The organism is Paramesorhizobium leguminum, assembly GCF_003217235.1.
GTDB classification, from domain to species: Bacteria; Pseudomonadota; Alphaproteobacteria; order Rhizobiales; family Rhizobiaceae; genus Paramesorhizobium; species Paramesorhizobium leguminum.
In genome coordinates, this window is record NZ_QJTF01000003.1 from 57672 (window position 1) to 164359 (window position 106688).

Genomic DNA, 106688 nt, shown 5'->3' on the forward strand with positions numbered 1-106688 from the left:
ATGGTGTGCGTCTGGATATAATCGCGGGCGAATTTCACGCCCGATAGCATGTTGCCGTCGGTGACGCCGGTGGCGGCGAACAGCACATCGCCCTTCGCCATCTCTTCCATGGTGTAGACCTTTTTCGGGTCCGAAATGCCCATCTTCGCGGCGCGTGCGATCTTCTCGTCGGTGTTGAGCTGCAGCCGGCCTTGCATCTGCCCGCCGATGCAGCGCAGCGCCGCCGCCGCGAGCACGCCTTCCGGCGCGCCGCCGATGCCGAGATAGATATCGATGCCGGTCTCGTCCGGATTGGTCGTGTGGATGACGCCGGCCACGTCGCCGTCACCGATCAGGCGGATCGCAGCGCCCGTGGCGCGCACTTCCTCGATCAGGCGGGCATGGCGCGGACGGTCCATGATGCAGGCGGTGATTTCATGGACGGGAACGCCCTTCGCCTTGGCGATGGCATGGATATTGTCGGTCGGGGAAGCATCGATATCCACCACGCCCGCCGGATAGCCCGGGCCGACGGCGATCTTTTCCATGTAGACGTCGGGCGCATAGAGCAGGTTACCCTTCTCGGCGATGGCGACGACCGCCAGCGAGTTGGGCAGGTTCTTGGCGCAGATCGTCGTGCCCTCCAGCGGGTCGAGCGCAATATCCACTTCCGGCCCCTGCCCGGTGCCGACCTCTTCGCCGATATAGAGCATCGGCGCCTCGTCACGCTCGCCCTCGCCGATCACCACCGTCCCGGTAATCGGCAGGCGATTGAGCTCCTGGCGCATGGCATCCACCGCCACTTGGTCCGCCGCCTTCTCATCTCCTCGTCCCCGCAACCGCGCCGCAGCCACCGCCGCGCGTTCCGTCACGCGCACGAGTTCGAGGGTCAGGATGCGGTCGAGACCGTGCGAAGTCTGGTCAGCGGTTTTTGCCATGTGGGAACGTCCTACTCGAATTTCGTTGCTGCACCTGCACTGAAAAGCGGACCATAACAGTGCTCTGCAAACCTTTTGTCAAAGTCGCAAACGTGCTGCAAGGGCCGGACTAGCAGAATTCCGGCACAGCTAAAATCTTAATCGATTAAATGGGTTAGGCCTTGATCAGCCCGCCCGCTCGATGCGGATCATCTGCGGCTTGTCCATCAGAAAGCCGTCGCGCAGAATGGCGTCGAGGGCTTTCTTCACCGCCGCTTCGGTCGTCTCGTGCGTCACCAATATCACCGTCTTGCTGGTGGCGGAGTCGGCGCCATCCATGGGTGGGCGCTGGACGATGGATTCGAGCGAGATGTCGTTTTCCGCCATGCGCTTGGCAATGGCCGCGAAGGCGCCGGTGCGGTCCGCCACTGTCAGGCGGATGAAATAGCCGCCAGCGTGGGAGCGCATCTGCGCCCTCTTATAAGGCTTCAGCGCCTTTGCCGGGGTGCCAAACACAGGCCCATGCTGGAAGCCGGGGCGGCTCTTGGCGATGTCGGCGATATCGCCCAGCACGGCTGAGGCCGTGGCATTTCCGCCCGCGCCGGGGCCGGAAAGCAGGAGCTCGCCCAACAGATCGGTCTCGATTGCCACCGCATTCGTCACGCCATGCACCTGCGCGATGACGGATGACGTCGGCACCATGGTGGGGTGAACGCGCTGCTCGATGCCGGTATCGGTCTTCTGCGCGACGCCCAGAAGCTTGATGCGATAGCCGAGCTCATCGGCGGCATGGATATCGGCGAGTGAAATGTTGCTGATGCCTTCGAGATAGATATCATCGGCGGCGATCTGCGTGCCGAAGGCGAGGCTCGTCAGCAGCGCCAGCTTGTGCGCCGTGTCATTGCCCTCGATGTCGAATGTCGGGTCCGCTTCGGCATAACCCAGCCGCTGCGCGTCTTTCAGGCACTCCTCGAACGATATGCCCTCGTCCCACATCCGTGTCAGAATATAATTGCAGGTGCCGTTCATGATGCCATAGACGCGCGAAACCGTGTTGCCGGTCAGCGATTCGCGCATTGCCTTGATGACCGGAATACCGCCCGCCACCGCCGCTTCAAAGTTGAGCAGGACGCCCTTGTCCTCGGCGATCCTGGCCAGCGCGACGCCATGCTTGGCAAGCAGCGCCTTGTTGGCCGTCACCACATGATGCCCGGCTCTGAGCGCCGCCTCGACCGCCGCCTTGGCGGGACCGTCCTCGCCGCCAATCAGCTCGACGAAGACATCGATGTTGTCCGATTTCGCCAGCGCGACGGGGTCATCAAACCACTCCACGGCGGAAAGATCGATCCCGCGATCACGGGAGCGGTCGCGGGCCGAAACGGCCGTGACGACCAGTTCCTTGCCGCATTGGCGGGTCAGCATTTCGGCCTTGTCGCGCAAAATGCGCAAAACCGAACCGCCCACGGTGCCGAGCCCGGCAACGCCGATCCGCAATGCATCACTCATGATCTTGCCTCTGAAACTATATAAACATCAGTCCGTTGCATCGCCGGATCAACGATGCGCCTCAAGCGGAATGACGTTGTGCAGGTTTTCTTCCTTCGTGGCAAGGAAGCGCTTGATGCTGCGCGCAGCCTGGCGAATGCGGTGCTCATTCTCGACCAGCGCGATGCGGACGTAATCATCGCCATGCTCGCCGAAGCCGACGCCGGGGGCGACCGCGACATCCGCCATCTCGATCAGGAGCTTGGAAAACTCCAGCGATCCGAGTTTCCGGAAGCGTTCCGGAATCGGCGCCCAGGCGAACATCGTCGCCTCCGGTGACGGAATATCCCACCCTGCCCGCGTAAAGCTGTCCACCAGCACGTCGCGGCGGCGCTTGTAGATGGCGCGCACCTCGGCGATATCGGCGCCGTCGCCATTGAGCGCGGCGGTGGCCGCCACCTGGATCGGCGTGAAGGCGCCGTAATCGAGGTAGGACTTCACCCGCGTCAGCGCCGCGATGAGCCGCTCATTGCCGACGGCGAAGCCCATGCGCCAGCCGGGCATGGAGAAGGTCTTGGACATGGTGGTGAACTCGACCGTCACATCCATCGCGCCCGGCACCTGCAGCACCGAGGGCGGCGGCGTATCGTCGAAATAGATTTCCGAATAGGCGAGATCGGAAAGGATGATGAGATCGTGCTTGCGCGCAAAAGCCACGACATCCTTGTAGAAATCGAGCGTGGCGACATGCGCTGTCGGATTGGACGGATAGTTGAGAATCAGCGCCAGCGGCTTCGGGATCGAATGGCGAACGGCGCGCTCCAGCGTCGGGATGAAATTGTCATCGGGCTTCGCCTGGATCGAACGGATGACGCCGCCGGACATGATGAAGCCAAAAGCATGGATCGGATAGGTCGGATCGGGGCACAGTACCACGTCGCCCGGCGCGGTGATCGCCTGCGCCATGTTGGCGAAGCCTTCCTTGGAGCCGAGCGTGGCGACAACCTGCGTGTCCGGATTGAGCTTCACGCCGAATCGGCGGGCATAATATTGCGCCTGGGCGCGGCGCAGGCCGGGAATGCCCTTGGAAGCGGAGTAACGGTGGGTACGGGGGTCCTGCACGGCCTCGCACAGCTTGTCGACAATGCTTTGCGGGGTCGGCAGATCGGGATTACCCATGCCCAGATCGATGATATCAGCACCGGCGGCTCGCGCACTGGCCTTCAGGCGATTGACCTGTTCGAAGACGTAAGGCGGCAAGCGGCGAATTTTGTGAAATTCTTCAGACATCGTTATGGGTCCGGTGCGGGTTGAAAATACCAAACCGGCTATACACCGGTTCGCAGGAAGGGTCGATCCGGTTGATTATTGCAGGGGTAATTATTTTAGGACAAGTGGCAAGGCTGCGAGAAGAATCCCGGTGGCGGTAGCAACTATGCCACCGACGGCAATAATTAGCCTAAGCTCTGTAGCCCGCAAGTCGCTTCGTGTAACCAGTTCCGGCATGACATAATCCCTTACGGCTTTTGCATGCGCATCTGCCTGTTTGGCGTCAACGCCACTTTCCTTGAGGCGTTCGGAATAGCCAAGTGTATCAAAAGTGATCGCCATTTAAAAGTTCCCCCCTTTGGCCCGTCCCTACCCGCTCATTCCTTTGGCTGCAAAAACGATCAGTTGCTCCCCGTTTTCTCAATTTCCTCAAGCGTCTTGGCTGCGTCTTCCTGAACCTGCTTCCGGACATTATTCACTTGCGCGCCCGTCGTCGCCCGCGGAGCGGGAATTGCCTGCTGCCGGCGCTGGTCGGCTTCAAGCTCAGATTTCAGGTTTTGTGTGTCCTGAGCGGTGAATTGGGTGGTGGCACCCTTCGGCATGTGACCGAATGTGGGCCACGCGCCGGTATTGGCTGCGCCCGCCTGCGGCGCGCCCTGAAACTCCGGCCCTCCAGCGCAAGCAGTGAGCCCAGCCAGGGAGAGAGATATCAGAATGAAGCGGCCCGACAGCCTGATACGCTGTGACATGGTATCCTAATCCTCGTTATCCCTTGCCGAAATGGCGGCCACAATCTTGGGTGTTGAATCGGTATCGTCAACCCGCGATACTATGTCAACAACAGGTATCGGAGGAAGAGGGGAACTTCATGGCTGATACTGGGTATCGCAACGACGGAAACGCGAGCGATGAAAACGTGGGCCACCCCACCATTGATGATTATCTCATCAAGGATCCCGAGAGTTTCGCACTCAACCTCGCCCGTATGATAGAACAGGCGGGAAAGGCTGCCGCCGCTTGGGCCGAGCCGCGCGAGAAAGGCCTGAAAAACGGGGATGCGGACGAACCGCTGACCGATATGGTAAGGACACTATCCCAATTTTTGGAATTTTGGCTCTCCAATCCGGCGCGGACGCTCGAGGCGCAGACCCGTCTCTTCTCCAGCTTTCTGTCGATCTGGACAAACTCCATCCGCCGCATGGCGGGCGAGACGGTCGAACCGGTCGCCATACCGGAGCCTAAGGACAAGCGCTTTCGCGACGAAGATTGGGTGAAGAACCCGTTCTTCGATTTCCTCAAGCAAGCTTATCTCATCGCCGGCAAGTGGGCCGACGATCTCATCGAAAAGACGGACGGGCTGGACGACCACACAAAGCGCAAAGCGGCCTTCTATGTGCGCCAGTTCGTGCATGCCGCCTCGCCTGCAAACTTCGTTTTCACAAATCCGGAACTGTTCAAGGAGACCGTCGCCGCCAGCGGCATGAACCTCGTCAACGGAATGCGGATGCTGACCGAGGATATCATTGCCGGCAATGGCGACTTGCGGCTGCGCCAGGCTGACTATCGCCATTTCCGGCTGGGAGAAACCGTGGCGACGACACCCGGCAAGGTGGTTGCGCGCAACGATCTGGTGGAAATCATCCAGTATGCGCCGGCAACGGAAGAGGTTTTCAAGCGCCCTCTCCTCATCTGCCCGCCATGGATCAATAAGTTCTACATCCTCGATTTGACGCCCGAAAAATCCTTCATCCGCTGGCTGGTCGCCCAGGGACACACGGTGTTCGTCATCTCCTGGGTCAACCCGGATGCGCGGCACGCGAAAAAAGGCTGGGAAGCCTATATCGAGGAAGGCATTCTTTTCGCTCTCGACACCATCGAGAAGCGAACCGGCGAGCGTAAAATCAATGCCATCGGCTATTGTGTCGGAGGCACCCTTCTCTGCGCCGCCCTCGCCCTCATAGTGAAACGGGGCGACGAGCGCGTCAAAACCGCAACCTTGCTCACGACCCAGGTGGATTTCGAACATGCGGGCGATTTGAAGATCTTTGTCGACGAAGAGCAAGTTCGCGCGCTGGAAGCGGCAATGGCGAAGGACGGCTATCTTGACGGAACAAAAATGCTAGGTGTTTTCAACATGTTGCGCTCAAGTGATCTCATCTGGCCTTATGTCGTTAACAATTACATCAGGGGCAAGGAACCGGTGCCCTTCGATCTTCTCTATTGGAATGCCGACGCCACGCGCATGAGTGCAGCCAACCATTCCTTCTACCTTCGCAACTGCTATCTCGAAAATCGACTGTCACGCGGCGAGATGGTTCTGGGAGGCCAGGAAATTTCGCTGAGGGATGTCGGCGTTCCGGTCTACAGCCTCGCCGCCAGGGACGATCATATCGCACCTGCGCCTTCGGTCTTCGCCGGCAGCCGGTGTTTTGGCGGCGACGTCACCTATGTACTCGCAGGCTCAGGGCACATCGCCGGCGTCGTCAACCCGCCCGATAGGCGCAAATATCAATATTGGACCGGCGGCAAGCCGGAAGGCGCCTATGGCGACTGGCTGAATGATTCGCAGGAACATGCCGGATCATGGTGGCCGCATTGGCAGGAGTGGATAGAGACGCAAAGTAGGAAAAAAGCGGACGCTCGCCATTTCCAGCCCGGCGATCCTGATCTCATTGATGACGCCCCGGGGGCCTACGTCCGGATGCGGATTTGACCCCCTCAACAACCATCGGGCTACGGCAGGTTGCGATTTGGTTAAAAAATCATTATTAACCCCAACTAGTTGCCTTTTGGGCAAGCATTAAATCCGGGAATCGATTCTGCTTCTCGGACCTTCGACAAGGGTTTTTGCCCTCAAAGACAACCCGTCCGGTTCGGTTCATGCCGCTCCGGAATGAAAATCCGGGGGATGCGTTGAGCGGATTGAAAAAAAGCGCGGGGGCTGAAAAAGCTCGCTCCTTTGCATGGCTTGTCGCCATGCTAGCGGTTTCCGTTGCTGCCTGCACCGCCACCGGATCCAGTGTATCGCCCCAATTAGGCCCGCAGGGCGGTGGGCTCGTAGCCGAGACAATGGCAAGCGTGGTTGAAGGCGCGAAACAACAATCGCAACCCGCCTCAGCCGATACACCTCCCGCCCCGGAAGGCGGCACTGTCCTTGCGCTCGCCGCCGAGCCGGCAAATCCGCCGGCAAATCCGAATGAAAAGAACGCGCTCCAGACCGCCGCGGCGGCGGCTCTACCAGCCGCAACCGCGAGCGCTATTCCCCTTCCCGCTCCCTCACCTGCAAGCGCAGCCGCCGGGCAAAGCCAGAATGCGCAAGGCATCACGCAATTGCCGGCAAAAGGCGTTGAGATGGTCGCTTATACAGGCGCGCCGCGCCCGATGACCTTCGCCACCCCTGCGGTCGATACCGCAGCGGACGACTCGCTCATGCGCCTCTATGTCGATAATCCTTCGCGCAAGGTCGAGCGTGAAAAGCGGCTACAACCGAAGAAATCGGCGCGCGAACACAATTATACGCTGCCCGGCGTGCGGCAAGATCTCGGCTTCGAGATCAAGCGTCGCTCCAGCCTCGATGATGACAGCGATATCGATGTGCACGAAGAGGACGGTTCGGCGGTAAGGCTCGCATCCGCGGGCGGCCTTGGCCGCCTTCTCCCGCGCGGGCTGGAGAAACAGCGCGCATCGGTCGATACCGCCTGCCTCAAGCCGCGCCTGGTCTCCATGCTCAAGACCATCGAAGGTCATTTCCGGCGTCCGGTCATCATCACCTCCGGCTATCGCAGCCCCTCATACAATCGGCTTGTAAGAGGCGCGCGGCGCTCGCTGCATATGCTTTGCGAGGCGGCGGACATCCAGGTCGAAGGCGTCTCGAAGTTTGAGATTGCTCGCTTCGTTCGCGCCCTGCCCGGCCGCGGCGGCGTCGGCACCTATTGCACGACTGACTCCGTGCATGTGGACATCGGACCGGAGCGTGACTGGAACTGGCGTTGCGGGGCCAGACGTTAAGTCTGATCACCCCTGCGCTATTTCCCCCAAGCTGCGACGCTCGCCATTGGCGTCAGGTCTTCTGTCTCGGATCGCAGGTGGCCGGTCAGTTTCTTTCGGTCGTCGTCACCAGGATTGCACTCCTGTTTAGTGCCTGGAATATAAAATTTTCCGTCAGGGGATGGGTTTGTTCCTCCATCGCACCCGGGTATTCCGTCGCCGGTTCTTCCAAGTCCGAAATTCACAAACATGGTTCCGGTGGCGAGAGTCGCCACCAAAACTGTCGCTGCAAGGGTCTTCATTTCCAAACTCCTGATTAAGCGGAGCAAACCAACGCCGGATGCGGCGGAAGGTTGCGTCACTTCCGCGTTGCAGTGCCGTCGCCAAACGCCAACCCGTATTTTTTCGCGACCCATATTTTTTTACGAAATGTCATTTTAGCAGTTGCGGGAAAAAAACTTCGCCTCTATAAGCCCAATCACTCGCGGGCGCCCATCGTCTAGCGGTCTAGGACGCCGCCCTTTCACGGCGGAAACAGGGGTTCGATTCCCCTTGGGCGTACCAATCTTTTCAGGCGCTTACGCCCGCGAGTTCCATTTCTTCCTTATATACGCAGCAAGAAGTATACCGCGTTTCGCGGGCATGGTAATTGCTGTTCATGCAGTTTACTTTACCCATGGTCTCCGGGCGGCTCGAACGCCGTTACAAGCGCTTCCTCGCCGATGTCACGCTCGATGACGGGCGTTTCATAACCGCATCCGTACCGAACACCGGCTCGATGCTGGGACTGAGCGCGCCCGGCTCCCGCGTCTGGCTCAGCGTGTCGGACGGGTTGAAACGCAAATATGCCCACACGCTGCAGATCGTCGAAGCGGACGGAACACTGGTCGGCATCAATACGGGCCTGCCCAACAGGTTAGCCGAAGAGGCGATCCTATCAGGGCTCCTGCCTTCGCTGGCAGGGTTTGCAAATCTCAAGCGCGAGCAGAAATATGGGAAGAACTCCCGCATCGACATTCTGCTCACCGATCCTGCCCGGCCCGTAACCTATGTGGAGGTGAAGAACGTGCATTTCATGCGCACGCCCGGCCTCGCCGAATTTCCCGATACGGTGACGGCGCGCGGCGCGAAACATCTGGACGAACTGGGCGACATGGTGGAAGCTGGACACCGCGGTGTTATGCTGTTCGTCATACAGCGCAACGATTGCGCCAGTTTCCGCGTTTGCCGTGATCTTGATCCGGTTTATGTCAAGGCATTCGAACGGGCGCATACACGCGGGGTTGAGGCTTATGCGATTCGATGCCAAATAACGCCGGAGGGCATCCTTGCCGATAGCGCGGTGCCGATCGATGGAACGGATATGAAAGCTGACTGATGGTTACCTATATCGACGCTGCCGCAAGCGCGCCTCTGAAAAACACCGGCCAGATCCGTCTTTATGACGCGGAGGCCTTCGAAGGCATGCGCAAGGCCTCTCAATTGACGGCGCGCTGTCTCGATGAGCTTAACGCAATCGTCCGCCCCGGACTGCCGACGAATGAGATCGACCGTTTCGTCTTTGAGTTCGGCGCGGATCACGGCGCGGTTCCCGCCACGCTCAACTATCGCGGCTTTACCAAATCCACCTGCACCTCGATCAACCATGTCGTCTGCCACGGCATCCCCGACGACAAGCCGCTGCGCGAGGGCGATATCGTCAATATCGACGTGACCTATCTTCTCGACGGTTGGCATGGCGATTCGAGCCGCATGTACCCCGTGGGCGAAATCAAGCGCGCCGCCGAGCGCCTGCTTGAAGTGACGCATGAATCGCTGATGCGCGGCATCGCCGCCGTCCGGCCCGGCGCGCGTACCGGCGCCATCGGCGCGGCCATCCAGGCTTACGCCGAAGCAGAGCGCTGCTCCGTCGTGCGCGATTTCTGCGGCCATGGCGTGGGCAGGATCTTCCACGATGCGCCGAACATCTTGCACTATGGCTCACTGAGCGAAGGCGTGGAAATGCGCGAAGGCATGATCTTCACGATCGAGCCGATGATCAATCTGGGCAAGCCGCATGTCAAAGTCCTTTCGGACGGATGGACCGCAGTTACCCGTGACCGCTCGCTTTCCGCGCAATATGAGCACTCGATCGGCGTAACGAAGGACGGATGCGAGATTTTCACCGCCTCGCCCGCTGGAATATTCGGCCCGAAGCCTGTTTAAGTGCAGGAAAGGAGTTGACCACCTCCAAGCTTATTTGGCTTATTCTCAAATACGTATAGATCCAGCTGTTCATTTTCTTCGGGGGGCGACAACGAATGGCGGGCGATAAAGATCGCAAGCAAGGCTTTCACGAGGAAAGCACGCCGGCCAAATTCGAAGAGAGCGCCCGTCCGCATTATCAGGGGCATCGCGAGCGGCTGCGGCAGCGCTTTCGCGAAAATGGCGGCCATGCGCTTGCTGAATACGAATTGCTTGAACTCCTGCTGTTTCGGTCTGTTCCCCGCGCGGATACCAAACCGCTCGCCAAGGCGCTGCTCGCCCGGTTCGGCTCGTTTGGCGAAGTTCTCGGCGCGCCGGAGCGCCTTCTGGTGGAGGTGCCGGGCTGCGGGCCGTCGATCGCGACCGACCTGAAGATTATCGCCGCCGCCGCGCAGGCCATGGGCAAGAGCGTTATTAAAGGACGCGAAGTGCTCGCCTCCTGGAGCAAGGTTATCGAATATTGCACCGCGGCCATGGCCTATGAGGATCGCGAACAGTTTCGCATCCTCTTTCTCGATAAAAAGAACGGGTTGATCGCCGACGAAGTGCAACAGGTCGGCACGGTCGACCATACGCCTGTCTATCCCCGGGAAATCATGCGCCGGGCGCTGGAACTTTCAGCTTCCGCCATTATTCTTGTCCACAATCACCCATCGGGCGACCCCACCCCGTCGCGCGCCGATATCAGCATGACGAAAACGATCATCGATATCGCCAAATCCCTCAGCATCGCCGTTCATGATCACATCATCATCGGAAAGAACGGCCACACAAGTTTCAAGGCGCTGGATTTGCTATAGGTGCCGAGCAGCCTAATTCCGGGGATTGCACGGCAATTCGAATGCGCAGCGATTGTTCGCGTTCAAGGAAACGAATTTTTCCGTGTCACTGCTTACCAGCGCGGCAAACCCCGCCGCGAACGCGGCAAATATCAGGCATACGACAGTAAGTCGGATTACCATCAGGCTTGTCCTCAAATTCGCCTGCTCCTCCAACAATTCTCCAACTATGATCTTAACATCAAGTTCCAGAATATGTTAACGAACCACCGTTCTCTTCTTTAATAGTTAACCAGTAAATGAGCTGAGCATGAGCTTTCTTAGTCCCCGATCCACGATGGCCGCGTCCGGACAGTCGGCGGGAATCGCTCCGGACATTCTCTACGAGCTCGATGCCGTTTCCTTCGCCATTGCGGAGCGGCAACTCCTGCACCCGCTCACCCTCACTCTTCCGGCGCGTCGCGTCATCGGGCTGATCGGTCACAACGGCTCGGGAAAATCCACGCTCATCAAGCTTCTCGCTCGCCAGCAACAGCCGGCCAGCGGCGAGGTGCGCTTCGAGGGCACCGCGTTGGACAAATGGAATGACAGGCAATTCGCCCGCAAGGTCGCCTATCTGCCGCAGCACACGCCGCCCGCCTCGGGAATGCTGGTGAAGGAGCTTGTCGCGCTTGGCCGCTATCCCTGGCATGGGGCGCTTGGGCGCTTCAGCCAGATTGACCGCGAGAAAGTCGACGAGGCGATAGAATTGACCGATATCGCGCCCTTCGCCGATCGTCTGGTAGACACGCTTTCCGGTGGCGAGCGCCAGCGCGTCTGGCTCGCCATGCTTGTGGCGCAGGATGCGCAATGCCTGCTGCTCGACGAGCCGATATCGGCCCTTGATGTCGCGCATCAGATGGAAGTTCTTTCCCTCGTGCATCGCTTGAGCAAGGCCAAGGGTATCGGCGTCCTGGTGGTGCTTCACGACATCAACATGGCCGCGCGCTTTTGCGATGAGCTGGTCGCGCTTCATACCGGTCGCCTGATCGCGCGCGGCACCCCCCAGGAAATCATGGTCGCGCAAGAGCTTCAGCGCATTTACGGAATTCCCATGGACGTGATTCCGCACCCGGATTCAGGCATTCCCGTCAGCTTCGTGAAATAGCTGGAAGTTGTCAGCTGCCGCAGGCGACATTGCGGCACGGGCAGCCTTGCAGTAACATTTTCTTCACCCTAAAGTTGCATAATTTATTGAATTACGCGTTATGCGTGATATACCTCTTTACGCTTTTTAGCAAACCCAACCAAATTATTAAAATGCACTTCATTGCAGAGGAAGAATTATGCCTATTCCATCATCTTATGCCAGGCTAGCCTGGGCATTGCCGCTCGTATGCGTGGCGGCGGCTCCAGCGGTTGCGCAGACCACGACCTCAACGAGCCTTTTCGCCTCGCCGAATCCGGTGCAGGCTGGCGGGAAAATAACCCTGACCGCCGCGGTTACCGCCAATCTGGGCGGCATCAAAGTCAGCGCCGGAACGGTGGATTTCTGTCGCGTCGATGTCACTGGTTCGACGCAATGCTCTCCGACCGACCGCATCGGCTCTGCCCAGGTCATAAATGGCCAGGCGTCACTTGTCACCATCCCTTATATCGGCCAACCGAGATATGTGGCGCGCTATAGAGGTACGAAGCAATATAGCGCCAGTATCTCGCAGTACCAGGTTACCGTTAATGGTTCTTTTCCCACCCAAACCTCAATCGGTACGCCCACGGGTTCCGGCCCATACACGTTGCCCGTGACGGTGACCGGCATCACGCAGTCCACGACAACATACCCGACCGGGCAGATCAGCATTATCGATACGAGCAACAACAATAACGTACTTGCCACTGCCCTGCTTACAAAAGGGCAGTACGGGATTCAGTCGAATCAGCAAATCTATCCCGTCGGCACATTGCCCAATTCACTCGTCGCGAGCGATTTCAATCGCGACGGCGTCACCGATTTCGCCACGACAAATAAAACCTCCAACAATATTACTGCCTATTTCTCCCAGGCTGGAGGAACCTTCTTCCAGCAGACATACAACACCCTCTCGAGTCCCTACCCAATTGCATCAGCGGATTTCAATAATGACGGCTACATCGACCTTGCCGTCGGCGCTCCCGGAAAAATCGCCGTTCATATCGGATTTGGGAGCGGCTTCCAGTCAGGCCCAGTCAGTGTGGGAGCTTCCGACTTCGCGGCAATGGCGCCTGGCGACTTCAACCTGGACGGAAACATTGACCTCGCTGTCGTCAGTTCAACCGCGCCGGAAATTTACCTCGGCGATGGAACGGGCAAATTCACGGCGGTCTACCCCTCGATACCGGGCAACGACACAAGTGAATTTGCCGCCAGCATCGATGTCGGTGACTTCAACAAAGACAATCATCTCGATGTCATCGTACCTGGCGGCACTGCGGGAAATGTCTGGATCCTCTTCGGCCGAGGCGATGGCAACCTCGACGCCTCTAGAATTGTGATCGGCGGCACCACGGAGACGGTAGCCGTGGCGGACTTCGATCTGGATGGTAACCTCGACTTCGTGGCAGGTGTAAAAGGCACGAATGGCGAAGGAGGGGCGGTCATTTGGCAGGGGAACGGTGGTGTGTTCCAACACCGGGAGACCCTGCCCATAGCCAACGGACGGAACGTCTCGGTCACGGTAGGCGATTTCAACGCTGATGGATGGGCCGATATCGGCGAAACCGATTATTCGGCGGATGCAGGCGGTTCTCCCAGCCAGGCGCAGATTTTCCTTGCTACCGGACAGCCATGGGGTTTCAAGCCGCCTTTCACCTTCGCGCCGGGCCTGTGGCCACGCTCTCCGGTGGTTGGCGATTTCAACGGCGACGGCTTCAGCGACCTCGCCATTGCCAATGCGCATAGCAACAACGTAACGGTAGCCACCGTCCAGCCCACCATCACGGCGAAAGCGACGGCGTCCGTTCCCGTACCGGCCGGCGCCGGCACGCACAATGTCCTGGCGCGCTATCCCGGCGACTCGCGGTTTGCGGCTAGCGAGTCCAGCACGATACCCCTCACCGGCAAAACGCAGCCCTGACGATCGTGCAGAGACCATGGCGGCGGGCTTCATGCCCGCCGCCTCATATCATTCAACACGAAGTTGTTATCATCCCTTACGGCACGTTCTGTTATCTTATATCACCGCTGGATATGGATAACGCCATGATCGATGTCCTCGAACACGCGACCGAGCCAACCGCAGGGCTGGGTCCTTCCGCGCGCACTCTGATCGCTTCGGTTCTCGGCAACGGCCTCGAATGGTTCGACTTTGTCAGCTATGGCCTGTTTGCCGAATTGATTGCGCGAGCCTTCTTCCCCGAAGCCCAGCCGGGCATGGCATTGGTCCTGGCTTTTTCAGTTTTCGCCATCGGATTTGTCGTCAGGCCTCTAGGTGGAATACTCTTTGGCCTTTATGCGGATCGGGCCGGACGCCGCTCCGCCCTCACGGTGATAATGGCGGTGATGGCGGCGGGAAGCCTGATCTTGGCCCTCGCCCCTTCCTATGTGAGCATCGGACTTGCCGCGCCGATTCTTATCCTCACCGCGCGCATCCTTCAGGGTCTTTCAGTGGGCGGAGAATTCGCCAGCGCGTCGGTCTTTCTGGTGGAGCACGCCCCGCCGGGGCGCCGCATGTTCTACGGCAGTCTTCAAATGTGCTCGCAGGGCGTCGGCGTTCTTGTCGCGTCCGCCTTTGCATTCGCATTGCAAAAGAGTCTGCCGCCCGACCAGCTAGCCAATTGGGGATGGCGGATCCCGTTTTTCGTCGGCGCCATGGTCGGGCCGTTCGGGCTTTACCTGCGTTGGCGGGTGGCCGAGACGCCGGAATTCGTCAAACAGATTCGCCGTCGCGCTAAAATCCCGCCCCTCTCCTCCCAACTGCCCGCCCTGCTTTGCGGGATAGGCCTTGTCGCGGTCGGCACCGCCATTTCGCAACTCTGGCATAGCTATCTATCCGTCTATGTGGTGCGAGAGCTTCATCTGCCGCGCAGCGATGCTTCCCTGGCGCTCACTCTGGCAGGTATCGTTGAGGTATGCACCTATCCGCTGGTGGGCCTGCTTGCCGACCGCGTCGGCGCGTTCCGGGTCTTCTTCTGGGGAGCGACCGTTTACCTGCTGATCGCCTGGCCGCTCTATGCTTTCATGTTGGCCGAGCCGAACCTGTCTCGCCTTCTCATGGGCCAACTCGTGGCAAGCCTGCTTTTCGCAACAATATCCGGTTGCCATCCGGGACTTTTGGCGGCGCTCTTTCCGGTAAGCGTCCGCTCCACGGGCGTCGCGCTATCCTATAACACCGCTGTGCTTGTTTTCGGCGGCCTTGCCCCCGCGACGGTGACGTGGCTCATCGAGGCAACCGGCAGCCCGATGATGCCCGCCATCTACCAAATCGCCATCGCCATCTTTTCGCTGGCTCTCGTCGCAGCCACCATGCATGGCCGCCGATGGGGTTGAAACCCGGCAAATCATTGATTCTGGTGCCCCCGGAGAGACTCGAACTCCCGACCCCCTGATTACAAATGGTGTCCAAGTGGCGCAACTCAGGGCTTTTTCATCCTCATGTCGCATTTATGTCGCGAGCGCATCCGAATTGGCACGGCTATGGGGTGGCAGGCGGCGCAGTTGGCGCGGTTGATCTGGCTGCGCCACTCGATCTTACTCTCTCCCCTCCGCCACAATCACCGCCATATCGAGAAAATAGGCAAGTTCCTTGTCACCATCGTTTGCGGCGATTTGACATAGCTCGCGCAGCATTTCAGCAATGTAGGATAGGTGCACATTGGTATTGTCGTCATCTGTCATATCGCCCCCTCAAAATAATACAAAACAACATCTGTATTTAAGATTTCTTGAGGGAGATTAAGCAATGGTCAATATTTTGATCTTCTAATTATACTTAGCGTTCAGTGAATTATATGGTTAAAATTCGATGAAACGCAAAAAGTCCCGCAACCCATCACGGGCCGCGGGGTTGGAGAAAAAAGGCAAATCTAGGACTGGCGTTGCCGACCTGTCCCCAGCGCCGCTAGGACTGCGTCCAGCCGCTTGTTCGTTTCGCGTGTACCTTCGCGGGTTTCGTCGCGCAGTTCCTTCAGCCCCTCGCGAAGCTGATTTATCTGCCCGTCAAGATCGACGCGGCGGACATATTCATCACGGACAGTATTGATGCGGGCATGGAGGGCGCTATCCCCCTCTTCGCGAGACTTCGAGAGTGACCGAAAAGCCGCAATTAGCGTAGTTCCGAAGCCGACAATCAGGCCCACGGAAACACCTATCAACCATTGGATTTCTGACGACACTATTGCAGCCCTCCTTTTAGCCCGTCATAGAAATCCGCACAGCGACCCGTACGCGCGTTCTGTCTGTCGAGTGCTTGTCTTTCCCGCTTGAGGATCGACAACACCTCAGCGCCGATTGTCAGCGGCGCATGGGTCTCCCGCACATGGCAATCGGTCGGCAATGGCGGAAGGGTGACCCGCGCCTGCGATTGCCCTTGGATCGTCGCCGCCTCTTTCAGTCCGCCACCGGCGCAAGAACTCAATGTCATCGACGCCAAGCCGACAAGTGCGACCCTCATCAACAAGCCGTTTCTCATAGGCCGCGATCTCCTGTTCTGCCTGTTCGGACTTGGCCCGCTCTGTCTCGCGGGCGTTTTTTAACTGCGCCTGATAGGCGTCGATGACGATCTGCCCGGCGTTGACCTGGCGGTCGCGTTCTGCCAGTTGCGCCTCGAGCGCAGTCTTCTGAGCTTCAAGGATATATCCCTGCCGGGCCTCGCGGTGGATCATGGGATCATGGATCATGGCGTTATATGCCAGCATGAGGCTGGCGCCGGCAGCGGCGCCGATCCCGAGTTTGAGATAATCGAAAATCCCGAACATCAGCGCAGCCCCGCGAGGCAAAGCTCAAGCTCGCCTATGCGCTGGGCATCCCCATATTCCCGGCGTTTTCGAAGCCCTTCGACAACCCGCCCCCCAGCGCGGTTGAATGCCGTCATTGCATGGCACGCACCCTCCCATACCCTCTCCCGCATGCGCCTTGCCGCCGTGGATGAACAGGCTGCGCCGGTGCCGATGTTGTAGGAGAGGTCGAGCATGGACGCCTGGACGCTAATAGGAGCCGCGTCGAACGTGCCGATGCATTTCCGGAGCGGCTGCCGGAAATCCTTTTCCAGCCGGGTCTCGAGCTTTTTCAGGCATTGGGCATCAGTATAGTAATCGCCTTTCTTCACGCCTTTCGTTTCGCCGGCGCAGACGGTCCAAACCCTTCCCAGGCTATCCCAGTATGCGCGATTTTCGACCCCTTCCCACGGAACGGTCAGATAGGTGGCGGTCAAGACGACTAGCCCTAGACCAGATGCTAGCGCGGCTTTTGCACGTTTACTCATCGTTGAATTCCTTCTGGGCTACGATCCGCGCCACGAAAGCCGCCGCCGTCACCAACAGCGACACACCTGCAAACACACCGGTGGGGATGGGATGGGCGTCACCTATCAGCGGCAACGCAACCTCGACGCCGGACAGGATACCGGCGAGCAGAATCAGGCGGACGCTCCATGCACGGCGGAGCACCCGCTTCCAGTCGGGAGCGAGTTTCATGGATTACGCTTTCGGCAAATGCCGCCGCACGGACGGCTTAAGATGGAGGGAAATGGGCGGATGTCGGGGAATTGGAAAGCTGACTCATGCGAGCCTGGACATCCGCCCGCAGTCTCCCCGATGGCATCAGTAAAGCATGGATTGGCTATGCGGCGGTAGGAGCTTCAGGCCACTCGAACGCTGGCAGTTCGGCCAGAAAAGCCTCAACGGTCGGCTGCTGGCGCTCCCCGGCCTGAACTTTGTCGAGTTCTGTCAGCGCATAGGCCCACACCGCATCGCGCCATGCAACGAAGGCCCTCGCCTCATCCTGCCATTCCGGCACGGTCGAGCTTACATAGCTGGCGAGGGTTGCGCCGCTGTCGTATTGCCTTTCAGCGGCGCGGGCATCGATGAGCGATTGCACTGCAGTGCGATAGGCGGAGATTATCGTCGCCACCGGCATCGAGTATGGCTCGATGAGATTCCCGGACGCCTCCCACCCGGCCAGCATCTGACGATGGCCGTTGTCCACGTCGTCTGGGACTATGACTTCCACGCTGTTGATAACGGCGACGATAGCGCCGCTTTCGGTATATTTTGCAGCCTCGATCATCAATAAATCTCCGCGTCCAGTAGTCCGTTGGTGCAGGTCAGTGTGTTGGAGTAGCTATTGTTGGTCGACACGTAGATAGTCCCATCGCTGTTGACGGAGATCACACCGCTCTGAGTAACATCGGCATCGTCGTACACTCGTCCGGTAAAACTCGGCACGGCCCGCATCCCGATCCACGATCCCACCGAACCGCGGAAGTAGGTTTTGCTCGATCCAGCGTCAGATGGCGTTTTGAATCGGAAAGGTCGGCAATAGCGATAGCAGAGGAGTAGCTCCAACGCCGGGGAGCGCGATGCCCACGGGTCTCTGTCCGTGGCGTCGCCAAGCACGAGCGATACATTGGCCGCCGTTTCCGGCACCACAACTGATGTATCGCCGCCCCCGACCGTGGCTTTGATGGGAGACGCCTTGGTCACGCCGCCAAACGCCCCATTACCGCCGCCAGTCCACGTGAGGGTGTACTCTCCGCCTGGGAGCGCCTCGACGGGTTGCTCGATGCCGTTTGCGTGACCTTTCCAGCGATCATAGCCGTAAACGCCGTTGGCAGGCTTTTTAAGACCATTCCGCTGGTTGATACGGAAATCGCCGTTGATGATCCAATCGTAACGCGCGTAGGTGCGAATGTCCGAAAAGGTCAGATCGCTATTCGCATCGGTTTGCAACAATCGGTTTGGCGCAAGCGCGACGGTTTTCAGATCGCTATTCGCATCGGTTTGCAGAATTTGCCTTGCACCCAAGGTCAGCGCTGCAAGTACCGTCAGATTGTCGACCTTCGCCAGATCGGCGAGCTTCGTCAGGTTGCCGTGAGGATCGTTGATTCCCAATTCGGACAACGACTTTAGCGCCATCGTGTCCGGGCTGGTAAAATACGGCACGACATCCTGCGTACCCGCTAGCGCCCGCAACGCATCCAGATTTTTGCCATCGACTGCCTCCAGCACACCGGGACCGGCGGCGCGAAGGTAATTCCCCACCTCAAGCGTGAGCTTGGCGATGGAATCGAGATTGCCGTTCGCGAGCGCCACCAGAAGATCACGGATCGCGGCCTGATAGCGACTGCCGTCCGGCTGATATCGGATGCGCAGCGGCAAATTTGTCCCTGCTGCCTCAGTCGGGCACGGCAGGAAAAGCGTCCCTGCATTCTGACCTGTGATGGAGGCAATGATCAGAAAATGACCGGTGGGGGTTATGACCGCATCGCCCGCCTGCAGGGACGCCGTATCCAGAGATGAGCCGGTCGTGGTAAAATCGGTCGAGCCGGAGGTCAGTGTAATCGTGCCGACCGTCCAGTCTGGGCGGATCGCCATGGCTATTCCTCCCCACCGTCGTCATCTGGCAAGCCTGCCTTCAGTTGCTCATTCTCCGCGCGCAGCACCTCCGCAATACGTCGCGTCCGTATCAACTCGCTGGCAAGGATGAGATTGCGCTGTTTGAGGTGCTCCACCGTCGCCAGCGCTTCGTTTGCGACGGCCTCCACCTCTATGCGGAGCGGTGATTCTTGATTTTCCATACGTTCTCCTTCCCGCGAGATGCGGGGTGTGCAGAGCTAAATTGGGGGGGGGTTGGTCAGCGGGGAATGGCGAAGATATAATAGCGGATGCCAAGCGGGTCGGGGTAGTTGAAGTTAAGCTGCCACGCCTTGCCTTCTGGTCGTGTCATTGTGCTCGGGTTGCCCGGCGAGAGATGAAATTTGACGTAATTATCTTCGACGCGGGCAATCGCGCTCTGGTTCGTCGGCTGGTGGTTATAGCCGCCGCTCGGGTAGTGATAAATCTGCCCGAACATCGGCGGCAGGATGCATCCGGGGAAATTGACGGTATATTTGAGGTAAGGCCAGAACCCGCTGTTGGTGAAACTGACCGTCTTGGCGACGTTTCCCCATTCTTGACTGTCTGGCGATTCGTTGAATGCAGAAAGGGGCAGCCACCCCTCAGAGACGATCTGCAGCGTCGGGAACCGGGTATCGAGAAGGATATCGTTCGGAAGCGGCGCGGTGTCCGATGTGCCGGGCTTTTTGATCTGGATGAAATCCTGCGCGCCGTCATTGCCGCGATAGAAGGTCAGGTTGCCACCCGTGGATGGCGGACGGAAATCGACACCGAACACCGCATAGCGCACCGTGAGCGCCGCCTGACCCTCGTTATAAAACGTAACGCCGCCAGCGCTCACGGAATAGGTTAAAGCCACATTATAATCCGGCGTATACCCCGAGATGATCATGGCCGGCACATATTGGGCGGCACCGGTCACGCGAGCCATGACCTCCACGACGCAATCTTCTGACAGGGTTATCCCGCGAGGCGCCGGCACGAAGACCGAACCGCCGGGAGCGAATGATGCGGTCTCGCCCGCCATGAGACAGAGGGGCGGATTGCGTGTGCTATCGATGATGCGCTGGCGGCCGCTGGAATTTGCCACCGTATAGCCTGGGCGCGTGATGACGCATTCATTCGATCCCATCCAATCAAGCCGAACGTTCTCCTGCCCGGACTGTGGCGGCAGCGATGGATTGGGGATGGGGCTGCTATCAGCGGGCAGGTCCCACCAATAGGTTATCATTTCCATTACAGGAGACGAGTTGCCTTGGTATGATCCCTCTGTAATATCGGGGGGGCGGCCTCCGTCTCGTCCGTCCAGATAGCTTCCATATCTAACCACCCATTGGCCAGGTCGCCCTGAAAAGCGAGGGTCCATACGCCCGCGCCAGTCGCCATAGGTTGCAAAATTCGTCATCTGCATCATGGCATACGGAAATTGGTATGCTGTCATGATGCCACTCTGGTAGCTCGCCTCTTTTGCCACCCATTGCGCGCTACGATTTCCCGCCGTAACACGCCCAGTTGCGGTGTTGCGCAGCCGCGCCTCCGCCAAGGGGACAAAATTATCCCCCCGGAATAGTGTCTGTGGGAAAGCATAAGGTAAGTAATAGTGCAAATTTGATATATCCGTCCGGCCAATCGACCGCATACACGTCGTCGCGTTGCCTCCTAAATCGGTATAGCCGGCGGCATAGGCGGTGTTCAGCGTGGTCTTCCACGGCTCCTTCACGTACGATATCGCCTGCAACTCGCTGTTGAACAGGAAGCGGCCATAGTCCGAATTTGGCGTTGTCAGATAATCGTCAGCATCATTCTTCATTACCTTAACGACAGGCCCGTAGCCGGGCTTCCAACCAACCCCCATGTAGGTCATCTGAACAGCCTTATATCTGCGAAATTCCCGCTGCCGCGGATGATGAGTTTCCCGTTGGCGGACGAAAGCTGGTTGAAGATCACGTTGCCGATGCGGGCGTTTTCCATGTAGGCGACACCGCCCTGAAAAATGAACGGGTTGACGACATTGCCAGACGGGTCCGAAATCATGAACTGATCCACCAGAAACACCACCCGGCTTCGTTCGCCGTTGGTGTCGATGGCAAATGCGCCGGTTGACCACTGACCATTGCTGCCGGTCTTGACCTCGACGCCCCATCGCGCCCAGCCCCCACCGGGCGAGGATTGCGCCTGACCGCGAATGGTCACACTGGACGAGATACCGGCCACTGTGGTGCTGAGCGCCGTGATTGCCTGGGAATTGGCGACAACCTGACCGTTGACGGTCGCGATTTCCGCCGAAAGCAGATCGACGGCCTTGGCGATATCCTCGTTGACCTGCACCTCCAGTTGTTCGATGCGTGACACGATGGCTGAGTCCGGACCGATAGCGGTGGTGATCTGAAGTAAATAATCCGCTCGCAGCCCCTTGGCCGTGAGCGACATTTCCGTGCGCAGTTGCTGCTTGTCGAAATAGTTCCCGGCGTCCTGCTCCGACGCCATGTTGCCGATGCGGTCAAGCTCTTCCTGCACATAGCGGAGCGAAGAGCCGAGCCATTCCAGCGTCTCTTTTGCGCCCTTGCCTAAATCCTCGATATCGACATCGAAATAGACATCATCCCGCCCGAGTAGGACGTTCGGCGTTTTGACCGGCAACCATGCTGACCATGCAGTGGCGCGGCCCGAGTACGGCACGAAAATGCCGCGCACCTGATAATCTTCGTCTGGCAGTAACGTGCCGTTGAGAATTACTGAGTTCGGGTCCGGATTGGTCGCCGGATCGCCGTACGGGAGTTCGCCGTCGAACGACTGCGACCCATCCTCAGCGAGCCTGACCTGCACCCGGACTGCACGCACATCAACGAGTTTGCCGGCGAAAAACACCTCAATGGATGGCCGTCGCGCCTTGCCAGCCGCGTCATAGATCGTTGCGGGCGCCACCTGCCAGCCAGTCATCATTTGAGCTGGAGGCCGGATCGAACCGAGATAGCCGGACGTGAAAGGCAACTGGTCGGACGCGGACCAATCGTAATCCGATGGGTCGGATTCCTTGAGCGCCACCTCCTGCAAACAGTTCGGGTGATCGACCATAGAGCCAATCGTAAACAGCTTGTTGGAATATCCGTTGCGGGCGCTAGACCATGCAACAGCATCCACGACCGGTTCCAGCAGCCACGCCTCGGGCGGCAAGAAGAAATTATGCTGCCGGAAGCGCCGGGAATCGTTGATCATCGACAGCATGAGCTGCTGCACCTGCCGGCCATTGGGCACCAGCGGGAATGTGGCGTCAGCGATTAAGCGCCGACCGTCATCAGCGGCTTCATAATCCGCGTTGTAGCGCGGCGGCGCGTCCTTGCTGCCCCATGCCTCCTCAGGCTCGGGATAGGTCGCCTGAATGCCATTAAAGGTGCTCTCCAAGCCGGGAAACGGCTCGAAGCTCTGCCCTTTCGTAATGACCACATCCTCGTCAGTGAAGGCATAGACTGGCAAAGGAGGAGCACCGACATGCGTCTTGTAGATGCCGCCGATTTCCGCCGTCTTGCCGTTGCAGGCCTTGTCCAACTCATCAAGGATATCAAGCGGCTCGATGTCTACGGTGATCTCGCTGCCCGCGATGAATTGCGCTTCCGTGCCGCCACCGGCAAGCTGCACCTGCACATCGCATTCGTTCATCGCGGCCATCCACGACGAGGCCGGGAGCCGCGCCGCCGACATGTTTTGGCCGCCATATACCCACTGACCCTGGTAATAGATGCCGCGAGCTACGTTGTAGGCGATGACCTTGGGGTTGCGCGAAAACTCCCAGGTGGATTGATCCTCCCAGCGCTGGGGGCCGGAGCCGCCGACGGTGGAATCCTTCCGAAGGTCATAGGCCTTGATGCCATCAACCTCGAACTTGAACTGCGGCACACCTGGGAAAAGTTCGCGGTTCACCTTCGATGTGACGATGACATAGGCCACACCACGGAAGACCATATCGGCCTGCCATGGGCGGTCGGGGTCGCCGCCGAAGCGGGAGCTAAGGAAGGGATCAACGACGGTTTGATTCCCGTCGTAGAACTTCACCCAGAGGTGATTTTTGCCCTTGTCCAGCGAGAATTCTTTGACCGGGAATCCCTGCTCATAGCTCGCATCGCTGAAATCGATGGTGCATGGCTCACCATTGACCCATATCCGAGGCCGGAGCGCCGTGACGGGCAGGTCAGACAGCGAAATGACCATCGTGAGATAGGCATTCGGAGTATCGCCGGACCTCCCCCATGTGTTGACGTATTCGAGCGTGCCGGCGGTCGCGTAAGTGCCAACGATAAAGGACAGCGGATTGTCGCCGCCGACGCGGAGCTGGCCGTTGACGCCCGCGACCTTCTGTTTCTGATCCTTGGCAAGCGCGCGCTGGATCAGCGATTTACCGACCGTGAGGGCAACGCCAAGGATAAACTGCCCGAGCGCCCCCAAGCTGCTGATCGCGCCAAAGAGAGCCGTGATCGCGCCAACAACAATACCCGCATGGGCGTGCATCGTCGCCGCCAGGACGAACCAGACGGTCAAGAAAACCAGCTTCATCATGATCAGACCCGGAAAGCCCTTTCGGCGTCGAGCAAGTCGATGGTGCCTATCCCTGTCTCGGGATGGAGCACATAGATGCGCGCGCCCTGCACCACGCCAAGGGCGTAGATCGCCGCGTCATCCACCTTCACGGCAGCGATGTCGCCAATTTGGGCATGGGACGGATGGATTTCCTCGAAGCGAGAGGCTGCGAATTCCGCATGGTTGGCGAAGCCATCCTTTTTCAACAGCCGCAGCCCGCCAATGAGCGTCTTGTACCTGCCTCGATACGGCGCGGCGATGTCTTCGCCGGTCATTGCCTTGATGGCATCGGCGGCAAATAAGGCGCAATCATATTCACCCCATATGAGTGAATTTCGCCAAACGGACAGCACATAATCATGGAGTGCTGGGCGCCAACCGGATAGCCGTATCATGTCTTCTTTTCCTCTCCCCACCAAAACGCCCATTCACCGGCGACACCAGAATAGCGCCGGGCGCGGTCGCCTCCCCGAAGCTTCTGGGTTTCATCCGACCGCTTGGCTGGATTGGTCCGTGTCAACATGCGGGTATGCGATACGACGCTGAGGGCTATTCCGCCTTCCTCCCCGACGGCCGGCGTGTCAACGGGAGCGCCATTGACCTGCCCATCCCAGAGCGAGAGCGGATTCCCGACGAGCAACCGCGTTTCGAGATCGAGAAGCCCGCGATGGATTTGCACCTTCGCCAAGCGCACGTCGTATCCACGTATTGCCTGCTGCACCGCCGCGTTGATCTGGGAAAGCCCAATCTGGATCGTGCGAACCGAAAGATCCGAAACAGCCGGAATCGGATCAATATTCAGGAGTGAGCCGCCGGCATGATAAACCCGCGTTGAGGGCAAGCCTGTGCCGGGGTCAACCACGGTCACGGTAACGGTATCCTCCCCGTTCCATAGCCCCATCATTTCCAATCCGCCGGTGGAGCGGTTCTTCGCCTCGATCCACACGAAATAGCGCGGGATATGGGCACGGCGCGACTGATAGGCCGCTGCCGTGGCTATATCGACAGAACGCATGTCTCACCTATTGCGATAGGGTTTGCCGGACCTGAAAGGAAATGGTCGAGGTCAAAGCCCCGGCGCTTGGCGCGCTAAAGCTTTTCGGTATCAAGATGACCTTGGCCGATGGCTTTTTCAGCATGACTTCCGTGCCAACGGTCGCGCCGGGCCGGACGTGCGGGCGAACCTCAAACACCGGTGTCACGCCAGACGAATTAGCCGTTGCCGCCTCGCATATCCGATGAAGCGCCCGACGAACCGGGTTTGTGCCATAGTCGAACGCCAGATAATCCCCCACCGACAGCACATATCCATCGGGCAGAGCCTCAAGGCTCATCGACTTCATATTGCTGCCGATGGATGAGATTTTCGGCTTGGTCGCCCCAAGGATGGCTCCCGTCGGATCGGATCGCGGGAACGGCTTTCTCGGATCGTACAGGTAAAACGGGTTGATCGCCCCATCCAGCGTTTCGAACAGGGCTTGCAATTCCGCCGCGTCATCGTTGTAGGTCTGCCCAAGTTGCGCCTGCGCCTCCCACAGGCGCGGACCTAGATCAGCAGCGAGGACTTCCCCGCTGCCAAGGCCTGATAGCTCCTGTTGTTCCATCAATTTCCAGTCAACGGATTCGATGGGGAGCTTGTCGGCAAGCGCGGCGATGGAGAGCGGAAAGATGATCGCCATTTCCTCACCCCACGGCCCGCCGGTCGCCCATGATCTGGTTGACGCGGCCCGGCATGACTTGCCGACTGAACTGATTTATCATGGCGCCGCTTGTTCCGACAGCCTCTTGCCGCGCCACGTCCTTGACGAAGGCTTTTAGGTTGCCATTCTGGTCTACCTCGACGCCCACAGTCACATGGACATTCTGAGCATCGCCGCCGCTGTTTCCGGCCCCGGACGCCATCACACCGAGTTGCCCTTGGCTGTTCCGGCGAAGCGGCAAAATCCCTTCCGGCCCCGCCTCGCCCATCAATCCGGTGCGACCGCCTGACATTGGGAAATGCGTCGGGGCGCCCACGACGCCGCCATTCGCAAATGGAATGACATTGCCGCCGCTAAACACCCCGCCATTGGCGTACAGGCCGCCGCCAGATGCGAAGCCTGCCGCGAGTTGCCCACTATTCGCAAAGGGCGAACCGCCTCCGCCGAACATGCCAAGAAGGCCAGATAGGAAGCCGCCCCCACCGCTTCCCGCACCGTTCACCTGCATGATAGCGTCGATCACATCATTGAGCAGCTTGTCAGTAATCTTGTCTAGTACGCTGATCGCGATATTGCCCATGTCCTGCCAGGAGAGCTTTCCATCGTCCAGTGCGCTCCGGAAATCAGAGAAAACGCCCTTCAAAACATTCTTCTGGAAATCATAGGCGTCGGTAAGGCGCTTGGTTTCAGCCTCAGCCGCCGCCATGCCAGCGGCAAGCCCCATCAATTCTTCCTTCTGCTTCGGCGTGAGCTTGAGGTTATCGTTGGCGGCCTGGTTGAGGAGGTCTTGTTCAAAGCGAAGGCGGCTTGCGGCCTGTTCTGTTAGGCCGAGAGCGCTCGCCTCCAGTTGCTGCGCCGCGATGAACTCGTTTGCGCTGCGGACGATTTCGTCATAGCTGCTTTTGGCCTTTTCAGCGGCTTTGTCGATTTCACCCAAGGCGACAGCAGATGCCGCACTGGTAGTGGTTGTCTTTTTGAGGTTTCCGTCAACCTTCGCAAGCTGGTCTTCCAGCTTCCAAAGGGTTTCGGTCATGGCCTGCGATTCTTTGGCGGCTTGGTTCTCGGCGAACACCAAGGGCGCGAACCGTAGACCGGTCATCACTTCGAAGGCGGCTCGACGCTTCGACGCGGCGTCAAAATCGGCGAGGGCAGCAATCGACGCGGTACGAGCCGCTTCGACCTGCATTGCGATCTGGTTTCGCAGCGCCGCAGTGTATCCTTCCGACGCAGCCTTGCTGTTGTTCAACGCTTTCTCGTTGATGTCATAGGCCGCCTTGGCATCCATGGTCGCTTGTTCGGCTGCACTTACGTTGTCGCGAAGGAGTAGGAATGCCGCAGCAAGCGCAGTGACTGCCAAACCCCATGGGCCGCCGACGAAGGCCATCGCCAGAGAAAGAGCGCGAGCAGCGATAGCGGCTGCTCCCATGCCCGTCGTCAGCGCCGCGATCTGGGCGATGACGGGGACAATAGCCGCCACCAGATGACCGGCTGTGAAGATTGCAGCAGCCGTGACGATCAGATGCATGTTGTCAGCCACAGCCTTCATTAGCGGAACCAATGCGTCCAGCGCGCCGCCGGCACCTATCACCTCGGCCTGAAGCGCGGACCACATACGACCGGCCTGAAAACCGGGAGACGCTTCCATTTTCGCAAATGCTTCCGCTGTCGCCCCAGCCTTTTCGCGCATCTGCTCAAGAATGGCGGTGAAATCCACTCCAGCTTGTCCGGAGAGCGCCATGATTGGCACAAGAGCCTCCACGCCACTGAAGAGCGTAGACAGCGCTTCCGTGCTGCCACCCGTCTTTTTCTGGATTTCCTCGATAAACCCCGCAAAGCCCTTCGACGCTAGACCTGCCGCTGTAAAATCAAGGCCAAGCGCCTGTGCCGCCTTGGATGCCTCATCAGTCGGCTTGGCGACGGCGGCGAGTACGGCGCGAACGCCGGTCACAGCTTCGGATGTGGCTATGCCGCCCTTGGTGAGCGCGGAGATAGCCGCTGTCAATTCATCGAAGCTGACGCCCGTCTGTGCGGATAGAGGGGCAACTGTGCCAAGGCTGGAAGACAATTCGCCAATCGTCGTCTTGCCGGCTCGCATAGCAATAAAGAGCGCATCGGAAACCGCCGCGGCATTTTCCACTTTGCTGCCATAGGCATTGAGCACGGATGTCAAGCCATCTGCCGCCGTCTTGACATCGGTCACGCCACCCACAGCGAGTTTATTGGCGGCGGTCAAGATTTCCGTGGCTTGGCCCGCGCTCGATGCACCGGCGGAAATGATCTGGTAGAAAGCCTTGGCCTGCGCCGCTCCACCCCCGCCGAAAGCAGATGCCTGCTTGAGCGCTGCTTTTTCCAATCCAGCCATATCGAAAGTCGAGGTATCGACCAGCGTCGAGACTTCGGCCATCGCATCACGAAACTCGAAAATCGGCTTCACGGAGAAGGCCGCCAAACTTGCCGCTCCAAGCGCTGCTCCGGCAGCGATCATCTGCTGCATCCCGGCGGCGGCAAAGCGCGACGACGCCCCCATGACGCGGAAATTGTCATTGGCGGCTGCCGCTTGGCTCGCAACGCCCTTGATGCTACGACCGGCATCTTTCGCCGCGGCATCGACGCCCCGGAAGGCGCGCGATGCTTCACGGTCGAATGCGCCGGACTTGGTGCGGGCTTCGGAAAAGCCCCGATCCAGTTCGGACAGATCAGCTTGCACCTTGACCTTCACGAGACCTGCAACGTCCATGGCTTTACCTTTCATATGGCGTGCGATAGCGTCCCGCCGTTGGGGAAACAGAGGGGGGCTCACATGAGAAAAATTGCTGTTAGCGCTGCGCTATTGGCTGCCTTAACCACATCGGCTGTGGGGGCTGATGATGCCGGCTTTACCGAAGAGGTATTCAGGTGCTGGAACCCGCCGTCTGGATTCGAAGAGAATAAGCGCTTCGTTCTGGCTGTTGAGATTGATGCCAGCGGACTGTTGATTGACATAACCGCGAAAGAGTACGCCAAAGGCCCCGTTTCAAGAGCGATTGGAGAATCGTTAAGACGAGCACTCCTGCGTTGCGCGCCGTACAGGTTTCCAGCGGGCGTCTACACACTCACTATAGACAGGCAGACCACCAAAGGAATGAAAGCGAAATCGCTCGACCCGTTCAAATAGAAAAGCGCCCCGTAGGGCGCCTTAATGAATGGGGGTCGGATTAAGCCCGGTTTGGCTCAGTCGTTTGCCTCAAGCTGCGTAATCCGATCTTCAAGAACCGCCGTCACGATCAAGTTCAATATTGCGATTTCCGGCAGCCCGAGGCCCGGCCAACGTTTTGCCACTTCGCTCATCGCCGCTTCAAAGTCACCTGCGCCGTCCGTCACGAAGCGCGCGGCGTCGATGATGGCAGGACCGCTGTGCGCGATCCTGTTTGATAGAGCTTCTTGCGAGCCATAATCCGCACCGGGCAGTTTTGCCACCTTGCCGTTCGTCTTCATTCTCTTCTCCCTCAAGCAGCCGCGAGCATTCGAGAATTGCGGATTTTAACATCCGCCACGACTATTCCGAGTACACATCCTTCAAAATCTTCAAGAGTCATGAACCCATCGGAATAGTGGGGATTATCGCGAAACAGTCGCAGCCCTCGCTTCCCGTCCATCGTGCTGGCAACGCAGTAAAGTTCCGGTCCGATGCCGTTATGGAACAGGTATGTTCCCTCGCCTACAGGCTTAATGAGCACGAAATCGAAGCCATCCCGAAGCCGGGGATACATGCCATCGCCTACGACGCGGTGAATGCGAAGACGATTCGAATAGACCGCTTCCGGGTCGATCTGTGGAGCAAAAAGGTCCAACATCACGCCACTTCCATCTTCGCCGCACCGCCCTGAATAACCGGGCGCGGGGTTGCCGGGACAGCGAAAGCGGCACCAGTGTCGCGCTCACGTCGTGCGAGGAATGCAGCGACATCGGGGTTCCGTGGAATGTATGAAAGCGGTATAAGGCGGATAGCCATGATTGATCCTCCAGTGATCAGTCTTCGGTTAGGGCCGGTGTGGAAGTTGACGCTTCCCATCGGCCTGATTATTTGATATCAGTAATTCCATGAACGATCAAGAAAAAAATGATATCATAAAATCACGAGGCAGACCGGCCACTGGAAAAGGCGAGCCTGTCTTGGTTCGTCTCCAGCCCGAAATCCTAGGGCCTGTAGATGATATCTCCTCATCCCTTGAGATTTCACGCCCCGAAGCCGTTCGCCTCCTGATCAATCGCGGCTTGGCCTTTAATGAGCTTTCGGAAGCCATCGAAACCATCACGCACATCGGGGGCGAGTTCCTCCGCGGTGTTCCCATAAGCAACAGCGACCAACTCGCCTTCTCAACCGCCATCATTAAACTCTTCGAGACTAAAGACGACGCCGACGACGACCTACGCGCGAGCCTCGAAGAGATTCGGAACAGTTTGGCTGATCGCGGCTACCTCAAGGGTGACGAATGAGCCTCATCCATAACGAGCAAACGAAATACATAGCGAACACCTTTGACAGGGCATCCACATCCTGCATCACAGTTGGTGTTTTTGCCCCGATTGCCGCTGCTCTTTACGCGCCGACGAACATGGCTGCGAACTTGCTGCCCTTTGTCATTTCCGCCGTGTGTTGGCTTTTCACCGCCGGTGTACTACATTTATCGGGTAAACGCGTCCTACGGAGGCTGTCATGACCAACTTGCAGATATTCGCATTCGTGGTGCTGCCGCTGTCGATTGCAGCGGGCGGTTGGGCTTACGCCTATTTCTGGGAGCGGAATGACCGGCGCAAGCATCACATTCACCCAGGCGAATAATCATCCCTTCGATTGACCTCCCTGCCCGCTTCGGCGGGTTTTTCTTTGCCCTCGACTCCCGGTTGCGACTCGGTTTGATTGGCCGGGCTAGCAAATGGAGGCTTGGAATGAGTGAAAACCTGATACAATCGCTTACGAATGTCACAAAGAAGCTTTCGGAGACCGTCGAAGAGGGGCACAGACAATTCTCTGCCGATACCGCCCTTCTTTTGGCGTTGTACGCCACCCTGCTCAATAAAGGGATCATTACCCCATCTGATTTAGACGGCATCTCCCGTCTCGGGCAGGGCGACGATGAGTTGTCGAATAGAATTCATGCGCGTCTTGAGATCATTAAAAAGAACGCGAATGTCTGAGTTCAACTGATCAAAATCGACTGGCGGGCATTCGTCCGCCTTTTCTTTCTTTTCCATGTTTTCTCCTGTCCATATTTGCGCTCTCACATCCCTGAAACCCATCGACCTACCGCGCACCATCGAACATCACGTCGAACAGTTCGAACGTCATCGGTCTGCTCGACACATGCGGCTTCGAGCTTGTGCCGCCCGAAGATTGCGGGCTATCGCTCAAGTCCGCGAGGATGACCCGATCCATTGCCCGGATCGCGCCGCGAAATGAGGCTATCTCGTCCAGATCGACAATGCCCATCTCTTCACAGCGCCGGCAGATCGCGGAACCGGGGATTGGGCCCGCTGCGAAACCAATCTGCCTTTCGGTCGATAGCTCCCAGAAGGCTGAAATCCATTCCTCGTACCCAGCCAATACGGGCGGGCAGTAGAGGTTTTCGGGAATGGCCTCGCCGCGATCCTCATATCTCTCAATCAGGCTTTCTGCCCGGTCGCCCCACTCAATTTGCCAGCGGGCGACCTCTTGGAGTTTTTTTCCAGTTCGCCTTGTGTCTCGGATGTCCCACGATCAACGATCTGGGCGGCATAGGTCACGGCATCAGCGAATGCGGCGAAGTCGGGATTCGTCAGCCATTCTTTGGCAAGCCCGGCGTCGTAGGGAAGCGCTACGCCCCCATTTGTGAGGCCGTCCCACTCAAGAAGAACGGCTTCATGCAACACTTCACCGAAAATGACCAATGCGACGGCTGGCTTGAGCGAACCATCGCGCTCGCGCTGATCACGCGGAACCTTCCGCTCCTTACGCGAGCGTAGGGCTATGACGGAAGAGCTCGACAGCCCGCGAACCCGAAGTCTCATATCACCCATGCCGGGGATGTCATCGACCCATTGCCCGGCGTTTGCTGCTGCGGAATCGCGCTTGAGGGATTGAATTTCCATTTAGTTCTCCTTGAATGAATGGCGCGATGGGGTTGGCTGCCTATGGTCCAGCCGCCGCTACCACCTTCACTATGTTGGAATTTATTTCGATTGTGCCTTGCATCAGGTCTGCGGTGTTGGCCGTACCGCCCTGCTCAGGCGTACCCATCACCAGCCCGATAAACAGGCGCTGAGATGGCGTGCCGCCCACCGGAGCATCATCGCCCTCGATCTTGAAGGCGAAGTTATTCTTATTGCTTGGCTGACCGGCTGCGATGAGTGCAGTCTGCCCCGGATCACCGGGGAGAACAGCGAAATTGTTCTGCATCGAGGGCGCGTTTGCCGTTCCCTTGAGCTTGACATCCCGGCCACGGTTAATGAGGGGCGTCGTGATAAGGGCAACGGCATCGCCGACCGGTCCCATGGTTTCCCAGCCGTCGATGAGCGTCCAAGTCTGGGATGCGTAATCAGCAGCAGTGAAGTCCGCCGCCTGAGATGCCATTGGGCCGCCGATGTACATCTTCTTGCCGGCGATAGGATATAGGTCAGCCATGATAAGGGCTCCATCTAAGGGACTGGCGCGCAATCGCTGCGGGCCGAGTACCGCTGCCCAGGCGGCGTTTCTGAATGCGGACCGGCGGGCGACCGGGCCGAAACTGCTATTGTGCGCGGAGGCGGATCGTAAGCGTCACGCGACGACCGACTCGACTTTCATCATCGACGGGAGCGGGCGACGGGCCGGAACATGTGACCATCCACACCTGATAATTCGCGACCGTGAAGCTGCGCGCCTGGCGGTGGAACAGCGAATAGATGAGATCGGCAACCGCCTCGACGTTTCGGTAGCTGTCCGGTTGCGGGCCGTAGATATTGATGTCAAGCACGACGACAGGCTTGTGATCGGTGATTCCGTCCTCGTCGCTTCGCGTGATGACAGGGCCGATAGTGATCATCGGATAGGTCGCCCCGGATGGCACTGGCCGGCGCGTGTGCACCGATGGCGCGCCGTTGAACGATCCAAGCTTCGAGGTGATCGCGGGAACGGCCACAACGGCGGCATAGAGGCCGGGCAGAACATTCAGGACAGGCGCGTTCATCGAAGCACCGCCTTGATCTCGTCCTCAACTGCGGCTTCGATTGCATCCTTGCGATTGGCGAGTGCCGGGCGAGCGTATGGGCGTGGCTCCATGTTCTCGCTCCCGTGTTCAAGCGCCTCGGCATAGCCTGTTGACCAATTCACCGTGCCGCTGAGTTCCTGTGTGTCATATTCCGTTCGCCCTGATTGGACGAGGCGACCAGTATCGCTCGCTGGCGCTTGGCCTGGCGCTGAAGCCTGATGCTTGACGCTGCGCCGACGATAAATGCGACCCGTCTTTTCGCCATCCATAATCAATGACGTGCCCTCCTCGAGAACGCCCCCTGTCCCGGTGACGACACCGCGCATGGCAGCGGCCCGAACTTTGGTGAGAATGGCGTCTCCGCTCCATTCAACGGTCACGGCGCATCCACCTTAAAGGCTTGACACACCCAAAGGGCAGTTGCCGGATCGGTCTTTACGGCCCTGAGTTGATACCACTGCCCAAGGAATTGGGCTTTGTCGTCCTTCCCCGGCTGTATGCCCGCTGGAAGGCTTTGCGCGAAGATGTTTACGATCAAATCAGTTTCTGGAATTCCGGCGCGAGCGCGGTAAGCATCATCGTATTCGTCGGTGAAGCCCTGCATAGCGTGGAGCGTGACCGCGCCGGGAATGGGATCGCCGTATTCATCGACACCAGCGGCGGCTTGCTGGCGGAGTTGTCCGGTCAGGAGTTTGCCCTTAAAGCCTTGGAATATGGCCTTCGCCAGACTTCCAGATAAGAGAGGTCCGCTCATTCCGCGCCCTGCCCTTCCCGACGCTCCAGTTCCAATTCAATCGCCGCGTCGGCGTCGCCACCGTTTTTGATTGGGAAATCACTGACCTTTGACGCAATGCTTCGGCGCTCTTGCCACGTCAGGTCGCGCCAGTTGTCGGGGATATCAACGGGCGGTGAGAGCTTCACGGCATCGACTGGACCGCCACTGGGAACCTGCGTGAGCAAGCGGTCGAATTCCAAGCGAAGCAGCGCTTCGCGCTCATCGTCGGGCAGTTCGTTCCATTCCGCGACCGTTTTGCCGGAAAGTTCGTGCGTCGCAGCGACGATATCACCAAGCTGCACCGTCTTGCCCGCGATCTCATAGGTTGATGCAAGGACGCTCGATCCGATTAGGATCACGTCACGCGCGCCATCATGAACAGGCAGCGCGCCAGGTTTCTCGACATCTGCAAAGACGATTCTATGCCCTTCAAATAACTGCCGGAGCTTGCGCGTCGGCACAATCGTCTTGTCGAATGGCGCTCCCGGCGCGAACTCTTCGCCGCAGATTTTCAAGGGGCGGCGAAACACCACGAAATCGCGGTCTCTCTCGAATTCATGCCGCCAAGTCGCTCGGGCCATTGTGGTTCATCCTCGATATAGTGGAAATGGAAGTTATCCGGCGCGTGCTATTGCTTAAGAGGTGCGCCGTCCTCAGATTTGGGGGAACCGATTAGACCGTGGCGACCGCATTCGCGAAAAAATAGCCAAGATCAGCGCCGACGACCTTCTGGTCGAAGGCCATCTGGATTTCCACACGGTCTGATTCCAGTGTCTCAATGCGGAACTTCTTAATCCGGAAGCCCATGCCGGTGGCACCGAACCAGTTGGACCACGAGAAGGTGTATCCGGCGGTCGGCTGCATGATGCTCGGCGTCGGGGTGACGTAAGCAAGCAGTGCATTCGGGCCGGAAATAAACTGGCTCTTTTCCTTCGTTGCGCTATCCGTATAGTCGGCTCCCCTAGCTCCGGCATTGAAGACTGCCTTGGACACAAGCACTTCATCAAGTTCGAAAAGCTGCGCCAACGTGCTGGCATTGGCTTGGGCAGGCTTGCCGGGGGTCTGACCATATTTCACGCGATCTACGATGTCAGGATGATCCACCAGAGCATCATAGACGGCCTTGCCCAGCGTGATCTTGTTCGGTTCGAAGCCGGTCAGTTCGAGAACCTTGCGCTTTGCGGCGCGGATGTCCTCGATCGGGGTTGACCCGGCGTCATTCCACTGAATGAACTGGCCTGCGGCGGGTGCGGAAGCCACGCCCGTGGCCTGTGTAGCCCAGACGCCGGTCTGGAAATACTTCATCGCCCACAGGCGTTCCCGACGAATGAGCGCCTTCTGGGTGACGAAGATCGTTGCGTCACGATCAGGACCGAGTATCGAATCCGAGTTCTCGCGGATCTGATCATCGATATCTTTGTGATAGGCATTGACCGGGGCATAATAGGTCGGCGTGTTGTCGAGGCTGTAGCCTCCGCCGGCGGATTCCGTACCGGGCGCGCGCTCCTGCATTTCATCCCGGTTGAAGTCGGCGCGGCTATAAACGTAGTAGCGGTCCGACTGCTTGGTGACGGGGATGTTCGGGAACACCTTATCGGCGATAAAGTGGTCTTGGTTCTGGACATACGCCACCGACATATTAGTGAGCGGCGCGTTGACGTGGACGTTGGACAACGTGGGAGATGGCATTGAAAAGTTCCTTCTAAGGGACTACGGCGTCTCGCGACGGCGCTTGTTTCAGGGCATCAAAAAACCTCCCGTAGGCGGTTCTGCATGCTCAAATGGGTTGGATTGGTTACGCGACCTTCTGCCAAAGCATCGGGACGACATCGCCCGCCACACCGCCTTCCAACAGCTTGCCAAGCTGGGCGCCGGCGGCAGCCGTTACGGCCTGCCCGGTGGCGCCGGAGGCGACGGTGGCGCCGGCTGCGAGCGTTGCTCCCAGCTTGATCTCAACGACATCGCCAATCGCAAACGGAAAAGCCTGCCCGGCAGTCGGGTTGCTATCGATCACGCCATCAGCAACAGCGCCGGCAGCGGCGACTGTTACGCCAGCAGCGCCAACGACGCCGAATAGATACTGGCTTGCAGACAGATCAGCGCCGGCAAGCAGCGTGATCGTCCGCTTCCTCTCGAAGTAGGACATGAAAAATCTCCATCTATGGGACATGCCGCCTCACGGCGGGGAATGGTTGATTTGGGGCTGCCGCTTACTGCGCTGTGGCGGCTCGCTTGGCGATCTCGTCGTAGAGGGCCGGGTTTTCCACCATGGCCTTGTCGTAGGCTTTGGCGAGGCTGATGCCCTCGGCCTTCTCGATCTCCTTGGCGCGCTTGTCTAGCTTGCCTTCGGGCGATTCCACATCGTGCGTGGTGCCGTCGAGCGATCCCTTCATGACAAAGGCGCTGGCCGCGATCTTTTCGGCGGTCTTAAGCAGATGGTCGAGGTTTTTACGCACATCCTCATCCATGTTGCCCATAGCCTTGAGGACGCCGGCCTTGGCTTCGGGTGTGCCCGGCAGATGGCCGAATTCGTCGGTGGCGCGCTTCTTGAGCCGCTCGAATTCCGTCTCATCCTTGGCCTTCTTCAGATCGTCGGCCTGCTTGGTGATTGCCGCCTGCTGGGATTTCAGCACGGAGAAGGTGGCGTCGCCAACCGCAGACTTGCGGATTTCGTTGCCATCCACCTTCAGCACCTCGTCGCTTTCGGCGGCTTTGCTGACCTTCTTCTTGCGATCCTCGGGCGACATGGCCATGAATTCCTTCTTGGCTTCGTCATCCTTCATTGCGTCCAGGTGCTCGCGCTCTTCCTTGGACATTTTGAGCAAGTCCGCCGCCTTCGTTTCGGCAGCCTCTGCTCGCTTGGTGACAGCGGCAATGGCAGTAGCAACCGCCGCGTCGATCTTCTTCTGCAGTTCGGGGTCCATGCGTTGTTCTCCATGGTCGGGGTTTGTGCCATCGCCGGCGCTCTTGCTCACCCAGCCGTCGGGGAGCAAATCGGTGTGGCCGAGCGCCTTGGCCCGGCTGATGATGTGTTTCTTTGCTGCCTCTGGGTTATCTGCCCTGCCGATGGCGTGAACGGCGTTCTTGAGGTCGCCAGCACTGATAATCGGGAATGATCCGTCATGCATCGCCGCGCCGCTTGATGCGGCCTGCTCGCGCTGCTCTGCGGTAAATGAGCGCTTCCAATAGGGATCGCTGGTGTCGCGCTTGAAGATCGAGACCGTGGCCGACTTGTTTGCGGGATTGTCCACCAGGGACAATTCCGCCAGTTTCATATTGCTGAGCTTCGTTGCCATTTTAGGCGTCTCCGTTCTCGATTACTCCAGCCATGCCCAGTTTGTGCGGCGATGGATATCGCCGACTGTTCCATCGGCAACGCCGAACATTTCAGCAATCTCCCGCTGGGACATGAGGCCCTTGAGTGAGAGAATTTGCCGTGCCTCATCTTCAGTCAGCTTATGGAGCGGATGGCGCTCACCACGATTAGGGCCGGAGCCGGTGTTGGCGCACCGCTTCGGCCCGCTTTTTCTATCTGATTTTCCTCACTCGGTCATCGGAATTCGGGTACCGGAACCGCCGATCGAGAACGCGCGAAGCTCGCCCGACTTCACTCGCTTCCATATCCCGTCGTCATGCACCTTCACTCCGACGATCCATCCTTCACGGTCGGACGAAATGCCAAGGCTCTTTGCAAGCTCGGCGGTGAGCGGAAATGAGTGCAGGACTTCGCCGACCTGCCCCCCCTCGTGCATCGCCTTGGCTACGCGAGCATCGGCCATGAACTCAGTTGTCGATTTGACCAGTTCGCTGGCGTCGATCACATCGCCCTGGGTATCGATGACGGGCTTGCCGCCTTCGGAGATGACCGATGCCCATCCATAGGCCATGCGCTGCTCGTCATCAGCCTTGACGATTTCTGCTTTCATGACGTTCGTCTCCGGTTCCAGGTCCTTGAAGCGCACTTCGGCTTCCTCATCGCCGTTGAGCCATGCCGCCGTCAGCCGATGGTGGCCGTCCGCAATCCAAAGCCGTCCGTTGATCTTCACCACCACCGGCAGCTTGCCGCCGGCAGCGCCGTTCCCGGCAATGGCGTTCACCTTCGCCGTATCGACGCGGTTTTGCATTGCCGTGAGATCGGCAAGCTTCAGCGTCTGGGTTTCGAGCTTGTCGGAATTGGTCAACGTGCCGAAAAAGCGCGGAACCTGATCCTCGCGGAGCATCCCGAGCACGTTGCCCTCATAGGCAAAGGGCGTTTTTGAGCGCTCACCGTCCAATGGCTCCAGCGAGCGCCCGGCGGCGGTCTTGGTGGCGTCCTTCGGCTTCTTCTTGCTCTCGCGCCAATCGACGCCATCGACATGGACGGCGCTTGCGGATGGCTGGCTCATGTTGGCTCCGAAAATGAAAAAGGCGGCTCCGAAGAACCGCCCGTGTGGGAATCTACATGAATGAAACGCTATGCCGCGCCCTGCGCCTTCAGATCCGCAATGCGTTGCTCGGCTTCTTCGAGTTCGCGCTTGGCCCCCTCATCCTTGTCGGCAATGCGCCGCATCGAGGCCGCGAATGCTTCCCATTCCTCCAGCGCATCGAAATAAGATGGGGGGTCTATGAATGATCCATTGCTCATCGCTTTGTCACCTCCGCGAGAATTTGCTCAACCATATTCTGCACCTCCATATAAGCGCTTGCCCTGTCCCCCCGCAACTCTGCGGTATATTTCATGCGCCCAAGCCGCTCGAGTGCGAGATTAACGAGGTGTGTTTCCACCGCCTTGGCATTGAAAGGCGTGATCTTGCGGGTGTTGACTTTTCGCTCAAGTTCCCGCCGGACGCGCTTGCGCGTATCGACAATAACCTTTTCGGTGAGACGCTTCGGTTCCCACGCTGCGTAGGAACTGCCGTTGTGCCCATGCGCCCAGACCGTATGCATTCCAGGGTAGGAATTGAGCATCATCAAATCCTGAGCGCTCAAAGACGAGCTGCTTGGATGGTTGTGATGCAGCACAAGGGCGCTTTTTGGATCGCGGAGCTTCTTCTCCAGTTCATCTGTGAAGCCAACATAGTTATTAGCGCTCCCGTCGATCTGCGCCAGCACTTCCCGTGTGATCCGGTCATATCCTCCCAAATGCTCGAAACCGTCGCGCTGGCCTGCGCTCAAAACGGCCCCTCGCGCTTCATCGTCAAGGCGCTTTAAACTAACCTCCGGCGCGACCTGCGGCTTCGCTTCCGGCTTCTTGATCCGCATCAACTGGACGCATCGGCACCGAATGACTTCGCTTGAAGGCCCGCTTGGATCGTGCGGACGCATCATAGAGACCCCGTTGCCGGTGACGAACTTCGCTTCCCGCCCTTGAACCGTCCTAACCTGCATATTTCGATGACTGGGGCGCTCCCGACCGTCGCGATGAGTTTTCCATTCGCGCTCGATCTGATCGTCTGCGATCTCCACTTCCTCGGTGATCTGATTGAAGGCTTCATGCCGGGCGGCGCTGATTGCGCGCCCCGTCTCGGTGATAGCAATCGTTTCGGCGCGGGACTTGATCGCGTTTTGCCGGTAGCGATCAACCATCCTGTCGATTTGATCACCGCCCAGAGGCTCGCCAGCGAGGGATGCACGCTCAATGGAGCGATCATACCGGCGGTCCCTTAGATCGCGGCCCAGCGCCTCCCTGCTCCCGCTTTCGAGCAAGCGCCGGTAGTTTCGCACCGCCTCTTCCTGCTGGGTCGTCAAGCCGATGGCGTTGCGGAAGCTGAAAGCCACGCCGCGAGGCCCGGAACCATCCACAAGGCCTTGCGTCAATGCCTGTCTAATTGACTGGCGCTGGCTGTCCTGCATTTCCCGGATGAATTCGAGTTGGTTCTGCCGCATCAATGCCGCGGCGCGCTCGTTGGTGGGATCGAAAGAAATCCCCGTCGATGGGGCCCAGCTCTTCACCTGATCGGCAAGGGATTTCACCTCGTCCCGCGCCGCCGCATCGAACACGGTGGATAGGACAGGAGCCATCCGGGCGATGTGTCGGTCAACCACGGACAAAGCCGTCTCGACATCACCTCGACCAAGAAACTCCGCGATCTCCCGCATCGCCTCATCGCTCTGGACTGTCTGGACAAAGCGGAGGAATGCGGCGCGGACACTTGCCTCAAGTGTGGACACAAGCCGCTCAACACGCTCGTAATCGGAGCTTTTCTCCTTTGCGAAGGCTATCGGAGTGCTGTAATTGATGAGCGATGAAAAGGTTGAGAGCATTCGATCCCCGCGACGGTACACAGCTTCCCGACGATCCATCGACATGGCTGCTCACCGCCAACGAGGCGCTGATCAAAGCGTCTCGTGTCCAAGGCGTGCAGCCGATTTCATTTTGGCGTGGTGTGGCGATCCTGGCGACGATCTGGGACGATGATCATATGCCCCGCGTCAAGGAATAATCCGGGTCCGAGAACGGCGACGACCGTGTCGTCCCGCTTGCGTATGCCCCCACTAGAGATGCGCCCTCACTTGATGATGCAAGACAACCCGCCAATGGCGCGAGGATGCCCCACAATGCCGAAGCATTGGATTGGCTGGGCAGTATCCCGGTGTTGAAGTATTCGATCTCAACCGACCCTGCCTTAAGTCGTTTCGTACCGCCCTGGCCGCTCGACGCGCCGCCGGCAAGCTCCGGGTTCTGGCTTATCGCGAAGGCAAGCTGGATCGTGACGGCGACAAGCGCCGCGGGCAATTTCGTCTGGTCGCTCTGGCAGGTGCGTGGCCACGCCAGCGCATTGTCGGCTTCGGTTTTCTCACCCTTCCAGTTCTGAGCGTCGATCACGCGAACAGCAGTCACGATGGCCCGGCCCTTGTCATCTTCGCTCAGCGCGACCCAGGCAGCGGCATTCACGGAGCCGTTGAGATAGGCGTCAGCATCGGCGACGGCGGCATAAGCGTCGTAGCTCGTGCCGCCGATGACGACCTGCGGATAAATGAAGGCCATTGGTTGTGTCCCTACGGAGTGATGCCTTTTTTAGCGATATGGCGCGCCCACGGCCCGGTGCCTTCGGTCGCGTCTAGTCCGGTCACGATCCGACGATCCCATGAGCCATCGCCTTCGGTGGTAGATTGCCCCTCCGCGATGTGCCTCGACCATGATCCAGTTCCGTTCATCGCGGCCAATGCTTGCGCGGCACGTCGCTTCCATGAACCAGTGCCAGACGCGCCAAGCGCCTGCGCCGTGCGCCGCCACCAATTTGCCATCGCGAGCCTCCTACAGAACCTCGATGGGCTGATCGAGCTTTGTGGAGCCGCCTAATGACGTGATCTCTTCCTGTGGCCTCACGACAAATTCACGCACATTCGTTGTGCCGATTATTCCCTCGCTTTGCAGCCATGCAACCAGTGCAAAAAACTCGGCATCGGTCAGAAGAAGAGGGGCTGACCCTGCCGTGCTTTCTTCAATGGTGATCCCATGCACGCCATTATCTAAGATGGTGTAAGTCTGTGTCGCCATGTTGTTTCTTCCCTCTATTAGCTTGTTGCGATGACGCCTGCATCGCGAAGAACTGCCAAGACCGCATTGAAATTATCTTGCGTGGGTGCGGCGGTAAGGTCCGCCATCGCCGCCTGTTGCAGCACCCCGCCCCTCTCCGAAGTCGTCGGCTCCTTATTCCCGGCCATGGCGGTTGCCGCCGTCGTCCCTATGGTCAGGTTGGAAGTCCCCGCCCCAATAGCGGTTCTTGCCGCCGCCTGGTCGCTCCCGGCGGCAATGACGGCGGGTTTACCCCCAAGTGTGTCCCAGGTCGCGGTCGGCGCATTGGCCACCGCTTCATCCACATAGCTCTTGTTGGCAAGGTGCGCGTCTTGCGTTGGCGCCGGGCCGGGAATTTGCCCCTCGATGTCGCGCATGACGAGGTTGAACCCCATCACTTCCTGCGAATAGGGAACCGCGGAATATTCGCCCCCGAAATTGTACCCGATGACGGTTGCGGCCCCGGCTCCGGTTGGAGGCGTCAATGCACCGCCGTCACTGAGAAGGTCACCAATCGAGGCAACCTCTCGCCCCTTCTGCGCGTCCGGCAGTTTCTTCTCCATCTGAGGCCGGTAGACTTCAATCAGGTAATCGCTGGTGATAGCCATGAGTAATCTCCTATACGCCCATCAGCGCGGGGTCGGGCTCGGGCGCATGTGGTGCGCCCAGAAGCTCGCGGACGAAATCGATGGCTGGATCGTCCGCCGCCAGGACGTGACCGGCAGTCGCCATGTCACGAAGCGTTGCAGCGACCTGCTCCACCGAGATGAATGAGACTTCCGAGGGCCGGAACCTTGGCTTCAGCCGGTTATCGAAGCCGTTGAGCGTCCAAAGCGATCCTATGAGGTCACGATTGAATACCTCGGCCATGTCGACCAGCATCCCGTTGACTTGAATGTACAGGTTGCGGCTCTTGTCCTCGCTCAGTGCCCGGCTTCCCGAACTCTGCCCGATCATCAACGTTTCCACGCCAAGGACACGGGCAATCTCGAAATTGGTGCGCTCGATGGACTCGCCCAGATGCTCGATGCCGGTGGAATTGCCTTGCAGCAGCTCCAATCCCCAACGGAGGGAGCTGGACCAGGAATGGCCGTCCGCCTGGATGTTCTTGAATGGTGTGCTGTCCAGCAAAAGGCCGGTGTTTACGTCCTTCGCCTGCGTCTGGACGAAGCTGCGCATCGCTGCAATTGCCGCGTCGATATTTTGTCCAAGCTTTTCGTCTTGCGGATTGGTGCGCTTGATATCCTCAAGCTCTGCGATCGGCGCTCGCCCTATCGGCGTTCCCCGAAGATCGCGGTCAAAGCCGATGCCTTCGATTTTCAGATATTCCTTCAGACGCTCCGCAGGCTCCGCGACTTGGCGTAGCAATCCAAGCCCTTCCGGGCTATCGGATAGCGTGTCATCCACCAGATAGATCAACTTCCATCGCGGGATGCAGAATAACTCCCCGGTCTGCGGCGAGCGCTGCACAACGCCCTTCACCTGCCCGCTGACCGGATCGATATCCCATTGCCAGATGGTGTGCTGTGGCCGCGCCTCGATGTTGGCGATGCCGATCAGGCCGTCTTCGCGCTTCGATGCCTGCCATTCCTGAATTGCATAGCCGTAGAACCGGTACATGCCGGAACGGCGAACGATACGGTGCCAGGATGTGCCTATGTCGTGACGGACCAATTCTACGAACTCGGCAGCCTCCTTTGCAGCGTCGGACGATTGCCCGTCCGGCAAATCAGCGGCAGGGACGATGGTCCATTTCGGTTCTGTCGCAAGTCCGAGAAAATACCTCATGCCAGCCGCCACGATGGACGTGTTGATCATGATGTCGGAGAAGGTCTCGTAGCGCCTATAACCGGCGACGACGGGGTTCCGTTCGGCATTCTGGACAAAGCCGCCATAGACAGCCGTGCCGCTTACACCAGCCTCCTGATATGGGCTGACCTTCGGCTTGTTCTCGAACCCCATCAAACTGAACAGGCTCGACAATGGAGATTTGGGCATGTGTCATAGCCTAACTGTTGATTGGGATGGCGACGGGGGCGCCGATGCCGGAGAAGCTGTCTTGGCGCTTCACGAGAAGTCGCCCGAATGCTCCAGAACTGGCGTCCACCTGATCCTTGAACGAGCCGCCCGGAAACAGACACAGTTCGTCAAGGTAGTCCTCGTTCCATTCGCCAGCGACGAGATAGACATTCCCGGCTTCGCACTGGCTGGAGAACGGTTCGGCGCGCGTGACTTTGTCGCCCGTTTCCGGCTCGGCTTTCACCTTCCAACCGGCAAGCATTGCGATCATGTCCTGCGCTTGGACCTTACCGGCCTGCCCCGGATCCTGTGGAAGGCTGATCGCAACATCCTTGCCGTCGACTTCTGCCGTTCCCTTGATCAGCATTCGAACCTTGTTGCCTTCGTCCTGCGTCTTGGCGACATGACCGACCACGAATGAACCGTCCGGCTGAAGTCCGATCTTCACCCCCGCCGTGCGGGCGGCAGTGGCCTTCTTGGTGGCAGCCAAGTCCCAATGGCGCACCCATATTGTTCCGGGTTGAGCCTGGCGGATGATCTTGCCATCGAACCATTCCCGCTTGAACAAACCGCCCTCGCGAGGCACCGGCCTTTGCTGGTACTGGCCGGCGACGGCGTAGGCGGTGAGCGCCTTCTGATCTCGTTCGAGTACCTTGGGCGGGAACCGCTCAGGAAAGAGCAAGTCCCCATCTGTCGAGCGCGGATCTTCAAACCCCAGCGCCGTGGTGCAATGCCTCTCAGCCTCGTATTTCATCGGCAACATGAGGTGCTGATAGCCAAGCCCGAGCTTTTTGATCTGGCCGGATACATCGTCTTCGTGGAGCCGCTGCATAATGACCACGATCGCGGACTTCTCCGGGTCGTTCACACGCGACGGGACCGATTCCCGAAATATGCGCGTTGTCCGTTGTCGCTCAGCCGGGCTTTCCGCCGTTTCCGTCGAATGGGGGTCATCAATGATCACCCTGTCACCGCGACCACCGGTCAAGCTCTGGAACGGCACGCCCTCGCGAAACCCGGTCTTGTCATTGGCGAATGACGCCTCCCCGGTCCGCACAAGCCTGACCTCGGGCCAGAGCGATTGATACCACTCCGAATTGACCAGATCGCGCATGCGCCGACTGTCGCGCTTGACGTAGTTTTCCGAATAGGACGTTGCCAGATACCGCATTCCCGGCATTTCCACCGGGCCCCACTCCCATGCAGGCCAGAAGACTGACGCGAGTAGAGACTTCATCGTCCCCGGCGGCACGTTGATCAGAAGCCGGTTGGATAGCCCCATCGCAAGGAATGTACCCTTGGTGATCGCCTCAAGATGAGAGCAGATCGCATCGATGTGCCAGCCGTGGATATATGGCTGTGTTGGCTCCAACACATGCCACGCTTCACGGACAAAGCCGGCAAGCAATTGGCACCGGGACCGGATACGTTCGGCGTCCTTGGCAATCCTTTCCCGCTCTGCGTCAGCTTGGCGTCTCGTCAGTTCCCCCCTCACCTGCCTCAGGAGTACCGCTGGCGGAACTGGCAAGTGCAGCAAGGAGGGCTTCGAGGGACTGGAGCTGTTCATTCGACATCCCGGTTAGGTCGATCTGCACGGGACCGCCGTTCGCGCCGGTCAACTGCTTCTTCTCAACCAGCAGTCCGTTCAGCTTGGCTTTGCCCATAATGGCGCTCACAGCGACGGAATACTGCTCGGCGGTACTAGCGGAGACCCTGACCTCTTCAAGCTCGTCTGTGAGGCCCTGAATGGTCACAGCGGTGCGTTCTGCGGCTTTTTTCTGCAATTCATGCACGCGTGTTAAAATGTGTTCCTCTCTCGCGAGGGCAGCAGCGTTATGCCGGTTCGCCTTGTATCCCGCCTCGACATATGCCCGATCTGCCGTCTTGCCTTTGGCGAGGTTCTGGGCGAACTTCTCGTGCCTGGCGTTATTGAGAACTGGCATGGGCTCAACCTTGGGAGGACATAAGATGGCTGAAGAAATTAAAGTTGGCAGTGTCGTAAGATTGAAGTCCGGCGGCCCTCATATGACAGTTTCAAGCGTTGGCAAACCCACGTATTCGGACACCATGAGCGCTTGGTGCGATTGGTTTGTTCAGGACAAAGCGCCATGGAAAAAGGACCAAGGCGTCTTCCCTTTAACCTCCCTTACGCTGATCGAGCAATAGCAGATCGCGCCCCGTTAAGCACCGCACGCCTCAACACCGCCTCCAGAAAGAGGATTGCCGCGCTATCGCGGGGATTGACGATCCACATGGATTAGGCCGTGGGGATGAATGGGGTCTGAGGCGCTTCGGGCAGCGTGAAGTGGCGCGCCGAAACCGAGGTGGTGCCGCCGCCGTCAGCGTAGCGCTTCATCACGAATGAGCCGTCCTTGGTGCGCATCCCGCCTGCGACAACGCGGCCGACGTTCGCCCGGAACGCCCCATCTGCAACCGCCTTATCCGACGCTACACCCTCAATAGGCTTGGCAATCGCCGGAACCTTCGACGCGACTACAGCCGCCGGCGCAAAGCCCAGCATCGCGAGGAATGATCTGCGCTTCATAATCGTCTCCCTCATTCACACGTGATTTCGGTCAGGATAATCACCGGGCGCTCACCTTCCGCCTCCACCAGGCGCACGGTGCCGGTGCATTTGCGATCCATCGCTATCGGCGTCGGGCGGAGCGTGAGCGGATCCTCTTTCGAAAGGGCCATGGGCCGGTCAGGTCGCGGCACGGCGGCATGGGCAGATCCGACGATTATCGCCGCGATGACAACGGCGAGCGCGATAAGGCTGCGCGGCAATGGCCCTCTCCCATAAAAAAGCCCCGCGTGAGCGAGGCTGAACCTGTGCAGTTTTTGCACGGGTTGAGTTGTTGATCCAGTTTTGATCGAGGATGCCCTACTCGGACCTTTTCAGGCGAGGCTCTCACAAGGACTTTGCGCCACCATTAACCGAGTGCGGCTATCTTCGCTGGCCGTCAGCTATATGCGAGGCTGCCCTCAAACGAGGACACTTTCGATATCGACCGGGCAGAGCCCCGCGCCGTCCTCGCATTCCCGTTGAGGCAAACTATAAACCGGACGCCCCAGCTTATAGCGAAAGCCTCGAAACTATAATGTTGCCCCGTGTGCACCCGAGGACTTCGAGGATACGGATAAACCGCCCGGGCCTCGCACCCTGCCCCGCGTATACCGGGGCGACCTGTAGACTATGCCGCCTTCTTCCGTGTCGCATATTTCTGGCGGCGACGCTTGTTTCTCGACTGAGCCCAATCCAAATCCCGAATGGTTTCATCGTTTACGAGGGCGAAATCATCCCTCCATGTGACCGGCTGTTTGCTGGGCGCGTCGTCTCCGATGTTGACGTGAATATGCCCGTTTTCAGGCCCAACACGCAACATCTCGAAATCGGCATTTTCGTTATTTATCAAGCCGTTGCGAGCAAGAGCGGCATAAAGTTCTAAGATTGCCCGGTTTTTCCGCCGCCGACCGGTTTCGACGTGAAAGCCTTCATTCCGGCACCAGACCGCGAAAGGCTTGCCTCCAGCCTGAGCCATAGCCCAATGCCACAAGCACCGGCGGCGGCTTTCGTCCTCAATGAAAAGGATGAGCGTGTTGCACAGCTCCCATTCCGAAACCTGCTCATGCGAAAGGCGGCTGCGGAAGAAGCTTTCACGCTCCTCCTGGTATCGCTCCTCACCCCATCCGTTCTGGTCGGCCTGATCGTGGACGTAGGGAAGGTTCTGGGCCTTCAGCCTTTTCGGTCTGGCGGTGTCCGGCAAGCGTCGATCCACCTCTGCGGCGCGGATAAACAGTTCAGCGATACCAAGGGGCGTCATGCTGTTCTCCTTCCATGGTTGGGATGGAAACCCGCAACTTTCTCTGCACCGCGACGTGCAGCGGCAGCGAGTTCTATGCTCTTAAATGTCCCGAGATAGATGTTCTCTTCACCAACCTTGATATGAGCTATCCATTTCCCGCGAGAACGAGCGGGGGCTACGCCAATAACACCAGAGGTATTGTGGGATGGCCTTTTCTTATTCTGGTTGTTTTGAACGGCGGTCACATGTCTCAAATTCGCAAGCCGATTATCGGCCTTGTCGCCATTGATATGGTCTATTTCGTTCGCTGGAAACTCCCCATAGTAGTATAGCCACGCAAGGCGATGCTCAAGATAATGTCGGCGATCCAATTGGATGTGCCTGTATCCTGAACCGTTCACCGACCCAGCTTTCTTCCCTTCATAGCGGGTGCGCCATCTTTTCCATTGCATTTCCGATGCGAACTCAGAAATGGAGCGTGATTTCCATACGAAATGACCCTCTGCAGGAACGTATTCCAACAGCTTATGAAGTCGATCAAAACTGATTGAGTTTTGCATCGTCACTCTCCTTGCTGGAGAACGCGGCGATCATCCAGCAAGTCCAATTGATCTGCATTGGGTCCAAATCGCCTATAGATTCTCTCAAAGACCATCCCCGAAAGGGCATGTCGTTGCGGGGTGATGCCGGAAAGGTCCTGGGCGATATATTGTAGCTGGCCCAGCGGGATAGCATCCCATAATTCGAGCCATGCCGATGCGTCCTTGTCGATTATGGCCCGACATGCGTGAATGAGGTCTGATGCCATCCAAAGCCCATATTCATCCAAAAGGGCTTTATTGTTCGCAGTTTCGGCCAAGGTGGACATAACCAGCCGGAAATGGTCCTCGCCGAAATTTCGTAATATCCGCTCCATGGTGGCGACGGCCCGCGTCTCCCCTATCTCGGGATAGCGGCGCGGATCGATGATCTTGATGCAGTATTCATCACAGATGGCTTTTACGCGGGGATCGATCATCATCCCTCCGCAGGCGGCGAGAACCGCCCCTTAAGCGCCCCGAAAAGGGGCTCATCGTCGGCGCCGATGCATTCCGGCGGCACTTCCACCAGTTTGGTGCGCTCGCGGTTGTCGGGCCATACCCTCGGCTCTCCGAAATTGGTCCGGTAAACCACCGCATCCCATCGTCCGTTGTCGGCGCGCTCGTAGCAGAAATACATCGTGATCATAGCGATAGCGCCCCTTGTCGCGCCAATGGCATTTGAGGGAGCATCCATTTATCTGCATCGGCCTTGATCTGTTCATAGTTGACCGGATGCTGTGCTTTGAAATCCGGAAGCGAAGCCCCTGGAACATAACCATCCGGCGTCTTATCCAGCCACCCCGTCCAAGGATCAGTCCACCGCGATGGTGAGAGACCAAGTACCTTGAAATCGGCCCGCGTCACCGGGCGCGTTTCCATGACGATGGCGAGCTTGATCGCCTTGATCTTCCATTCCGTAAGCGCCACCGGCGCGCTATGGCCGGCTTCGACATCTGGAATATAGTCTGGCAGCGAACAACGATGGTTTGGACACCACTGATGCCAGTCGCGCGATGCCCAAGTATCTGGACCAGGAAGGTAGGGGAAGAACGGCGTCGAATAGCGTCCGGCCTCCTGATCTTTCATCATGATGATTGTAATTCCAAGCATGCGGCACAGCGAAGAATAAAGCCCCTGCACCTTTCCGTCGGGAACCAGAACGGCGCGATAGTCCGGCCCTGTTTCCGCTGCAGACCAATCGCTCAGATATGGGAGAGCTTGATCGAGAACTTTTGCATTCAGCGCCAGCTTTGCTTCAATGCCGATCTGGGCGCCGTCAGCCTTACGAGAAAGCAGGATGTCGAATCCTGCGGTTTCCGGATAAACATCCCATTCGTCTTTCACCGCCGCGATGAAGGCATTGCAAAGCGCGGCCTCATTTTCGAAATTGGCAACCTCTCGCTTCATTTCGCCAAAGCCCTCCGTTCAACGGTGATGGCCCTTCCCTTCCTATGTAATGTCGGAAACAACGCGTCGGCCTCAGAGCGCGCCGTGGTGAGCGTTGCGCCGTGCCGGCGCAGATCGCCGTTGAAATAGGCTAACAGATGCGTGGCGACGGCTTTCCATGCCTCGGCGTCTGTCTGGAAAATGACGGGGTTGCCACCAGGTCCCAGAATTGGACCGGGACGAGCTTCATGGGCAAACCGGAGCATCGCGCGGTAGCCTATGGGGGTTTCTATGACGTAACCGGCGAATTGGTTCATTGCAAAAATCCCTCGAACGCCGGAGGCATGTCATCGGCCAGCGACTTGAACATGGTGTATTCGGCATCGAAGCCGATCTGCGGAGACTGGCCCGGCTCGCCGCGCCGACGCTTGTGATTAATGATCGCCGCCTTCCCACGCGATTCCTCCATCTTCTGAATCATGGTTTGTTTCTTCGTGAGTTCCCCTTCCTTGACGCGCTCCGGGGGCATCGTCGGAAGCATTTCGCGGAATAAGGGTTCAGGTCGGTAAAGCGAGAACCAGACATCGAGGGATTGCTTGATTGAGCCACCGCCGTACGCATCGCCCATTACTGGGCGGAAAGCGGTATATGCTCCACTCGACTGCCACCGGCGCTTCCAGTCATCATTGCGCTGGATAAGGATCACGATGGCGATGTTGAGTGTCTTCGCCAGCGCCTTCAATCCGCGATATAGCGCGTTGACGCGCTCCGCGAACATGTCCTTCGGATTTGGCAATGCGATCATTTTGGCGTGGTCGATGATAATCAGGTCCAAGCCCTGGCTTTTCACCATTGCCTCGGCCTTGACGCGGATATCGGAAAGCGAGCATTCCCCGAAGCCGACGATGTAGAAAGGCAGGTCCTTAGCCTGCCATATCTCGCGCTCGATATCTTCGTTTTCTTTCGTATTTAGGGTGAAGGAATCCAGCCGACCCAATGGAATATGAGACTGTTGCGATGCCGCCTGAAGCGCGGCCTCCTCCTCCGTCACCTCAATCGAGAAAAATGCTGATCGAAATCCTTTCGCGGCAGCAAATCGGCATTGCTGAAGGCTAAAGCTTGTCTTGCCGCCACCGCTATCGCTCATCAAACCGATCAGGTTGCCGCGGCGCATATCGCCCAAAGCTTCGGATATCTCAGGCAGGAACCATGGAATGCGAGACGATGCATCCGTGCTATCGCTTGCAGCCTTCTGCACGGCATTCGGGAGGATCACGCCATACTTGACCGCACCGGCACGCTCGTTGCCCTCCTGGGCAATCTGCGTCAGCCGATCGGCAATTTCTGCTATGATCTTTTCCGGCGTCATATTGGCCGGCATAGTGCGGGAGAGCGTGTCGATATCCTGCGAAAGCGACACAAGCGCCCGTCGAGCCCATACCTCGATAATCGCCCGGCCATAGTCATAGACGCTGAATGAGCCGATGGCTTCTGTCACCATCCGCGCCACATATTGGAGGACGGACATTTCCCCAATACGTTGATCAGCCGGGAGGTATTGCTTTATTGTCACCGGATTGACCGCCCGGCCCTCGGCAATCATCGTTCCCGCCGTTTCATAAATCAGCGTATGGAGTGGATCGCTGAAATGCTGCGGCTTGAGAAAACCCGCGACACGCCAATATGCGGCGTTGTCAATGAGGAGTGCGCCTAGTAGCGCCTGTTCGGCCTCGATGGCGTCGGGAAGTGCGGGCCGGAGGTCTGTGGCATGAGCGTTCATTCAGCGGCCTCCCTGAATTCCTCATCGACGGGGCGGCGCGCGGGCGCTTCATCAGCCATGATCGCACCGACACAAGCCTTCATCTTCGCGACGGATACGGCGTTGCCGATCTGCTTGATCTTTTCCGTCTTCGTGCCGGCGAACTCGTATTCCTGATCGCCGTCATTGAAGCCCATGGCCGCCGCTAGCTCGTGCGGTTCCAGCATCCGAAACAGAATGTCGTATTCACCAGCCGCTTCCGCGACGGCGAGTTCGCCACGGTTCGCACCGGTCACCGTCGGCAGCGGATCGGTGTTGGCGTTAATCCCCCGGCTGTGCCCACCCTCGTGTGTGACCGGCAGGACAACCGCGAATTCGCCACCCTTCGCCGTGGTGATGGTCGGTATAGGTTGATCGATTGATCGCCCGTTATTGGTCACCCGGGTATGTGTGACGGGTACCACGATGCCGAATCTGTCCTTCGTCGTGACAGTAGGGAGCGGATCGGCATCGCTGGTGCAGGTGGCGTTCGCGCCATAGTACGCAGAGATCAGAGCGTGCGCGCCGCCGGCCCCACCCGTCGTGGAGGTCGGAAGCGGCTCGCTCACCGCGCGCGGCGAGCCGCCTGAAGCCTGCGACAGTACAAACGGCTCGACCAGATACCCGCCCCCGTCGCAATTAGCTGTCGGCGTCGGCTCATGGATAGAATGCGCCCGCGTCTCGCCATATCCGTCACCGTGGCGGTTGAGAATGTACGGCTCCGCGAGCCAGACACCTCCCTTGGTATCGAGCGTGGGTATCGGTTCGCTTGACACCCCTTTTGGCTGATTGCCCTTCCGGCCATTCATAATCACCGGCTCCGCCAGCGCGATATGCTGCCCATTGGCCGCGATGGTCGGCAACGGCGCGTCAATACCCTGCGCTGCCATGTGATTGCGCAAAATCACGATGAAGGGCTGCGGCCAACCATGCTTCACCGCGCCAGCATAGACGCGGTTCAGCGTCTTCGGAGCGAGCGACTTTTTACGATTGAATATCGACTTGCCCTTGATCGACCAGTCGATGATATCGCTGGCCGGTCGCCAGGGCTTTGCACCGGAAAACAGGTCATCGCCGATTTCGCCCCGTCGACGGTGCGTCGGCATCGGCCAATGCACCTTGCGTCCATCCGACCGCGCCATGAGGATAAAGCGCTGGCGCGTCGTGGCGTCACCATAGTCCGCGGCATTGAGCTTGCGCCATTCCGGCTCAAAGCCCAGCCGCTTGATCGTCTCGATCCACGCATGGAAATATTCGCCCTTGCGCGATTTTATCGGCTTGCCTGTTTCAGGATCGACCGGCCCCCAGCCGGTGAACTCCCAGACATTCTCAATGATGAGGCGCTTGACGCGGAGCTCCGTCAGCCAAGTGATGACGTGCCATGGGTCGCTGCGCTGCTGATCGCTGGTGGGCTTGCCGCCGCGCGCCACGCTGTGGTGCGTGCAGGTCGGCGAGGCCATCAGCAGGTCGAGATATCCTTCCGGCACGATGATGTGGGGCCGCACCGTCGAGATATCCTGCACATAGTGCCGCGCCTCAGGATGGTTCAATTCGTGCGTCTTGATAGCCGTCGGCCAATGGTTGACGCAGACAAGCTCCATGTCGAGCCCGAGTTCATCAAGCGCACGCTGCGCACCGGTGGACGATCCGCCGGCGCCGCAAAGGAGGTCGGCTACAAGCATTTTGCGCTTCATGCGCCCCTCCTGAGAATGAGCGCCGCCGCGAACCAAACCTGTGAAGCGATCAAGAACGTTCCGATAAGCACCTCGCTTTGATTACCCCACCATGACAGTGCGAACAGCGTGAAGAAGTAGGCTCCGAAGCCCGTGGCGATGAACCGCTGTTTCATGCCGCTGCCCTCCCCACTTTGAGATACCGAAATTCCTGACTGGCTTCCGCCGCCATCGCGATTCCGACAGCTTCCGCCGCGTCAGCGTTCTTGACTGTGATCCGAAGCGCCCGGCACCGCTCGACGGCGACTCGCTTCCACGCGGCCCGGTCAAAGCCCGGCGAACGGCCCATGCCCAAAAAGTGTTTCCTCCACGTTGATGACGGGATCGTCACCCACGGCAGCCGGTACGCTGCGATGATGCCCACCACAGCCCCGGACAAGCTCGAAAGCTGCAAGGCGTTTGGGTTGATCGTATTTTCCTCGACCGGCCCGGCGAGCGTCTGGCGCGTCTTTTTGAAGGACACGACATTTCGCATTGGCTGTTCCAGGGCGATGAAATCGATGCCGATCCGCCCCTCACTGTCTTTGGTGGACGTGATGAGCTTGACCATCTGCATGGCGATGGACGCCGCCTTTTGCTCGGCGTCGTTGCCTTCGGCCTTGATCAGTCCCGTTTTGATGGAGGAAAGCGAGGCGTCGGTATCGTACAGGGCGAAACCGGTGACAGTGGCGATGTCTAGCCCGAGGATTACTGGCATTCGTCCGCCCTCCCCATGCTGTATATCTCTGCGCCATCTTCTGATTGGCAGATGCGGAAACCGTGCGGGAGCAACGCCCTGTTGGCGCGGAGCAACGAGCACTGGAATTGGACATACGCGCCGACCGGCTGGTCTTTCGGGCTTTCAAACCCGGCGCAATACATGATCCGGTCGCGCGCGATCCATTTGCCCTTGTGCTGGGTCATGAAGCCGATGAGCGCCCGGTCGAGCGGGTTTTCGAGCGATTGGGTGATTGATTTGGCTTGCAGATGCGGGGTCATTATTCGGCTGCCTCCGTCTTGAACATGTCGGAGGTCTTCGCCGCATGAAGTTGCGCAATGTTCTTCGCGGCCTGGATGAAGTATTTATCCTTGATCTCGAAACCGATGCCGCGCCGGCCCATCTCTACGGCGCTATAAACCTCGCTACCAATTCCAAGGAACGGCGTAAGCACCACGTCACCGGGATTTGACCAAAGCTCAATGCAACGCTCTATTACGTCGAGTTGCAGGGGCGAGATATGAACTTCGTCCTTTTCGTCACGCGCATTTCGGTATTGAAGCGTCCTGGTCGGATCTATGTCGGACCAGACAGGTGATGCGTAGCGCTGCCAAACGAGGACAGAGACCCACATTGGGAAAGGCCATGGCTTGTAAGGGTCCGGCCCATCCCATTCCGCCGCCCGGCGCTCGATATCGCGCTTGTATGCCTCCATGCTGATATCAAGGCTATGATCACCAACCCATCCATCAAACATGCCATCGACGGGCTCGGGGTTTTCGCCGGGCTTGCGGAATGTGACGATGTAATCGGCCAAGCCTTGACCGCTGATCGTGCTATCTTTGGTGATTTGCTTATGCAGGAGGCGGATTGATTTCGTGCGCTGCTGCGCGACAACAGGGTCTTTCCAGATGCAAACTTCGGAATGGAATATCCATCCTGCATCTTGATATGCGGTGATGATCTCTCCCCGAAAGTCCCGCATGCCGATAAAGCCGTTGCGGATTTTTGATGTCGGAAGCTGCATGCAATGGACCGAATGAAGCCTACCGGGCATTGTGACGCGCAGAAGCTCTTGAATGAGGAATGCATAATGCTCCCAAAAATCCGGCCCTTCGCTATTCGATAGGTCGCGATCATGGGCGCTAAATTTGTACAGCCCCTCGAATGGCGGGGAGTGAATGCCGAAGTGAACACTATCGCCCGGCACAGCGCGGATAAGTTCGCAGGCATCGCCCTGGTAGATGGCGTAATCCTTCGTCACGACCTGATCGACCGCTTTGATTTCGATGGTCTGCTTCATGCCGGTGCTCCTATCCATTCCGGCAACCGAAGCGGCTGCATCGGGTTATAATCGGGGATTGTGCGTGTCGACCCACGGATTTCCGCGCTCGAAAGGTCAGACATGTGCCTGACCATGGCGGACGCCATACGGTCGGCATCGCGCTCTTTGCGGCGAAGATTGGCGACAACCGCGCCTTCCGTCTCTGCCGCAATGAAATGAACATTGACGGGCTTTGTCTGGCCAAATCGCCAGAAGCGACGAACAGCCTGATAGATCTGTTCAAAGCTGTCGTTGAGCCCGACAAAACCGCAGTCGGCGCAATGCTGGAAATTCAATCCGAATCCGGCAACCGATGGCTTCGTGACCAGAACGCGCGTACGGCCTTCGATGAAATCGAGCAGCTTGCGCTCCTTCACATCGTCCGTGTCACTGCCCTTGGTCTCCACGGCTTCCGGGATGGCCTTGGCAAGCGCTTCGCTCTCGCTGTTCAGATGGCACCACCAGACGAAAGGACGGTTGGCAGGGGTGAGAGATGCGGCCAGGGCTACGCGTTCGGTAACGGTGCCTCTTCGGGCCGACAGACGCTCTTGCATCGTCGTTGCCTGCATTGGGAAAAGAAGGCCGGTATCTATCGACGGTGAATATTCCGCTTCGACGGTATGTTGATGCTGGATAAGCGGCGGCAGATCATACCCCTCATTTGAGTATCCAAGATCGGCGGGCTCGCGAAGCATCACGGCCCATGACGCCATCCATTTCCAGAACTCATTCTCCGCATGGCCCTTTAGGCGCCATTTCTGCGTATCGCCGCCGTCGTGGGTGAAGAATGTCGACAACATATCGGTGTAAGACATGACACCCAGGAACTCAGCATGGTTTCCAAGCTCCATGAAATCATTCGGGGCCGGTGTTGCTGTGGCGGCCAAGCGATACGGAATATCCCGGCACAATTCTATGATGCGCGTGCGGTAATGGCCGTCCGTCGACTTGAGGATTGAGCTTTCGTCAAGGATGACCCCCACGAACCTCGTCATGTCGAAATGGTCGATCTTCTGATAGTTCGTCACATTGATGCCGGAGCCGCATTCATCCTGCGATTTCACCAGACGGGCCGATATGCCGAATTTCTTGGCTTCGCGGATGACTTGGGCCGAAACGGCGAGCGGCGCGAGCAAGAGCACCATACCGCCCGTGACCGATGCGACGGCCTGCCCCCATGAAAGCTCCATGAGGGTCTTTCCAAGGCCGGTGCCGGCGAATAGTGCTGCCCGGCCCCTGCGGAGCGTCCATGACGTGATATCGCTCTGGAATGGAAACATGACGCCGGGGAGCGGCGGAATGCTATTCAGGCCCGTCATCGGGTCTATGATGCGCTTTCGCTCGAGGAAGGCTTGATATCCATCCATCGCCCTACCCCCTTAACCAAGCGATGGCAGGCACCGCCACAAGCAGCGCGACGGCGAGATAAACGAAAAGCACGGTGATGATGTGGATTGATCGCGTGGGGCCGTCGATCATTGCGCGACCTCCCGAAGCATCCGCCGGATGGTGCCTTCCGAGCAGCGGAGCCGCCTGGAGATTTCGGCAGTCGTCCAACCGAATCCGTGCATGCGGATGACCATGTCCCGGTCATACGCCGGACGCTCCGCTCCACATATCTTGAAGCCCATCTTCTGAAGTGCATTAATCACCGTCGTATGATCCCGTTTGAACCACTTGGCGATTTCCGGAACCGACATGAGCGGCTTGGCTGTCCGCACCGCCGCCATGGCTTCGAACCGTGCGGCGACCAGCTTTTTCACCCGCGACTGCTCGATGATATCGTCATAGGTAAAGCCGTGCCGGTGAGCCACACGGGCGATGATGGCAGGCACGGTGTCGACCGGCGCCGCAGCGCCCCACCGCGCCTTGGTGCGCGCTACCGCCTCGCTCTGCGCTTCTTCGCGTGATTGCTTGGCGGTTGGTTCGATCGGTTTGATCTCAATGGTCTTCGGAAGCAGTTTGATGGCTTGCGCTTCACGGCGTTCACGATCGCGCCGCTGTTGTTCGCGAACAGCCTGCTGGTATCGGGGGTTTTGTTCTGTGTGGCGATATGAAGAGGCAATGATCATCAATCGTCCTCCCCGTCAGGGAAGTCTGGATCTTCACCGAATGGAACCGACTGGATCAAGTCGTCCCTGGTGTCCGCGTCATCCTGCTTCTGCTTGATACCGGCGAATAGTGCGCCCTGCCCTTCATGCCAGCCGCGGGCATATTCCTGCCCTTCCGGCGAGGCTTCATTGTAGGGATTGGTAAGCGTGTCGCCGCGAAGGCCCGCCTCCTCGCCTTCGCCGTAGGCTCGTTCTGCCGCGGGCGCCCGGTCGATGAAGATGTCCAGTTGGGTGTTGACCGGGACGCCAGCGAACCGCATCGCCTGTAGGTCGGCATCGCGCCGCGCCTTGAGTTCGGGAATGCCTTCCGGCGTCTGGGCCTTCTCGTAGGCTTTGATCTGATCGAGACCATATTTCCCAAGATCGGCTTTGATCGCCTTGCCGACCTGCTTCACCTTGGCATCGGCGGCTTTCTTGGCCTCCATCGCCTCGATCCAATCCTTGCGATTGATGAAGAATAGAACCTTTCGGTCCTTCTCGCTTATACCGACGGCTCCGCTGTTATGCCCTTCACCGGCGGGAGCTTCCGTCTTATTTACTGCCTTAGCCATTTCGATTTTTCCTTTTCCGTTGCCTATGGCGCTCAGCCGCGAGCAGCCATAGTTCCTTCGCCAGACGGCGAAGGGCGTTGATCAACCTCATGCGATTCCTCGTATGCGAGCCGCTTCGCCTCGACGGTATCGGCGGCATTTTCTATCCATGCGCAAAGATGGCCGTAGGTGTTGCGCAGGCAGCGATAGACATCCCCATTGGGGTGTTTCATCGTCTGCCAGTTCTTCCACAGCCGCTCTGCTTGTGCCGGTGATACGCCAGCCTTCTTCGCTGCCCTGTCACGCGCGGCGGTGAGGGTGTCGCCCCAGCCGCGCCATTCTTTCGTTGTCGCGGCGTTCAAAATCTCAAACGCCTCTTTCGCTGCGATACTCGTACTCATTACGCTAACGCCCTGTTTTGGTACGGATCCGTACTGTCTTGGTGCGGACATGCTCTCTCTCCACGGCTATTGTCGGGGCCGTGGATGGGGCGAACACGAGCCCCGTGAGAGAGGGAAAGGTTTGAAGATGAAAGCCCCGACGAAACGCATGGAATCTGTATCGCCGGAGCAACTGGAGCTTCTTCCGCTGACATTGGAATTCGCTTCGCGGCAGCGGAAGTTGGTTGGCCGATCCGAAGGCGCGTGGGGGCGCCGGAGGCCCGACAATCAGAATGATCCATTCGAAACGGCGCGGGGCTATGTGCCGCCGCACGGCTCGAAATGGTGAAAAAGGTGACGGCTCGCCTCGATTTGCATCCGGTGACGTATATCCCGCTTACGCGGAACCGACCGACGATAGGCGTAAGCCCATCGCTTTTTGCGCGCCCGGATCGAGGCTTGGTATGCTGCGTTGGCCGTCTGCAACGCCTAGGATTGCGGGTCGGTGTGTATGTGAAGGGGGTGCCCGATGCGCGGGAGGTCGCATCGGGCTTTCCTACCGCATAGGCGGGGGGCTTGGGGCACGGTAGGAATGGGGAACATTCGGAAGCAACCTTTGCTTCCCAAGACGGGAGTTCAGAGAATTGCTCAGGCGCATTGAGATAGCGGGTTACGATTTGCAACTCTTCATCAGTAGGCTGCATAGGGATGCGCTTATATCCACCCCAATTATTCATGATCTGGTGGACCTTTTCAGGAGCGCTCCAATTGGCGAGGCCGAGCCTCTTCATCCTCTTCTGGGTCCAATGAATTTTCATAAGGTAGCGATGCCGCTCTCGCATTATTGGATTGATCTTGCGTGCGACGTTGCGGATGTGCCCATTGCGCCTCGTGAGATCGAAAGCTTCTGTGAGGGGCGCACCCGCCCGCAATTTTTCAATTCCGCTGAGAAGTTCTGCAGAAGCTTCAAACCATTCACGGTGGGTATGCTGAGGTGCGAAAATAGAATGGAGATTTTGCTCCAATTCATAATTACCATTGACTTGGGCGATCACCTCAAGCGGGAAGGGCGACCAAGACATCAGCACCCTCAAGCGCTCATGCGGTATCTCGGAAAATCCAATCTTGATTGGTCCGCTCATTCCCACCGGGCGAATGAAATAAACGTATTTCGCATCGCCACTCATACCGCACCTCGGTCAGCGTCAAATATCCGGTCAAAGCGCTCCACCGTTGCCGGTCGGAGAACCGTTTCCGGCCATTCCACTCCTTCGGGCCAATTTGCATCAAACCAGCGCAGAGCCGCATTAAACCGCGACAATGTGAGATCGGAGCCGAACCTGATTGCGGTCAGCTTTTTACTGTCGTCAAATACCCGGCTGGACACGGTTTTATCTTCAATGCCTAGGGCGGTCTTGTATGCGTCAGCGAGAATGAGAATATGGGTGGCGTTCATCATCATGACGCCATTATGCGGTAGTTTTACCGCCTATGTCAACGGTTTTATTACCGCTTTCGTGAAATGCGGCCAACGGTCATTTTACCGCCATGCTGAATGACGTCATTGAACGCATTGATATCCGTTTAAAAGCGCTTGGGCTGTCCGCTCAAGCCGCTTCGATAAAGGCCGGCCTAAGCAAAGACGCAATCCGGAACATGCAGCGAGCCGTACAGCAAAAGGGGCGATCTGGCGTATCTACTCGCACGATCACAGCGCTTGCCCCAGTTCTCGAAACCTCCGTCGCGTGGCTTCTAGAGGGCATTGGTGATCCCGGTGACACGGCTAGCAAGCCGTCAATCATTTCAAGCTTTGATCCAGACGCCGCTCATGACCATGAAGAACTAGGCATGTCTTATGGCCTACACACCGGATTTCATGGCGCGCCAGAAGGCACATCGCCGCAAATAGACATCACCGGCGGAATGGGCGCAGGCGGCTTGTCAATCGTGAAGGAAGGTGTGCCAGGCAAGAATGGAATGACATTCTCCGCCGATGCGGTATCGGACTATTGGCGCCTTCCCCCGGCGATCTACTCTGCGCTCGGGCTAAATCCAAAGGATGCGGCCTTCGTGCCCGTCCAGGGCGATTCCATGTACCCTACCCTCCAAGAGGGCGATGTCGTCGTAATCGATACCCGCCATCGATGGCCGTCACCTGACGGGGTTTACGCCATTCTCGATGAGATCGGCGGCCTAGTCATGAAGCGGCTCGAGGTGGTTGACGAGGATGGCGAAAACAAAATTCATATCATCTCAGATAATCCCAGGCACCCGGTGAAGGTGAAGAAGCCGGATGACCTGTTTGTCGTGGGGCGAGTATTGAGACGGTTCGGTATTATAAAATAGGGGATGGGGAATGATAGACGAGAGCTTGCCACCGTTGCCAGTGCAGAAAGACGCAACGAATTGGCGAAAAGCCAAACTTGAAGGGCGGAAAATCACGCTCACGGTTGCTGAGGTGGATACCCTCACAAGCAGCATATCCACGATGCAGCAAGCATTTTTGCAGCTTTTTGCAGCCGTTACCGGGGCAGGCGGGGATGGTGAAGACAAGCGAAAAGCCTTTGCCAAAGAATCTTTCGCATCCATGCACCAATCCAACGCCATCATGATCGAATTTCTCAATTCCATGATCGACCGCGCCGACAAGGACGAACTCGATGGCAAATGAAGCCGTGCGCCTAGTGGTCAACAATGACGGCATTTCGGCAAGCGTCTCCACGCAACAGCTTGCTCAGTCCTTGAATTTTGGCGGCGGCGGTGGCACATTTGATGGTATGGAAGCTCGTGTTACCGCTCTTGAAGTGCTGGCAAAGCAAACGAACGAGAAACTCGATAAGATCATCGACAAGATGAGTAAGGTCGAGGTTGATGTTGCGCGCCTTGACGGGAAGGTAACATCCCTACCCAGCGCGGAAGCGTTCGGACACCTACGCGGTCGCGTAGACAGCCTTCCAACAATTCCGAAAATAGCTGCCGTTTTCGGCATAATCGGCGTTTTGATATCCATAGCCAGTAACTGGGATAAGCTTTATAGCCTTATCCATACCGCCCCTCTTGTCCCAGGTTAACGCCGCCCAGTCACCTACGCCGACGCCAACAGCCGGCCATTCCTTACCTTGATATCGGCCACGACGATTCCGAGTACGCGCGCCTCGAATTGCGCAATCGTCATGAAGCGGTCGCGGTACGCCGGGTTATCTCGGAATAGGCGAATCTGGCGCGTTTCATCCATGGTGCTTTCTGCCCGGTAGAAATCGATGCCGATTCCATTGTCCAGCACATAGATACCCTCGCCCGCATACTTCGTGACCGGCTTCATCAGCACGTAGTCATGGTCGCCTCTGAGTGTCGGATACATCGCGTCACCAAGCACTGGCACCACGCGAAATACCGGCGACTGAAGAATATCGACGGGCATAGATGGCGCGAAGAAATCCCTCATGACATCACCCGCATTGCAAAATTGAACGCACGAATGCTACTATGCCCAAGCATATTAAAACTCCTCACGGATTTTGATTTGTTCAGGGCGAAGCGGGTTCTCAAGGCCACTGCTTCGCCCTTTTATTTTTCATAGATTTCTCAAATAGGCGAACGCCGCCACCTCTCCCCGCCCCCTAATCAGAAAAGCTACCTCTAATTGAGGTATTAACGAAACGTTACCCAGCGTTATTCAACGTTACCCAGCGTTATTCTATGTGTCCAGCGGTTTAAGTGTCCATTTTGGACAGTTCGCGGCAAACCAGCCTGACTATCCGCTCAACATCTCGATAGAACTCCCTATTTCTTGGGAAGTCATCTTTGAGCGGGCGAAGCATTACGCGTCGACCAACTTTCTCGGCCCGAATTTGCCCCTGCGCCTGGAGCGCACTGAGATGCCGGAGAACTGACGTTCTTGGGATTTTCACGAGGTCGGCGATGTCGGTAGCGCTGACCGGTTTCCCCTCGTATTCGCCAAGGCGGATAGCCAGTTGAACCAGCGTTTCTTCCGGCGGTCTTTTTCGCGCGACAAACAGCGCACGGAAATCCAACATCATCCGAATGCAGCGGATTTGCCGGTCTTTTTCATTCGAACTAGGCGCCACTTACCATCAACATTTCCATAGGCGAGGCCCGCTCCATAGCGGTAAAATGGGACCACTTTGCGGAAACTGAGACCATTTCGAGGGATAGGCCTTTCTGCCATAAGTTCGGCATGCCTAGACTGCGGAATCCAAAACCCAAGCCCAAAGAATTCAGGCTGCGAATGTCGCCGGAACTCGCGGCGATCATCGAAGATGTCCGGGGTCAAAAAAGCATTAATCAGCAAATTAACGAATGGTTGTGGAATAACGCGCAAGGCGATCATGCCGACCGTCTCGCGAACGCGCTGCGGCCTGTCCTCGCATCATTAGGTGATGACGAATTGGACGCGTTCGTAGACAATGCGGTTTCCGCCATCGAAATTTTGATAGCTGGCCGGAAACGCCATCGCGAATAAAAACCGAAATCGGCTATTCATTTATGATTTTCAATCTCTAGCTCTAATATTTTAGAGCGTTATCTCCTTCTAACTCTTTGAGATTTTGTTCCTGAAGGTTGTGAGAGGGAAGGGTTCGAAGCCAAAGACCCCCCTACCCCCAGAAAGACAAAAGTCCTCCCAGAGGTAGGGGGTCGATGGCGTGTCCTGAAGGCCGGAGCCGGGAATGGGACATATGCCAGAGCGCCTCTCAGCAACCCGCCCTCTGTTTCTGGCAGCACCGTAGGACTTTCGACCCCCGCGCTTGCGGTTTGACCAGCAAGGGGATTGCACCCTCGTCACCGCTTTAAATTTCAGATGTCCGGGCAGAATTGCGGCACCGGTGCCTTTGGTTTGGCACGGGCTGGATTACTGCGCAATACAAAAAGCGGTACAATTACCGTTTTCTTGTTGACTAGCGGTAACTCTACCGCTATAACGCCTTCCATACCAACGCGGCACGAAGAAGCTCACGCCGATCTGCCGGGGCCAACAGACGGATGGAGAGAGAGAGATGATGTCGCCGCAGATGAGAAAGCCATTAGCGTCTGATGTCAGTCTTGAACTGGCGATCCGCGCGCATAGCGGAACGAGCCACACGCCAGAGCGCCGGGGAGAAAACGAAGTAGCCGATTACGTATCTTCCATCCTGTCTTTTCAGGAGGCCTTGGCCGCAGTTGCAGATACCGACGAACGCGAATTTGAAGCCGTCGCGCAGGCTGAACGCTACCGGGAAAACTACATCAATCGTCTCTCGGCTGTCTGGTCGTCTCGTAGTCGATTGATGTCGGCAATGATTTCTGGGCCCGCGAATTACCCAGTTCACCGCCAGCAGAAAGCTTACGCGGCATACGAGAAGAAGGCGCGAGAGTTTTACGACTGGCAAGATCGCGCGAAGAAGTCCGCCATCAAAGCAATCAAAGCCGTTGGAGCCCTCCCTATCGAGATGCCGGAAGGCGCAAAGACGGGCACGGAAGAGCTTCAAATCGGCGACGTTAAGATAATCGTCAATCACGACATTGAGCGAGTGCAAATCGTATTCGACGGTAAACCCTCTCCCAAAGTCATAAGCGAACTTAAAGGCGCGGCGTGGAATTGGTCGCCACGCAACGGCGCATGGCAGCGCAAAATCACCAACAACTCGATCTGGTCAGCAAAGCGCATCGCAGCATTTGCGGATGTGAAGGTCGCCGCCTGAAAGCCCTCCGGTTAGCGGCGTCCGCGCCGCGTTCCCGATGGTTTTGAACATGGAGAGGGACCGATGGCAGTTATCTACACAGTCACCGATAGCACGGGTGTTGTGCACACTCGCCGGAGCGCCGGCCATACGGAGCCCCGCTACACGCATGCGGTTTGCGCGGTTCCCGGATCGACGCGGAAAAACCACGTCAGTTACGCGGGCAGCTACGATCTGGCGATGAAGTCCCTAGCGGATTGGAAAAAGACCGTGGCCGGGCAGAACGCTGAACTGCGGGAAGTATCAGCCCTAGTGAAATGAGCCCTCCGGTTTCCGCCTCACGGGGCGGTTTCCAGAACGCTTCAACACATCAACAAACGGAGATTGCATGATGTGGATCGCAGTTGTGAACAATCTTCCCGAAATGATCTTGGGAGGTGCGTGGACGGGGCTTTGCCTCTGGTTTGGTGGCCGGATTGGTCTCTGGAAAGCCCGTCGAAATGCCGCGAAAGCGGAATTCTAACCCCTGAAATATCACGTCTAAAGGAGACGCTTATGTTTGGAATTCTCAAGAAAACATTGGGTGCAGCGGCAAAGGAAGTGAAGGCCGAGTACGGCGAGAGCAAGGATTTCCTCGAAGCTATTTGCGCCGCTTCTGCCTTGGTTGCCGCGTCGGACGGCGACATTGAAGAGAGCGAACGCCGGAAGGTTGTCTCGATCATCAGCAACCATCCAACCCTCTCCAAGCTCTACCAGTCCAACATCATCGAGCAGACCGCCGACACAATGTTCAAGCGCGCCAAGGATGTGTCAGGTCGCCAGCAGCTTGCCCGTGAACTGGATGACATCAAGAGCCGGCCGGACGGGTCGCAGATGGCAGAGGACGTTTACCTGATCGCCCTCGATATTGCCAATAGCGACGGGGAGATCGAGCCGCAGGAGGACGCAGTTCTCAAGAAGATCGCCGCTCGCCTGGGCATTGATGCCAGCAAATTCGATTTCTGAAATCCCTTTCGGTTTCCCGTGTTCGCACGGGTTTCCCAAACGGATTAACGCGAGGAAACGGAACATGAAACATTCCCGCACTTTATCAGCCACCTTAGACCGCATCCTTGACCACGAAGTCTATCAGGTCATCACGCGCAATCATCACGGCGATATCGTCGTCTGCGAAAGCCTCGTCATCGACATGACACGCGAGGCAGCACTTGAGGAAATGCGCGCTGGCAACGCGCTCAAGGTCAAGCTGATCAACTACGCCGAAGACACGATCCGCGATGTTACCGACGAGATCGAAGGCGAGATTGAGTTCGAGCGCGAGCAGGCGATTATTGCTGGGGAAACCTACGTCCCTATGTCGCCGTCCGACATCTACTACGCCAATTCGGCAGGGCGGGGGATGTGATGATCTGGACATCGGTTTTCAACATCACGTCCATCGAGCTTGTCGCCGATTACGCCGATCACCAGCACAGGCGGGTGCGCATTACCGCCGAGGGCGGCGGAGAGCTTGAACTAAACCTCTATGGCAAGACAGACGCGCTGGCTCTTTTGCCCAAGTCGAAAGATTTCATCTCGCACAACAAGCCACTAAACGCCGCACCTGTTCTGGGCATGCAGTTGGAGGCTGCGGAATGAACGCCCTCATCCAAGACACATGCGCCCTGCTCTCTGTCGGCGCGTTCGTTTTTACCTTTTCCCTGATCATTGGAGCAATCTGAAATGGCCGCGAAGAAGAAAACAGCGGAACCTACCCCCGTCATCGTGGCCTACAAGGGCTTCGCAATGGACCTGACATGCTCGCCTGCGGGCAAGCCGTTCCAATACGAAATCGGCAAGACCTATGACAACGGCGGCAAGCCCGTTACCCGTTGCGGCGACGGCGCTTTCCATTGGACGGAAATGCCGCTGGATGTTTTCAGTTACTACGGTCCTGCAAGCAGCCGATATGCGATTGTAGAGCCATCCGGCGAGATCGCCCGCGATCCCGATGGTGATAGCAAGGGCGCATCCAGCATCCTTACTATCAAGGTTGATATTTCAATCGGAGATCTGACGCGCCGCGCCGTTGCTTGGGTAGCTGAGAAAGCTAAATCGCAAGGAAATGGTCAACACGCCGCCGGGGATTACGGCCATGCGTCCGCCGCCGGGGATTACGGCCATGCGTCCGCCGCCGGGTATCGCGGCCATGCGTCCGCCGCCGGGGATTACGGCCATGCGTCCGCCGCCGGGGATTACGGCCATGCGTCCGCCGCCGGGGATTACGGCCATGCGTCCGCCGCCGGGGATTACGGCCATGCGTCCGCCGCCGGGGATTACGGCCATGCGTCCGCCGCCGGGTATCGCGGCCATGCGTCCGCCGCCGGGGATTACGGCCATGCGTCCGCCGCCGGGTATCGCGGCCATGCGTCCGCCGCCGGGGATTACGGCCATGCGTCCGCCGCCGGGGCGGCCATGCGTCCGCCGCCGGGGATTACGGCCATGCGTCCGCCGCCGGGTATCGCGGCCATGCGTCCGCCGCCGGGGATTACGGCCATGCGTCCGCCGCCGGGTATCGCGGCCATGCGTCCGTAAACGGCAAAAACGCCATTGCTCATGCGTCTGGCATCGAGGGAATGGCGAAGGCTGTTGAAGGAAGCGCTATCAGCCTCGCGGCGTACGACGATAGCGGTAATCTCGTGGCCGTGCGCGCTTCAATGGTCGGTCAAAACGGCATTGAGGCCGGGAAGACATACAGGCTCAAAACGGACGACGAATTTGAACAAGTTTCCATGCCGGAGGCGCTGTCATGACCAGCACCCCGCAGATCGAGATCGATGAGGACGCAGTTGACCGCGCTGTAGGCGTCAACCTGCGCCGCATCCGAAACGCAAGGGCAATGTCGCAAGAGACGCTTGGCAACGCCTGCGGCATCACCTTCCAGCAAATCCAGAAATACGAGAAGGGCGCGAACCGGATATCCGCCAGCCGTTTGCACAGCTTCGCGAGAATCCTGGAATGCACCATCCCAGATTTCTTCGATGAAGTGGATGACAGCGAAATCAAGCCCATCGGCCCGGTACCAAGCGAGGCTCTCCACCTCGGCGGCATGATCATGGGAATGCCCGCCCCGGTGAAGAAGCACATGACGGGCTTGGTCCGTGAGTTGTCGGAGAGATTTGCCGGCGGCCTCCAGAGCGACCAGGCGCAGCCATGAGTGACGCCCAGATCAACATCGCCACCGAACTCGCCTGCATCGCTAGGCTGAACCGTGAGGACGCGCTCCGGCGGCTGGAAGCGCTTATCGCCAGCGAGCCAGATGAGCGCGCGAAGCTCACACTCAAGGCCGAATATCACCGAATAGCGAGCGGAGGACAGAAGCATGACCGCATATCGAAATAGCGCGGACGAGGTGTCCGATACCTTCCAGTCCGTTGGCGTTATCGCCGCGACCTTGGTCAACCGGTGGGCTTGGTGGCAGAAAGCCCTCGCCAATCCGTCATTGATCGGCACCAAGGAACTGCCGGTCCACGAAAGCGAGCCTCAACAAGGCTATTACCGTACCCGCTTCAAGGGCCAACCGTGGGAGCCGGTCGCGATCTTCTACCCCGAAGGCTCTAACGAAATCGTCGCATATCGCAACGGTCGCGAGGTCCGCGTCGATGAAATCTGGACATGGTGCTGCCGCTATCCCGTGACCTACGAGGCTTATCAGGCGGCGGTCGAGGGCGAAGGTTGGCCCGACGATGACAAGACCGTTGCCGCCCAAGTGAAACCCCGCGAGGCGGTCCCCGGCGATAATTCCGGCGCCGCCGAGCCGACGGAAACGATCAAAGACCAGATCGATGCCGCGCTCGCCCGCTCGAATGCGTACGAGGTAATTTCCGACGACGAGACGGCGGCAAAGGCGCTCTCTCTCCGCAATCGGCTAAACGAACTTTCCCGCGAAGCCGACAAGATCAGGACCAAGGAAAAGGAACCTCATCTCGAAGCCGGGAGGGCCGTGGACGCCAAATGGCAGCCATTGGTGAGGAAGGCCAAGACCGGCGCGGATCAAGCCCGTGATGCCATCGGCGCGTGGGAAACCAAGAAACTGCAAGAGCAGCGCCGCCGCGAGCGTGAGGCCGAAGAAGCGCGTATCGCCGCAGAGATGGCCGCACGCGAACAACAGGCCGATACCGCTGTGCTGGAAGCCCCGGCACCGGTTACCGCGCCGGTCGAAGTCGCCACGACCCCCATCAAGCCGACATACGGCAAAACCGCCAGCGTACAGGTGAAGACCGTCGTCAAGGACGTGACCGATTGGTCCGCGCTCGCCGTCTACATGAGCATCCATCCCGAAATGCAGGACCTGCTTCGCAAGCTCGCGCAGCGCGCGCTCGACGCTGGCCGTACGGGCATTCCCGGAATCACAACGACCGAAGAAGCAAAGGTGCGCTGATGTTTATCCGTCTTCTCCTCCTCGTGATCGCGCCGCCCGTGCTGATCTACACCTTCGCTGCTCGTGTTCTCTCCGAGTTCCTATCCTCGTTCAAATACGCGTGGTGGGACTGCCAGGAAGAGATGGCCGCCCTTCGCCGTGCCTGGGAAACAAAATCCATTCGACCGGAGGACTGGAAGTGACCGCTCCACCGCACACGGCCCGTTCGCTGACCGATGCTGACCCCATTAAACCCGCAGCCGATGATTGGAATTTCTGATGAACGCCGTCGTACAGCAAGAAACACCGCGCCTGCCATCTCTGCAATCTGGCGGCCAAGTTCGCGCCATTGTCCCACAAGACTTCGACGGCGCTTGGCGCATCGCGACCGCAGTATGCAAAGCCGGAATGGCCCCGAAAGGCCTTGATACGCCAGAGAAAGCCATGGTGGCGATTATGCAGGGCATGGAGGTAGGGCTGACGCCTATGGCCGCTCTCCAGTCCATTGCGGTGGTAAACGGACGTCCTACCATCTGGGGCGACGGCGCAATCGGCCTTGTCCGTGGCTCTGGCAAGCTGGAGTGGATTAAGGAGCGGATCGAGGGCGACGGTGAAAACATGGTCGCGGTCTGCGAGGTCAAGCGAAGGGCCGAGCCGGCACAAGAGCCTGCACGGTTTTCTGTCAACGACGCGAAAAAAGCTGGTCTGTGGGGCAAGCAAGGCCCGTGGCAGCAATATCCGAAGCGGATGTTGGCGATGCGCGCTCGCGCCTTCGCGCTGCGCGATGGGTTCGCTGATGTGCTGCGCGGTCTCGGAATTGCGGAAGAGGTTCAGGATATCCAGCCCATCCGAGATGTGACCCCGCCCACGCCGCCAAAGCCTCCCGTGCCGCCGGCAAATGCTATCGTTCACCACAGCGAAACCATCACCGCCGAATCCGCTATCCAGCAGGCGGAAGACATGCAGATCGAGCGCGAGGTGTCGGAAGATGATGACGCCGCTGCCCAGGTAGACGACACCACGTTTTTCGAGCGCCTAGAAGCCGATCTATCAGTCGTGACCGATATCGCCTCCCTTGAAGAGGTGTGGACCGCCGCCGATCCCATGGCCCGCTTCGAAGGCAAGCCGAACGGCGAGACGAACCAGAGCATCTCCCTTGCGATCCGCAAGCGCGCCGAGAAGCGCATGGGAGGTGCGTGATGGGAAGTATTTGCTCAATAGATGGCTGCACGAGAAGTAGTTTCGGCCACGGTTATTGCAATGCGCATTATTCGCGCTGGAGACGACATGGATCTCCACTCGGAGGTTCTACACCTCGCGGATCATCAGCCGGTTCTCCGCGCCGATTCATTGATGAACTGCTTGTTCTAAGCGGAACTTACGAGTGCTTGAAGTGGCCATTCTCAACATTTGCCAATGGTTATCCTTGCGTCAGAAGGAGCGGTAAAACTGCATCGGTCATAAGTTTAATTTGTGAAAAATTTCATGGACCTGCGCCGACGCCTAATCACGAGGCTGCGCATTCATGCGGAAAGGGGCACGAGGGCTGCGTAAACCCGATGCACCTTTCGTGGAAAACAGGCGAAGAGAACGCCGCTGATAAAATCAAGCACGGAACATATGTGTGCGGAGAGCGACAGAACGGCGCTAAGCTAACGCCCGCTGCGGTTGTAGTGATCCGCTCTCTCCGTGGGAAGAAAACCCAGAAGGAGATAGGAGCGATGTTCGGCGTTAAACAATCCACAGTGAGAGATATCCAGCTTTATAGGAGTTGGACGCATGTCTAAAGGAGAAGCCCCTGCCCTTCGGATGCGCGTCGAGAACATGCGCCTGGTCCCGGCGACCAGCTACGACCAGGAGCGGCTTGCCAGCTATCGCAACGGCTCCGAACTCCGCGTCGTCGTCACGCAGAAGAAAAATGACGCGCTGTTGCGGAAGTATTTCGCCATTCTTGGCCGCGTCGTTGCTGACTGCAATACGCCTTGGAAAACCAAGGACCAAGCCAGTGAGGCGCTGAAGCTCGCACTTGGCGTGGTCGAGTTGAGCAAGACCGTTAACAACAATTTCATGCAGTACCCGCGCAGCCTGGCGGAACTGGACGAGCCGGAATTCACTGAGTTCTTCGAACAGGCCATGGCGCTGTTGCAGAACATGACCGGCGTCGATCCGCTTACGCTTGGCGCGGAAGCCGGCGACGTTGGCGAAGATCAACCCACGCCTACGGCGACTGACCTCCCCGCGAAATCAGAGGATGGCGACAACCCCGGAGAGGTAGCCAATGACGCCGCGCCATCCTCTGCAACTCTTTCCGACGGCGACAAGAAGTCCCTCGCCTATCTGATCAAGCAGCTCGTGGCATCGGTCGGGCCTGACCCACAAGTGGTGATTGCCACATCGCAGGGCGTTGCAGCCGAATACCCGCATATGAGCGATTTCGCCAAGGAAAAGGCCCGCACTATCGTCAAGCAGTTTATGTCCGTCTGCGAAGGCAAGAACGAACTGAGCGACGCGCTTGAATATGTATGCGGTGTCGCCGGTATCGACCCGAAGGATGTGGAGGGGGCGGAATAATGCGCGCCGTACCCGAATGGGCCGGCGCGACCGACAACGCCCCGCCGCCTCCTCGCGTCAAAGACCGTATCCGCGACCGCCAGGGCAACAAATGCGCCCTCACCGGCAAGCCTTTCGCGCCCGGCGACAAGATCGACTACGACCACATCACGCCGCTCTGGCTGGGCGGAGCGAACCGGGAAAACAACCTTCAAGCCGTCCTGCATGACGCGCACAAGCGCAAGACGCAGATGGAGGCGACGGTCCGCGCCAAGGTCAACCGAACCCGCAAGAAGCACCGCGGCATCGGCAAAGAGCCGACAATGCCCGGCTCCCGCAATTCCTGTTTCAAAAAGCTCATCACCGGCGAGGTCGTGGACCGCCGCACAGGTGAAGTCATAGGAGGATCACGGCCATGACCGCAATACTCAGACTGGCCTCGCCAGATCGCCAGATTGTCACCTGGGCGAAGCTGCGGGCGGCAAAAATGATATTCGACGGCCGGGACAGCCCGGCGGCTCGCCGCTACTTGATCGACTGCACACATTACCACGGCCCCACGCAATGCCAGATCATCTTCTCTCGCGATACAGGGCACAACTCGTCCGGCTGGTGGAAAAACCCAGACTACGAGCGCTGCTATCATCTGTCACTCAGCTTTGTGGGCTTTGAGGCCGGTCGAAGCTATCCGCTTCCCTTCAATCATAAGATGGCCAGCAAATGGGCCGAGGCCTTCTATGGCGATGATATTTCGATGGTCTGGGTTGAGCCGCCATACTCCCCGGAAGGGAAGGCCCGCGAGGTCTATCACTATCGGCTGTTCTGCGATGAGACGTGGAAGCCCATCAAGCCGCGCGGCGAGGTTTATTCCCGCGAATGGACCCCGGCGGATTGGAAATCTTTCAGTGATTTACATGGAGAAATCAACAATGTCTAAGCGCATAATTATCACTGCTGCACTTATCGGCGCGGCCTCAACTTTATCCGCCTGCACAGACGCCGATGTCGCATCGCGGAACCTATCCAAAGCGGCTGATATGTTTGAGGTCAACCGCCGCATCGTTTTCTATAACGGCATCACTGGCGCTTACATTCTCAGTGTAGAAGGCCTTTGCTCCATTGGAAATAACGACAAGGACCGCCAGGTAACGATCACCTGCAAAACCGGCCCCAATGCCTTCAAAAAGCATTTCCTCGGGCTGTCTGACAACGTGACGTATTTCGCCGAACAGTTGGAGCCTCAGGCGGTCAGCACCTACCACTACCGCGTGGTCTTCAAGCCTCAGACGATCATCCCGGATGTAGATTTTCGGGGCGACGTTCAGGAACTGGTGAGGTAGCAGCCATGACCATATCCGAACAGGCCATGAAGGCCGCAACCGAAGCCTATATGGCGACCGAAAGCATTGTGCTCGATGATGCCATTGAAGCCGCGCTGACTGCGGCGGAGCCGTACTTGCGAGCGCTGCCATCGAAAACCGGCGGTCCGGCATTCCCGCGCCCACAATCCGAAACATCAATGGGAGGCAATTACGAACAGGACGGCATGTCGCTTCGCGATTGGTACGCGGGTCAGGCAATTATCGGCCTCATCCAAGGCTACGCGATTGCCTACGGCTCCCCAACCAATGCGATGGACGAAATGGCCCGCGAGGCGTTTAGCCTAGCCGACATTATGCTTCTCGCTCGCGACGGAGGTCTCCATGCAGACGCTTAATCCCGACACGGCGGTAATCCCCGCCGAGATCATGCGGGAGGCATATCGCCTCTCTGCCACCATTGACCGGCAGCCCACTGCCCTGTTCGAACGCAGCGGAGGGCGGACGTGATGACTAAGCTGACGAAATCCATGCGCGCCTGTCTCGAATACCATAAATACAGCGAGCATCAGCCAGGGTATAGGTTCAGTCGCAAGACCATCGAGCGCGCCACTGAGCTTGGATACCTGACGAGTGATCCAGGCGGCTTTGATATAACGTCCGACGCCGGCCTCGCAGCACTGGCAGAGGGAGGCACCAATGCAGACGCTTAAGCCCAGCGCAGCGGAAATCATCCGCGTCATTACCGATCTGCGCAATGCTATCTTGATCGATGACGACGAAGGATTGGCCGAACACGCGGAACCCATGATTGCGGCGAAGGAACTTATCGAGCGCCTTACGCCCGCCGCCCCCACATCAACGCCGGTTGCCGATAACCCCGCGCCCGCCGACAAGGGCGGACTGGTGACGGTGGCGTGGGAAGCATCCAGCAGGATACGGTCGAGAAGAGATGTGCCTTGGAGTGAATGGGATGACTGGAAGTCCTGCTCCAAGACGGAGCGGCGCGGCGCTAGCAGTGACGACCTATATGAGCGCCGTGTCCGCGCTCTCACACCCCTTGCCGAAGCCGAGCGCGAGATAGTGGCGCGGGATGAGGATAAGCATAAGCTATTTACAGAAGCGCTCGAATGGCGGTGGCAATCCCAGTGCGCCGAAGCCCGCGTGAAGGAGCTTGAGGCCGAGAACGCTGCACTTCGCCGCCAAGACGATCTAGCCGTGGCTAAACTTGCCGAGGCTATGCGGGTGACCGAGCCGTTTGCGACGATCTTAAGCGGGTTCGATACGGACGAATTCAACGCGGGGAATTTCGATTATCAGTCGATAGTGCCTTTTCTCAACGGGATGGATCATAGCATCACGATAGGCCACCTCCGCGCCGCCCGCGATTTCCGCAAGAAGATGGAGGGTGGCGATGCCTGTAAATGATAAGGCCGTAGACGCGGCAAAGACTGCCTATGCTGAAATTGCAGCAACACCCCCAGGCATCCCTGCCAATCACGATGGTGCATTGCGCGCCGCCCTTGAAGCCGCGCTCGCCCATGGTGAGCCGGTGGTGTGGGCCAAGACCAACGACGATGGAAGGCTGACGGAAGCCACAGATAAACCTTTCCTCGCGCAAACATGGATAGAGGACGGCTACCACGTCCGCACCCTCTACGCCCACCCCGCCCCGCAGCCAAGCGGGGCGGTGCAGGTCAAGCCGTTGGAGTGGCACGGGAAAGGCTGGCCTCGTGCCGCACCATCGATTGTCGGTATGTATAAGATATGGGCTGGCAATGATGTTTGGCTTGACGGTGAATGCCTCAACGAGATGGACCGGCATCCAGACTATACCGAGGACGAAGCCAAAGCCGCCGCGCTTGCCGATTACGAGCGCCGCGTCCTCTCCGCCATCGCCCAAGCGCCAGCGCCTATAGTGGCGGATGGGTGGCAGTCGTCCGAGAGCATCCCAACGGATGAAGGCGTAATCATTGAAGTGCAAATTCGAGAACGCCCAGAACGGTGGAATGCTGGGCGATTTGCTAAATTTTTCGATGGCGACACGCGCGAAGTGGTGTGGCGCTATCCAGACGCACCCCACCCCGCAAGCAAAGCTGATGAGTTGGCCGCAGCGCGCGCCGAGATCGAGCGGTTGCGGGGGCGATATGAAAATTGGAAGCCTATAACGACGCCGCCACATGAAGCCGAGAACCCTTCGAGCCTCTTGTGTTTTTGGTGTGAACCTTCAGACGAGGATGAAGGCTATTGGAGCACTGGTGTTTGGGACGAGAGGCCGGACAGCGCTGTTATGTGGTGCTCCGTCAACACGCCAGCCGGACCGCATTCAGAGCATTTCGCCGCCCTCAAAACAAACGCCAAGGCGGAGGAGAGATCATGAGTATGGCGTGGGTCAGGAAATATTACAGCGTCCCGGCAAAACGCGGCGGTCGCATCGAATACACGGGCGGATGGAACGATAAATCCAAGTCTAGATTTGGCACCATTCGCAGCGCTTCCAGTGGTCGCCTCAGAATTCAACTAGATGGCGAGAAGCACGTTACCTATTTTCACCCGACTTGGGAAATCCGCTATCTCGACGCGGAGGCTCTCGCATGAACCACGCTGATCTAATAGCGCGCCTGGAGGCGGCGAGCGGGCCGGATAGGGAGTTGGATTGCGCACTAGCAATCGCGGTCGATGGCTTTGTAATCGATGCGAATGAAAGCAACCGCTACGGCGAGCCACATTACTGCTTTCGACACGCGGACGGAACTTACCGAATGCCAGGCCAAGCAGGTGATATGCTCGTACCGCGTTACACCGCCTCCATCGACGCCGCCATAGCGCTGGCGGAGCGGGTGTTGCCGGAGGGTCTGGCGCGATTATTGTTCGTGCGCAATTCCACCCCGACAAAGGCTGGGTTCGACTGGCCGGAAAAGAGCAAAATCCTCTATTTCGAGGGCGCAACACCCGCCATCGCCCTATGCATCGCAATCCTAAAGGCAAAAGAGGCGAGCAATGGCTGACCTCGTACTGCGCCCATCATCCCACTATCCCGACAAGCCGTTCGCCCTGCAACTGCGCCATCATGGGCCGGTCGAAACAGAATATCGCACCCTATGCCGCGTCAACAGATCGACGGCGGATGAGATCATCAACGCAGGCGGCGCGTTCTGGCTGCTTGGTGAGCCGAAGGAGGCGAGCAATGATCATGATTGAGGTTCCTATCGGCCTGATTATTTTCACCGCCCTCATCATAGGCATCGTCATCGGGTGGATTGGCGGGGCAATCACCGCTGCCGAGGTGATGAAACGTAATGGAAGGCGATTAAACCATGACGACGCATGACGAAGTCGAACTCGTAGAGCGCGTGGCGCGGGCGATAGTGGAAGCTACCGGCGGCCCATGGGAGCTAATATCCTGTGCCGGGCAGCAGGCAGCACGGCACGAAGCCAAAGCCGCCATCTCTGAAATCAGCGCCGTGCTGGAAGAGCCGAACGAAGCGATGCTTGAGGCTGTAAACAGTCTGCCATCGGCATATGGCAACGTTTGGCGCTGGAAGACGATGCTCGCCGCCAGCCCGCTAGGAGGCAACCCATGACGCCACGGTTTTACATGATCTTTGGCGCATGTGCCGGGCTTGTCTGCCTCGTTGCAGATTGGGGCGGCGCTTCTGTTCCGGTGACCCTTTTCGCAGCCGGAGCACTATTCGGGAAAGGGTATGGAGTTTGGGAGGAGCGCTCGCGCAGAGCCAGCCCGCTAGGAGGCGCGGAATGAAGCTGACTAAGGCAAAGAGGGCCGTCCTATCGATGATGAGAGATGGAGCCGTGATAAAAGAATTCGATGAAGTCACGCCTTCGTGGTGGCTTGAAGGAGGTAGCGCGGTTTACCCGCGAACTGCAAAGGGCTTGATCCGCATGAAAGCGATTGAATATTTCGCACACGAGGGCGGTCAGCCTGGAATTCTCAGCTACCGCATCACTGAAGTCGGTCGCCAAGCATTGCGAGAAGGGGAGAGAGGATGAGCAAATCCACCCAAAATCTGAATGGAACAGATGGCCTCGATCTCGTATGGGGTATCAAGGCTATTGCGGAGCTCATTTCCCGGACCGAACGTCAAACTTTTTATTTGGCATCTGAGGGTAAGATACCCGTCAAGCAGGTCGGGGGGCGATGGGTAGCGTCGCGAAGGAAACTGATCGATTTCTTCATGGGGGATGCCGCCTAATGTCGATCCGCAAGCGCACTTGGACCACAGGCAAGGGCGCTGAAAAAATCGCGTGGGTTGTCGATTACGTTGACACCAAAGGCAAACGTCGGCTGAAAACCTTCGCGAAGAAGAAGGAAGCCGACGCCTTCGCCAGCAAGACAGATGTAGAGGTGCGTGAGGGCGTCCACGTCGCTGACAGCGCAACCGTAACGGTCGAGGCTGCGGGGAAGTTGTGGATTGCGTCGGTGAAGTCGTCCGGGCTGGAACGATCTTCCATCGAGGACTATGAGCGAACCCTGCGACTGCATATCAATCCCTTCCTCGGTTCCGTGAAGCTCAGCGCTCTGAATACCGTGCGGCTTCGATCATACGAGGATGAGCTTCGGGGGGCAGAAAGATCGCCCCAAACCATCAAACGGACCCTCACGACGATGGGAACGATGCTCGCGGACTCTCAGGAGCGCGGCCTTGTGATTAGGAATGCGGCGCGTGAGATGCAATCTCGAAGGGGAATCAGTTCGACGCGCACAGAGAAGCGCCAGAAAGGGCGTTTGAAGGTCGGTGTAGACATTCCCAACAGAGAAGAGATTTCAGCGCTCCTTGGCGCCATTTCGGGCCGTTGGCGGCCCCTGTTTATGACGGCGGTATTTACAGGGCTTCGCGCGTCGGAACTTCGCGGGTTGCGCTGGAAAGATATTGACTTCGATAAACGAACGATCCGAGTGCACCAAAGGGCTGACCGATACGACGATATCGGAGCTCCCAAATCTATTTCGGGCGAACGAACGCTACCTGTCCCTCCGTTGGTCATCAACGCGTTGCGTGAATGGAAACTGCAATGCCCTAAGCGAAAAACGGAAAAGCTCGATGCCGATGGGAACCCGGTCATGTCGCTCTATCTCGTGTTTCCGAACGGCGCCGGCAATGTGGAAGGGTTGCGGAATATCCTGCGGCGCGGGCTTCACCCATCATGGGTCAATGCTGGTGTTGCCGTCGATACCGGCGATAAGGATCAAGAAGGCAACCCGATCCTTGAACCCAAATATACCGGTCTTCATTGCGTCCGGCACTGGTATGCCTCATGGTGCATCAATCGGAAAGCGGATGGCGGACTGGAACTGCCCCCAAAGCTGGTTCAGGAGCGCATGGGACACTCGACCATCGCCATGACAATGGACACTTACGGACACCTATTCCCGCGCGATGATGATGGAAAAGAGCTTGCCGCAGCAGCGGCTGACCTCTTTGAGAAGAGGAATGCGAGCAATCGCGATGATTCGTGCCCTTAGTATTGATTTCATGTTGCATCGTATGTCGCGTGGATTAACCGCGGGCTACTGTAAATCATTGTAATTTATGGGAATCAGTTTGCAACAAGCGCGACAAGAGTTTTACCCGAATTCACTCAATCAAATCGGCGCAACCCCTTGAATTTAATGGGTAATTTTTGGTGCCCCCGGAGAGACTCGAACTCCCGACCCCCTGATTACAAATCAGGTGCTCTACCAACTGAGCTACAAGGGCACTGCGTTCGAGTTAGCACAATCGATCGATCTGTAAAATAAAAAATCGCCAAGCAAGTCCAGGAAAAGTGTGAAGCGGTTTTCCCAGCGGACTTGCGCAAAATCAGGAAGGAGGAATGGCCACGGAGATTTCTCTATGGTAGCCAATACACTCCGCGACCCTGCCATACGGAACATCATGAACCGGAAGATCAACGCCTTTTCGTTCATTTCCTCGGATTCCAGCGAATCGATGGAAGCCGCGCGGCATCTGGCGGCGCTCTATGGCCAGGAGCGGCCTGAGAACGCCGATGTAATCGTGGCGCTTGGCGGTGATGGCCTCATGCTCCAGACGCTGCATGATTTCATGAATTCCGGCAAACCGATCTACGGGATGAACCGCGGCTCCGTCGGCTTTCTCATGAATGCGTATCACGAGGACGGCCTGCGCGAACGCATCGAGGCGGCCCACGCCGAAACCATAAGGCCGCTGACGATGGAAGCGGAAACGGAAGGGGGTGACACCGTCATCGCCCTGGCGATCAATGAGGTATCGCTGCTGCGCCAATCCTACCAGGCGGCGAAGATCAAGATCAGCATCGATGGCAAGACGCGGCTCGAAGAGCTGATCTGCGATGGCGTATTAGTGGCGACGCCCGCCGGTTCCACCGCCTATAATCTCTCCGCGCAAGGACCGATCCTGCCGCTCGATTCGCCGCTGCTTGCGCTCACCCCGGTCAGCCCCTTCCGTCCACGCCGCTGGCGCGGTGCGCTCCTTTCAAAAGATGTGACGGTGCGTTTCGATATCCTCGAAGGCGACAAGCGACCGGTCAATGCCGTGGCCGATCACACCGAGGTTAAATCCGTTGTCTCCGTCACCATCCGCGAAGCGCCGGACAAGACGGCCACGATCCTGTTCGACCAGGACCACTCGTGGAACGAGAGAATTCTCGCTGAGCAGTTTCTCTATTGAAACAATGAAACGCAAAGTTATATCTAACACCAGGAATTCAGCCATTTCGGTTGACTTTTGCGCAGGTGCGACGTAACGCCTTCCTGCAAGTAAACGCTGAGCGTATTGATTGGCGCTTTTCTTGTCTTTGTGTGCGCTTTGTCATTGCTTCTGACACTGCCGCTTCGACAGAATGTCGCTTTGACAGGATCGGCGTGATAAACTTCCAAAGAGAGAGCTACGCCTCCATTGACCACCTTTGCCGATCTCGGCCTGTCTCCGAAAGTGCTCGCAGCCGTTGAAGCCGCGGGTTACACCACACCGACCCCCATCCAGGCGGACGCCATTCCTCACGCGCTGGAGCGTAAGGACGTTCTCGGCATCGCCCAGACGGGAACCGGCAAGACCGCGTCCTTCGTCCTGCCGATGCTGACGTTGCTGGAGAAGGGTCGTGCCCGGGCACGTATGCCGCGCACGCTCATTCTCGAGCCGACGCGCGAGCTGGCGGCGCAGGTTGAAGAAAACTTCGCCAAATATGGCATCAACCATCGCCTCAACGTGGCGCTGCTGATTGGTGGCGTCTCGTTCGATGAGCAGATGCGAAAGCTGGAACGCGGCGCGGATGTGCTGATCGCCACGCCCGGCCGTATGCTGGACCATTTCGAGCGCGGCAAGCTGCTTCTGACCGGCGTCGAGATCCTCGTCATCGACGAGGCCGACCGGATGCTCGACATGGGCTTCATTCCCGATATCGAGCGCATCTGCAAGCTGATCCCCTTCACCCGCCAGACCCTGTTCTTCTCCGCCACCATGCCGCCGGAGATCACCAAGCTGACGGAGCAGTTCCTCCATTCGCCGGTCCGCATCGAAGTGGCGAAGGCCGCCACGACCGCCGCGACCGTGACCCAGCGCCTGGTCAAATCCGGCAAGAAGGATTGGGAAAAGCGCGCCGTGCTGCGCGATTTGATCCGCGCCGAGAACGACGAATTGAAGAATGCCATCATTTTCTGCAATCGCAAGAAGGATGTCGCCGAACTCTTCCGCTCGCTGGTCAAGCATGATTTCGATGCCGGCGCGTTGCATGGCGACATGGACCAGCGCGCGCGCATGGCCATGCTGGCAGGCTTCCGGGAAGGCAAATTGAGATTGCTGGTCGCCTCGGATGTCGCCGCCCGCGGCCTCGATATTCCTGAGGTAAGCCACGTCTTCAATTTCGACGTGCCGATCCATTCGGAGGATTATGTCCACCGCATTGGCCGCACGGGCCGCGCCGGGCGCTCCGGCAAGGCGTTCACCCTTGTCACCGCTTCCGATGCCAAATATCTCGCCTCGATCGAGAAGCTGATCGGCAATGACATCGAATGGCACGATGGCGATCTGTCCACTCTGGCGCCCTCGACCGAGACCGAGGAAGCGCCGCGTCACAGCCGCAATGCGCGCGGCGGCAAGAGCGGCGAGCGCAGGGAAAGCAGCCGTTCCCGCCGGGATACCAAGCCGGACATGGACGCACCCGCCCTGCCCCAGGTCGACGCCCCCAGCATGTCCGATCACGATATTTCTGAGCCAAGCATGCCTGAGTCCCGTCAGCCTGAGCATGAGACACCGATGCCGCGCGCGGAAAAACCGCATCGCGAGGCAATCCGGAAAAGCAATGATGAGCGTCGCGGCAGGCCTCAGCATGAGCATGGCCCAAGCCATGACCGCCACCGCCGCAACTACCGCGACCGCGACGACGAGCCGGCGCCGCTCGGTTTCGGGGATGATATTCCAGCCTTTATGCTGATCGACGCGAAGATTTAGGAACAGACGCGGTTCGTCATCCTGGAGCACTTCACCGTCTGAGGGAAGCCATGGCGACCCCTTCATCCTCGTGGTTCGAGGCTCGCTACGCTCGCACCTCACCATGAGGATGAAGGGGCGTCGGCGGTTCAATAGCCCTCGTCCTTCGAGGCTCCCCTTCGACAAGCTCAGGGTCGCACCTCAGGATGAGGGGAAAGGGTGCCGGCGCTTCAGTAGCCCTCATGGTGAGGTGTGAATGGAGCGCAGCGGAATGAGCCTCGAACCACGAGGGCGCTTGGCGTCGATTCCATCAAAACAAGAACCGTTCGAACCCGCCCTCTTCAATCCCTATTCGCCCCCATCACAAACTCCGCCAGCTCCCTGCCATAACGCACCGGCTCTTCGTAGAACGGGCTGTGCCCGCTTTCCGAAAACAGCGAAAGACGGCTGTTCGGGTGGATGGCCTTGATTCGCTCCGACATGGCAACGCGAACCAGCCGATCGTGGACGCCATGCGTCAGCAGGATCGGGCCGGTATAGGCCTTGAAAACTGGCTCCAGATCGGTCGTCTTGGTGCTCACGAAACCCTCGTTCACAGCTCGCGCCGTCATCCCGTTGACCACCAGCATCCGCTTCATCTCCAACTCCGTCGGTTGCTGATGGAAGCAGGCAGCGAGGAAATCGGCTGTCGCGGCGGTCCTTGTCGCCAAATCATGCGAGGTCGCGATACCAGTGAACGCCATCGCCTCCTCGGTGAGCAGACCGCCGGATAGGTTGGTGACGGCATCGACCAGATTGACGCCCGCAATGCCCTCGCCGCCATATTTGCGCAAATAAGCCCCCGCCACATAGCCGCCGAGCGACCAGCCCACCAGCACGGGCCGGCGAAGTTTCGCCGCCTTGATCACAGCGGCAACATCGTCCGCCCACTTGTCGGCATCGGAATAGGCATCCGGTGAGGTTGATTTATCGGAATCACCATGGCCGCGCAGATCGAAGCTCACGATCCGAAAGCCTTTGAGCGCGGGATCGGCAAGCTGTTTCCCCCAACTCAGGCGGCTCTGCCGCAGGCCATGGATGAACAGGATTTCGGGCGCCTCTGGATCGCCCTGTGCTTCGCCGGCCAGCATCGTGCCGTCGCTCGATCGGATGGCGAATGTTTCGCGGGCAATGCCCTTTTCATTGACAGCGATTTCAGGCGTCGCGGCGGGCGCCGCGTAGGCCTGAGGCACCCAAGAGGTGGCGCCGATGGCGAGGCCGACAAGTCCGGCCATGCCGGAAAGGAATGCACGTCGTGAGTGCTGCATAAGTCCGCTCCATGTTGTTTAGCGACCGCTATTCAACTCAGTTGACATCACGTGTCAAGCGTTGTTTAGTGATCATTATGGAACGAGATTTGAAATCACGCGGCGGCCGCCCCTGGAGTTTCGACCGGGAAAAGGCTGTCGAGACGGCGATGCGGCTATTCTGGCGGCATGGCTATGAGGGCGTGTCGATCGGCGACCTGACGAAGGAAATCGGCATCGCGCCTCCGAGCATCTACGCTGCCTTCGGCAGCAAGGCCGGGCTCTATAAGGAAGCGCTCGACCGTTACGAGGAGAAGTTCGGCTCGCTCGATGTCGAACCGATGAAGACGGGCGCCTCGCTGGCGGAAGCGGTGCGGGCGCTGCTGGAAGGAGCGGCGCGGGCGGTAACCGATCCGGACCGCGAGCGCGGCTGCATGATCTCCAGCGGCATGACGGAATGTCATTTTGACCATGCGGCGCTCGCCCGGGAGGCAACGTCGAGGCGCGACGCCATGCGGGAACAGATTGCGGAAGCGCTTGCGCCCTTCGCATCCAAGACCGATGCGCGGCGCCTTGCGCGTTATTTATCGGCCGTCATGCAGGGCATCTCGATCCAGGCGCGGGATCGCGCGACGCGGGCCGAATTGCAGGAAATCATCGAGGAGACGGTCGCCGGTTTAAAAGCGAGAGGCTTTGAGGAATGGTCGCGGACGGGCGTGTCTACTTCCCGCTCCTCACCGCCGCCTCATAAGCGCGGCGGGCCCAAACAGCCATGATGTCAGGGTCGTCGAGCGCATCGTCCGGAATGCTCCAATAGGGCATGGCGACGGGCTTTGACTTGTTCTTTCCCTCATAAGTCCATTGCGAGCAGCCCGCCTCTTCAAAGAAAGGCGCGCTGGTTTTGTCGGCTTTCAACAGGATTTCATCGCGATACTCGATGGCGACGATCAAACCATCGTGATAGATGCCCTTGCCCCCGAACAGCCGCTTGATGACGACGGGCCCGAGCGACGAAAAGAGATCGCGAATATCGTCATTGTCCATGGACTGCCGCGCCCCAGGGAAGCGTCAGGCGGCGCTCTGCGCCTGTTGCAGCGCTTCCGACGAGGCAGGCGTCAATTCCACCGATTCGCCGCAGCCGCATGCGGATGTCTGGTTCGGATTGTTGAAGACGAACCCCGTGCGCAATGTGGTGACCTCGAAATCCATTCGGGTTCCCAGCAGAAAAAGCACAGCCTCCGGCGCAATGAACACCCTCGCCCCATCCTTTTCGACCATATCGTCCCTGATATTGGGCTCCGTCACCAGATCGACCGCATATTCCATCCCGGCGCAACCGCCCTTTTTCACGCCGATACGGATGCCTTGCGCACCCTCGCGGTTACCCACGATCTCGCGTACACGCGCCGCAGCGGCATCGGAAACGGTCATGACTGCAAAACGGCCCATATCTGTCTCGCTTTTATTTCATTGGGCGCACGATCTTCAAAAGATCATGGCCTCGCCTTGAATTATAGGTAGTGTTGTATCACCATCCCCGCAATAGACCAACATGCCGTCTATGGTGGAGGAAGAAATGGCTTACCATGTCAATGCCGTCATTTCGCGGTCTTCAATTCTGGCGTACGCGGCGCTTGTGCTCCTCGCCCTGCACCAGCCCGCCGTGGCACAAGAAGAAGCCACCGGCCCGCTCGCCGGTTATCTCGACGACCGCAGTTCGCCCGAGGCCTTGATCCGCTCTTATTACAACGCCGTCAACCGCCAGGAATATGCCCGCGCCTACAGCTATTATTCGGAGGAAGGACGCGAGCCGGATTTCGATAAATATGCCAAGGGCTACCAAAATACCAAATCCGTCGAAATAAAGCTCGGCAAGGCCCAGCCCGACGGTGCCGCCGGCTCCATCTATTGGAGCCTGCCCATTGCCGTCAAATCGGTCTCTACCGATGGCAAGGACACGGTGTTCACCGGCTGCTACACGCTGAGGCTCGCCAATCCCGCCAATCAGGCAGTCCCGCCTTTCCACCCTATGTCGATCATGACCGGCTCGCTCACCCCATCGGAAAAATCGCTGGAGGAAAGCGTGCCGGAGCAATGCGAAACACCGTAAGCCGAAGCCATACTTCCCATGGTGCGTCCAAAGCAGAGGGGCTTTCGCCCCCATACCCTGCTTTGCGCGTTGCGTCTCGAACCTCACCCTTCGCGTAAACCGGACCTTCATTTTCATTACTGGAGTTTTACTTTAAAAATTAAAATTTGAGATGAATTTTATACTTGTTTTCCTTGTTTTTTATTTGTATTTTGCTATCAATATTCGCGTGAACTAAAACTATCCATGTCATTGTGGCGTCAGTTTGGAGACTGACACGATGACATGCAGAGCAGCACTGGCGGGGTTTTTCTTTCTGATCGGAACGGCAGCGGTCCATGCGGCGCCAATCGCATCACCCTGGATGAGCGCGGGCGAACGCACCACGCAGCCGATCGGGCATTATGAATTCTGCAAGCGTTTTGCCGATGAGTGCAAGGTCGTCAGCAAGGCGGATAAGCCCGTCACGTTGACCAAGGAACTGTGGAGCATGGTCATTGAGGTCAACAATCAGGTCAACACCCAGATCGAGGCGCGCACCGACACGGAAATGTGGGGAAAGCCGGAGGTCTGGTCCTATCCCACGCAATATGGCGATTGCGAGGACTATGCCCTGCTCAAGCGCAAGCGTCTTGCCGGGGCGGGTGTCCCGCTTGGCAATCTGTTGATCACCGTGGTGCGCCAGACGAATGGCGATGGCCACGCCGTGCTGACATTGCGAACCGACCGGGGCGATTTCATCCTCGATAATCTGGCCCCCCGCGTTCTCGTCTGGAACCAGACCGAGTATCAATATTTGAAGCGTCAATCGGCCCGCAACGCAGGCGTATGGGTTTCGATCGATGACGACCGCCAGATCCTGGTGGGCAGCATTCAGTAAAAGCATGATCCAGAACCGAAGGTTCGCGCTAGCAAAAAAGCTGCAGACTTTTCGGACAAGATTGTGCGGTTAGACACAGATTACGCAAGTCTGGACGGAAAATCGCTTGTCCTGACTTGCTCATGAATAAGGCGCAAGCCTTATGCGGCAACCCGGTCGTGTCCCCCACCCGTCCCCAATGACCGGGTTCAGGAGCCGGTCCCTCCCCAGGGACCGGCTCCTACGTTTTTGGCGGCAACTATTTAAAATCAAGAACTGCGCTTATATCGCCCCGCCATTGGCGCGGATCGTCTGGCCGTTGATCCAGCGGCCATCGGGTCCGGCAAGGAATGCGACGGCATCGGCGATATCGTCGGGGCGGCCGAGACGGCCGAGCGGAATCATTTTCGTAATGTTGGCGACCAGTTCGTCGGATTTTCCGCGCATGAAGAAGTCGGTCTCCACCGGTCCAGGCGCGATAGCGTTCACGGTGATCCCGCGTGGCCCCAATTCCTTGGCGAGCACATGCGTCATGGCCTCGATGGCCGCTTTCGTCGCCGCGTAAAGGCCGTATCCGGGCTGGTAGAACCCGACCACGCTGGAGGACAGGCTGATGATTCGACCGTCATCGCGCAGTCGCTTGGCGCCTTCACGCATACCACGAAAGGTACCGCCAAGGTTGATAGCGATATGATTATCCAGATCCGCGTCAGTCGCCTCCGCCAGCGGGGATAGCCGCATCATGCCCGCATTGTTGACGAGGATGTCGGCCTGTCCAAAAGCGGCTTCGGCGGCATCGAACAGTGCCGTGATTGCGGAAGGGGCGGCGACATCGGCTTGCACCGCGACAGCCCTGCCGCCCGCTTTGACAATCTCCTCAACGACCACACGAGCCGCTGCTTCATCACGCGCGTAATTCACCACCACGGCCGCGCCCTCTTCAGCCAATCGGTGCGCGATTGCCGCGCCGATGCCCTTGCCCGCGCCTGTCACGATTGCGATTTTGTCTTTTAGCTTCATATCAATCTCCATTTGTTGACGTGGTGATAACGCGCTTTGCAGGCCGGATAATCTCCCTTTCACGGGCAATAAAATTCGGATATTGCGAACAATCATGGATCGTCTCGATGCAATGCGCCTTTTCATCCGGGTCATAGACCGCCGCAGCTTCACGGCGGCGGCGGCAGACCTTGAGATTCCACGCTCAACGGCGACAGAGGGAATCAGGCGGTTGGAGCATGATCTCGGCAGCCGGCTGCTTGAGCGCACCACGCGCCATGTCGCGCCCACGCCGGATGGCGAGGCCTATTACCAGCGGTGCCTGTCGATCCTCGCCGATATCGATGAAGCCGAGAGCGCGCTTCGCGGCGGTGTGCCGGCCGGAATGTTGCGCATCGATGCCCACGGCTCGCTGACGCGCGCCTTCCTGCTGCCGCGCCTGCCCGAATTTCTGGACGCATATCCGCAGGTGGTGTTGCAGCTTGGCCAGGGCGACAGGCTGGTCGATCTCGTCCGCGAAGGGGTGGATTGCGTGATCCGCGCGGGCGAGCCGGATGATAGCGGCATGATCATGCGACGTCTGCCATCCATTCCCGAAATCACCTGCGCCAGCCCGCGCTATCTTGAACGGCACGGCGTGCCATCCTCGCTTGACGATCTCGAAAATCACCAGATGATCGGCTTCATGTCGTCACGCACCGGCCGCGTCATGCCGATGGAATTTGAAAGCGCTCAAGGTATTCGGGAAATAACCCTTCCTTGCCGCGTTACCGCCAACGACGCGGAGACATTGCATCATCTGGCGCGGATGGGCTACGGAATCATCCAGGCGCCGCGCTACCGCTTCCGGGAAGATCTGGCGCGCGGCGTCCTTGTCGAAGTCCTGCCCGATTACCCCCCGCCGCCCCTGCCGCTCGCAGCCTTCTATCCGCAGAACCGGCAATTATCGCCGCGTGTCAGGATTTTCCTGGATTGGGTGACGAAGGTTTTTGCAACGGCGGATTTGAGTCAGTGAGCAGTTGGCAGTGAGCCGTGAGCGGTGACAAAACTCTCACTTTGCTCACTGCTCACTGCTCACTATCTCCAATCCCCGCATAAAGCGTTTGCCATTTTCCACATAATGGCGCGCGGAGGCCTTCAATTGCTCAATGGCTGCGTCATCCAGCGGTCGGGCGACACGCGCGGGCGAGCCGATGATCAGCGAATTATCTGGAAATTCCTTGCCCTCGGTCACCAATGCCCCCGCGCCGACCAGCGAGTTTTTGCCGATTCGCGCACCGTTAAGCACGATAGCGCCGATGCCGATAAGGCTGTTGTCGCCAATCGCGCAGCCATGCAGCATGGCGCGATGGCCGATCGTGCAGCCTGCCCCTGTTGTCAACGGGTAGCCCATGTCGGTATGCATCACGACATGTTCCTGCACATTGGTGTCACGTCCAATCGTGATCAGCTCGTTGTCACCGCGTAAGACCACGCCAAACCATATGCCGGCGCCTTTCCCCAGCTGGACCTTGCCGATCAGCGTCGCGTCAGGCGCGATCCAGTTCGTCTCACGATCCTCGAATTTCGGCTGATGACCGTCGAGCGCATAGATAGGCATGGGCTTTCTCCCCTTCGGTGTCGATGATGGCTGATTCACCGGCTTTTAACCATAAAGGTCAATAGTTGCCCGGATTGGACAAGGCGGACCCCATGCAAGGCGCAAATGAAACAGCACTTTCTGTTACGGAAAGCCGCATTTTCACGCGCATCTTTCATGTTTTTCTGGGCGTTGCCGTTCTCTCGATCATTATCAATATCGGCGGGCGATATCTGGGGCCCATCATCGCCATGGGCGGCCATACGGACAATACGGCTATCCGCGAAATCGTCATCGGCAATGACGTGCTTGCCATTCCATCGAATATGATCCGCTTTGCCGCGCAACGGCGCGATGGCGTCGCCACCCGTGTCGATCTTTATCTGAAATGGCCGGAAATGTCGGGCTATAGCGCCAAAACGCGCCATGATTTCAATTTCACCACGATGAAACGGCAAATCCTGTTCCTCTCGATCGAGGGGCGGACCATGTCGCGCGATATGTCGGGACGCTACCTGCCGATTTATTCCGCGCTCATAGAGCAGCAGGGAAAGCCCGGGCCGGCGGGGCTGACAATTCATGGCTTCCGCCCTACGAGCGGCTATACCGATGAAGAGCTGGTTGTCTCGCCAATGGAAGGCGATGCGCCCGGTTTCGTTGCGCGCTGCCTTACGACAAATGCCGCGAAGGAAATAGCCGCCCCATGCGAGCGCGACATCCAGTTCGGCAATGGTCTGCAACTTTTCTACCGCTTCCCGCGCGATCTGCTCGGACAGTGGCAGACGCTCGACGAAAGCGTTAGAGCATTTGCGGCGGGTCACCTGGTAGATAGGAGATGACCCGCGTCTTCAGATAAAACCAGATAATCAGAGATCCATGTCCAGAATTGCCATGGAGAAATTGTAGGACAATTCGCCCTCTTCTTCGTCCTTGTAGATGAGGCCGAGGAATTCGCCATCGAGATACAGCTCGCACGAATCGTCCTTGCGCGGACGGGCCTTCACTTCAAGGCCGGGATTCTTGAAAGTCCGTTTGAAATAGGCGTCGAGTTTTCTCAGTTCTTCAGGTTTCAAACGAATTCTCCTAATTGCTAGTCGGGGGGCGGGTTGTGACACGCGGCGTCCCGCCCTGTAAAGTCCGGATGGCATTTGTCACCGGCTTTGATTGGAGTCAGGCGCGTGCTAATCGATCAACTGATCCATGGCCCGGGCCGGTTCCGCGCAGCCGCTTTCGCCGATAATGCGCGCGGGAACGCCCGCAACGGTCACATTGCTTGGCACGGGCTTCACCACCACCGACCCCGCCGCCACCTTCGAGCAATGCCCAACCTCGATATTGCCGAGTATCTTCGCGCCGGCGCCGATAAGTACGCCATGCCTGATCTTCGGATGCCGGTCGCCGCCGGCCTTGCCGGTCCCGCCCAGCGTCACGCCGTGCAGCATCGAGACATTATTCTCGATAACCGCCGTCTCGCCGACGACAAGCCCTGTGGCATGGTCAAGAAATATCCCGCTGCCCAATTGCGCCGCCGGGTGGATATCGGTCTGGAACACCGAAGATGAACGGCTCTGCAGATAATAGGCGAAGTCCCGCCGCCCCTCTCCCCAAAGCCAATGCGCCAGCCGGTGCGTCTGGATGGCATGAAAGCCTTTAAGATAGAGAACGGGGTCGAGAAACCGGTCACAGGCCGGATCGCGGTCGTAAAATGCCTGCACATCGACGCGCAGAACATGCGACCATTCAGGCACAGCCCGATGCATTTCAGCAAATGTCTGGCGCAGGATGCCGGCATCGAGATCCGCATGGCCAAGCCGCTCAGCGATGCGATGCCCCACCGCTTCCTCAAGGCTAGCCTGATTGAGCACCGTAGATTGCAGAAAAGCGGTCAAAAGCGGATCGCGCTCAGCGGCTGCTTCGGCTTCCGCGCGGATGCTCGTCCAGATCGGGTCCACCTGACCGACAGCATTCACCATCTTCAAGCTATTGGATGCGGGCATTTCAAAACTCCCGGTTTTGCCGATTTTCTTGCTCTTTAACTGCAACATAGAGCAAACCGCTTTCCTTGACACATCAATTCGCTGAAACGAAACCATCAGCGTTGAAGGATCAAATGGGGTTTTCCGCCAGGAATTCCAGCACCGCCCGTTTGAAAACCTTGTCGCCAACAGCCAGCATATGGTCCCGGCCGGGAATATCCAGCGCCTGTCCATGCGGCAGGAGAGCGGCAAGCTCGTGCGGATTGCCGGCTATGTCGTCCTTGGTGCCGACCGCCACCAGCGTGGGCTGAGTGATGCGGCTGACCGCCTCCGCGCTCAATACCTCCTTCGAGGTGAGCACACAGGCGGCCAGCGCGAGGCGGTCGCTCTTCGTCTGGTCGGCGAACTTGCGGAACATCAACCCGCGCGGATGGGTAATCGTCGTGGGATCGTCGGCAAGGAGCGCCTCGTGGATCGGCTCCCAATCGCCGGCGCCGGTGACCATGCCGATGCCCAGACCGCCGAAAACGAGGCTGTGAACCCGGGCCGGATGCTCCAGCGCCATGAAGGCGGCGATACGCGCGCCCATGGAATAGCCCATGACATCAGCGGTTTCGATGCCGAGATGGTCGAGAAGCGCCACCGCATCACCGGCCATCAGGCTCGGTGTATAATCGGCGGGCTCATGGCTCTTTGCAGATGCGCCATGCCCGCGATTGTCAATGGCGATGACCCGATATCCTGCTTCCGTCAACGTCTCGAACCAGCCGGGCGCAACCCAGTTGACGTAACTTGAAGAGGCAAAGCCGTGAATGAGCAGGACGGGCTCGCCCTCGCCCGCCTCACGAAAGGCAAGGCGCAGACCGTCATGCTCGAAAGTACGTATTTCAGGCGTATACATTCTGGAAGCCTTTTATTGCGCGGCGCATTGCCCGCATATGGCGGGGTGGCGCACAGGATCGCCGATGGCAAGGCCGAGCCGCTTGGCCGCGCCAGCGCGCAGCTCGACGACATACTTGACCGGCGCTATCGAGGAGATGATCGCCTCGGAGAATGGCTCGGTATTCTCGCGGATCGCGGCAATCCTCCCGTTTTGAGCGATGAACACCATGTCGAGCGGCAGCGGCGTGTTCTTCATCCACATCGTGATCGGGCGCGTCTCGTCGAACGTGAACAGCATGGCGCGATTTTCCGGAAAATCTGTACGATTCATCAACCCCTGCATCCGCTCGGAGTCGGTATCAGCGATTTCAACATCGAGCGAGACTTTGCCCTTCGCGGTCTGGAAAACAAGCGGATGGGCGTCCACCGGCAGCCGCATCGGCTCCGCCGGCTGGGCGCAAGCGGGGGCGGCAATGAAAAACAGAAGGAGGATTGCGACGAGGCGCGACATGGGACTGGTCCGTGAGACAATTGGAACGCGAGCAGCTTTCGCCTATTGGTCCACGCTCGTCAATGGATAGTCCAGTGGCCCTTCGTCCTTCGAGGCGAGTGGAGTGAAGCCTGGAAGGACGAGGGTGAAGGATACGTTTCTTAATGCGACACAGGAAACTGTGTACCGATATCGGGATGAATTTCCGCCGCCATCAGTCCCTTTTCGCCGTCGCCATAACGGATCAAGACCACCTGTCCGGGACGCAGCTCGGTGAGCCCGAAACGGCGCAACGTCTCCATGTGGATGAAGATGTCTTCCGTGCCCTCGCCGCGCGTGAGAAAGCCGAAGCCCTTGGTGCGGTTGAACCATTTGACGATGACACGCTCCAGCCCGCTGGAAGGCGTGACGACGACATGGGTGCGTTGCGGCGGCATTTGCGCCGGATGGACAGCCGTGGAATTATCCATCGAGACGACGCGGAAGCATTGCAGCCCGCGCTCTCCATTCTTGACCTCGCAAACAACGCGCGCACCCTCGAGAGCGGTCTGAAAGCCATCCCGGCGCAACGATGTGACGTGCAGCAGAATATCGGAAAGACCAGGCCGGTCGGGCACGATGAATCCGTAACCCTTGGCGACATCGAACCATTTGATCGATCCCGACACCTCGATGAGATCGATGATCTCCTCGGATGAGGCGCCGCCAAGGAACTGGTCCTTCGACATGGATTTGTCCGCCATAGCGCCAGTTCCCTCCTTTCAATCTGTGAAAACAACATTGATTCTCGACTTGAGAATAACACTTCCACAGCGCGACGGAGCAAGGGCCCACTTCTGGTTATTAACTGGATACCACAGACATTCTTTCTTCGAATTCTTGTTTCAAAGAACCAGTGATGCACAGTTGACACGCTTACCAATTCCGCTACCCCACCCATATTTCCATTATGAAAAACGGAGCCGAACATGCGCTATCTGCACACCATGGTTCGCATTCGCGATATCGATGAATCGCTGGATTTCTACGTCAACAAGTTCGGGCTGGAGGAAATCCGCCGTACGGAGAACGAGAAGGGCCGCTTTACGCTGATCTTTCTTGCCGCGCCGGATGATAAGCAACGCGCCATCACGGAGCGCGCGCCGGAGCTGGAACTGACCCATAACTGGGACCCGGAGGAATATACCGGCGGTCGCAATTTCGGCCATCTTGCCTATGAAGTGGACGATATCTACGCTACCTGCCAACAGCTGATGGACAAGGGTGTAACGATCAACCGCCCTCCCCGCGACGGCAACATGGCCTTCGTCCGCTCGCCGGACGGCATCTCCATCGAACTGCTCCAGAAAGGCGAACGCCTTGCTCCCCAGGAGCCTTGGGTCTCGATGCCTAATACGGGAAGCTGGTAATATAAGGCTGTAGGGCGGCAAGATATACTGTTCTACAGCCCTATTTTTATTTCACCGCGGCCACTTTGACCGCGGCCACGCCGGAAATCGCCATCTCTCCGTCTCGCGAGCGCATTCCAAACCAGTAGATGGCGACGGTCGCGACGAGGCCGCATAGGCCGCCAAAGGCCAGCCACATGCCCGGCGCCGCGCGGTCTCCCGTCTGCTCGATCAGCCAAGTGGACATGAGGGGCGTGAATCCGCCGAAAAGTGCTGTGGCAAGCGAATAGGCAAGCGAGAAGCCGACGGTGCGAACGTTGCTCGGCACGATCTCCGTCAACGCGACGACCAGGGCGCCATTATAGCTGCCATAGAGAAACGAGAGCCAGAGCAGCGTAAACAGCATGTGGCCAAAACTGGTATTCGTCGTGAGCCAGGCCAGGATCGGATAGGCGGTGAGCAGCGTGAGCCCGGAAAAGATCACGAGCACGCCGCGCCGGCCCAGCCTGTCCGAAAGCGCCCCCATGACGGGCAGCCAGAACAAATTGGACAGCGCGGTGCAGAATGTGACGATAAGGCTATCGGTTTCCGACAGTTTGAGGACCGTTTTGCCAAAGGTCGGGGTGTAAACCGTGATCGCATAGAACGATATGGTGGTCATCGCGACCATCAACATGCCGAAAAGCACGATACGGAAATTGGCTCTGAGGGAACGGACTATCTCGGAGATATCAGGGTGATGGGGCATCCGGAGAAATTCCTGCGTTTCCTCCAACGAGCGGCGGATATAGAACAGGAACGGCACGATCGCGCAGCCGATGAAGAACGGAACGCGCCAGCCCCAGTCGCTCATCTGGATCGGCGTGAGAAAATGATGCAGGCCATATCCGAGAACCGCGGCGACCATGATGGCGACCTGCTGACTGCCGGATTGCCACGCGACATAGAAACCTTTGTTGCCGGGCGTTGCCATCTCGGCAAGGTATACGGACACACCGCCAAGTTCGACGCCGGCGGAAAAGCCTTGCAAAAGGCGCCCGATGAGGACAAGGAAGGGCGCAGCAAGGCCGATTGTGGAATAAGAGGGAACGAAGGCGATCAAAATCATCCCGAACGCCATGATGCCGAGCGTAACGATCAGGCCCCGGCGGCGCCCCACCCGGTCGATATAGGCGCCAAGAAAGACGGCGCCTAGCGGTCGCATCAGGAAGCCCGCTCCGAATACCCCAAAAGCCAGCATGAGCGAGGCATATTGATTGCCGGTCGGGAAGAAAGCCCTGGAAATATAACTGGCATAGAAGCCAAACAGGAAAAAGTCGAACATCTCCAGGAAATTGCCGCTGGTGGCGCGCAGCACCGTTGCGGCCTTCGAGGTTTTCGAGGGGACGTATGCGCCGGCCATGAGAAATTCTCCGAATTCTCCCCCAGCTGCAAATGAGCATCAACTACGCTATTTATGATCGTAATATATCAAGCACGCGGCTTCTAGACACGGAGTCGTGTACAGAATCAAACGTTTAAGGAGCAGGCTTTTCTCTCCCTCACTTCCCCTTCGTTGGCTTGATGCCGAGCATCTTCTGGAGAACATCGATATCCTGCTTGACGAAAAAGGTCAGATCGGGAGTGGTGGTCACCAGATGCGCGCCGCTACCATAGGCATTGTATGACACGACATGGTCGAAATTGATCGCGACGCGTTCACCATTGACATCAGTCAGTTCGATCCACATGGTTTTTCCCTTCGCTGGTCTTGTTTTACAACAATAGAACAAAGACGAAGCGAAGCAATCCTTCTTCAAGCGGTGATCTTGATCAAATCCTCGCCGAGCAATAATTCCATGCTTACTTTTTCGACTTTCCGGCAAAAACTGTCGGACCATTCCTCCCCGCGCCTGATGATACGAAAGCCGCAACGCTCATAAAGGCGGATGGCGGGAAGATTGCGGGCATGCGTTTCGATACACGCCCGTCCATATCCGGAAAGCACGATTTCAGCCAGAAGCGCGTCCATCAGCGCGAAACCGATGCCACGCCGCTGGAAAGCGGGATCGATCCAAAGGTCGGAAATATAATCGGCGCCCGTATCCCGCGCGCCCCAGCCCACCACGGCGCCAGCCAATTCAGCCAGCACGATCTGATGATGAAATTCATCCGCAAAGGCGCGAAACGCCCTTTCCGCCCGTTCGCGAATCCCGGGCCGTTCCGGCTCGAAACGGAAGATCATCGAGGCCCAGGCGCGGCATCCGACACCGGCGAGCGCGGCGCTATCGCCGACGCTCGCACGTCGAATGATCATTTATATCACCACCAGCGCGGCGCGATGAACCGCCCAGCCGCCTGCTCGATGACGTGAGCCGCCTGGAAAAGCGTCTCTTCCTCGAAGGGACGGCCGATGAGCTGAAGACCGAGCGGTAGCCCTTGCGCGCTGAGACCCGCCGGAACGGCAATGCCGGGCAAGCCGGCCATATTCACCGTGACGGTGAAGATATCGTTCAGATACATCTTCACCGGGTCCGCTGCGAGGTCCTCGTCGGCAAGACCAAAGGCGGCCGACGGCGTCGCGGGGGTCAGGATCGCATCGACGCCCGCATGGAACACATCCTCGAAATCCTTCTTGATGAGCGTGCGTACCTTCTGCGCCTTCAGATAATAGGCATCGTAATAGCCGGCGGAGAGCACATAGGTGCCGATCATGATGCGGCGCTTGACCTCGCGGCCGAAACCGGCGGCGCGGGTCTGTTCGTACATATCGGCAATGTCCTTGCCCGGCACGCGCAGCCCATAGCGCACGCCGTCATAACGCGCGAGATTCGACGATGCCTCGGCGGGCGCGACGATATAGTAGGCGGGCAACGCATATTTAGTATGCGGCAACGAGATATCGACAATCTCCGCGCCGGCCTCTTTCAGCCAGGCAATGCCTTGCTGCCAGAGCTTTTCGATCTCTTCCGGCATGCCATCGACGCGGTATTCCTTGGGAATGCCGATCTTCATGCCTCGAATCGATTTGCCGATGGCCGCCTCGTAATCCGGCACCAGCAGGTCGACGGACGTGGTATCCTTCAAATCCACCGACGCCATGGATTTCAAGAGGATGGCGCTGTCGCGGACATCACGCGCGATAGGCCCCGCCTGATCGAGCGAAGAGGCGAAGGCAACCGTGCCCCAGCGCGAGACGCGGCCATAGGTGGGCTTGATGCCGACCGTGCCGGTGAACGCCGCCGGCTGGCGGATCGAGCCGCCTGTATCGGTGGCGGTCGCGCCCGCGCAGAGCATTGCCGCGACGGCTGCCGCCGAACCACCGGACGAGCCGCCGGGCACCAGATCGGCATTGGAGCCGCCGGCGCGCCATGGGTTTTTTACCGGGCCGTAATAGGAGGTCTCGTTGGACGAGCCCATGGCGAATTCGTCCATGTTGAGCTTGCCCAGCATCACCGCGCCGTCGGCCCACAGATTGGCGGTCACGGTCGATTCATAGCGCGGCTTGAAACCATCGAGAATGTGCGAGCAGGCCTGCGTATGCACGCCTTCGGTGGCGAAAAGGTCCTTGATACCAAGCGGAATGCCTTCCAGCGCACCCGCCTCGCCCTTTGCCAGCCGGGCGTCTGAGGCCTTGGCCATTTCGCGTGCCTTTTCCGGCGTCACCGCGACATAGGCGTTGAGCTTGTCATTCGCCGCATCGATGGCGTTAAGATACGCGTCGGTCAGCTCCGTCGCGGTGATCTCTTTCGCCTTGAGCTTGTTCCGCGCGTCTGCAATGGTGAGTGCGGTCAAATCGGTCATCGTCAAATCCTTTATTGCGCCAGGGGAGAGAGGCGCTTTTCGAAAAATGCGCTATATTCGGAATCGGGATAATCCAGCACAACGCCGCAGCGGGTGAAACCGGCGCGCTCGTAAAGACGCCACGCGGATTCGAAGCCGGGGACGGGACCCGTTTCGAGAACCAGTTGCGAAAGGCCCTTATCCCGTGCAAGCCGCGTGATGCTATCCAGAAGCGCCGATCCGACCCGCAATCCCCGTACTTCGGGCAAGGTATACATGCGCTTGACCTCGCCGATTTCAGGCGAATGGACCTTCAAAGCGCCGCAACCGACCGCGCGTCCATCTCCGTCACGCGCGACGAACACAGTCGTGTCGGGGTCCGCCATCTGTTCCACCGTCAGCGTGAACTGGTACTCGATGGGAGCAAACGGCAGAAGATGCGCGTTAAGCTGGTCGACCAGTCCGCGCACATCGTCCTGCAACGGTGTTTCTATCGCTATGGCAACCTTTGTTGCGGTCGCAGCTTCAGTCATGGGAACGCTTACTCCACGACCTTCGGCACGACGAAGAAATTCTCTTCCGTGAGCGGCGCATTGGCAACGACATCCGCCGCCTTGCCGCCGTCCGAAACCACATCTTCGCGCATCCGCATGGCCATGGGCGTGACCGATGTCATCGGCTCGACGCCGCTCACATCCACCTCGTCAAGCTGCTCGACGAAGCCCAGGATCGCATTGAGCTCGCCGGTCATACGCTCCGCATCCTCGGCGCTGACGGCGATGCGGGCAAGATGCGCCACGCGCTTCACGGTTGCTAGATCGACTGACATGCCTGTTACCCACCTGATTGAATGCTCCAGGTGGGCTATATCGGGCAGGAACGCCAAGCGCAATAATCTTGCAATTAATTGCACTTTTTAGCCGGTGCTCTCCCTGTAAGGATGTCTTCAGAAAGACAGTGTCTCGCCCGGCTTCGGCACCTCCACCTTGGTCCCGTTCGCACCCTCGCCCATGGCCGTCACGAACTTGTCCGCCGTCTGGTCGATGATCGGGAAGGAGCCGTAATGGCAAGGGATGACGGTGGAAAACTTCATATAACGCTGGCAGGCCAGCGCCGCCACCGCGCCGCCCATGGTGAAACGGTCGCCGATGGGCACGATGCCGATTTCCGGGCGGTGCAGTTCGTCGATGAGCGCCATGTCGGAGAAAATATCCGTGTCGCCCATGTGATAAAGCGTCGGCGCATCCTCGAAATGGAAGACAAGCCCGTTGGCGTTTCCGAGCGAATGCGAAACGCCGTCCTCGGTGATGGTGGCGGAAGAATGCAGCGCATTGACGAAGGTGACGGAAAACGCATTTTGAATCAATGTGCCGCCGGTATTGCCCGGATCGACCTTTTCGACGCCCTGATGCGCCAGCCAGGCAGCCAGATCGGCATTGGCGATGACCGTTGCGCCGATCTCCTTGGCGATTTTCACGGTGTCGCCGATATGGTCGCCATGACCGTGGGTAAGCGCGATATGAGTCGCGCCCTTCACCGCCTCCTTGAGATCGACGCCCGACGCACCCGGATTGCCGGTCAGGAACGGGTCGATCAGGATCGTCGCGTCAGGGATTTCCACGCGGAAGGCCGAATGGCCGAGCCATGTGAGCTTCATGAGATTCACTCCTTGAGGTATCGCAATATCGTTGGCAGACAGTTATGACGCGGGAAAGGTTCAATTCAAGGGCGCGATGCCCGCAAAATGGAAAGGGGCGGAACGTGACGGTTCTGGCTATCGAATCGGTCGAGAGGGCTCTGGAAGCAGGCCAGACCGTTGCCGGCCTTGATCTTGGCACCAAGACGATAGGCCTCGCCGTTTCCGACCGGGGCCTTTCCTTCGCCAATCCGCGACCGGTGATAAGGCGAGCCAAGTTCACCATCGACGCGCAAATTCTGCTCGCGACGCTGAAGGCGGAAAACGCAGGCGCCATCGTCATCGGCCTGCCGGTCAACATGGACGGCAGCGAGGGCCCGCGTGTGCAGGCGACGCGCGCCTTCGTCAGAAACATGGAAAAACTGACCGAGCTACCCTTCATCTATTGGGACGAGCGACTTTCAACCGTCGCTGCGGAACGGGCGCTGATCGGCATGGACGTTTCCCGGCAGAAGCGGGCGGAACGAATAGACTCCGCCGCGGCGGCCTTCATTCTGCAAGGCGCGCTGGATCGGCTGGAGATGCTTCGACGGCAGGATTACCCCACCGGATAAAGCGCATTCAGTATCCCCTTGGCGTCATGGCGGGCGTCCACCATGCCGTAGGTCGTGCGCCACTGCCCGGCGAGGCGGGTTTCCACGAAGGCGTCGGCGACTTGCTCGACGCCGAGGTGGCGGAGTTCCGCCCCGGCGACGGCGAGTGCAAGCTGTTCGGTCAGGAGGCGCGCAGCCCCTTCGTCCGATTCGGCCACGTTCATGGCGGCGCGCAGCACCTCCACCGTGCCATGCCCGGCCCGGCCCAATTGATTGGCGACCCAAGCGAGCACTTCATCGAAAAGCTTCGGCGCGCGCAGGAGGACGCGGCGCACATCGAGCGCCATGACGTTGCCGGAGCCTTCCCAGATGGCATTGACCGGCGCTTCGCGGTAATAGCGGGCGAGATTGCCCTCCTCGATATAGCCATTGCCGCCAAGGCACTCCATCGCCTCGTAGAGAAGCGCCGGCGCGATCTTCGCCACCCAATATTTGACGACCGGCGTCATGACGCGGGCAAAGGCCGCCTCGGTGCGGTCGATGGCCGCCATGTCGAACGCGCGGGCGAGACGGAGCGACAAGGCAGTGGCTCCCGCCACGTCGAGCGCCATGTCGGCGAGGACACGCTGCATCAGCGGCTGATCAAAAAGCGCCGCCTCGAACACCTGCCTATGGCGCGCATGATGCACGGCCTCCGCCAGCCCAGCCCGCATCAGCCCCGCCGAGGCGATGGCGCAATCGAGCCGGGTCAGCGTCACCATGTCGATAATCGTCTTGACGCCATCTCCCGGCTTGCCCACCATCTGCCCCAGCGTTTCCTCGAACTCCACTTCGGAGGAGGCGTTAGAGCGGTTGCCGAGCTTGTCCTTCAAGCGCTGGAAATTGAGACCATTGGCGGTTCCATCGGGCAGAATGCGCGGCACGAGAAAGCAGGAAAGCCCTTCCGCCGCCTGCGCCAGCATGAGGAAGGCGTCCGACATCGGCGCGGAGAGGAACCATTTGTGGCCGGTCAGGCGGTAAAAGCCGTTCCCCGCGCGATCGGCGCGCGTGGTATTGGCGCGCACATCCGTGCCGCCCTGCTTCTCGGTCATCCCCATGCCGAGCGTCAGGCCCGTCTTCTTGGCCGGCGCCCGCTGGCTCGGGTCGTATTTGCGCGTGAGAATGAGCGGCGCCCACTCCTTATAGAGGTTGGGGCTCGCCATCAGGGCGCCAAGCGAGGCGTTGGTCATGGTTATGGGGCAGAGATGGCCGGTTTCGAGCTGCGCGGTAAGATAAAACCGCGCGGCGCGCATGGAATGGCGACGGCTCGCTTCCGCCTGGCCGTCCTCCCAGATCGAGGAGTGCAGCCCCTGCCCGATCGAACGGCGCATGAGCGCGTGATAGGCCGGATGATAGTCCACCTGATCGAGACGCCGGCCCTGCCGGTCGTGGGTTTTGAGCCGCGGCAACTCCGTATTGGCAAGCCGCGCCAGATCCTGCGCCTCCGCCGACATGACGAAGCGCCCCGCCTGCTCCAGATCGCTATGCAGCGCCTTTGGAAAACCGGACGTGATCCGCATCAGCAGCGGATCGCCGAGATAGGCGTTGGTGCCGGTCATCGGCGGCGTCTGGTTGGTGACCTCGTGCGTTTTCAACGGCAGTTCCCATTATGAACATGATTCCGGAAAGTCGCGAACTTTTCGGATAAGATCATGCGGCTACCAAAACCTTCTTAAAATTTGTATCCACCGGTATACATTGCTTGCGGGCTGGTTACATCGGGCCTATAGGGGTTTTTTAACATGATATCGAACCCGGCACTTCCCATTTTCCCGCACCGCCACCTGCTTGGCATCAAGGGCCTCTCCCCGCAGGATATCACCTGCCTTCTCGACCTGGCCGATGAGGCCGTGGCGATTTCCCGCCAGCCCGAGAAGAAAAAGGCAAGCTTGCGCGGTCGCACCCAGATCAACCTCTTCTTCGAAGCGTCGACGCGGACGCAATCCTCCTTCGAACTGGCCGGCAAACGGCTGGGCGCGGATGTGATGAATATGTCGGTGGGCAATTCCTCGGTGAAGAAGGGCGAGACGCTCATCGACACCGCGATGACCCTCAACGCCATGCGCCCCGACATATTGATCATCCGCCACGCCTCGGCGGGCGCGGCGGCGCTTCTGGCACAAAAAGTCGGCTGCTCGGTCGTCAATGCAGGCGATGGGGCGCATGAGCACCCGACTCAGGCCCTTCTCGACGCGCTGACGATCCGCCGCGCCAAGGGCCGGATCGAAGGGCTCACGATAGCGATTTGCGGCGATGTGCTCCACTCGCGCGTGGCGCGCTCCAACATCCTGCTTTTGAATGCGCTCGGCGCGCGCGTCCGGGTCGTCGCGCCCTCGACATTGCTTCCCTCGGGCATCGCGCAGATGAGCGTCGAAGTCTTCAATTCCATGGAGGAAGGCCTTGATAATGCCGATATCGTGATGATGCTGCGCCTGCAACGCGAGCGCATGGCGGGCTCCTTCGTGCCTTCGGTTCGCGAATATTTCCACTATTACGGTCTCGACCGCGAAAAGCTGAAATTCGCCAGGCCCGACGCGCTGGTCATGCATCCGGGGCCGATGAACCGCGGCGTCGAGATTGCCTCCGATATAGCCGACGGCCCGCAAAGCATGATCCAAAGCCAGGTCGAGATGGGCGTCGCCGTCCGCATGGCGGTCATGGAGGCGCTGCTCGATCCGCGCCGCAACGAGCCGGGAGAACCAGCATGAGCGCGACCGTCTTCGAGAACGCGCGCATCATCGATCCCTCGCGCGGCCTCGATGAAATCGGGACAGTCATCGTCAAGGACGGCCTGATTCTGGCGTCCGGCGCCGATGCGCGGAACCAGGGCGCGCCCGATGGAGCGCAGCGTATCGACGCCCACGGCAAGGCGATCATCCCGGGGCTGGTTGATTCCCGCGTATTCATCGGCGAACCCGGCGCGGAACACCGCGAAACCATCGCCTCGGCAAGCCGGGCCGCGGCGGCCGGCGGCGTCACCTCCATCATCATGATGCCGGATACCGATCCGGTCATCGACTCCGTCGCGCTGGTAGAATTCGTCAAGCGCACCGCGCGCGATACGGCAATCGTCAATGTCCACCCGGCGGCGGCGATCACCAAGGGCCTGCACGGCGAGGAAATGACCGAAGTCGGGCTTCTCAAGGAAGCCGGCGCGGTCGCCATCACCGAGGGGCGCAAAACCATCGCCAACACGCTGCTGATGCGCCGGGCCCTGACCTATGCGCGCGATTTCGGCGTGGTCGTCGCTCACGAAACGCACGATCCCTACCTCGCCGCGACAGGCGTGATGAACGAGGGGCTGTTCGCAAGCTGGCTCGGTCTGCCGGGCATTCCGCGCGAGGCGGAGGTGATTCCGCTTGAGCGCGACCTGAGGTTGGCGGCGCTGACCCGTAGCAAATACCACGCCGCGCAGATTTCCACCGCGATGTCGGCGGACGCCATCCTGCGCGCCAAGGATCTGGGGCTACCGGTTACGGCGGGCATATCGATCAACCATCTCTCGCTCAACGAGAACGATATCGGCGAATTCCGCACCTTCTTCCGCCTCTCGCCACCGCTCAGGACGGAAGAAGACCGGCTGGCGATGGTGGAAGCGGTACGCTCAGGTGTGATCGATCTCGTCGCCTCCGCGCACGATCCGCAGGATGTCGACACCAAGCGCCTGCCCTTCGCCGATGCGGCGGCAGGCGCCATCGGGCTGGAAACGCTGCTGGCGGCGGCGCTGCGCCTTTATCACAATGAAAGCCTGCCGCTCATTCGCATTATCGAGGTGCTTTCGACTGCGCCGGCGAAAATATTCGGCCTTGACGCGGGAACGCTGAAACCGGGCGCGCCAGCCGATCTCACAGTGGTCGATCTCGACGAGCCGTGGATCGTGCGGGAAAAAGATCTGCTTTCGCGCTCCAAGAACAGCTGTTTCGAAAGCGCCCGCTTCCAAGGCCGCGTAACGCGGACTATGGTGGCGGGAAAAACCGTGTTCGAGCTTTAAAGGGCGGTCAAATGGAAACGCTGGCTCCAATCACCCCCCTCTGCCCTGCCGGGCATCTCCCCCTGCTCCCGTCGTCATCCGAAGTCCTCGGGTTAAACCCGAGGATGACCCGAGGATCCACGGCTAGGGGGCGCTGTTTTTTTCGCCCTCGCAACGCGTTCCAGAAAGCAGGAGCGGTATTTGTCCTCCGAACAATATCTCGTTCGGTAATTCATGATCCTGTCGCGCATGATAGTATCGTCTCTGCCCCCTTGCCGTGGATCCTCGGGTCATCCTCGGGTTTAACCCGAGGACTTCGGATGACGAGGGGTGCGGGGGAGATGTCCGGCAGGACAGAGGGGGGCGCTGTCCTGCCGACGTTTCGAAAGTTCCTCCTTCAAAGCCGGGGAGAATGCGCATAATGATCGATCCAACCATATTGCAGGCTGGCCTGCCCATCCTCCTCGCCGCCCTTGCCTTCGGCTATCTGCTCGGATCGATCCCCTTCGGCCTGGTGCTCACGCGCCTAGCCGGGTTCGGAGACGTCCGCTCCATCGGCTCGGGCAATATCGGCGCCACCAATGTGCTGCGCACCGGCAACAAGAAGCTTGCCGCCGCGACGCTGCTCCTCGACATGCTTAAAGGCACAGCCGCCGTTTTGGTCACGGTACATTGGGGACTGGACGCCGCGCTCGCCGCTGGCTTCGCTGCATTTATCGGCCATCTCTATCCGGTTTGGCTTGGTTTCAAGGGCGGCAAAGGCGTTGCAACCTATTTTGGCGTCCTCCTCGGTCTCGCCTGGCAGGGCGCGCTGGTTTTCGCGCTTGTCTGGCTCGCTGTGGCATTCACGACGCGCTATTCCTCGCTCGCCGCCCTCGTCGCAGCAATTGTCGTGCCGATTGCGCTCTATCTGTTCGGTTTCAGGGATATAACCCTTCTCTTCACCGTCATGAGCCTTATCGTCTTCATCAAGCACCGGGCCAACATCTCCCGTCTCCTTGACGGCACCGAAGGAAAGATCGGAGCCAAGGGATGAGCGGACGGGCGAATTCCCCAGAGCATGATCCCAAAAAGTTGCAGGCTTTTTGGATAAGATCATGCGGCTAAACAAGGATTGAGAGCAGGATGCCTGATTCAGCTCATTTGCATCCTGCTCGAAAGGGAATTCGCCTCTCCGACCGTCAGAGGCTGAACTGGCTGCGGCTGATCCGCAGCGAGAATGTCGGCCCGGTCACCTTCCTCGATCTGATTTCGCATTTCGGTTCCGCAGGTGACGCGCTGCAGATGCTGCCGGAGCTGATGTATCGTGGCGGCGGCCATCGGCCCATCCGCGTGGCGACTATTGAGGAAGCCGAGCGCGAGATGGAGGAGATCGAGCGGATCGGCGCGCGCCTCGTGGGCAAGGGCGAGCCAGATTATCCGCCCTATCTGCGCCACTATGAGGCGCCCCCGCCGCTTCTCATCGTCAAGGCGATACAAGCGTATTCAACACCCCGCCGGTCGCCATCGTCGGCGCGCGCAACTCCTCCGTTGCCGGCAATCGCTTCACGCAACGGATTGTGCGCGAGCTTGGCGCCGCGGGCTTCGCCATCGTATCGGGACTAGCGCGAGGGATCGACGCCGCCGCGCACGAGGCAAGCCTCGATACCGGCACCATCGCCGTTCTCGCGGGCGGGCTGGATAAGCCCTATCCACCCGAGAACATGCATCTTTACAACGCCATTCCGGAAAGAAACGGCGTACTCGTCAGCGAGATGCCGATGGGCTGGGAGCCACGAGCCCGCGATTTCCCCCGCCGCAACCGCATCATCGCCGGGATTTCGCTGGGCCTCGTCGTCATCGAGGCGGCGGACCGGTCCGGTTCGCTTATCAGCGCAAGACTCGCAGGCGAAATGGGGCGGCTGCTCTTCGCCGTGCCCGGCTCGCCGCTCGACCCGCGCTCGGCCGGGACGAACAAGCTGTTGAAAAACGGCGCAATCCTGGTGACCGATGCAAGCGACATCATCGATGCGCTAAAACCCTTGGTGGGCCAAAACTCCCAAGGCGAACTGCCGTTTGGCCGCCCTGATGATCCGGACGAGTTGCTCAGCGAAGCGCCAAGCGGGCCGATGCCCCTCCTGACCGACCCCGAACGTGACCGCATCATCGAGGCGTTAAGCCCGACCCCGACCGATCCGGACGACATCATCCGCCACACCGGGCTTCACCCGTCGCAGGTGTTCCTGGTCCTGCTCGAACTGGATCTTGCCGGCCGGATCGCTCGCCACTCAGGCGGAGCTGTTTCTATCCTGCTCTGATGCCGCCTCCTCGCTGCGAAGCGTATCATCGGCTACGATGCAAGCCATCCCGATGAAATAGGCCAGCATCGGCAACTCCGCGGAACGGGCCATTCGCTGCAATTCGCCGAGGATCTGGTGAATATAAGAAAGAACTTCAGTACGCGTTGAATCGTTGTTCATAGCAAACCTGAAAATTTTTGATCATGGAAATGATGAATTTCGATATGCTAATATTGATTACAAAGGCGTCGTTTATCAATAGATTATTTCATAACAATACTATCCTCGATTTCGTTTCATTTTAAAGCAATCTCTGGTTGTATTTCACTGAAAAACATCGCCCTGCCCTTGACCAATCGGCAAGGGCTGTTCATTTGGAAAGCGAATTTTGCCCCACCGATGTGCATTTGTGCAATGACAGGGGCCCGGGATAGAGCGTGAAATGAACGTCGTCGTCGTCGAATCGCCTGCAAAGGCCAAAACAATCACCAAATATCTGGGCCCCGGCTATACGGTCCTGGCCTCGTTCGGCCATATCCGCGATTTGCCGGCCAAGGATGGTTCCGTCCGTCCAGACGAAGACTTCGCCATGTCATGGGAGGTTGATGCTCCCGCCGCCAAGCGTCTCAACGACATCGCCAAGGCAGTGAAGGAGAGCGACAATCTCTTCCTCGCAACCGATCCGGATCGCGAAGGCGAAGCCATTTCATGGCATCTTCTCGAAGTTTTGCGCCAGAAAAAGGTGATCGGCTCTAAATCCGTCAAGCGCGTCGCCTTTAACGCCATCACCAAGAAGGCCGTGCTGGACGCCATGGCGAACCCGCGTGACATCGACATGCCGCTGGTCGATGCCTATCTGGCGCGCCGCGCGCTGGATTATCTGGTTGGTTTTACGCTCTCGCCCGTTCTGTGGCGCAAGCTGCCCGGCGCGCGTTCGGCGGGGCGTGTGCAGTCCGTGGCGCTGCGCATCGTCTGCGAGCGCGAGGCGGAGATAGAGCGCTTCGTCCGCGAGGAATATTGGAACATCGCAGCATTGCTGAAAACACCGCGCAACGATTCGTTCGAATCGCGCCTTACCGTTTTCAACGGCAAGAAGCTCGGCAAGCTCGATATCAAGAATGCCGAACAGGCTGACGGCATCCGGGCCATGCTGGAGGGAGCAAGCTTCAAGGCGGCCTCCGTCGAGGCCAAGCCGACAAAGCGCAATCCCGGCCCTCCCTTCACCACATCGACGCTCCAGCAGGCGGCATCGGCCAAGCTTGGCTTTTCCTCCGATCGCACCATGAAGATAGCCCAGCGTCTCTATGAGGGCATTGACATCGGCGGCGAGACGGCGGGTCTCATCACCTATATGCGTACCGATGGCGTGCAGATGGACGCCGATGCCATCGAAGCGGCGCGGCGCGCCATCGGCAGCGGTTTCGGTGAAAAATATGTGCCGGAAAAGCCGCGCTATTACTCGACCAAGGCCAAGAATGCGCAGGAAGCGCACGAGGCAATCCGCCCGACCGATTTTGGCCGGAACCCGAAGGAAATGCGCCGCTTTCTCGATGAGGATCAGGCGAAACTCTACGACCTGATCTGGAAGCGCGCCATCGCCAGCCAGATGCAGTCCGCCGATATCGAGCGCACGACCGTCGAGATCGAAGCGACGAACGGGACGCAGACGGCGCAGCTTCGCGCCACCGGCTCCGTCACCCGCTTCGACGGCTTCATCGCCGCCTATACCGAGCATCGCGAGGACGAGGCTGACGATGAGGACGGCGCGCGCCTGCCGGAAATCCGCGCCGGCGAAGCGCTCGCTCGCGAGAAGATCGACGCCACGCAGCACTCCACGGAGCCGCCGCCACGCTATTCCGAAGCGACTCTTATCAAGAAGATGGAAGAAATCGGCATCGGGCGTCCGTCCACCTATACCGCGACGCTGAAGACGCTGGTGGACCGCGAATATGTCGTTGTCGACAAGCGCAAGCTTGTTCCGGAAGCCAAGGGGCGTCTGGTTACGGCCTTCCTTGAAAGCTTCTTCGACCGCTATGTGGAATATGATTTCACGGCGGATCTGGAAGGAAAGCTCGATCTGATCTCCGACGGCAAGCTCTTGTGGAAGGACGTTCTGCGCGATTTCTGGAACGATTTTTCCGCTGCCGTCGGCAACACAAAGGAATTGCGCGTCACCAACGTGCTCGACGCGTTGAACGAGGAGCTGGGACCCCTCGTCTTCCCGTCGAGGGGGGAAGGCATCGATCCGCGCAGCTGCCCCACCTGCGGCACGGGTACCCTCTCGCTGAAACTGGGGAAATTCGGGGCCTTCGTCGGCTGCTCCAACTACCCGGAATGCAAATTCACCCGCCAGCTGGGTAGCGATGCCAATGGGGGTGAGAACGGGTCGGCCGGCGGCGATGAGCCGAAGGCGCTGGGCAAGGATACATTCACCGGCGAGGAGATTACCGCGCGCAATGGCCGCTTCGGCCCCTATATCCAGCGGGGCGAAGGCAAGGAGGCGAAACGCGCCAGCCTGCCAAAGGGCTGGTCGTTCGAGACAATCGATCTTGAAAAGGCGCTGGCGCTTCTCTCGCTCCCGCGCGATATTGGACAGCATCCCGAAACGGGCAAGATGATCGCCGCCGGCATAGGGCGCTACGGCCCCTATGTGTCGCATGATGGTACATATGCCAATGTCGAGAACGCCGAGGAGGTATTCTCCATCGGCATCAACCGCGCTGTTTCCGTTCTTGCGGACAAGCAGGCCAAGGGCGGGCGCACACGCTCCGCCCCCGCGGCGCTGGCGACCCTGGGCGACCACCCGGACGGCGGTTCGATCACGGTTCGCGACGGGCGTTATGGCCCTTATGTGAACTGGGGCAAGGTCAATGCCACGCTGCCGAAGGGCAAGGATCCCGCGACCGTGACGATGGAAGACGCGTTGGCGCTAATTGCGGAAAAAGGCGGCGCATCGGCCAAGAAACCGGCCCGCGCCAAAGCAGCCACGAAGACCGCAACAAAAACGGCGGCAAAGGCAGAAACCAAAGCCCCGGCGAAAAAGAAAGCTCCCGCCAAGACCACGAAAAAGGCCACGGCAAAAGCATAGATGAGGGATTAAGGGATTGGCGCGCCGGATTTCAAAGCAGACAAAACCAGAGCGAACG

General features: G+C 58.7%; 143 protein-coding genes, 2 tRNA genes and 2 pseudogenes (2 of these 147 cut by a window edge). 62 read left to right on the plus strand and 85 right to left on the minus strand.

Annotated features, from left to right (window positions below; all coding sequences use genetic code 11):
• From glpX to C7477_RS03280, 5 genes are all read right to left on the minus strand, one after another.
• On the minus strand, positions 1-917 hold the 5' portion of the coding sequence (gene glpX / locus C7477_RS03260; protein ID WP_110748942.1) for a class II fructose-bisphosphatase. Its footprint begins 70 nt before the window's first position; the window shows 917 of its 987 coding nt (coding positions 1-917); the start codon lies at positions 915-917; the stop codon falls past the left edge of the window.
• Positions 918-1082: 165 nt separating this feature from the next.
• Positions 1083-2402 (minus strand): homoserine dehydrogenase, encoded by a 1320-nt coding sequence (locus C7477_RS03265; RefSeq protein WP_110748944.1) that lies wholly within the window; start codon positions 2400-2402, stop codon positions 1083-1085.
• Positions 2403-2450: 48 nt separating this feature from the next.
• Positions 2451-3671: an LL-diaminopimelate aminotransferase gene (locus C7477_RS03270; RefSeq protein WP_110748946.1), complete on the minus strand. Its 1221-nt coding sequence runs from the start codon at positions 3669-3671 to the stop codon at positions 2451-2453.
• 90 nt (positions 3672-3761) lie between these two features.
• Positions 3762-3992: a CCDC90 family protein gene (locus C7477_RS03275; RefSeq protein WP_110748948.1), complete on the minus strand. Its 231-nt coding sequence runs from the start codon at positions 3990-3992 to the stop codon at positions 3762-3764.
• 59 nt (positions 3993-4051) lie between these two features.
• A complete protein-coding gene (locus C7477_RS03280) occupies positions 4052-4399 on the minus strand; it encodes a hypothetical protein (protein ID WP_110748950.1) in 348 nt (115 codons plus the stop codon).
• A gap of 119 nt (positions 4400-4518) precedes the next feature.
• On the opposite strand from C7477_RS03280, the gene C7477_RS03285 reads away from it, so the two are divergent.
• Together C7477_RS03285 and C7477_RS03290 are read left to right on the plus strand one after the other, a co-directional pair.
• Positions 4519-6363 carry a PHA/PHB synthase family protein gene (locus C7477_RS03285; RefSeq protein WP_110748952.1) on the plus strand — a complete coding sequence of 615 codons (1845 nt, stop codon included), beginning with the start codon at positions 4519-4521 and terminating at the stop codon, positions 6361-6363.
• 263 nt (positions 6364-6626) lie between these two features.
• The gene (locus tag C7477_RS03290) at positions 6627-7658 is read left to right on the plus strand and encodes a YcbK family protein (protein WP_110749369.1); all 1032 of its coding nucleotides are present in this window, start codon (positions 6627-6629) and stop codon (positions 7656-7658) included.
• 17 nt (positions 7659-7675) lie between these two features.
• Here the strand turns inward: C7477_RS03290 and C7477_RS18700 are convergent, their stop codons facing one another.
• Positions 7676-7939, minus strand: a complete 264-nt coding sequence (locus C7477_RS18700) for a hypothetical protein (protein WP_146226054.1) — start codon at positions 7937-7939, stop codon at positions 7676-7678.
• A 186-nt stretch (positions 7940-8125) separates the two neighbouring features.
• On the opposite strand from C7477_RS18700, the gene C7477_RS03295 reads away from it, so the two are divergent.
• The 7 genes from C7477_RS03295 to C7477_RS03325 all read left to right on the plus strand — a co-directional run bounded on the left by C7477_RS03295 (position 8126) and on the right by C7477_RS03325 (position 15164).
• A tRNA-Glu gene (locus tag C7477_RS03295) sits at positions 8126-8201 on the plus strand.
• A 94-nt stretch (positions 8202-8295) separates the two neighbouring features.
• Positions 8296-9015 carry a DNA/RNA nuclease SfsA gene (gene sfsA / locus C7477_RS03300; RefSeq protein ID WP_110749371.1) on the plus strand — a complete coding sequence of 240 codons (720 nt, stop codon included), beginning with the start codon at positions 8296-8298 and terminating at the stop codon, positions 9013-9015.
• Positions 9015-9842 carry a type I methionyl aminopeptidase gene (map, locus tag C7477_RS03305; protein WP_110748954.1) on the plus strand — a complete coding sequence of 276 codons (828 nt, stop codon included), beginning with the start codon at positions 9015-9017 and terminating at the stop codon, positions 9840-9842. The genes sfsA and map overlap by 1 nt, the downstream gene beginning before the upstream one ends.
• Positions 9843-9937: 95 nt before the next feature.
• Positions 9938-10681: a RadC family protein gene (gene radC, locus C7477_RS03310; protein WP_110748956.1), complete on the plus strand. Its 744-nt coding sequence runs from the start codon at positions 9938-9940 to the stop codon at positions 10679-10681.
• A gap of 316 nt (positions 10682-10997) precedes the next feature.
• Positions 10998-11807: an ATP-binding cassette domain-containing protein gene (locus C7477_RS03315; RefSeq protein WP_245411713.1), complete on the plus strand. Its 810-nt coding sequence runs from the start codon at positions 10998-11000 to the stop codon at positions 11805-11807.
• 178 nt (positions 11808-11985) lie between these two features.
• On the plus strand, positions 11986-13752 hold the full coding sequence (locus C7477_RS03320; protein ID WP_110748961.1) for an FG-GAP repeat domain-containing protein: 1767 nt from the start codon (positions 11986-11988) through the stop codon (positions 13750-13752).
• Positions 13753-13877: 125 nt separating this feature from the next.
• Positions 13878-15164: an MFS transporter gene (locus tag C7477_RS03325; RefSeq protein ID WP_110748963.1), complete on the plus strand. Its 1287-nt coding sequence runs from the start codon at positions 13878-13880 to the stop codon at positions 15162-15164.
• 201 nt (positions 15165-15365) lie between these two features.
• Here the strand turns inward: C7477_RS03325 and C7477_RS18885 are convergent, their stop codons facing one another.
• The 14 genes from C7477_RS18885 to C7477_RS03390 form a co-directional block, all read right to left on the minus strand.
• On the minus strand, positions 15366-15512 hold the full coding sequence (locus C7477_RS18885; RefSeq protein ID WP_181418326.1) for a hypothetical protein: 147 nt from the start codon (positions 15510-15512) through the stop codon (positions 15366-15368).
• Between the two features lie 188 nt (positions 15513-15700).
• Positions 15701-16009, minus strand: a complete 309-nt coding sequence (locus C7477_RS03330) for a hypothetical protein (protein WP_110748965.1) — start codon at positions 16007-16009, stop codon at positions 15701-15703.
• Positions 16010-16114: 105 nt separating this feature from the next.
• A complete protein-coding gene (locus C7477_RS18890) occupies positions 16115-16591 on the minus strand; it encodes a hypothetical protein (RefSeq protein ID WP_181418327.1) in 477 nt (158 codons plus the stop codon).
• The gene (locus C7477_RS03340; RefSeq protein WP_110748968.1) at positions 16591-17097 is read right to left on the minus strand and encodes a lysozyme; all 507 of its coding nucleotides are present in this window, start codon (positions 17095-17097) and stop codon (positions 16591-16593) included. Before C7477_RS03340 ends, C7477_RS18890 begins: the two co-directional genes overlap by 1 nt.
• Positions 17090-17308 (minus strand): DUF7940 domain-containing protein, encoded by a 219-nt coding sequence (locus C7477_RS03345; protein ID WP_110748970.1) that lies wholly within the window; start codon positions 17306-17308, stop codon positions 17090-17092. The genes C7477_RS03340 and C7477_RS03345 overlap by 8 nt, the downstream gene beginning before the upstream one ends.
• 145 nt (positions 17309-17453) lie before the next feature.
• Complete coding sequence (locus C7477_RS03350) at positions 17454-17900, minus strand: hypothetical protein (RefSeq protein ID WP_110748972.1); 447 nt, start codon at positions 17898-17900, stop codon at positions 17454-17456.
• The gene (locus tag C7477_RS03355) at positions 17900-19207 is read right to left on the minus strand and encodes a hypothetical protein (RefSeq protein ID WP_110748974.1); all 1308 of its coding nucleotides are present in this window, start codon (positions 19205-19207) and stop codon (positions 17900-17902) included. Before C7477_RS03355 ends, C7477_RS03350 begins: the two co-directional genes overlap by 1 nt.
• Positions 19208-19209: 2 nt before the next feature.
• Entirely contained in the window at positions 19210-19410 is a 201-nt protein-coding gene (locus tag C7477_RS03360) for a hypothetical protein (protein WP_110748976.1), read from the minus strand.
• A 56-nt stretch (positions 19411-19466) separates the two neighbouring features.
• Positions 19467-21092 carry a hypothetical protein gene (locus C7477_RS18705; RefSeq protein WP_146226055.1) on the minus strand — a complete coding sequence of 542 codons (1626 nt, stop codon included), beginning with the start codon at positions 21090-21092 and terminating at the stop codon, positions 19467-19469.
• Positions 21089-23779 (minus strand): phage tail tip fiber protein, encoded by a 2691-nt coding sequence (locus C7477_RS03370; RefSeq protein WP_110748980.1) that lies wholly within the window; start codon positions 23777-23779, stop codon positions 21089-21091. The genes C7477_RS18705 and C7477_RS03370 overlap by 4 nt, the downstream gene beginning before the upstream one ends.
• 2 nt (positions 23780-23781) lie before the next feature.
• Positions 23782-24195, minus strand: a complete 414-nt coding sequence (locus C7477_RS03375; protein WP_110748982.1) for a DUF6950 family protein — start codon at positions 24193-24195, stop codon at positions 23782-23784.
• Complete coding sequence (locus C7477_RS03380; protein ID WP_110748984.1) at positions 24192-24815, minus strand: hypothetical protein; 624 nt, start codon at positions 24813-24815, stop codon at positions 24192-24194. The genes C7477_RS03375 and C7477_RS03380 overlap by 4 nt, the downstream gene beginning before the upstream one ends.
• A 7-nt stretch (positions 24816-24822) precedes the next feature.
• Positions 24823-25479, minus strand: coding sequence for a hypothetical protein (locus C7477_RS03385; protein ID WP_110748986.1), 657 nt, complete (start codon positions 25477-25479; stop codon positions 24823-24825).
• A 4-nt stretch (positions 25480-25483) separates the two neighbouring features.
• Positions 25484-28237, minus strand: coding sequence for a phage tail tape measure protein (locus tag C7477_RS03390; protein WP_181418328.1), 2754 nt, complete (start codon positions 28235-28237; stop codon positions 25484-25486).
• A gap of 63 nt (positions 28238-28300) precedes the next feature.
• On the opposite strand from C7477_RS03390, the gene C7477_RS03395 reads away from it, so the two are divergent.
• Positions 28301-28654, plus strand: a complete 354-nt coding sequence (locus tag C7477_RS03395) for a hypothetical protein (RefSeq protein WP_146226056.1) — start codon at positions 28301-28303, stop codon at positions 28652-28654.
• 56 nt (positions 28655-28710) lie between these two features.
• Here the strand turns inward: C7477_RS03395 and C7477_RS03400 are convergent, their stop codons facing one another.
• Genes C7477_RS03400 through C7477_RS18895 form a run of 3 tightly spaced genes read right to left on the minus strand, consistent with a single transcriptional unit; the run spans position 28711 to position 29491 of the window.
• Positions 28711-28974, minus strand: a complete 264-nt coding sequence (locus C7477_RS03400; protein WP_110748992.1) for a hypothetical protein — start codon at positions 28972-28974, stop codon at positions 28711-28713.
• 11 nt (positions 28975-28985) lie between these two features.
• A complete protein-coding gene (locus tag C7477_RS03405) occupies positions 28986-29333 on the minus strand; it encodes a hypothetical protein (RefSeq protein ID WP_110748995.1) in 348 nt (115 codons plus the stop codon).
• Positions 29333-29491, minus strand: coding sequence for a hypothetical protein (locus C7477_RS18895; RefSeq protein WP_181418329.1), 159 nt, complete (start codon positions 29489-29491; stop codon positions 29333-29335). Before C7477_RS18895 ends, C7477_RS03405 begins: the two co-directional genes overlap by 1 nt.
• An 89-nt stretch (positions 29492-29580) precedes the next feature.
• On the opposite strand from C7477_RS18895, the gene C7477_RS03410 reads away from it, so the two are divergent.
• The 3 genes from C7477_RS03410 (at position 29581) to C7477_RS03415 (ending at position 30678) form a co-directional block, all read left to right on the plus strand.
• The gene (locus tag C7477_RS03410; protein ID WP_146226057.1) at positions 29581-29976 is read left to right on the plus strand and encodes a hypothetical protein; all 396 of its coding nucleotides are present in this window, start codon (positions 29581-29583) and stop codon (positions 29974-29976) included.
• A gap of 220 nt (positions 29977-30196) precedes the next feature.
• Complete coding sequence (locus C7477_RS19345; protein WP_281032512.1) at positions 30197-30322, plus strand: hypothetical protein; 126 nt, start codon at positions 30197-30199, stop codon at positions 30320-30322.
• Positions 30323-30429: 107 nt separating this feature from the next.
• Entirely contained in the window at positions 30430-30678 is a 249-nt protein-coding gene (locus C7477_RS03415) for a hypothetical protein (RefSeq protein ID WP_110748999.1), read from the plus strand.
• A gap of 106 nt (positions 30679-30784) precedes the next feature.
• On the opposite strand, the gene C7477_RS19470 is transcribed toward C7477_RS03415, so the two are convergent.
• The 13 genes from C7477_RS19470 to C7477_RS03475 form a co-directional block, all read right to left on the minus strand.
• The gene (locus C7477_RS19470) at positions 30785-31228 is read right to left on the minus strand and encodes a phage tail assembly chaperone (protein ID WP_425373507.1); all 444 of its coding nucleotides are present in this window, start codon (positions 31226-31228) and stop codon (positions 30785-30787) included.
• Positions 31144-31608 carry a hypothetical protein gene (locus tag C7477_RS03425; RefSeq protein WP_110749003.1) on the minus strand — a complete coding sequence of 155 codons (465 nt, stop codon included), beginning with the start codon at positions 31606-31608 and terminating at the stop codon, positions 31144-31146. Before C7477_RS03425 ends, C7477_RS19470 begins: the two co-directional genes overlap by 85 nt.
• A 40-nt stretch (positions 31609-31648) precedes the next feature.
• Positions 31649-32140, minus strand: coding sequence for a hypothetical protein (locus C7477_RS03430; RefSeq protein ID WP_110749005.1), 492 nt, complete (start codon positions 32138-32140; stop codon positions 31649-31651).
• 106 nt (positions 32141-32246) lie between these two features.
• Positions 32247-32684, minus strand: a complete 438-nt coding sequence (locus C7477_RS03435; protein ID WP_110749008.1) for a gp17 family tail completion protein — start codon at positions 32682-32684, stop codon at positions 32247-32249.
• Positions 32681-33085 carry an HK97-gp10 family putative phage morphogenesis protein gene (locus C7477_RS03440; protein ID WP_146226058.1) on the minus strand — a complete coding sequence of 135 codons (405 nt, stop codon included), beginning with the start codon at positions 33083-33085 and terminating at the stop codon, positions 32681-32683. The genes C7477_RS03435 and C7477_RS03440 overlap by 4 nt, the downstream gene beginning before the upstream one ends.
• Entirely contained in the window at positions 33082-33459 is a 378-nt protein-coding gene (locus tag C7477_RS03445) for a hypothetical protein (RefSeq protein ID WP_110749012.1), read from the minus strand. Before C7477_RS03445 ends, C7477_RS03440 begins: the two co-directional genes overlap by 4 nt.
• Positions 33456-34061: a hypothetical protein gene (locus tag C7477_RS03450; RefSeq protein ID WP_110749015.1), complete on the minus strand. Its 606-nt coding sequence runs from the start codon at positions 34059-34061 to the stop codon at positions 33456-33458. Before C7477_RS03450 ends, C7477_RS03445 begins: the two co-directional genes overlap by 4 nt.
• Positions 34062-34152: 91 nt before the next feature.
• The gene (locus C7477_RS03455) at positions 34153-35169 is read right to left on the minus strand and encodes a major capsid protein (protein ID WP_110749017.1); all 1017 of its coding nucleotides are present in this window, start codon (positions 35167-35169) and stop codon (positions 34153-34155) included.
• Positions 35170-35275: 106 nt separating this feature from the next.
• Entirely contained in the window at positions 35276-35626 is a 351-nt protein-coding gene (locus C7477_RS03460) for a hypothetical protein (RefSeq protein WP_110749019.1), read from the minus strand.
• Positions 35627-35690: 64 nt separating this feature from the next.
• Positions 35691-36776, minus strand: coding sequence for a hypothetical protein (locus C7477_RS03465; protein WP_110749022.1), 1086 nt, complete (start codon positions 36774-36776; stop codon positions 35691-35693).
• 246 nt (positions 36777-37022) lie between these two features.
• Positions 37023-37865: an XkdF-like putative serine protease domain-containing protein gene (locus C7477_RS03470; RefSeq protein WP_110749024.1), complete on the minus strand. Its 843-nt coding sequence runs from the start codon at positions 37863-37865 to the stop codon at positions 37023-37025.
• A 68-nt stretch (positions 37866-37933) separates the two neighbouring features.
• A complete protein-coding gene (locus tag C7477_RS18900) occupies positions 37934-38104 on the minus strand; it encodes a BAR domain-containing protein (RefSeq protein WP_181418330.1) in 171 nt (56 codons plus the stop codon).
• A complete protein-coding gene (locus C7477_RS03475) occupies positions 38101-39630 on the minus strand; it encodes a phage minor head protein (RefSeq protein ID WP_181418331.1) in 1530 nt (509 codons plus the stop codon). The genes C7477_RS18900 and C7477_RS03475 overlap by 4 nt, the downstream gene beginning before the upstream one ends.
• Before the next feature lie 74 nt (positions 39631-39704).
• Here C7477_RS03475 and C7477_RS18905 point away from each other — a divergent pair, with 74 nt between their 5' ends.
• Positions 39705-39902, plus strand: a complete 198-nt coding sequence (locus C7477_RS18905) for a hypothetical protein (protein ID WP_181418332.1) — start codon at positions 39705-39707, stop codon at positions 39900-39902.
• Here the strand turns inward: C7477_RS18905 and C7477_RS03480 are convergent.
• The 7 genes from C7477_RS03480 to C7477_RS03505 form a co-directional block, all read right to left on the minus strand.
• On the minus strand, positions 39878-40447 hold the full coding sequence (locus C7477_RS03480; RefSeq protein ID WP_110749028.1) for a DnaT-like ssDNA-binding protein: 570 nt from the start codon (positions 40445-40447) through the stop codon (positions 39878-39880). The two genes, C7477_RS18905 and C7477_RS03480, sit on opposite strands and share 25 nt — an antisense overlap.
• An 11-nt stretch (positions 40448-40458) precedes the next feature.
• Positions 40459-40707 (minus strand): hypothetical protein, encoded by a 249-nt coding sequence (locus C7477_RS18710; RefSeq protein WP_146226059.1) that lies wholly within the window; start codon positions 40705-40707, stop codon positions 40459-40461.
• 10 nt (positions 40708-40717) lie between these two features.
• Positions 40718-40960: a hypothetical protein gene (locus C7477_RS03485; RefSeq protein ID WP_110749030.1), complete on the minus strand. Its 243-nt coding sequence runs from the start codon at positions 40958-40960 to the stop codon at positions 40718-40720.
• A gap of 17 nt (positions 40961-40977) precedes the next feature.
• On the minus strand, positions 40978-41586 hold the full coding sequence (locus tag C7477_RS03490) for an acetate and sugar kinases/Hsc70/actin family protein (RefSeq protein WP_110749033.1): 609 nt from the start codon (positions 41584-41586) through the stop codon (positions 40978-40980).
• A gap of 10 nt (positions 41587-41596) precedes the next feature.
• Positions 41597-42976, minus strand: coding sequence for a phage portal protein family protein (locus C7477_RS03495; RefSeq protein ID WP_146226060.1), 1380 nt, complete (start codon positions 42974-42976; stop codon positions 41597-41599).
• 10 nt (positions 42977-42986) lie between these two features.
• Complete coding sequence (terL, locus tag C7477_RS03500; protein ID WP_342633262.1) at positions 42987-44372, minus strand: phage terminase large subunit; 1386 nt, start codon at positions 44370-44372, stop codon at positions 42987-42989.
• Positions 44373-44460: 88 nt separating this feature from the next.
• Complete coding sequence (locus C7477_RS03505) at positions 44461-44940, minus strand: terminase small subunit (protein WP_110749039.1); 480 nt, start codon at positions 44938-44940, stop codon at positions 44461-44463.
• A gap of 25 nt (positions 44941-44965) precedes the next feature.
• On the opposite strand from C7477_RS03505, the gene C7477_RS03510 reads away from it, so the two are divergent.
• Positions 44966-45163 (plus strand): DUF2158 domain-containing protein, encoded by a 198-nt coding sequence (locus C7477_RS03510; protein ID WP_181418333.1) that lies wholly within the window; start codon positions 44966-44968, stop codon positions 45161-45163.
• 91 nt (positions 45164-45254) lie between these two features.
• Here the strand turns inward: C7477_RS03510 and C7477_RS03515 are convergent, their stop codons facing one another.
• The 20 genes from C7477_RS03515 to C7477_RS03605 form a co-directional block, all read right to left on the minus strand.
• A complete protein-coding gene (locus tag C7477_RS03515) occupies positions 45255-45542 on the minus strand; it encodes a hypothetical protein (RefSeq protein ID WP_110749043.1) in 288 nt (95 codons plus the stop codon).
• An 11-nt stretch (positions 45543-45553) separates the two neighbouring features.
• Positions 45554-45784, minus strand: coding sequence for a hypothetical protein (locus C7477_RS03520; RefSeq protein WP_110749045.1), 231 nt, complete (start codon positions 45782-45784; stop codon positions 45554-45556).
• 407 nt (positions 45785-46191) lie between these two features.
• Positions 46192-46764, minus strand: a complete 573-nt coding sequence (locus C7477_RS03525) for a hypothetical protein (RefSeq protein ID WP_146226061.1) — start codon at positions 46762-46764, stop codon at positions 46192-46194.
• Positions 46765-46817: 53 nt separating this feature from the next.
• A complete protein-coding gene (locus C7477_RS03530) occupies positions 46818-47363 on the minus strand; it encodes an HNH endonuclease (RefSeq protein WP_110749049.1) in 546 nt (181 codons plus the stop codon).
• A 2-nt stretch (positions 47364-47365) separates the two neighbouring features.
• Positions 47366-47824 carry a hypothetical protein gene (locus C7477_RS03535; RefSeq protein WP_245411702.1) on the minus strand — a complete coding sequence of 153 codons (459 nt, stop codon included), beginning with the start codon at positions 47822-47824 and terminating at the stop codon, positions 47366-47368.
• The gene (locus tag C7477_RS03540; protein ID WP_110749053.1) at positions 47821-48030 is read right to left on the minus strand and encodes a hypothetical protein; all 210 of its coding nucleotides are present in this window, start codon (positions 48028-48030) and stop codon (positions 47821-47823) included. The genes C7477_RS03535 and C7477_RS03540 overlap by 4 nt, the downstream gene beginning before the upstream one ends.
• A complete protein-coding gene (locus tag C7477_RS03545; protein ID WP_110749055.1) occupies positions 48027-48791 on the minus strand; it encodes a hypothetical protein in 765 nt (254 codons plus the stop codon). Before C7477_RS03545 ends, C7477_RS03540 begins: the two co-directional genes overlap by 4 nt.
• Positions 48788-49087 carry a hypothetical protein gene (locus C7477_RS03550; protein ID WP_110749057.1) on the minus strand — a complete coding sequence of 100 codons (300 nt, stop codon included), beginning with the start codon at positions 49085-49087 and terminating at the stop codon, positions 48788-48790. Before C7477_RS03550 ends, C7477_RS03545 begins: the two co-directional genes overlap by 4 nt.
• Positions 49084-50550 (minus strand): DnaB-like helicase C-terminal domain-containing protein, encoded by a 1467-nt coding sequence (locus C7477_RS03555; protein ID WP_110749059.1) that lies wholly within the window; start codon positions 50548-50550, stop codon positions 49084-49086. The genes C7477_RS03550 and C7477_RS03555 overlap by 4 nt, the downstream gene beginning before the upstream one ends.
• Complete coding sequence (locus tag C7477_RS03560; protein ID WP_110749060.1) at positions 50547-52262, minus strand: DNA cytosine methyltransferase; 1716 nt, start codon at positions 52260-52262, stop codon at positions 50547-50549. The genes C7477_RS03555 and C7477_RS03560 overlap by 4 nt, the downstream gene beginning before the upstream one ends.
• Positions 52259-52417, minus strand: a complete 159-nt coding sequence (locus tag C7477_RS18910) for a hypothetical protein (protein ID WP_181418334.1) — start codon at positions 52415-52417, stop codon at positions 52259-52261. The genes C7477_RS03560 and C7477_RS18910 overlap by 4 nt, the downstream gene beginning before the upstream one ends.
• Entirely contained in the window at positions 52414-52998 is a 585-nt protein-coding gene (locus tag C7477_RS03565) for a RuvC family protein (RefSeq protein WP_110749062.1), read from the minus strand. Before C7477_RS03565 ends, C7477_RS18910 begins: the two co-directional genes overlap by 4 nt.
• Positions 52989-53279 carry a hypothetical protein gene (locus tag C7477_RS03570; protein ID WP_110749064.1) on the minus strand — a complete coding sequence of 97 codons (291 nt, stop codon included), beginning with the start codon at positions 53277-53279 and terminating at the stop codon, positions 52989-52991. The genes C7477_RS03565 and C7477_RS03570 overlap by 10 nt, the downstream gene beginning before the upstream one ends.
• Positions 53279-54301, minus strand: coding sequence for a DNA-methyltransferase (locus tag C7477_RS03575; RefSeq protein WP_110749067.1), 1023 nt, complete (start codon positions 54299-54301; stop codon positions 53279-53281). The genes C7477_RS03570 and C7477_RS03575 overlap by 1 nt, the downstream gene beginning before the upstream one ends.
• Positions 54298-55689: a DEAD/DEAH box helicase gene (locus C7477_RS03580; RefSeq protein WP_110749069.1), complete on the minus strand. Its 1392-nt coding sequence runs from the start codon at positions 55687-55689 to the stop codon at positions 54298-54300. The genes C7477_RS03575 and C7477_RS03580 overlap by 4 nt, the downstream gene beginning before the upstream one ends.
• 108 nt (positions 55690-55797) lie before the next feature.
• The gene (locus C7477_RS03585; protein WP_110749071.1) at positions 55798-56394 is read right to left on the minus strand and encodes a helix-turn-helix domain-containing protein; all 597 of its coding nucleotides are present in this window, start codon (positions 56392-56394) and stop codon (positions 55798-55800) included.
• Positions 56394-56984 (minus strand): hypothetical protein, encoded by a 591-nt coding sequence (locus C7477_RS03590; RefSeq protein ID WP_110749073.1) that lies wholly within the window; start codon positions 56982-56984, stop codon positions 56394-56396. Before C7477_RS03590 ends, C7477_RS03585 begins: the two co-directional genes overlap by 1 nt.
• A gap of 32 nt (positions 56985-57016) precedes the next feature.
• A complete protein-coding gene (locus C7477_RS03595; protein WP_245411703.1) occupies positions 57017-57364 on the minus strand; it encodes a hypothetical protein in 348 nt (115 codons plus the stop codon).
• Entirely contained in the window at positions 57364-58530 is a 1167-nt protein-coding gene (locus tag C7477_RS19475; RefSeq protein ID WP_110749078.1) for a GIY-YIG nuclease family protein, read from the minus strand. Before C7477_RS19475 ends, C7477_RS03595 begins: the two co-directional genes overlap by 1 nt.
• Positions 58527-58805, minus strand: a complete 279-nt coding sequence (locus C7477_RS03605; RefSeq protein ID WP_110749080.1) for a hypothetical protein — start codon at positions 58803-58805, stop codon at positions 58527-58529. The genes C7477_RS19475 and C7477_RS03605 overlap by 4 nt, the downstream gene beginning before the upstream one ends.
• Positions 58806-58891: 86 nt before the next feature.
• On the opposite strand from C7477_RS03605, the gene C7477_RS03610 reads away from it, so the two are divergent.
• Genes C7477_RS03610 through C7477_RS03620 form a run of 3 tightly spaced genes read left to right on the plus strand, consistent with a single transcriptional unit; the run spans position 58892 to position 60414 of the window.
• Entirely contained in the window at positions 58892-59689 is a 798-nt protein-coding gene (locus C7477_RS03610; protein WP_245411704.1) for an XRE family transcriptional regulator, read from the plus strand.
• 10 nt (positions 59690-59699) lie between these two features.
• Complete coding sequence (locus tag C7477_RS03615) at positions 59700-60014, plus strand: hypothetical protein (protein WP_110749082.1); 315 nt, start codon at positions 59700-59702, stop codon at positions 60012-60014.
• Positions 60004-60414, plus strand: a complete 411-nt coding sequence (locus C7477_RS03620) for a hypothetical protein (protein ID WP_146226063.1) — start codon at positions 60004-60006, stop codon at positions 60412-60414. The genes C7477_RS03615 and C7477_RS03620 overlap by 11 nt, the downstream gene beginning before the upstream one ends.
• Before the next feature lie 14 nt (positions 60415-60428).
• On the opposite strand, the gene C7477_RS03625 is transcribed toward C7477_RS03620, so the two are convergent.
• Together C7477_RS03625 and C7477_RS03630 are read right to left on the minus strand one after the other, a co-directional pair.
• On the minus strand, positions 60429-60788 hold the full coding sequence (locus C7477_RS03625; protein WP_146226064.1) for a S24 family peptidase: 360 nt from the start codon (positions 60786-60788) through the stop codon (positions 60429-60431).
• A gap of 268 nt (positions 60789-61056) precedes the next feature.
• Positions 61057-61431, minus strand: a complete 375-nt coding sequence (locus tag C7477_RS03630; protein ID WP_146226065.1) for a helix-turn-helix domain-containing protein — start codon at positions 61429-61431, stop codon at positions 61057-61059.
• A gap of 161 nt (positions 61432-61592) precedes the next feature.
• On the opposite strand from C7477_RS03630, the gene C7477_RS03635 reads away from it, so the two are divergent.
• The 29 genes from C7477_RS03635 to C7477_RS03770 all read left to right on the plus strand — a co-directional run bounded on the left by C7477_RS03635 (position 61593) and on the right by C7477_RS03770 (position 76771).
• A complete protein-coding gene (locus C7477_RS03635) occupies positions 61593-61826 on the plus strand; it encodes a hypothetical protein (protein ID WP_110749091.1) in 234 nt (77 codons plus the stop codon).
• Positions 61827-62358: 532 nt separating this feature from the next.
• Positions 62359-63042, plus strand: coding sequence for a hypothetical protein (locus C7477_RS03640; protein ID WP_110749093.1), 684 nt, complete (start codon positions 62359-62361; stop codon positions 63040-63042).
• 63 nt (positions 63043-63105) lie between these two features.
• Complete coding sequence (locus C7477_RS03645) at positions 63106-63342, plus strand: hypothetical protein (protein ID WP_110749095.1); 237 nt, start codon at positions 63106-63108, stop codon at positions 63340-63342.
• A 234-nt stretch (positions 63343-63576) separates the two neighbouring features.
• Positions 63577-64026: a tellurite resistance TerB family protein gene (locus tag C7477_RS03650; protein ID WP_110749097.1), complete on the plus strand. Its 450-nt coding sequence runs from the start codon at positions 63577-63579 to the stop codon at positions 64024-64026.
• Between the two features lie 64 nt (positions 64027-64090).
• A complete protein-coding gene (locus C7477_RS03655; RefSeq protein ID WP_110749099.1) occupies positions 64091-64426 on the plus strand; it encodes a hypothetical protein in 336 nt (111 codons plus the stop codon).
• Entirely contained in the window at positions 64426-64659 is a 234-nt protein-coding gene (locus tag C7477_RS03660) for a hypothetical protein (protein ID WP_110749101.1), read from the plus strand. The genes C7477_RS03655 and C7477_RS03660 overlap by 1 nt, the downstream gene beginning before the upstream one ends.
• A gap of 84 nt (positions 64660-64743) precedes the next feature.
• Complete coding sequence (locus tag C7477_RS18915; protein WP_181418335.1) at positions 64744-65595, plus strand: DUF7666 domain-containing protein; 852 nt, start codon at positions 64744-64746, stop codon at positions 65593-65595.
• Between the two features lie 41 nt (positions 65596-65636).
• Entirely contained in the window at positions 65637-65813 is a 177-nt protein-coding gene (locus tag C7477_RS18920) for a hypothetical protein (RefSeq protein ID WP_181418336.1), read from the plus strand.
• Positions 65810-66217 carry a helix-turn-helix domain-containing protein gene (locus tag C7477_RS03670; RefSeq protein ID WP_110749105.1) on the plus strand — a complete coding sequence of 136 codons (408 nt, stop codon included), beginning with the start codon at positions 65810-65812 and terminating at the stop codon, positions 66215-66217. The genes C7477_RS18920 and C7477_RS03670 overlap by 4 nt, the downstream gene beginning before the upstream one ends.
• Positions 66214-66402: a hypothetical protein gene (locus C7477_RS03675; protein WP_110749107.1), complete on the plus strand. Its 189-nt coding sequence runs from the start codon at positions 66214-66216 to the stop codon at positions 66400-66402. Before C7477_RS03670 ends, C7477_RS03675 begins: the two co-directional genes overlap by 4 nt.
• On the plus strand, positions 66383-67441 hold the full coding sequence (locus C7477_RS03680; RefSeq protein WP_110749109.1) for a hypothetical protein: 1059 nt from the start codon (positions 66383-66385) through the stop codon (positions 67439-67441). Before C7477_RS03675 ends, C7477_RS03680 begins: the two co-directional genes overlap by 20 nt.
• Positions 67441-67623 carry a hypothetical protein gene (locus tag C7477_RS03685; protein WP_110749111.1) on the plus strand — a complete coding sequence of 61 codons (183 nt, stop codon included), beginning with the start codon at positions 67441-67443 and terminating at the stop codon, positions 67621-67623. Before C7477_RS03680 ends, C7477_RS03685 begins: the two co-directional genes overlap by 1 nt.
• 76 nt (positions 67624-67699) lie before the next feature.
• Complete coding sequence (locus C7477_RS03690; RefSeq protein WP_110749114.1) at positions 67700-68620, plus strand: hypothetical protein; 921 nt, start codon at positions 67700-67702, stop codon at positions 68618-68620.
• A gap of 579 nt (positions 68621-69199) precedes the next feature.
• Positions 69200-69991 (plus strand): hypothetical protein, encoded by a 792-nt coding sequence (locus C7477_RS03700; protein WP_146226066.1) that lies wholly within the window; start codon positions 69200-69202, stop codon positions 69989-69991.
• Positions 69991-70389 (plus strand): HNH endonuclease, encoded by a 399-nt coding sequence (locus tag C7477_RS03705; protein WP_110749120.1) that lies wholly within the window; start codon positions 69991-69993, stop codon positions 70387-70389. Before C7477_RS03700 ends, C7477_RS03705 begins: the two co-directional genes overlap by 1 nt.
• Positions 70386-70907, plus strand: a complete 522-nt coding sequence (locus C7477_RS03710) for a hypothetical protein (RefSeq protein WP_110749122.1) — start codon at positions 70386-70388, stop codon at positions 70905-70907. The genes C7477_RS03705 and C7477_RS03710 overlap by 4 nt, the downstream gene beginning before the upstream one ends.
• On the plus strand, positions 70900-71310 hold the full coding sequence (locus C7477_RS03715) for a beta-sandwich lipoprotein (RefSeq protein ID WP_110749124.1): 411 nt from the start codon (positions 70900-70902) through the stop codon (positions 71308-71310). Before C7477_RS03710 ends, C7477_RS03715 begins: the two co-directional genes overlap by 8 nt.
• Before the next feature lie 5 nt (positions 71311-71315).
• Complete coding sequence (locus tag C7477_RS03720; protein ID WP_110749126.1) at positions 71316-71687, plus strand: hypothetical protein; 372 nt, start codon at positions 71316-71318, stop codon at positions 71685-71687.
• On the plus strand, positions 71674-71799 hold the full coding sequence (locus C7477_RS19350) for a hypothetical protein (RefSeq protein ID WP_281032515.1): 126 nt from the start codon (positions 71674-71676) through the stop codon (positions 71797-71799). Before C7477_RS03720 ends, C7477_RS19350 begins: the two co-directional genes overlap by 14 nt.
• A 189-nt stretch (positions 71800-71988) precedes the next feature.
• Positions 71989-72717: a hypothetical protein gene (locus C7477_RS03730; protein WP_110749130.1), complete on the plus strand. Its 729-nt coding sequence runs from the start codon at positions 71989-71991 to the stop codon at positions 72715-72717.
• A complete protein-coding gene (locus C7477_RS03735; protein ID WP_110749132.1) occupies positions 72704-73669 on the plus strand; it encodes a hypothetical protein in 966 nt (321 codons plus the stop codon). The genes C7477_RS03730 and C7477_RS03735 overlap by 14 nt, the downstream gene beginning before the upstream one ends.
• A complete protein-coding gene (locus C7477_RS03740; protein WP_110749135.1) occupies positions 73666-73887 on the plus strand; it encodes a hypothetical protein in 222 nt (73 codons plus the stop codon). The genes C7477_RS03735 and C7477_RS03740 overlap by 4 nt, the downstream gene beginning before the upstream one ends.
• A gap of 164 nt (positions 73888-74051) precedes the next feature.
• Entirely contained in the window at positions 74052-74297 is a 246-nt protein-coding gene (locus C7477_RS18715) for a hypothetical protein (RefSeq protein WP_146226067.1), read from the plus strand.
• Positions 74290-74490, plus strand: a complete 201-nt coding sequence (locus C7477_RS03750) for a hypothetical protein (protein WP_110749139.1) — start codon at positions 74290-74292, stop codon at positions 74488-74490. Before C7477_RS18715 ends, C7477_RS03750 begins: the two co-directional genes overlap by 8 nt.
• Entirely contained in the window at positions 74477-74620 is a 144-nt protein-coding gene (locus C7477_RS18925; protein ID WP_181418337.1) for a hypothetical protein, read from the plus strand. Before C7477_RS03750 ends, C7477_RS18925 begins: the two co-directional genes overlap by 14 nt.
• A complete protein-coding gene (locus tag C7477_RS03755) occupies positions 74607-74873 on the plus strand; it encodes a hypothetical protein (RefSeq protein ID WP_110749141.1) in 267 nt (88 codons plus the stop codon). The genes C7477_RS18925 and C7477_RS03755 overlap by 14 nt, the downstream gene beginning before the upstream one ends.
• A gap of 172 nt (positions 74874-75045) precedes the next feature.
• Complete coding sequence (locus C7477_RS03760) at positions 75046-75297, plus strand: hypothetical protein (RefSeq protein WP_110749143.1); 252 nt, start codon at positions 75046-75048, stop codon at positions 75295-75297.
• Positions 75294-75500, plus strand: coding sequence for a DNA-binding protein (locus C7477_RS03765; protein ID WP_110749145.1), 207 nt, complete (start codon positions 75294-75296; stop codon positions 75498-75500). The genes C7477_RS03760 and C7477_RS03765 overlap by 4 nt, the downstream gene beginning before the upstream one ends.
• On the plus strand, positions 75500-76771 hold the full coding sequence (locus tag C7477_RS03770) for a tyrosine-type recombinase/integrase (protein ID WP_110749147.1): 1272 nt from the start codon (positions 75500-75502) through the stop codon (positions 76769-76771). Before C7477_RS03765 ends, C7477_RS03770 begins: the two co-directional genes overlap by 1 nt.
• Before the next feature lie 159 nt (positions 76772-76930).
• On the opposite strand, the gene C7477_RS03775 is transcribed toward C7477_RS03770, so the two are convergent.
• A tRNA-Thr gene (locus C7477_RS03775) sits at positions 76931-77006 on the minus strand.
• Positions 77007-77183: 177 nt separating this feature from the next.
• Here C7477_RS03775 and C7477_RS03780 point away from each other — a divergent pair.
• Complete coding sequence (locus C7477_RS03780; RefSeq protein ID WP_110749377.1) at positions 77184-77957, plus strand: NAD kinase; 774 nt, start codon at positions 77184-77186, stop codon at positions 77955-77957.
• Positions 77958-78185: 228 nt separating this feature from the next.
• Positions 78186-79736: a DEAD/DEAH box helicase gene (locus C7477_RS03785; RefSeq protein ID WP_110749150.1), complete on the plus strand. Its 1551-nt coding sequence runs from the start codon at positions 78186-78188 to the stop codon at positions 79734-79736.
• Between the two features lie 320 nt (positions 79737-80056).
• On the opposite strand, the gene C7477_RS03790 is transcribed toward C7477_RS03785, so the two are convergent.
• The gene (locus C7477_RS03790) at positions 80057-81022 is read right to left on the minus strand and encodes an alpha/beta fold hydrolase (protein ID WP_110749152.1); all 966 of its coding nucleotides are present in this window, start codon (positions 81020-81022) and stop codon (positions 80057-80059) included.
• 77 nt (positions 81023-81099) lie between these two features.
• Between C7477_RS03790 and C7477_RS03795 the strand changes: the two genes are divergently transcribed.
• Positions 81100-81777 carry a TetR/AcrR family transcriptional regulator gene (locus C7477_RS03795; RefSeq protein ID WP_110749154.1) on the plus strand — a complete coding sequence of 226 codons (678 nt, stop codon included), beginning with the start codon at positions 81100-81102 and terminating at the stop codon, positions 81775-81777.
• Here C7477_RS03795 and C7477_RS03800 read toward each other — a convergent pair.
• Entirely contained in the window at positions 81722-82045 is a 324-nt protein-coding gene (locus tag C7477_RS03800; protein WP_110749156.1) for a TfoX/Sxy family protein, read from the minus strand. The two genes, C7477_RS03795 and C7477_RS03800, sit on opposite strands and share 56 nt — an antisense overlap.
• A 24-nt stretch (positions 82046-82069) precedes the next feature.
• Positions 82070-82450, minus strand: a complete 381-nt coding sequence (gene sufA, locus C7477_RS03805; protein WP_110749158.1) for a Fe-S cluster assembly scaffold SufA — start codon at positions 82448-82450, stop codon at positions 82070-82072.
• A gap of 229 nt (positions 82451-82679) precedes the next feature.
• Here sufA and C7477_RS03810 point away from each other — a divergent pair.
• Positions 82680-83111, plus strand: a pseudogene (locus C7477_RS03810) (hypothetical protein); the annotation flags it as partial.
• A gap of 259 nt (positions 83112-83370) precedes the next feature.
• Entirely contained in the window at positions 83371-83970 is a 600-nt protein-coding gene (locus tag C7477_RS03815; protein WP_110749162.1) for a transglutaminase-like cysteine peptidase, read from the plus strand.
• A gap of 261 nt (positions 83971-84231) precedes the next feature.
• Here C7477_RS03815 and C7477_RS03820 read toward each other — a convergent pair whose 3' ends face one another.
• The gene (locus tag C7477_RS03820; protein ID WP_110749380.1) at positions 84232-84969 is read right to left on the minus strand and encodes an SDR family oxidoreductase; all 738 of its coding nucleotides are present in this window, start codon (positions 84967-84969) and stop codon (positions 84232-84234) included.
• Between the two features lie 94 nt (positions 84970-85063).
• Between C7477_RS03820 and C7477_RS03825 the strand changes: the two genes are divergently transcribed.
• The gene (locus tag C7477_RS03825; protein WP_110749164.1) at positions 85064-85963 is read left to right on the plus strand and encodes a LysR family transcriptional regulator; all 900 of its coding nucleotides are present in this window, start codon (positions 85064-85066) and stop codon (positions 85961-85963) included.
• Between the two features lie 45 nt (positions 85964-86008).
• On the opposite strand, the gene C7477_RS03830 is transcribed toward C7477_RS03825, so the two are convergent.
• Positions 86009-86548: a gamma carbonic anhydrase family protein gene (locus tag C7477_RS03830; RefSeq protein ID WP_110749166.1), complete on the minus strand. Its 540-nt coding sequence runs from the start codon at positions 86546-86548 to the stop codon at positions 86009-86011.
• 92 nt (positions 86549-86640) lie between these two features.
• On the opposite strand from C7477_RS03830, the gene C7477_RS03835 reads away from it, so the two are divergent.
• Positions 86641-87366, plus strand: a complete 726-nt coding sequence (locus C7477_RS03835) for a hypothetical protein (RefSeq protein ID WP_110749168.1) — start codon at positions 86641-86643, stop codon at positions 87364-87366.
• A gap of 27 nt (positions 87367-87393) precedes the next feature.
• On the opposite strand, the gene C7477_RS03840 is transcribed toward C7477_RS03835, so the two are convergent.
• The 5 genes from C7477_RS03840 to C7477_RS03860 all read right to left on the minus strand — a co-directional run bounded on the left by C7477_RS03840 (position 87394) and on the right by C7477_RS03860 (position 90618).
• Positions 87394-87600 (minus strand): DUF3126 family protein, encoded by a 207-nt coding sequence (locus C7477_RS03840; RefSeq protein WP_110749170.1) that lies wholly within the window; start codon positions 87598-87600, stop codon positions 87394-87396.
• 108 nt (positions 87601-87708) lie between these two features.
• Entirely contained in the window at positions 87709-88524 is an 816-nt protein-coding gene (cysE, locus tag C7477_RS03845; protein ID WP_110749382.1) for a serine O-acetyltransferase, read from the minus strand.
• A 109-nt stretch (positions 88525-88633) separates the two neighbouring features.
• Positions 88634-89404 carry an alpha/beta fold hydrolase gene (locus C7477_RS03850; protein WP_110749172.1) on the minus strand — a complete coding sequence of 257 codons (771 nt, stop codon included), beginning with the start codon at positions 89402-89404 and terminating at the stop codon, positions 88634-88636.
• Positions 89405-89416: 12 nt separating this feature from the next.
• Positions 89417-89896: a DUF192 domain-containing protein gene (locus tag C7477_RS03855; RefSeq protein ID WP_110749174.1), complete on the minus strand. Its 480-nt coding sequence runs from the start codon at positions 89894-89896 to the stop codon at positions 89417-89419.
• A gap of 140 nt (positions 89897-90036) precedes the next feature.
• Complete coding sequence (locus C7477_RS03860; RefSeq protein ID WP_110749176.1) at positions 90037-90618, minus strand: cold-shock protein; 582 nt, start codon at positions 90616-90618, stop codon at positions 90037-90039.
• 225 nt (positions 90619-90843) lie between these two features.
• Between C7477_RS03860 and gloA the strand changes: the two genes are divergently transcribed.
• Complete coding sequence (gene gloA / locus C7477_RS03865; RefSeq protein WP_110749178.1) at positions 90844-91284, plus strand: lactoylglutathione lyase; 441 nt, start codon at positions 90844-90846, stop codon at positions 91282-91284.
• Between the two features lie 46 nt (positions 91285-91330).
• Here gloA and tcuC read toward each other — a convergent pair whose 3' ends face one another.
• The 7 genes from tcuC to C7477_RS03900 all read right to left on the minus strand — a co-directional run bounded on the left by tcuC (position 91331) and on the right by C7477_RS03900 (position 96682).
• Complete coding sequence (gene tcuC, locus C7477_RS03870; RefSeq protein WP_110749180.1) at positions 91331-92665, minus strand: MFS transporter; 1335 nt, start codon at positions 92663-92665, stop codon at positions 91331-91333.
• Between the two features lie 139 nt (positions 92666-92804).
• Positions 92805-92993 carry a hypothetical protein gene (locus tag C7477_RS03875; RefSeq protein ID WP_110749182.1) on the minus strand — a complete coding sequence of 63 codons (189 nt, stop codon included), beginning with the start codon at positions 92991-92993 and terminating at the stop codon, positions 92805-92807.
• A 65-nt stretch (positions 92994-93058) separates the two neighbouring features.
• Positions 93059-93559: a GNAT family N-acetyltransferase gene (locus C7477_RS03880; RefSeq protein ID WP_110749184.1), complete on the minus strand. Its 501-nt coding sequence runs from the start codon at positions 93557-93559 to the stop codon at positions 93059-93061.
• A gap of 5 nt (positions 93560-93564) precedes the next feature.
• Positions 93565-95046, minus strand: coding sequence for an Asp-tRNA(Asn)/Glu-tRNA(Gln) amidotransferase subunit GatA (gene gatA / locus C7477_RS03885; RefSeq protein WP_110749186.1), 1482 nt, complete (start codon positions 95044-95046; stop codon positions 93565-93567).
• Positions 95047-95057: 11 nt separating this feature from the next.
• Entirely contained in the window at positions 95058-95558 is a 501-nt protein-coding gene (locus tag C7477_RS03890) for a GNAT family N-acetyltransferase (protein ID WP_110749189.1), read from the minus strand.
• An 8-nt stretch (positions 95559-95566) separates the two neighbouring features.
• Positions 95567-95854: an Asp-tRNA(Asn)/Glu-tRNA(Gln) amidotransferase subunit GatC gene (gatC, locus tag C7477_RS03895; RefSeq protein WP_110749191.1), complete on the minus strand. Its 288-nt coding sequence runs from the start codon at positions 95852-95854 to the stop codon at positions 95567-95569.
• A 117-nt stretch (positions 95855-95971) separates the two neighbouring features.
• Positions 95972-96682: a metal-dependent hydrolase gene (locus tag C7477_RS03900; RefSeq protein ID WP_110749194.1), complete on the minus strand. Its 711-nt coding sequence runs from the start codon at positions 96680-96682 to the stop codon at positions 95972-95974.
• Positions 96683-96786: 104 nt separating this feature from the next.
• On the opposite strand from C7477_RS03900, the gene ruvX reads away from it, so the two are divergent.
• The gene (gene ruvX, locus C7477_RS03905; protein ID WP_110749196.1) at positions 96787-97275 is read left to right on the plus strand and encodes a Holliday junction resolvase RuvX; all 489 of its coding nucleotides are present in this window, start codon (positions 96787-96789) and stop codon (positions 97273-97275) included.
• Here ruvX and C7477_RS03910 read toward each other — a convergent pair.
• Positions 97260-98888: an acyl-CoA dehydrogenase family protein gene (locus C7477_RS03910; protein ID WP_181418339.1), complete on the minus strand. Its 1629-nt coding sequence runs from the start codon at positions 98886-98888 to the stop codon at positions 97260-97262. The genes ruvX and C7477_RS03910 overlap by 16 nt on opposite strands.
• A gap of 147 nt (positions 98889-99035) precedes the next feature.
• Here C7477_RS03910 and C7477_RS03915 point away from each other — a divergent pair, with 147 nt between their 5' ends.
• From C7477_RS03915 to dprA, 4 genes and pseudogenes are all read left to right on the plus strand, one after another.
• Positions 99036-100001, plus strand: coding sequence for an aspartate carbamoyltransferase catalytic subunit (locus tag C7477_RS03915; protein ID WP_110749198.1), 966 nt, complete (start codon positions 99036-99038; stop codon positions 99999-100001).
• Positions 99998-101284, plus strand: a complete 1287-nt coding sequence (locus C7477_RS03920) for a dihydroorotase (RefSeq protein ID WP_110749200.1) — start codon at positions 99998-100000, stop codon at positions 101282-101284. Before C7477_RS03915 ends, C7477_RS03920 begins: the two co-directional genes overlap by 4 nt.
• A 400-nt stretch (positions 101285-101684) precedes the next feature.
• Positions 101685-102299 (plus strand): glycerol-3-phosphate 1-O-acyltransferase PlsY, encoded by a 615-nt coding sequence (gene plsY / locus C7477_RS03925; RefSeq protein WP_110749386.1) that lies wholly within the window; start codon positions 101685-101687, stop codon positions 102297-102299.
• A gap of 89 nt (positions 102300-102388) precedes the next feature.
• Positions 102389-103560: pseudogene (dprA, locus tag C7477_RS03930) on the plus strand (DNA-processing protein DprA).
• On the opposite strand, the gene C7477_RS03935 reads toward dprA, so the two are convergent.
• Positions 103531-103722, minus strand: coding sequence for a hypothetical protein (locus C7477_RS03935; RefSeq protein ID WP_110749202.1), 192 nt, complete (start codon positions 103720-103722; stop codon positions 103531-103533). The pseudogene dprA and the gene C7477_RS03935 sit on opposite strands and share 30 nt — an antisense overlap.
• Positions 103723-103984: 262 nt before the next feature.
• Between C7477_RS03935 and topA the strand changes: the two genes are divergently transcribed.
• Together topA and rnr are read left to right on the plus strand one after the other, a co-directional pair.
• Positions 103985-106630, plus strand: a complete 2646-nt coding sequence (gene topA / locus C7477_RS03940; RefSeq protein WP_110749204.1) for a type I DNA topoisomerase — start codon at positions 103985-103987, stop codon at positions 106628-106630.
• A gap of 16 nt (positions 106631-106646) precedes the next feature.
• A protein-coding gene (rnr, locus tag C7477_RS03945) for a ribonuclease R (protein ID WP_425373503.1) crosses the window boundary here: on the plus strand, positions 106647-106688 show its 5' portion. It continues 2280 nt past the right edge of the window; the window shows 42 of its 2322 coding nt (coding positions 1-42); the start codon lies at positions 106647-106649; its stop codon lies beyond the right edge, outside the window.

Bases quoted from the DNA above. Each gene is read 5' to 3' on its own strand.
- C7477_RS03265 (WP_110748944.1), bottom strand. From the start codon at position 2,402: ATGAGTGATGCATTGCGGATCGGCGTTGCCGGGCTCGGCACCGTGGGC.
- C7477_RS03270 (WP_110748946.1), bottom strand. From the start codon at position 3,671: ATGTCTGAAGAATTTCACAAAATTCGCCGCTTGCCGCCTTACGTCTTC.
- C7477_RS03275 (WP_110748948.1), bottom strand. From the start codon at position 3,992: ATGGCGATCACTTTTGATACACTTGGCTATTCCGAACGCCTCAAGGAA.
- C7477_RS03280 (WP_110748950.1), bottom strand. From the start codon at position 4,399: ATGTCACAGCGTATCAGGCTGTCGGGCCGCTTCATTCTGATATCTCTC.
- C7477_RS03285 (WP_110748952.1), top strand. From the start codon at position 4,519: ATGGCTGATACTGGGTATCGCAACGACGGAAACGCGAGCGATGAAAAC.
- C7477_RS03290 (WP_110749369.1), top strand. From the start codon at position 6,627: ATGCTAGCGGTTTCCGTTGCTGCCTGCACCGCCACCGGATCCAGTGTA.
- C7477_RS18700 (WP_146226054.1), bottom strand. From the start codon at position 7,939: ATGAAGACCCTTGCAGCGACAGTTTTGGTGGCGACTCTCGCCACCGGA.
- sfsA (WP_110749371.1), top strand. From the start codon at position 8,296: ATGCAGTTTACTTTACCCATGGTCTCCGGGCGGCTCGAACGCCGTTAC.
- map (WP_110748954.1), top strand. From the start codon at position 9,015: ATGGTTACCTATATCGACGCTGCCGCAAGCGCGCCTCTGAAAAACACC.
- radC (WP_110748956.1), top strand. From the start codon at position 9,938: ATGGCGGGCGATAAAGATCGCAAGCAAGGCTTTCACGAGGAAAGCACG.
- C7477_RS03315 (WP_245411713.1), top strand. From the start codon at position 10,998: ATGGCCGCGTCCGGACAGTCGGCGGGAATCGCTCCGGACATTCTCTAC.
- C7477_RS03320 (WP_110748961.1), top strand. From the start codon at position 11,986: ATGCCTATTCCATCATCTTATGCCAGGCTAGCCTGGGCATTGCCGCTC.
- C7477_RS03325 (WP_110748963.1), top strand. From the start codon at position 13,878: ATGATCGATGTCCTCGAACACGCGACCGAGCCAACCGCAGGGCTGGGT.
- C7477_RS18885 (WP_181418326.1), bottom strand. From the start codon at position 15,512: ATGACAGATGACGACAATACCAATGTGCACCTATCCTACATTGCTGAA.
- C7477_RS18890 (WP_181418327.1), bottom strand. From the start codon at position 16,591: ATGTTCGGGATTTTCGATTATCTCAAACTCGGGATCGGCGCCGCTGCC.
- C7477_RS03340 (WP_110748968.1), bottom strand. From the start codon at position 17,097: ATGAGTAAACGTGCAAAAGCCGCGCTAGCATCTGGTCTAGGGCTAGTC.
- C7477_RS03345 (WP_110748970.1), bottom strand. From the start codon at position 17,308: ATGAAACTCGCTCCCGACTGGAAGCGGGTGCTCCGCCGTGCATGGAGC.
- C7477_RS03350 (WP_110748972.1), bottom strand. From the start codon at position 17,900: ATGATCGAGGCTGCAAAATATACCGAAAGCGGCGCTATCGTCGCCGTT.
- C7477_RS03355 (WP_110748974.1), bottom strand. From the start codon at position 19,207: ATGGCGATCCGCCCAGACTGGACGGTCGGCACGATTACACTGACCTCC.
- C7477_RS03360 (WP_110748976.1), bottom strand. From the start codon at position 19,410: ATGGAAAATCAAGAATCACCGCTCCGCATAGAGGTGGAGGCCGTCGCA.
- C7477_RS18705 (WP_146226055.1), bottom strand. From the start codon at position 21,092: ATGACCTACATGGGGGTTGGTTGGAAGCCCGGCTACGGGCCTGTCGTT.
- C7477_RS03370 (WP_110748980.1), bottom strand. From the start codon at position 23,779: ATGATGAAGCTGGTTTTCTTGACCGTCTGGTTCGTCCTGGCGGCGACG.
- C7477_RS03375 (WP_110748982.1), bottom strand. From the start codon at position 24,195: ATGATACGGCTATCCGGTTGGCGCCCAGCACTCCATGATTATGTGCTG.
- C7477_RS03380 (WP_110748984.1), bottom strand. From the start codon at position 24,815: ATGCGTTCTGTCGATATAGCCACGGCAGCGGCCTATCAGTCGCGCCGT.
- C7477_RS03385 (WP_110748986.1), bottom strand. From the start codon at position 25,479: ATGGCGATCATCTTTCCGCTCTCCATCGCCGCGCTTGCCGACAAGCTC.
- C7477_RS03390 (WP_181418328.1), bottom strand. From the start codon at position 28,237: ATGGACGTTGCAGGTCTCGTGAAGGTCAAGGTGCAAGCTGATCTGTCC.
- C7477_RS03395 (WP_146226056.1), top strand. From the start codon at position 28,301: ATGAGAAAAATTGCTGTTAGCGCTGCGCTATTGGCTGCCTTAACCACA.
- C7477_RS03400 (WP_110748992.1), bottom strand. From the start codon at position 28,974: ATGAAGACGAACGGCAAGGTGGCAAAACTGCCCGGTGCGGATTATGGC.
- C7477_RS03405 (WP_110748995.1), bottom strand. From the start codon at position 29,333: ATGTTGGACCTTTTTGCTCCACAGATCGACCCGGAAGCGGTCTATTCG.
- C7477_RS18895 (WP_181418329.1), bottom strand. From the start codon at position 29,491: ATGGCTATCCGCCTTATACCGCTTTCATACATTCCACGGAACCCCGAT.
- C7477_RS03410 (WP_146226057.1), top strand. From the start codon at position 29,581: ATGAACGATCAAGAAAAAAATGATATCATAAAATCACGAGGCAGACCG.
- C7477_RS19345 (WP_281032512.1), top strand. From the start codon at position 30,197: ATGACCAACTTGCAGATATTCGCATTCGTGGTGCTGCCGCTGTCGATT.
- C7477_RS03415 (WP_110748999.1), top strand. From the start codon at position 30,430: ATGAGTGAAAACCTGATACAATCGCTTACGAATGTCACAAAGAAGCTT.
- C7477_RS03425 (WP_110749003.1), bottom strand. From the start codon at position 31,608: ATGGAAATTCAATCCCTCAAGCGCGATTCCGCAGCAGCAAACGCCGGG.
- C7477_RS03430 (WP_110749005.1), bottom strand. From the start codon at position 32,140: ATGGCTGACCTATATCCTATCGCCGGCAAGAAGATGTACATCGGCGGC.
- C7477_RS03435 (WP_110749008.1), bottom strand. From the start codon at position 32,684: ATGAACGCGCCTGTCCTGAATGTTCTGCCCGGCCTCTATGCCGCCGTT.
- C7477_RS03445 (WP_110749012.1), bottom strand. From the start codon at position 33,459: ATGAGCGGACCTCTCTTATCTGGAAGTCTGGCGAAGGCCATATTCCAA.
- C7477_RS03450 (WP_110749015.1), bottom strand. From the start codon at position 34,061: ATGGCCCGAGCGACTTGGCGGCATGAATTCGAGAGAGACCGCGATTTC.
- C7477_RS03455 (WP_110749017.1), bottom strand. From the start codon at position 35,169: ATGCCATCTCCCACGTTGTCCAACGTCCACGTCAACGCGCCGCTCACT.
- C7477_RS03460 (WP_110749019.1), bottom strand. From the start codon at position 35,626: ATGTCCTACTTCGAGAGGAAGCGGACGATCACGCTGCTTGCCGGCGCT.
- C7477_RS03465 (WP_110749022.1), bottom strand. From the start codon at position 36,776: ATGGCAACGAAGCTCAGCAATATGAAACTGGCGGAATTGTCCCTGGTG.
- C7477_RS03470 (WP_110749024.1), bottom strand. From the start codon at position 37,865: ATGAGCCAGCCATCCGCAAGCGCCGTCCATGTCGATGGCGTCGATTGG.
- C7477_RS18900 (WP_181418330.1), bottom strand. From the start codon at position 38,104: ATGAGCAATGGATCATTCATAGACCCCCCATCTTATTTCGATGCGCTG.
- C7477_RS18905 (WP_181418332.1), top strand. From the start codon at position 39,705: ATGAAAAGGTTGAGAGCATTCGATCCCCGCGACGGTACACAGCTTCCC.
- C7477_RS03480 (WP_110749028.1), bottom strand. From the start codon at position 40,447: ATGGCCTTCATTTATCCGCAGGTCGTCATCGGCGGCACGAGCTACGAC.
- C7477_RS18710 (WP_146226059.1), bottom strand. From the start codon at position 40,707: ATGGCAAATTGGTGGCGGCGCACGGCGCAGGCGCTTGGCGCGTCTGGC.
- C7477_RS03485 (WP_110749030.1), bottom strand. From the start codon at position 40,960: ATGGCGACACAGACTTACACCATCTTAGATAATGGCGTGCATGGGATC.
- C7477_RS03490 (WP_110749033.1), bottom strand. From the start codon at position 41,586: ATGGCTATCACCAGCGATTACCTGATTGAAGTCTACCGGCCTCAGATG.
- C7477_RS03495 (WP_146226060.1), bottom strand. From the start codon at position 42,976: ATGCCCAAATCTCCATTGTCGAGCCTGTTCAGTTTGATGGGGTTCGAG.
- C7477_RS03505 (WP_110749039.1), bottom strand. From the start codon at position 44,940: ATGCCAGTTCTCAATAACGCCAGGCACGAGAAGTTCGCCCAGAACCTC.
- C7477_RS03510 (WP_181418333.1), top strand. From the start codon at position 44,966: ATGGCTGAAGAAATTAAAGTTGGCAGTGTCGTAAGATTGAAGTCCGGC.
- C7477_RS03515 (WP_110749043.1), bottom strand. From the start codon at position 45,542: ATGAAGCGCAGATCATTCCTCGCGATGCTGGGCTTTGCGCCGGCGGCT.
- C7477_RS03530 (WP_110749049.1), bottom strand. From the start codon at position 47,363: ATGCAAAACTCAATCAGTTTTGATCGACTTCATAAGCTGTTGGAATAC.
- C7477_RS03535 (WP_245411702.1), bottom strand. From the start codon at position 47,824: ATGATGATCGATCCCCGCGTAAAAGCCATCTGTGATGAATACTGCATC.
- C7477_RS03540 (WP_110749053.1), bottom strand. From the start codon at position 48,030: ATGATCACGATGTATTTCTGCTACGAGCGCGCCGACAACGGACGATGG.
- C7477_RS03545 (WP_110749055.1), bottom strand. From the start codon at position 48,791: ATGAAGCGAGAGGTTGCCAATTTCGAAAATGAGGCCGCGCTTTGCAAT.
- C7477_RS03550 (WP_110749057.1), bottom strand. From the start codon at position 49,087: ATGAACCAATTCGCCGGTTACGTCATAGAAACCCCCATAGGCTACCGC.
- C7477_RS03555 (WP_110749059.1), bottom strand. From the start codon at position 50,550: ATGAACGCTCATGCCACAGACCTCCGGCCCGCACTTCCCGACGCCATC.
- C7477_RS03560 (WP_110749060.1), bottom strand. From the start codon at position 52,262: ATGAAGCGCAAAATGCTTGTAGCCGACCTCCTTTGCGGCGCCGGCGGA.
- C7477_RS18910 (WP_181418334.1), bottom strand. From the start codon at position 52,417: ATGAAACAGCGGTTCATCGCCACGGGCTTCGGAGCCTACTTCTTCACG.
- C7477_RS03565 (WP_110749062.1), bottom strand. From the start codon at position 52,998: ATGCCAGTAATCCTCGGGCTAGACATCGCCACTGTCACCGGTTTCGCC.
- C7477_RS03570 (WP_110749064.1), bottom strand. From the start codon at position 53,279: ATGACCCCGCATCTGCAAGCCAAATCAATCACCCAATCGCTCGAAAAC.
- C7477_RS03575 (WP_110749067.1), bottom strand. From the start codon at position 54,301: ATGAAGCAGACCATCGAAATCAAAGCGGTCGATCAGGTCGTGACGAAG.
- C7477_RS03580 (WP_110749069.1), bottom strand. From the start codon at position 55,689: ATGGATGGATATCAAGCCTTCCTCGAGCGAAAGCGCATCATAGACCCG.
- C7477_RS03585 (WP_110749071.1), bottom strand. From the start codon at position 56,394: ATGATCATTGCCTCTTCATATCGCCACACAGAACAAAACCCCCGATAC.
- C7477_RS03590 (WP_110749073.1), bottom strand. From the start codon at position 56,984: ATGGCTAAGGCAGTAAATAAGACGGAAGCTCCCGCCGGTGAAGGGCAT.
- C7477_RS03595 (WP_245411703.1), bottom strand. From the start codon at position 57,364: ATGAGTACGAGTATCGCAGCGAAAGAGGCGTTTGAGATTTTGAACGCC.
- C7477_RS19475 (WP_110749078.1), bottom strand. From the start codon at position 58,530: ATGAGTGGCGATGCGAAATACGTTTATTTCATTCGCCCGGTGGGAATG.
- C7477_RS03605 (WP_110749080.1), bottom strand. From the start codon at position 58,805: ATGATGATGAACGCCACCCATATTCTCATTCTCGCTGACGCATACAAG.
- C7477_RS03610 (WP_245411704.1), top strand. From the start codon at position 58,892: ATGCTGAATGACGTCATTGAACGCATTGATATCCGTTTAAAAGCGCTT.
- C7477_RS03615 (WP_110749082.1), top strand. From the start codon at position 59,700: ATGATAGACGAGAGCTTGCCACCGTTGCCAGTGCAGAAAGACGCAACG.
- C7477_RS03620 (WP_146226063.1), top strand. From the start codon at position 60,004: ATGGCAAATGAAGCCGTGCGCCTAGTGGTCAACAATGACGGCATTTCG.
- C7477_RS03625 (WP_146226064.1), bottom strand. From the start codon at position 60,788: ATGAGGGATTTCTTCGCGCCATCTATGCCCGTCGATATTCTTCAGTCG.
- C7477_RS03635 (WP_110749091.1), top strand. From the start codon at position 61,593: ATGTCGCCGGAACTCGCGGCGATCATCGAAGATGTCCGGGGTCAAAAA.
- C7477_RS03640 (WP_110749093.1), top strand. From the start codon at position 62,359: ATGATGTCGCCGCAGATGAGAAAGCCATTAGCGTCTGATGTCAGTCTT.
- C7477_RS03645 (WP_110749095.1), top strand. From the start codon at position 63,106: ATGGCAGTTATCTACACAGTCACCGATAGCACGGGTGTTGTGCACACT.
- C7477_RS03650 (WP_110749097.1), top strand. From the start codon at position 63,577: ATGTTTGGAATTCTCAAGAAAACATTGGGTGCAGCGGCAAAGGAAGTG.
- C7477_RS03655 (WP_110749099.1), top strand. From the start codon at position 64,091: ATGAAACATTCCCGCACTTTATCAGCCACCTTAGACCGCATCCTTGAC.
- C7477_RS03660 (WP_110749101.1), top strand. From the start codon at position 64,426: ATGATCTGGACATCGGTTTTCAACATCACGTCCATCGAGCTTGTCGCC.
- C7477_RS18915 (WP_181418335.1), top strand. From the start codon at position 64,744: ATGGCCGCGAAGAAGAAAACAGCGGAACCTACCCCCGTCATCGTGGCC.
- C7477_RS18920 (WP_181418336.1), top strand. From the start codon at position 65,637: ATGGCGAAGGCTGTTGAAGGAAGCGCTATCAGCCTCGCGGCGTACGAC.
- C7477_RS03670 (WP_110749105.1), top strand. From the start codon at position 65,810: ATGACCAGCACCCCGCAGATCGAGATCGATGAGGACGCAGTTGACCGC.
- C7477_RS03675 (WP_110749107.1), top strand. From the start codon at position 66,214: ATGAGTGACGCCCAGATCAACATCGCCACCGAACTCGCCTGCATCGCT.
- C7477_RS03680 (WP_110749109.1), top strand. From the start codon at position 66,383: ATGACCGCATATCGAAATAGCGCGGACGAGGTGTCCGATACCTTCCAG.
- C7477_RS03685 (WP_110749111.1), top strand. From the start codon at position 67,441: ATGTTTATCCGTCTTCTCCTCCTCGTGATCGCGCCGCCCGTGCTGATC.
- C7477_RS03690 (WP_110749114.1), top strand. From the start codon at position 67,700: ATGAACGCCGTCGTACAGCAAGAAACACCGCGCCTGCCATCTCTGCAA.
- C7477_RS03700 (WP_146226066.1), top strand. From the start codon at position 69,200: ATGTCTAAAGGAGAAGCCCCTGCCCTTCGGATGCGCGTCGAGAACATG.
- C7477_RS03705 (WP_110749120.1), top strand. From the start codon at position 69,991: ATGCGCGCCGTACCCGAATGGGCCGGCGCGACCGACAACGCCCCGCCG.
- C7477_RS03710 (WP_110749122.1), top strand. From the start codon at position 70,386: ATGACCGCAATACTCAGACTGGCCTCGCCAGATCGCCAGATTGTCACC.
- C7477_RS03715 (WP_110749124.1), top strand. From the start codon at position 70,900: ATGTCTAAGCGCATAATTATCACTGCTGCACTTATCGGCGCGGCCTCA.
- C7477_RS03720 (WP_110749126.1), top strand. From the start codon at position 71,316: ATGACCATATCCGAACAGGCCATGAAGGCCGCAACCGAAGCCTATATG.
- C7477_RS19350 (WP_281032515.1), top strand. From the start codon at position 71,674: ATGCAGACGCTTAATCCCGACACGGCGGTAATCCCCGCCGAGATCATG.
- C7477_RS03730 (WP_110749130.1), top strand. From the start codon at position 71,989: ATGCAGACGCTTAAGCCCAGCGCAGCGGAAATCATCCGCGTCATTACC.
- C7477_RS03735 (WP_110749132.1), top strand. From the start codon at position 72,704: ATGCCTGTAAATGATAAGGCCGTAGACGCGGCAAAGACTGCCTATGCT.
- C7477_RS03740 (WP_110749135.1), top strand. From the start codon at position 73,666: ATGAGTATGGCGTGGGTCAGGAAATATTACAGCGTCCCGGCAAAACGC.
- C7477_RS18715 (WP_146226067.1), top strand. From the start codon at position 74,052: ATGCCAGGCCAAGCAGGTGATATGCTCGTACCGCGTTACACCGCCTCC.
- C7477_RS03750 (WP_110749139.1), top strand. From the start codon at position 74,290: ATGGCTGACCTCGTACTGCGCCCATCATCCCACTATCCCGACAAGCCG.
- C7477_RS18925 (WP_181418337.1), top strand. From the start codon at position 74,477: ATGATCATGATTGAGGTTCCTATCGGCCTGATTATTTTCACCGCCCTC.
- C7477_RS03755 (WP_110749141.1), top strand. From the start codon at position 74,607: ATGACGACGCATGACGAAGTCGAACTCGTAGAGCGCGTGGCGCGGGCG.
- C7477_RS03760 (WP_110749143.1), top strand. From the start codon at position 75,046: ATGAAGCTGACTAAGGCAAAGAGGGCCGTCCTATCGATGATGAGAGAT.
- C7477_RS03765 (WP_110749145.1), top strand. From the start codon at position 75,294: ATGAGCAAATCCACCCAAAATCTGAATGGAACAGATGGCCTCGATCTC.
- C7477_RS03770 (WP_110749147.1), top strand. From the start codon at position 75,500: ATGTCGATCCGCAAGCGCACTTGGACCACAGGCAAGGGCGCTGAAAAA.
- C7477_RS03780 (WP_110749377.1), top strand. From the start codon at position 77,184: ATGAACCGGAAGATCAACGCCTTTTCGTTCATTTCCTCGGATTCCAGC.
- C7477_RS03790 (WP_110749152.1), bottom strand. From the start codon at position 81,022: ATGCAGCACTCACGACGTGCATTCCTTTCCGGCATGGCCGGACTTGTC.
- C7477_RS03795 (WP_110749154.1), top strand. From the start codon at position 81,100: ATGGAACGAGATTTGAAATCACGCGGCGGCCGCCCCTGGAGTTTCGAC.
- C7477_RS03800 (WP_110749156.1), bottom strand. From the start codon at position 82,045: ATGGACAATGACGATATTCGCGATCTCTTTTCGTCGCTCGGGCCCGTC.
- sufA (WP_110749158.1), bottom strand. From the start codon at position 82,450: ATGGGCCGTTTTGCAGTCATGACCGTTTCCGATGCCGCTGCGGCGCGT.
- C7477_RS03815 (WP_110749162.1), top strand. From the start codon at position 83,371: ATGACATGCAGAGCAGCACTGGCGGGGTTTTTCTTTCTGATCGGAACG.
- C7477_RS03820 (WP_110749380.1), bottom strand. From the start codon at position 84,969: ATGAAGCTAAAAGACAAAATCGCAATCGTGACAGGCGCGGGCAAGGGC.
- C7477_RS03825 (WP_110749164.1), top strand. From the start codon at position 85,064: ATGGATCGTCTCGATGCAATGCGCCTTTTCATCCGGGTCATAGACCGC.
- C7477_RS03830 (WP_110749166.1), bottom strand. From the start codon at position 86,548: ATGCCTATCTATGCGCTCGACGGTCATCAGCCGAAATTCGAGGATCGT.
- C7477_RS03835 (WP_110749168.1), top strand. From the start codon at position 86,641: ATGCAAGGCGCAAATGAAACAGCACTTTCTGTTACGGAAAGCCGCATT.
- cysE (WP_110749382.1), bottom strand. From the start codon at position 88,524: ATGCCCGCATCCAATAGCTTGAAGATGGTGAATGCTGTCGGTCAGGTG.
- C7477_RS03850 (WP_110749172.1), bottom strand. From the start codon at position 89,404: ATGTATACGCCTGAAATACGTACTTTCGAGCATGACGGTCTGCGCCTT.
- C7477_RS03855 (WP_110749174.1), bottom strand. From the start codon at position 89,896: ATGTCGCGCCTCGTCGCAATCCTCCTTCTGTTTTTCATTGCCGCCCCC.
- C7477_RS03860 (WP_110749176.1), bottom strand. From the start codon at position 90,618: ATGGCGGACAAATCCATGTCGAAGGACCAGTTCCTTGGCGGCGCCTCA.
- gloA (WP_110749178.1), top strand. From the start codon at position 90,844: ATGCGCTATCTGCACACCATGGTTCGCATTCGCGATATCGATGAATCG.
- tcuC (WP_110749180.1), bottom strand. From the start codon at position 92,665: ATGGCCGGCGCATACGTCCCCTCGAAAACCTCGAAGGCCGCAACGGTG.
- C7477_RS03875 (WP_110749182.1), bottom strand. From the start codon at position 92,993: ATGTGGATCGAACTGACTGATGTCAATGGTGAACGCGTCGCGATCAAT.
- C7477_RS03880 (WP_110749184.1), bottom strand. From the start codon at position 93,559: ATGATCATTCGACGTGCGAGCGTCGGCGATAGCGCCGCGCTCGCCGGT.
- gatA (WP_110749186.1), bottom strand. From the start codon at position 95,046: ATGACCGATTTGACCGCACTCACCATTGCAGACGCGCGGAACAAGCTC.
- C7477_RS03890 (WP_110749189.1), bottom strand. From the start codon at position 95,558: ATGACTGAAGCTGCGACCGCAACAAAGGTTGCCATAGCGATAGAAACA.
- gatC (WP_110749191.1), bottom strand. From the start codon at position 95,854: ATGTCAGTCGATCTAGCAACCGTGAAGCGCGTGGCGCATCTTGCCCGC.
- C7477_RS03900 (WP_110749194.1), bottom strand. From the start codon at position 96,682: ATGAAGCTCACATGGCTCGGCCATTCGGCCTTCCGCGTGGAAATCCCT.
- C7477_RS03915 (WP_110749198.1), top strand. From the start codon at position 99,036: ATGATATCGAACCCGGCACTTCCCATTTTCCCGCACCGCCACCTGCTT.
- C7477_RS03920 (WP_110749200.1), top strand. From the start codon at position 99,998: ATGAGCGCGACCGTCTTCGAGAACGCGCGCATCATCGATCCCTCGCGC.
- plsY (WP_110749386.1), top strand. From the start codon at position 101,685: ATGATCGATCCAACCATATTGCAGGCTGGCCTGCCCATCCTCCTCGCC.
- C7477_RS03935 (WP_110749202.1), bottom strand. From the start codon at position 103,722: ATGAACAACGATTCAACGCGTACTGAAGTTCTTTCTTATATTCACCAG.
- topA (WP_110749204.1), top strand. From the start codon at position 103,985: ATGAACGTCGTCGTCGTCGAATCGCCTGCAAAGGCCAAAACAATCACC.